Below are 115343 nucleotides of genomic sequence, written 5' to 3'. Positions count from 1 at the left end.
GCCATTGAATTTAACGCTTGATGCTTTCCGAGCATATCCGCATAAAGCTCTCCAAAGCCTTCATCATTTACTTTAAATTTTATTCCATCTATGCTTTCACTGAATTCCTTCAAATATAATGTATTATTTTTATCGGTACCGAAGGTCTGCTTTCTTATGCTGTCCCTTATTTCAGTCTGTCTGACAGTGCTTTCAATCAAAGGGTCGTCTCCAAAATAAATGAACAGTCCATTATCTTTTATACCGTTCACTATTTCAAGCTTGGTTTTTGCAATTTCTTCAATAGAAGGAAAGTTATCTATATGTACAAGACCGACACTGGTTATAATGCCAACATCAGGCTGAACAAGCTTTGTTAGAAAATCTATCTCTCCCTTTCTTTCCATGCCCATTTCAATAACTGCCGCCTCACAGTCCTCATCCAAACTCAGAAGCGTATACGGAACACCTATCTCCGTATTGTAATTACCAATGGTTTTTTGAGTCTTAAATCTTTGAGACAGAATACTTGCCGTTATATCTTTTGTAGATGTCTTACCGTTACTTCCGGTAACTCCAACTATTTTCGCTTTTAATTCGTTCCTATATGCAAAAGCAAGCTCCTGTAAAGCCTTTACTGTATCATCAACCAGAATCACCGCAATATCCTCGGGAGGGTTTGGTTCGCTCTTGTTCCACAAAGCTGCCGAAGCACCATTTTTAACTGCATCATTAATGTATGTATGACCATTCACAGTCATTCCTTTAATAGGTACAAACAAATTATTTTCGCACACATTTCTCGAATCTATACTTACTCCGCATATAACTCTGTCATAATCAAAACTGCCTGTAATCTCTGCTTTTAAAATATCCGCAGCATCCTTTATTTTAAGTTTTATCATTTGAAAACCTCTTTATTGGTTTAGTTTATTAAATTAATTATATTGTAATTAGCATTTATAATCAATAAAAAATATAGATATAAAATATTCAGCTATATATTTGAAGTTTAAATGACAAACAAAAATACGATAGCTGACTGTTTATTAGTTCAAAGATATCGTATTTTCGTTAAAATTTAATATTTTATTTTTTAACCGAAAATTTTTGTAAAATTTCGATTGCACCAAAAATGTTTATTTTTCCCCACCCGTAGTCATCATCATAACCCTGTTCTCCCAAATCATAGGCTGACATAGCTATAGCCGAACGAATTTCCTCCGGTGTGCTGCCAGAATACCGAGAAAGCAGCCCTGCTATTATTCCGGCCGCACGGGCATTTGCATATGATGTTCCCGAATATTTTTTAACTTCTCCGCTGGATGACAAAGCAGCAACATCCTTGCCTTCTTCCACTGCAAACACTCCGTTTCTTTGAGAAAAATCCGCAGCAGCATTTTTCTTATCTATTGCTCCTATTCCTATCACTGTTTCATATGCGGCAGGATAGTATACCTTGTCTGGATATTTGAGATTATCATTGCCCACAGCAGCGACAATAACAGCTCCGTTTTCCTCGGCATGAGCAACGGCTTTTCTCAATACCTCACTATCCTCCGCTGTGCCTGAACTTATGCACAAGACTCTGCATCCGTAAATATCTACTGAATCAGTAATTGCTTTTGCAAGAAGCTCCGTTCCTCCGTTCACAACTACTCCGGAAGAATACCTTGACTGATATACCAAAGGAACCACTATCCCCCCCGAAGCTGTTCCCATTACAACACTGCCTTTGGCTTCAGCTCCTATGATAATGGAAACAACTCTGGTTCCGTGGCCGATTTTATCATCAGTATCATCCTCAGGAAAAACATAGTTCATGCCTTCTTCAATATGATCCTTCATATCCGCTGCATATTCAGCCATAACTCCCGTGTCTATTACGGCAATGCCTACTCCGGAACCGTCAGGCATTTCTTCCGGCGCTGCATACAAGGAGTTAATATTTAAAGCAATTGCAGCTAATATTAAAATAAAGCTTCTCATTTTTATATTCCTCTACTTGGGCACCGTCGCATACGACAGTGCCCTGGCTGACTACTGTTCATACATTTCTATAAATCTTATAATCATGGCCGCTACTTCCGCTCTCGTTGCATTGTCTGAAGGATGAAGTCCGCCGTCATTGCTGCCTTTTATAATTCCGGCGCCCACGGCCCATTTCATTGCTTCTTCAGCATATGCGGAAATTTGTTTGTAATCGCTGAATATTTCCATGCCTGCTGTTTGTTCGGTTTCTGTAATATACTTTTTATATACTGCATATCTGTACAAAAGCACTGATATTTGTTCTCTTGTTATGAGAGCATCAGGCAAGAACATATTGTTGTCTGCTCCCTTAACTATGCCTTTTTCTGCTGCCCACGTCACGTAGGACGAATAATACATACTGGAATCCACATCGGAAAATAATGTTTCAATAGTTGCGGTATCAGCATTATCAATTCTTCCAAGCACTGTAACAAACATTCCTCTGGTCATGCTAAAATCGGGAGCAAAAAGACTCTCAGACACACCTTTAAACAACCCTTTTTCTACAACAGCCTTTATGTATTCCAATGCCCAGTGATTTTTTATGTCAGTGAAAGCATCATAAGGAGTTTCTTGAAGTTGCTCTTTAGTTTTATCGGGTTCAGAATGATTACCTCCTCCTTCTGATTTTTTCTTAAACTCAGCTGTCACGGTAACATTGCCGGACGGCATTATAAATGCAGTCCCTTCTATGGTTCCGCTGTTTACAACAATACTATTTAAGACATATACCGAATCTGGCACTGCGGTTATTGTAATCAATGTTCCCGCTTTTGCAGCAGAATGAGATGCACTTATGCTTCCTCCTTTTATCGGCTGAACCACATTGATCGCATAATATGATGCATCCTTTTGACTTCCTGCACTTTGTAATCCAAACGCAGCCGCTGCAGTCATGCTGCCTTCATCGGAAACCATCAGACTTCCTTTTACCATACCTCGCGCACCCGCCGTCATTGAGAATTCTCCGTCATCAGTAACTGAAGCACCTCCGGAAGCTGCATATGCATCCCATGACAGCAAAGGTGAATTATTTAATATAATTTCACTGCCGTCTAAGGTTTCAGCTTTTAAAATAAGCTGCTTTGTTTCCTGTGATGTCAAATCTTCTCCGCCTGTCAGCGATTTATTCGTAACATCATAGCCGCCGGCATAAATCTTAAGTTTATTAATTTTGCCCAGCGCCTTGTTTATTACTGTAATACTATCCGATACGGAATTACCTGTCTCGTCAAATACTGAAATCTCAACCTCGTGAATTAATTCTGCTGCATCAAGTTTGACAGTCTGGCTGAAACTTCCGTCTTCTTTGCTTATTTCAGGTGAATATGCTGTATTATTTATTGTAATTTTTGCGCCCAGATCAGTGATACCTTTTATTTCAACACTTCCGTCCTCTTCAAAGAATCCACCGTTTAATGGAGCTTCTAGCAGCAGTCTCGGCGGAAGTGTATCCACTGCAAAACGTTTCTGCACAAGAACTCCGTCACCGGCTCGGTTGGCTCCAATGAATGCAAGTGTATGATTTCCGTCATCAAGGCCATGAAGAGAAATTTCCCAGCTGTCAGAATTATTTACAGTACCGGCCGACACAGCGTCATCCTTTTCAGCACCGTCAAGAGTCCATGTTCCGAAAACCTTCTGGTCTGACTGAACATTGAATGTTATATCACCGCTTCTGTAGGTATCAACATATACAGTATCGGATTCACCTGCACTATATGCTACAGCTATGCTTCCCGGTGCGGAAATTTCAATAACCGCAGTCTGAGGCTCTGCCAACACCACCTGGTTTGACATAATTTCTCGGGAATAATATACAAGAGGTTTATCCGGATTCGAATTATCTTCTCTGTAAGCAGATACTCCCAGTTTATAAGATTTCCCCGGTTCCAGCCCTCGTATAACTTCTTCTGTTACTGTGTTTCCGCTTTCATCCTCTGATTCGTAAGTATAGCTGTATCTCCCTCCAACCGACATCTTAGACGCATCCTTCGCATATGATATGCCTCCTGCTTCGCTGAGCACCCATTCATTATCTTGATTTTCTTCATAAATATTTACCAGATAGCCTTCAAAACTGCCCTGAGGCTCCTCAACATCCGCATCAATCTGATAATCTCCTCCATTTGACGCAGAAACAGATGCGGGTGGCAACGGAAGCTTGGTATTTGTAAAGCTAAATGTTCCGGAAGATATTGCAGTCTCACAAAGCTCTCCTTCTTTTATGCCTGTTAACTTTAAATAATATGTTCCTGTCTCAAGACTGTCAGGAATGTCAAAACTCTCCGTACCTGATGCTATTACACTCTTGTCAGTGGTCTTGTAAATAAGCGTTCCTTCAGTATCAGCGGGATTATTAACCGCCATAAAGCTTAATGATTCAAACTTTTCAAGCTGTGTCCCCGTCCACGATGCTGTTATATTGCTTCCAGAGCCCGAAACATCTGCGGAATCAATACCAGCCATGGGAAGAACATTGTAAAGAAGCAAATCAGCCGGTGCATCTGATGTGATTATTTTCCATTCCTTATCATAATCCTCCCCGTGCGTAAATGTAATATTCAAGCCGGCTTTTCCAGTTGAGGAATTGTAAGTTAAATTCGCATTTGCTCCGCTGTTTTCAGGTGCATCTGCTTCGTATTCCGAATTATATATATTTATGCCATACGGTTTTGATTCTGAATCAGTTATACTTATTTTTTCCGCAATTTCTTTTGCCTGCTCTTTTGTATCAGCATTGTAGTTTATTGACAGTATCGCATCATTTTCTCCCTGTCTCTCTCCGAGATTGAGAATGTGCTCACTTTTGTCAGCTTTTGATCTTACTCTGGCAGCTGTAGCTGAATCCATCAAAATCACAGGAAGGCCTATGTTATCAACAAGCTCTGCTTGTGCCACAAACTCAAAATTCGTTCCCACATGCATATACAGAATCCTTCCTGTTTCCGGATCGGTATATACCGGAATATCATCAACTCCCAAAAGCTCGGGGAACGATGGCTGAGGAGCTTGTTCTCCAACCCCGAAATCAAGATCTCCACCCCAGTAGTAGCATACCCCTGCATTAATTCCTATTACCTCTATTCCTCCCCATATTCTCTGAGAATTTGCTCCGAGAAAGACACTCCCAAGATGCATTCCTCCTATAAACAGTACTACATCAGGAACCTTGACAGAAGCATTTACATAAAATTCAAAGAATCCGTCGTCTTCAACTACAATATAGCCTCCTCCCGTGATTATCTCAAAAATATTTACACTTATTGAAGCCATGAAGTAAAAATCAGGATACCAATCAAATTGAAGCTGTGCATGGTTTAAAACCTTTATATCCGTATCCATTATTACTCCGTTGCTGACTTTTATTCCGATACCTCTCAAGCTCAGAGCTAAATCGGCTCTTGCAGAAAATGCCTGCATAATTGACAGCTGCGCAGACAACAGTATCTTTAGCGGCGGTACGGAATCTGCTGCAAAAATTGTATCATACAGCTTATCTATTCCGCCGCCTCCTCCCTGAAGCCATACTACTCCAAACCCGTCAATATTTACTCCCGGTTTGAACCCTTTTATAAAGAAATACAGTTTATCGGGAACCGGGTACCCGTCTTTGCCTTTAATATTTATTTCGACTTCCGCCTCAAGCTTTGTGAACTTACACTTTCCCGCAACTCCTACTTCCCAATCGCCTATTGTGTTTATGGCAAGCTTTGCCTCCATAGTCGGCATTGCCGGAGTATATCCCGGAATTTGAAGCTCAACCAGCGTATTGAATCCTATGTATTCTCCGCCAAACAGTATATCCTTAACTTTTATAGATCCCTGCCCCTCATCGGCCTTCTGGTCAAGTTTTACCTGATCCTTATGGTATTCCCAGGCGCTTCTCATATGCTCTGATGTATACGAATTATCTTCAAGAAAAGCAAGATTTATTTTATCAAATAAATCAAGCTGTACAGGAGATTTTTCCGCATTGCTGGGAATAAGAAATGAAAGATCCAGCAATGCACCAAAGCCTATTACCCTTCTTACCTCTTGTCCTTCATCCTTTATTACTCCAAGATCTCCGTAACGGAAGTCAAATATCATTCCAGCTATGGTTTGCGCCGCACCTGCCGCACTGGGCCATATAAGAGAAATGCTCTCCTTATCTGCCATAGGATCCGGACTTACAGGCCGTTTCCCATTTTTATTATACGTAATGAGCTCATAGTCTGCACCGTTCACAATAGATGTCAAAGCAGAAATGCCACCTTTCCATATTGTAGTTCTCGCCCCTGTTGTATAAAGTTCAGCATCAAAATCCACATTAATTTCCTGCTGTTCTTGTCCGTACTTATTTATTGTAACAGTAACACTTCCGTTTTCCACGTCTATGCAGTTGTTTACAGTCATTACATTCTTGCCGCTTCCGGCAGATACACCGGTATATTTAAGTACAGTGCCGTCATCGGCAACCTGATCAGTAGGGCTAAACTCACCTTTCAGTTCAATTAATACCTCGCCAATGCTTGATTTTTCTTTGTCATATGCCGATTCACTTCCAAATGTTTTAATTTCATACATTGAATCAGTATGTGATGTTCCCTTTTTTTGCACTATTGCAATTACACCGTAACCATCATTTCTATATGTTTTGTCGTCACTGACCGTAAATTTCATTGCAGGAGCAGAAATATCATTTTTCATGGTATCTGTATAATCTATAACCAGCTGATAATTTCCGGTATTCATCTTTTCTGAAAAAACCACGTCTATGGTGTTTTCCTCTGTATCAATAAGAAATTGCTCAGAAGGCACAACATAGGATATTCCGTTTGCATATTCAGGTTTTGCAATAACTTTGTATTCAGATTTATTTTCCAGCATGCTGAAGTTGCTTCCTGACATAAATAAATGCCGTGTGCCCTCGTTATATATTATTTCAGGAGAAGACCCGGTAAATTTTATTTCAGGCAGTTTTCCGTCTCCTCCGGGACAGAGTATATAGCAAATGCCCTCTCCAAGCAGATTTTCCTCCAAAAGCTGTCCGCTTCCGGTTGGATCTACCTGGGAGCTTACATTGTATACCTTAAAGTGAACCTTTCTGTATTCGGCTTCGTCACCGACAGCCGCATTGAATTTCCACGAAACACTCTTTGTTTCCTCAACTTTAAAATCACTTACTTCCTTTGTGTATGGATTGGCATAGCTCGCCTGCGTCTGAGGAACACCATCATCATCTATAGGCGTTATGCCGGTCTGGCAGTAAACAGCAACCTTAACCTTATCATATCTTACAGATGTATCAGAAATATAATTTTCAATATATGTTTGTATTGTAAAATCACCTGGATTACCTTCATCTAACTGTCCTTCATAGGTCTTTCCGTCAGAAGACAATGTCATTGACGGAGGAGACGACAAGTTTACGGCAACGGTGCTCTTATTAGAAACTTTTTCGTTGGAATACACTCCATAGTATGTTGCCACCGTTCCGGGCAGACCGCTGCTTATTGTTCCAACATTATAATACAATGCATAAGCACTGTCGGCCGTGAGATATTTCTTATTGTTTGGGTTTGTAAATGTTATTTCTTGATCCGGCTCAAAATCAAACACACTTGAAGCTAGATTATTCCAATGTGCGAATGCAATCTTTTCCGGAATACATTCCTTCTCATTTACAGATGCATTCACTGTGTATGCCAATATTGTCGGATTATTTACATCATCATAAGCAAAAAATGTTTTTTCATATAAGTTTCCGTCATTATTGGAGTACTGTGCTTCCTTCTCTACTCGTGTATAGGTATTATCAGCTCCTGACATTTCATATATGGCAAAGTCCTGATATCCCAAAGCTGTATCCATCAATATTCTTGCACTGATGTCTGCCGGATCGCCGGTAGTTTCTGCAGTATACGATATATATGCCATACCGTGATTATTGGAACCCGTATTTGCAAGCTGTATTCTCTGTGTGAACTTAAGGTCATCGATTCCCCAGACAGCAGTTATTCCGGCTGCATCCTGAGTAACCGTTACAGCACGGTCAGCCAGCCCTAGAAAGCTGTACTTTCCTCCGAATATATAATCTTTTACAACTCCATTTCTCCTCACTCTGAATGATGTGAATGAAGTGTTATCATTATCGTTGGGAAATAATAAATTTTTATTATTGTCGTCTTTGTTCAGCTTATCTCCATCTGCAGTCCGTATGTGGAATGATCCGTTTTTAGCCGAAACAGAAACCTCAAGGAATCCGTTATTCAACACATATTCATCAGGTTCCTGCAACTGTTCCGCCACAGCGCGGAGGGGCATATACCCCATCAGCATTGTGACAATTAAAACTATAGAAATTACACGTTTGAAGCTTTGTTTCATATTATCGCCTCCTTACTTCTGAATATAGACATGGGTTATATAATCTTTTCTATCCTGCGCACGTACGTAAATTGTATAAAATCCTTCGTCCGGCAGGGTAATGCTGTCTGTTTCTGCCATAACGGATTTGATTTTCATTTGCGCTGGAGTTTTTATGCCTTCCTTCCAAAATACGGTGCTCGGCTCTTTATTCGTACCGTACGCCGGCAGATTTTCTATTGTCAGTGTTATTTCTCCGGTACTTAAAACCATTGTGCCTTCATGCTCGGCTGCTTCTCCGTTTATAAGAAGGTTAAGCGAATCCTTATCGTACACTCTCAAAATTCGGTACGAAGATGATTTGTTTCCGGAGGCGTCCGATGCTTCATAAGTAACCTTGTACCTGCCAGGTTCAATAACATCAGTTATATTTATGGGCAGACCTTGAACGTCGGCTGCAAATATAGCATAATCTTCAATGGTTCCGTCTCTGTTATCACTTACTGTAACCCCGCTCTTAAGCATACTTAATATGTCCTCAGCACTGCTTCCTTCTCTTGCGGATACTACCTGAGATGCAAACAATATTGCAGGCGGCACCCTGTCAGGAAGCTGTACGTTGAGATAATTGTACACCTTGGTTCCCCTAACAGCGTCCGTTGCTTCCACTACATAGAAATCAGTATCCCCGGAAGGCGTAAACTCAAATTTTACCCATTTGTTTTTCTCAGCATTTACGGCAGTTCCACCGTTAAATTTAACTTCTCCGTTCTTGCTGAGCTTAACATAAAACTCGATATTTTCACTGCCTTTCAATTGAAGTTTCCCTGCGTTGTCAACAGCTCCGTCATCACTGTCCGTCGTATTGAAATAAACCTTCATATTTTCCTTGTCAATCTCATTTATTTTGACAGTGTACACAAAACAATTCCCGGCTTTATCTGTAAAGTGTATGTCATAAGACCCGTTTGCAGTAAATGTGTACTCAAATTCCCTGCCAAATTCTACAATGTTTCCGGAAGAATTTTCTGCCATGAACACATCCTTATCTGCTGAAAAAGTATATTTAACCCTCTGCCTGTCATTAGAAACTTCAAAGGAAGCAGAAACATTAAATTCTTCTTTATCTATACATGTAACGCTTCCAAGACTAAGCAAAGCATCCTTCCCATTATAGGAAGTAAAATACAAATCCACATCTGCATTTTCGTGATATGTAATAACTGCCCCGCTTTGAATAAAGCTTATCTCAACCTTTGCTCTTTCTATTTCTTCTTTTGTTCCTTTATAGTATGCTTTAACATCCTGAACTGTCTTGCTGAACTTAATTTGTGCCGATATATCCTTGTTGGTTGGCACTGCAGGAGGGGGATAAATTCCATCTTCAATGCCCTGTCCCTCGCCTACAGGGGTCCACTTAACAGAAACAACCTGAGGAGGTGACACATCAAGCCAGTCTACAGGTGCCTCAGTACTGTTGGCATTTCCCACCTGATCCTTATAGTAAAACACAAACTCCTCATTATCTTCATACTTGTGATAATACTTTCCCCCATATTCTCCGGCAGAAGTGTTTTTTTCAACTCCTGCTACATTGGTTACAATAATCTCCTCATCATTATCCGGCAACAGGTACCCCACAGTTGAATAGAATGTTTCCGCCACATACTCAATATTTGCGGTAGGTATTTCATTGTCAACTTTATTAAAATTCATAAGAGGCAACGATGTTGCATTACCCTGTTCATCAACAAGATATATTGTAAATTGTGCGTTTTCATCTATCATTACAGCTCTGTCGTTTACAGTTACACCGCTAATAATATCGCTTACGTCATCATATAAAGGACTAGGTGACAGTTCTTCCTTCAATATAAGCTTAACAGGGCTTGAATCGGAAATATTGAATATGAGCATGTATCCCTGTGCAGCAGGAAGGCTTTCAATCGCTTTTTCTATGCTTTCGCTGCTATTGAAACTGTCCCTTTGCTGATTCATATAATCAAGCTTAGAATAAAGCACAACATTATACTCCGGAGGCATTTCATCCAATTCCATTACAGTTACATCATAATCCAATGACACCGTTACAGACCCCTTATTTCTAGCTAAGTCCTCGTACTCGAATGTATAGCTGTCTCCAGATTTTGCACCATCGGTAAATGTATACGTAAGCGGGCCGTTAGTTCCGGTAAGCAGCTCATTACAGTTCAGACCTGCCACAACAACATCTGTAGTAAATGTTTCACCCGGCATCGGTTCTCCAGCTGTATAGTAAATATATGGAGTGACCGGTTCAATAAAACGATCTATATTGGATATTTTTATAACTCTGTCCTTCGTTTTTCCTTTATTCTCTATCGTCAATATAATACTGCCGTTATCCGTCAATGTAATTTCAGCTGATTTTCCGCCTTCTTTAATTATTCCTTCCACAGAAGTATCTCCGCTATCTTTGCTGATTGTACCTTTTAGCTCGTTTATAACCGCTGTACTGTCTTTTGGTATTTCAACCGCAACAGTAACATCATTTTGTGTAGGCTGTATCTCCGTATACTTTATATAAGCGTTAAAATCATTAAATGCTGTAATATTTACATTTTCCGTATAGTTATTTCCAAACAGATCCATATATGAAATGCTGCACGAACCATCGGAGTATACTGCTGCTGAATCAGTATCCGCAGAAAACCGCGGATTACTGTTATACGGCTCTGTAACCATCACGGGAGCTGTAAAATTCAAATTAACCTTATCATCCGGTGTAAGGAAAGCATCATTATACTTAGGCTCAATATTTGCAGGACTATAATCAAGATACGTTCCCTCTATTGGATCGCCGTAATATTCATGAAATTCATCTGTCTCATCATCATAGTAATAATCTGTTTCATAACTCTCTGATATATTACCGGCCTGATCGGAGCCGCTGAATGTTAACCTTGCACTGTATCCATCCTCTTTGCTGTCGTCATACTTAAATGCTCCCCATATTTCTACAGTCTTTGTCATATTATTATTAGAAAGAACCGAGTCTGTTTTATATATCCCCATTCTGGCATCCTCCGGGGACGTAGCCTCCCACAGCCCTACTCCGCTTTCATGAAGAGGTACTTCTACAGATACAAGCCCTGGTGTGCCTGAATTTTGATTAAGCACGGCAGAATAATCTTCATCAAAACTTAGATATAGCTTCCCATCGGTGGCATCATGATCATAATCATAAAATTCGACCTTAACGTGGAATTCATTACCGGGTGCACCGGAAATTTTTTCTGATTCAATGTGCGGAACTTCGTTATCAATCCAGTCCACCTTAAGCTTTTTAATATCCATATTACCTGCCATATCAGACACGTAGAAGTAATAATCACCATTCCACCTCAAGTTTACAGGCCCCATGTTTTCTTCCTCTTTATCTTCCGAACCATAACAATTAAATGTTCTTGCCCCATTTACGGCAACTACATTCTCGGCGCTTACTGTAACTGATGATGCCCATCCATCTTCCTTGCTGCTTTCGGTAACCATGTCAAAACTTGGTCCGTTGCTTGAAGCTGTTACGGTAATCTGCCTTAAAGGCATCATTTCTCCATTTGAAAGACAAAGCTGGTAGCATATTGTATTCACTTCATCACTTATTACAGGCAGACAGAATCTTCCGTCATCTGAATAGCTGCTTTCATTAATTTCTTCGGAACTGTTAACTATATTTAAGTTCATGCCAAAAGAATAATCTACATTCTGCCATTCAACATAATCCGGAGCATCTCCATCCAATGTGCCTGCAGCATTCCATATTTTTATACCTCCGGCATACAAGTCAGGATGCTCAGCACTATTAACAAACTTATGGTCGTTGCCATAAAAATAAACCAGTTTTCCGCCATGAGGCAAGCTTCCTTCTACCCCTACGTTCATGTAAAGTCCTCTTTCTATTTTGTAATCATCCAAGTCCGGAGAACTTCCTATAAGTATGCTGCTAGGCCCATATTCCAAATCATCGTTTGGATTGTACTCAATTGTATCGCCATATACATATCTGTCATCTTCATCAAATGCAGCAACCCTGTAATAATCCACTCCTTTATCTGCAACTGAAAACCCGTCAACAAACATTTCTGAAAAATAAAATTTTTTCACTATGTCGGAATTTAATGATTTTAAGGACACTTCAAGAGCATAAAAACCTGTACTATCCGTAATACCCTCTGGTATTACAAAAATTTGCTCATTTGCTGCAGCAATCGGTTTGGTTTTAATCAAAGGATTAAGTTCACTTATTTTTTTATAGCTGTTTCCGTCTGAAAATCTCAAGCCTCCTTCCGCTGTAGCAAAATATCCACTTTCATCCACTCCGTGTTCAGTATAATACAAAGCGACGTATGTATCATCGCTGTCAAAATCCATTTCTTTCACTCCCCAGCCCAGCACAACTGGGTTATAAATGGTGAACGGTACTCTGGCACCGTCAAGATTTTTTAAATACTTGGCAGTTCCCCCCGGAACATAATCTTCATCTCCCCACAAAAGACCTTCTGTTCCGTCAGCCTGCAAACCCTCTCCAAATTTTACCCCCATAGTCTTTGTGTTGCTGTCGACCCAATTCGGTGCCAGCGAAACGGTAAACTCCTGAACATTGATATTGCCTTCTATCCTTGTAATTGGAAATTTTACATCTACTATCTCATAACCCTGCCCTTCTATTCCCGAAGCAGTTGTAGACTCTCCATCAATATAAGTTCCGCTGTAGTAGAAGCTGTTTTCCTTATCAGGCCCGTATAGATCATAACGCTCAAGATATACTCCGTCCGCCGTATCCAGATAAAAAGCTGTGCTGTCACCACAGCCGTGCTCATTAAAATCCACATTCACAGGCAATGCTTCATTATTCGAATAATTCCATACATTTGTAAGCTGCGGCGTATATCCGTATGCAGTTACAAATGTTATATCTATTTCACCGTAATACGACAAACTTCTACCATTACATATATATGATGATATGGGGTTGAGCATTGAGCCTAAAAAATATATATCATCTTCATTAAGCTCATCGCTGTCCAGCAGGTAGGCTCCACTACCATTAACTGTTACATCAGCCTTATACCACTTAGAATATGATGAAACCACAGGTTTTTTGTCTATTGAGTCCCCATACTTCTCTATAACCCTAAGAGCGTAAAGCAAATCATTTTTTCCATTTTTATCATCCAGTAAATAATCATCCATACTGGATATTGCTGTAACAAAATATTCTTTTTCTTTTTCAGGATTTTTAATCATAATTACAGACGTTGCCGGAAGGCCATTTAAACCTGCACTGCCTCCAGAATAAGAATTTAAATCCATACCTATTTCAACAGTATCAGCCGGTATGTCCAAGCCCCTTTTTATTTCTATGTTCGGATTCGCCTTTGTGAAATCCAACGTGCATGGTATTCTCATATATTCCGACATGTTGCCATTTCTGTCCGATGCTCTGACAATAAGATCTAATTCTTTAATCTCACCTGCTCCGTACTTAGGACTTTCTATTTTTATTTTCAAAGCTTTATCTGTTGAACCACTCTCCGTCTCACCTACAAAATTTTTCCATTCAGCAGAAGGCCCTTCACCCTTATTTGTCCACTGATATTCAACATCATTTGGGTTAGTTCCTATAGAATCTTTTATTATAATAAAAGCGGACATTGTTCCTTTATTATCAACAAGATCAAAATCCTGCCTATAACCAGAAGAAATTATCTCCGGTCCAACAAGGTCAGCAGAATAATTCATTACAAAACTGTTTTTTCCCTTATTCTGTGCATAATCACCGGGCAAAACAACTATTTCAGAATCAACCATATTGTATCTTTCTTCGTCCAGCAACCTGATATGTATGTAGTTTCCGCCTTCAACCTGGTTAAACGCCATAGTCATCAGATTACCAATTTCATTACTGGTTACTCCTTTCATATACTGTTCATCAGAAGGCCTATCCGATAATGCAGATACATAGTATTCAAAAGCGTACGTCCCCCCAGAATCTTCATCAAGCCATGCAAAACTGCCTGTCATTCCGTTTGTTCCACTTGCATATTCATTGTTTGCACTTATTACATCAACATCACTTATATTTATCGGAAAATAAAATTCTTCTTTATTTTGGCTGTTATAAAATATAGGTGTGTATTTTCCTTCATACTCATTAACTGCCGCTTCTGTTTTAGGAAGCTGCGTATCCAAGTATTGCTGCTGAGATGCAGCCGGAATGTCAGAATCACTGCCGGTAATTATGTTTTGCCTGTAATCTGCTGTACCGTCAGGAAACTCAATTTTTGTTATTTTTACCGGAGAAATTTCTCCCTGAGGCACCATATTTTCAGTTATTTCTAATGGCTCAAAAATAACTTTAGAAACTTTTATTCCGTTAACTCCGTCGTCTATTTCTTTAAGAGCTGCTCCTTTTAATTTGACCGTATCTGATCCATCTTTTACATTAAGAAATGCAGTAACCTCTTGAACCCCCTCTGGTATGCTCAATTGTTCGCTAAGTTTCGCGCTAAATGTCAATACATCTCCAATTCCGGCAAAGACGGCACTTCTGTCTATATCTTCCGGCCAATCCTCGGCCTGAGAGCTTTGGCTGCTTTCTGCCGATATCCTTTCTCCGCTTATGTCAACAGACATAACCTTTGGAGCAACATTATCCAAGAAGCACTTTGTTGACATTTCACGGTTGCTTTGCTGCCAATTTACAGGATTTCCTGACATATCAGTAATCAATGACGAGGTTTTTATCAATTCCTCTACTTGTGCCAGACTGCCCTCAATTGTTACATGTGCTCCGTTTTTCCCTAAGAGCACAAGCGGAAACTTCTTTTCCCCTCCAATGCTGTTGGTCCAGTCCTGTTTGCTTGAAATTCCAGAAATATACACATTTATAGGCTTTTCAGACAGCATTTCCGGAACATCAAACTTAAATGACATTCTTTTTCCTGTAACTTCTACAAGCCTACCTTTAATTTCTTCTGTATTTACCTGAACATTATTTTCAATGCCCATAATCACAAAATTCAGCATAACATTCTCTAATGGCAGTTCATCAGAAGCAAAACGAATCAGCTCATCAAAGTAGAGGTTTACATATCCCGTTTCATTCGCTTTAAACCCGTTAGTCTCTTCCTCCCCTCCAGGTGTTCTGCTTGACGTAATTGTTGTTATCCTCGGATTAACTTTGTCTACAAGGCCTACAGATACCTTGGAAACTTTTGAACTGCCGCATTTGCAACCCAATCCTGTAAAATAAAGCTGCAAACCTAATCTGTCTCTCACCATTAATTTCCTTGTTTCATGATGATTAACAGCGCTTTCATCTGGGGCATCCCGGTCACTTGTCAGGCTAATAAAATTATACACTCCGGCATCATTTACAAGATTGATTGAAGTGTAGGCGCGATCAAGAATATTTGCATCATGTCTCCAATGATTTCTGTGCTCATCCGCCGTAAGATCTGCAGAAAAATCCATATACACATGCCCACTTGAAAAAAGGCTTCCAACACCTTCATTCCCATCAGTAGGTTCATACACATAATATGTGCCGCCATCGTAAGTTTTTTCTATCTTTTTTTGATAGTTCCAATTGTAATAAGCTTTCCAGTAATCACCGTTTTCATAATGCTTCATGCTGGTATTGTAACTTAATATGCTGCTTGCACCGGAAACATTGTTTTCCGAAGTTCTTGTAAATTTATATACAAGGTTGAAATTATCATCTGCCTTGCGCAAATAAGTTCTTCTGAACAAATCATTTTCTGAATTAACTATGTTCATAACACCAACTGCCGGTTTCTGTACATTATAATTAATCTCATCAGAATCTCCCGCAAATACTTGAATCGGAATTATGGAAATCATCATTACTAAAGCCAAAACCAAAGCAATTTTTCTTTTTTTGCTTACCATTTAAATCTCCCTCCTTATTAAACTTGAATCCCCGCATACCATATTGTAATGCCTTTAGCTCTATGTATAATTGTTTTCACATTTACACCCATCTTTTGAGCAAAAAAAACATTGTTACTAATATAATATTCATAAATCAACTAAAAAAAAATAGCCCTCAAGGGCTATAAAGTTGTTACAGTACCATTTCTGTTATGTTGCATGTTAAAATCTGATTATAATTTAAATTTGCTGAGCTCATCTCTCCTTTTAATGTTTAACTTTATAAATACTTTTTTCAGGGTATTTTTTACTGTATATATTGAAATAAAAAGTTTTTCGGCTATTTCAGCGTTATTAAGCCCCTCTTGAACCAAAATTGATATTTCTCTCTCTCTTGGAGTAAGCTTATAATCATCTTCATATAATTCCTTATTGATGGCAGCAACACCACGTTCTTGCCTTTTTAAAAGTTTTAATATATCTTTCACACCTGACTGATATTTTTGTATTAACATAGCTCGTTCTAACATCGGTATTATTTCATTCCCCATCTCGGCAAAAGGCATGTAAACTCTGTCGGGCAATGCAATGTCAAGGGCATATCTCATGTAATTCTGAGCATCTCCGAACCTTCCTTCAGACTGCTTCATAATTCCCAGCAGTATGTATAAATAAACCTTTGTAAGAAGGAAATTCAGTTTATCTGCAAGCAGAAGATACTCTTCTGATAATCCATATATTTCAGATCTATTCTTCATTCCTCCACTTAACCAGAGATAGCGCAAATGAATAATATGAGCAAAAGAAGTGGCTACTTCATAAAGATTCAAAGGAACTGTCCTGAATTCAGTGATCCACTCGGGAACATCATCTGGATTACCTCTGATTACTGCTAAGAATCCAACACACAAATCTCTGACATACTGAACCCTCTGCTCTGAAGCACTATCAATTTTTCTGTCAATCTGCTCCATATCTTTAATAAGCGCATCTGTATCACCCCGAAGAATTGCAATTCTTGCCAATTGCAGCTGTGCACACATGAAAATACTGTCCTGCCTCATCTTGTCTGCAGCATAAACAGCTCTGTAGCAAAACGGCTCTGAAGCCTCATCGTCTCCCCTGAGAAGAAATGCTTCACTTCTCATAGCCCATCCGGCTCCGCTTCCATGACCGCATGCAAGCTTGCTGTAGTAAGGAATACATTCATCCATAAGCTTCATCTCGCCATCAAGTTTACCGATTTCACCCCAAAACATATATATAACAGAAGGTGCCCCAAAAGTCCAAGAGTGATTCGCTACAATAAGCTTTGAAGGTCCCTGAAGCATTTCGTATGCTTTTCTGTGCATCTTACTCATTTCATAAATATCATTAAATTTCGAAAAAGACATAAGAAGCATAAACTCTCCGCTAAGCTTTCTTTCTTCGAATTCCAAATCGGCGCTATTTTCAAGTATTTTTTTAATAATTCCGCATAATTCAGCAAATTGCTCAGCCTTACCCAGTAAAAACAGTTCAAAAGCAAAAACAAATATAAGCCCGGGATACTTATTTAGTATTTCATCGGATGTGTTTTCAATAACATTCATCATAAATATATCTGACCCTTTGCCCAGATAATCTATTAAATCGGCACCCTTAAGTGGAAGTTTCATCAACTCTTCATAGTTTTTTGAATAGTAAAAAAATCTTGCTGCCTGGTAGTACTTCTTGACCTCTGCACATGACCTTCCTGCAGTTTCATATATTGCCCGCTTTTCTTCCTTATCGGCAAACCGCTCTATTCTGTAAATAAGGTATTCTTTTAAAAGGTTATGCATTACGTAGGCTCCTACGCTGTGCTCATACCTTAAAAAAGTATTATTTTTTATTAGATTTACGGCATATTGCGGAAGCTTGACCACATTTAGAATTATACAAACCTGCTCTACCGAAAATGATTCAAGTATAGAAAGATAAAGCAGAAGAGACTGTTGTTCCTTGCTTAATCTTTTCCATATTATAGTTTCAATGAGTTGATTTATTCCTTCACATCTATTTAGTGTTCCTGTTTCTTTATACTCCATACTGTACATATTAAGAGGTGCCACCCAGCCTTCTGTCATTCTATAAACATCTCTGTTTTCATTTGCAGTAAGCCGTATACCGTTATGAAGAAACAACTGCCTAACATCATCCTTTTCGTACATAAATATGCTTTCCCCTATATACTTCATAACAGAAGGATGCGATACGTATAAATTCTCTTTGTGCGACGGCTGTGAAATTATAATGAAATGAAGGTAATAGTTTTTATGATTTGAAATTGCCTCCAGCAAAAGCTGAGGAAGCTGGTCTCTTATAAGCTGGAAATTATCAACAACAAATACTGTATCAAAACTGCATCGTATTTCCTGAATATACTTGCATATTTGCACTAAATTTTCATCGCAAGGCATACCGAGAAGCCGAAGCTTACGAGCAGCCAACGAATCGGCCTGCTCCAGAATTGCACATATGCCATTCCATGCTGCAGCAGCTGATTCACCAAGGCATGTATACCATAAGTATTTTAAATTTTTGTCTTTTTTGTTGCTCAGATATTCTTTTACTGCAATTGTTTTCCCGAATCCCGAAGGAGCCTCAATCAATGTTAAACTGCTGTGCAATGTCTGTTCAATCTTATTAAGTATACGTTCTGGAACATAATATAAATTATTGATTTTTTTCCTTTTGATTGTCATTCTATCCCCCCTTTCAATTCATTCCAAAATAAGATTCTTCTTACATTATTATACCTTATGATAAGTTGTACTACAAGCATAAGCTGCTGTATCAGCATTGTAAACTGCAAGAATTTTATCTGTACAAATCTTACTTTTACAATACGCAATGAACATATTATCTATTACATGAAATATTTTCCTGACATCTTTCTCATATCAGGAAAATATCATGCAATAATATTTTTTGTGCACTTATCGTCCAAAATATCATGATCTATATACTAGCTTTTTTCTCTACAAGACTAGTTATTGCTCCAACAGCAATGAACAACACCCCAGCTACAGGCCATAAAATCCATGATATGTCCCATCTGCCAGTAATAAAGCTATAACCTAAGTAAAGCGCTGTTGCTACCGCCCAGTATATAGATGATACAGCTTTGAGCACACCGCTTTTTTTATCTGCAGCATAATCCTCTTCTTGAAGAAGAACTTTACATGCTTCGTATAAACCATTATTTTTTATAATATTGTACGTTGAACATGCGACTATTGTAATTGTTATAATTAAAGCCAGAACAGTCATGCCGCCTTCTTGAAATATAAAGGAAGCCAGTAAAATAGGCAGTGCACTTAAAATGTAGGCAGAAACTGAAAAACTGACAGCACGCCTATAAACAGGCTCCTCCTGCTTCTTAATTTCGCGAACCATGTGCTCAGCTTGATAATCTAATTCAAATAGTTCTTTTTTTAGCCTTTCGTATTTTTCCATTCCTACAGAATATCTTATCAAAATATATACTCCTGCTGCTACAAGCAGCAGTAAAGTTGTAAGTCCCAATATAAGAGCATACTCTTCCTTAAAGTCTATAAAACCCTCCACGAGACCGAACAGGCCTATGAGAAGTACTGGTGACATAATACAAAGCCATACTCCCAATGCAATCTTTGGAGCAACTTCCCCTGAAGCTTCTATATATGCCTTCGCATAGTCTAATGTAATCAGCGGCATGCTTCTTTGATTAAGAGCGTCACTGATTCCCAGTGTCTCAGCAAGCTCCTCCAAATTGCCAAATTCTGAAATTACAATTCCAACAGCTTCATTTTCTGTTTTGCCGCTGTTTTTCAATTCCTGATATTTGTCACCCATCATTTCTGTTAAATCTTTTTTCGCTCTTAAAACTTCTGCTGTCTTAGGCAATCCAGCAAACATGTTCTCGAGGTAACTTATAATTGTATTCATTAATTCCCTCCTTCTATAAACTTGCATATAACTTCCTGCGTTATTTTCCATTCCTCACATTTTTCTCTGTAATAGCCTCGCCCTTTATTCGTTATTTTGTAATAAGTCCTTGTTTTACCGTTAGTTTCACTTCCTGGATAAGATTCAATCAGTCCGTTTGACTCCATTCTCTTAAAAGCCGAATATAGCGTTGTTTCCTTCATTACATATTTTTCATCAGTCATTTGTCTAATCTGTCTTGAAATCTCGTACCCATAAGACGGTTCACGAAGCAACAGATATAAAATCATTATATCATTATAGCCACGTATTACATCACTGCTTATCATATACCTTCCTCTTTCAAAGCTTATTAATTACTTTACCTGTCGTACTACGACTGTCGTAGTAAATATAACATAATTACTGCGACAAATCAAGTAATTTTAAACAAAAAAATTGGCGACTAAGAGTACCGTCTTAATCGTCAACATATTTGATATTTTAGAATCCATATTTAAAATATTTGAAAATTTTTCATTATTACAATAAGTTTGAAAATGCCGGTGCTAGGACAACAGTCAGCAGACCTGACACAGCAATAGATAGGCTGCTCATAGCACCATGAACTTCTCCTAACTCAAGAGCCCTTGAAGTCCCTATTGCATGAGAGGCTGTCCCAAGTGAAAGCCCAATGGAAATAGGATTTTTAATCTTAAAAAGTTTGCATATTCCTTCTCCTAAAACACTTCCGACTATTCCGGTCAACACAATAGCTGCAACTGTAATTGTCTCCATACCACCCAATTCTTCTGATACGGCTATGCCTATGGCTGTAGTAATTGATTTTGGCAACAACGTCACATACATGCCGTGAGAGAGTTTAAAAATTGCAGATAAAGCAAGAATACTTGTAAGACTTGTTAAAACGCCGGTCAAGATTCCGATCATAATAGCCTTAAAGTTTTTTTTCAACAAATCGAGCTGCTGGTACAATGGAATTGCCAGACATACTGTCGCAGGAGTTAAGAAATAACTTATGTACTTACCTCCATTATTATAACTTTCATAATCTATATCAAATACTAAAAGAATTGTAACTATAATAACAATTGAAACAAGTAGGGGATTAAGAATACTGAGTTTTAACTTTTTATTTAATTGTACACCTATAATGAATGCCGCCAGGCTGACAGCAACTCCAAAATATACTGAATTACTTACCACATCTTTCATTTATCTTTCACCGTTCCTTTTTAATATAAAATCTGTCATTTTTCCTGTAGTTGCCATAACAAGAACTGTAGTTAAGATTGTAATAATCATAATAGGAATTAATATGTGTGCAACGTCGCTCCACACATCTATTAATCCTACCGCAGGTGGTATAAACATTATAGGCATTATCTCAAGAAGAGAATCTCCCACAGATTTTACATGTTCTAACTTTATAATATTTGTTTTTAAGCATATCAGCATTAGGAGCAACCCGTAAATGCTGGCTGGTATAGGTAATGGTATAAAAAAATACATACCTTCTCCTATAAATGTTACTGTAAGTATAATAACAAGCTGTACAATATAGTTCATTTTTTACCTCTGTCTCAATATAATTGACTTATATTATATCATAATATTTTTTTATTTAAAGATTTATTTATACCAAAAACCCCGAATTTACATTCGGGGTTTTTCATGATAATACAATCAAGTTGTAGGTTTTAATATTGATTCTTACTTAATTATTGTGGCTGTTGATATTCCGTCTTCCTGAATATAGTCTATTTTATAGCCCAGCTTTTCAAAATCTCGTATTTTAACCATCGTTGTGCTGTCAACGAGCACACCCGTCATATCTGTTTTCTGTCCGTCTCTTACTATATAAGCTTTTTTATTAGCATCGTCCCACTCAACTTCTTCTCCAAATGACTCTCCAATATACCTCAACGGAAGATATACCCTTTCGTCAATCAATGTATATGTTTCATAATCATACTCTGAAGTATTGTCAAGTCTGTATTTAACAATATCCGCACTGTAGCTTTCAGGATACCATGTAAGCTCTATTTTATTTACAGGATTAATTCTATCTTCTGTTGCATTATGCAGTTTTTCAAATTCATCTACAGTTATAGAGTCCTCTGGTAATTCTTTCTTTTCCACATCTGCCGGAGTGACTTCAGTTTTTAATTCAAAGTTTCCTGAATTTACACCTTCTAAAACAAGACTTCCTTCTATTGCTTGAATATATGATTTACCTTTTTTATAAATTTCTTCCTTTATGCTGCTTCCATCAACCATTTCCATGCTTTTCTTAAATTCATCTGTCTCAATATCTGCCTCAATGAATAGAACAGCTTCATCAAGAAAATCATAATAATCCTGACGACTGCCTTTTAACTCCTCAAGGAATTCTTCTTTTTCTTCTTCAGATATTCCCATTTGATCAGCGCTTATATAATCAAATATACCTTCAACATATTTTACAGTTTCATCAAAAATGGTTTCTCTATTTTCATCAGCATATTTTACTAATTTCTTAATAAATTCCACCGCATTTTCAGGATCAAGTTCTATTGAATATCCTCCGCTGATTTTTTTGACCAAGTCAGAGTCAAAACCTTTGAATGCAGTCTTTAAGTAATTTATTGAAGGGTCATACATATCTTCATAAATATCCTTAGAAGCATATATATCTTCATAGAAAGAACTATAGTTTTCACTGTAATATTCACCAAAATCGTAAAGCATTATGTATTCAACATCTTTGAGTTCAACATTATATAATGCATCCATCACTTCTTTGTTTTCAGGTTCACTCCCAAACTCTTCGCTTAATTTAAGCACTTCAAGTATGATTGCTTTAGAAACATACATTTTGTTATCGGACACTACTAAATTGATAGGAAGATTATTTTCCACATCATTAACCTTGATATCCGCATTCATATCTAAATATATGCTATCCAAATCTTCAAGATTTACTTCGCCTTCTAACTTAAAGTCAATGTCGTATGACTCCCCAGCAAGTTCCTCAGGTACATAAATCTTTGTAGTGTTATTGAATTCATATTGTTTTATATCGTTTATTTCTTTTGATAATTCAAAATAACCAATTTCATTTGTTCCACATGCCGTAAGCGGAATAATAGTCATAAGCCCTATAAGCAGCATGCTTATTAATTTTTTACCCATATCTAGCTCCTCATCATTAATTAATTTATTTATTGTATTCTAACACATATACAATAAATTTACAAACTATTCCGAGCAATATAAAAGGCAGTTTCAAAAGAAACTGCCTTCTGCTAATCTTAGTATTTCATTTCAGACATTCTTACGTAGCTGTCATATCTATCTTTAGCATCTTTTTCTGCTTTAACAAATAATTGTTCAGCTATTTCAGGGAATGACTTCTTCAAAGAAGCATATCTTACTTCGCCTTCCAAGAATTCTATAAATGAAGCACTTGGAACTTTGGAATCCAGTGTGAACGGGTTCTTTCCTTCTTCTTTAAGAAGAGGATTAAATCTGTATAAATGCCAGTATCCAGCTTCAACAGCTTTCTTTTCTCTTTCAACAGTCTTGCCCATTCCTGCTTTAATACCGTGGTTGATACATGGAGCATAAGCAATGATCAATGATGGTCCATCATAGCTTTCAGCTTCTTTTAATGCTTTCAAGAATTGATTCTTATCAGCACCGATAGCAACCTGAGCTACATATACATAGCCATAAGTTGAAGCTATCATACCAAGGTCTTTTTTCTTAACTCTCTTACCAGATGCCGCAAATTTCGCAACTGAAGCGGTAGGAGTTGCTTTTGAAGACTGACCGCCTGTATTTGAGTAAACTTCTGTATCAACAACCAGAACATTTACATCTTCACCTGATGCCAATACGTGGTCTAATCCGCCGTATCCAATATCATATGCCCAGCCGTCACCACCGATTATCCATTGTGATTTTTTAACAAGGAAATCTTTCTTGTCTAGTATATTTTTAACATCAGCTGCACACTCAGCACAAGCATTAAATCCTTCTAATGCTGCTAAAACCTTATCTGATGCTGCTCTTGATTTTTCTCCGTCATTCTTTGTAGCTACCCATTCAGTTAATGCATTTTTAACTTCTTGTGAAATGTCTTTACCCAATAAGCTGTCTACTGATAACTGAATTGATTCTCTCATTTGTTTTACAGCTGTTGCCATACCAAGTCCGAACTCTGCGTTATCTTCAAACAATGAGTTAGCCCAAGATGGTCCTCTTCCGTTACAATCTTTAGTAAACGGAGTTGCAGGTGCTGATGCTCCCCAGATTGATGAACATCCTGTAGCATTAGCTATCATCATTCTGTCGCCAAATAACTGAGTGATAGTCTTAACATAAGCAGTTTCACCACAACCAGCGCAAGCTCCTGAGAATTCAAAGTATGGTTTACAGAACTGGCTTCCTTTTACAGAAGTTTTATCCATTAATCCATCTTTTATAGATACTTTATCTATAGCATATTTCCAATTAGAAACTTCTTTTTCAATTTCTTCTGCAATAGGAGTCATAACTAAAGCTTTGTTGCCTTTCTTACCTGGGCAGATATCTGCGCAGTTTCCGCAACCTGTACAATCCAGCGGGCTTATCTGAAGTCTGTATTCCAGTCCATCTAACCCTTTACCTATTGCTTTTAATGTTTTAAAGTTTTCTGGTGCATTAGCTTTTTCGTTTGCATCAAGTAATGTAGGTCTTATTACAGCATGAGGACATACAAATGCACATTGGTTACACTGAATACAGTTTTCAGCTTCCCATTTTGGAACTTCAACTGCAATTCCTCTCTTTTCGTAAGCAGCTGTTCCCTGTGGGAATGTACCATCTTCAATTCCTTCAAATGTGCTTACTGGTAAGCTGTCGCCTTCTTGTCTATTCATTACGTCAACAACTTTTTTAACAAATTCTGGTTTTTCTTCTTCAGTAAATGGTACAGCTAAACCGCTGTTAGCTTTTGGATCATCCTTAGCATCTTTCCATGATGCAGGAACATCAATTTTTACTAACTCGGCAATACCTTTTTGAACGGCTTCTTTGTTCATGTTAACTATATTTTCGCCTTTTTTGCCGTATGATTTAACTATAGCTGCATTTAAGTATTCAACTGCATCTTCCAAAGGAATTACATCTGCCAATTTGAAGAATGCAGACTGGATAATCATGTTAGTTCTATTTCCAAGACCTATTTCATGCGCAATACTTGTTGCATTAATAGTATAGAAGTTTATTTCTTTTTCAGCTAAATATTTTTTATATTTTGCAGGTAACTTAGATTCAAGCTCTTCTTTTGACCAAATAGTATTTAATAGGAAGTTTCCGCCTTTCTTAAGACCTGTCAATACATCATATTTATTAATATATGATTGCTGTGACAGTGAAACAAAGTCAGCTTCATCTATCAAATAAGTTGATCTAATAGGTGATTTACCGAATCTTAAGTGAGAAACAGTAACACCGCCTGATTTCTTAGAGTCATATGAGAAATATCCTTGAGCATACATATTTGTATGGTCTCCGATAATCTTAATAGCATCTTTGTTAGCTCCAACAGTACCGTCTGAACCAAGGCCCCAGAATTTACATCTTATTGTACCTGAAGCTGATGTATTTACTACTTCCGGAGTTTCAAGAGATGTGAAAGTAACGTCATCTACTATACCGATTGTAAATCCATCTTTCGGCTGGTCTTGTTTTAAATTGTTATATACTGCAAATATTTGAGCAGGTGTAGTGTCTTTTGAACCAAGACCATATCTTCCGCCAACTATTACAGGTTGTTTTTCATTTCTGTAGAATAATGATTTAACGTCTAAGAACAATGGTTCTCCAACTGAACCCGGTTCTTTTGATCTGTCAAGAACTGCTATTTTTTTAACAGTTTCCGGCAATACGTCAAAGAAGTATTTTGATGAGAAAGGTCTGTAAAGATGTACTATAACTATACCAACTTTTTCTCCCTGAGCATTTAAGTAGTCAACTACTTCTTCAGCTGTTTCAGTAACAGAACCCATTGCAACTATTATATTTTCTGCATCTGGAGCTCCATAATAATTAAATGGTTTATATTCTCTTCCTGTTAATTTTTCAATTTCCTTCATATAGTCGGCAACTGCATCCGGAACTACATTATAGAATTTGTTTGAAGATTCTTTTGCCTGGAAGTATATATCAGGATTTTGAGCTGTACCTCTAGTTACAGGATGTTCAGGATTCAATGCTCTTGCTCTGAATTCATTCACAGCATCCATATCAACTAATTTTGCTAAATCATCATAATTCAAAACTTCTATTTTCTGAATTTCATGAGATGTTCTGAAACCGTCGAAGAAATGTACAAAAGGAACTCTTGTCTTAAGAGTAGCTAAGTGTGCAACTCCTCCTAAATCCATAGCCTCTTGAACGCTGCTTGATGCTAATAATGCAAAACCTGTTTGTCTTGCTGCCATAATATCTGAATGGTCCCCAAATATTGACAGTGCGTGTCCGGCAATTGCTCTTGCAGAAACATGGAATACGGCCGGTAATAATTCACCTGCTATTTTATACATATTCGGAATCATCAATAATAATCCCTGTGAAGCTGTGTATGTAGTAGTAAGTGCACCTGCCTGCAATGAGCCGTGAACAGCTCCGGAAGCGCCTCCCTCTGATTGCATTTCCACAACTTTTACAGTTTGTCCAAAGATGTTCTTTTGTCCGTGAGCTGCCCATTCATCAGCAAGTTCAGCCATTGGAGAAGAAGGTGTTATTGGGAATATTGCCGCAACATCTGTAAAGGCATATGAAACATACGCTGCAGCTGTATTTCCGTCCATAGTTTTCATAACTTTTGACATTATATTTCCTCCCATATAAATATTAGTTTATATAATTTAACCATAATAACATAAATAATTTATATTTATATTATTTTTATTGTTTATATTGTTTATAACATAAAAAAAATCGTAACTTCTTGTATTGCTATAAACAATCCATACACATTTGATTATATATTAAAGCAAAAATAAATGCAACCAAAAAAATTGCATATTTTTTTATAATGCTTATCTGTTCCGTTCTGATATAAACATCTGGTTTTCTCGATAAAATAAATAAATTATAGACTTCAATACATACGTTATCATTCTTGATAAAACGTATTTTTTTTTTTATTTTTGCAAGATATTTTATAAAAGCTTCAGTTATATGGAAAGACTTTTAAATCTTTTGTTATATGTTTCCAAAGGATTGTATCCCAAAAGCTTTTGTCTGTAGTTTTTAGCCGCTATTTCAATTATTGCAGAAATATTTCTTCCCGGTCTAACAGGAATTACAACTGTAGGAACTTTTACGCCTAAAATTTCTGTAAAATCCTCATTTATTCCGATTCTATCATATTCTTTATTTTCATCCCACTCTTCAAGTTCTATGACAATTTCAACAAACTGCTCTATTCTTATGGAACCGACTCCAAACAAATGCTTTATATCAAGTATTCCTATTCCTCTTATTTCCATAAGGTGCTGGGTAAGCTCAGGACACGTTGCCTTTAAGTCATTATCAACTTTTTTAATAATAACGGCATCATCTGCTACCAACCGGTGTCCACGATTAATAAGTTCAAGAGATGTTTCGCTTTTTCCTATACCGCTTTTTCCTTTTATTAAAACACCTACCCCAAAAACTTCGAGGCATACTCCATGTATTGTCGTTTCTTCTGCCAATTCCTCCTCAAGAAAATTAATAAGTACATTTTGAAGTTTATCTGTTTTTTGATTTGAAGTAAAAACAGGCCTTTTATATTTTTTTGCGTAGTGAATTATATCTTCATCTGCTCCCATATCATTTGCTATTACAAGAGCAGGAATAGGAAAGCTGAAAAATTTATCCAGCCTCTGCCGTTTAACTTTTATGTCCAATGTTTTCAGGTAAAACATTTCTGCTTTTCCCATAACTTGAACCCTTTCAAATGAAAACCAATCAAAGTAGCCAGCCATTTGAAGGCCGGGTCTTATTATTTCCGGCGTATAGATCCTTGACTGTACATCCTCCGGATAATATACAGGCTCAAACTTCATATAATTTACTAAATCCTCAAGCTTTACATATTGCATCTTTGTTACCATCCCTCTATCTTAGCTGTTTATTGCTCGAAATTACTTTATATGTCTTTTATTTTTTTATCTTTGAAATAGCTGTAAACCGACTCTGCGGCTCTTAAATTCATTCCTGCCACACCCGCAAGCTCTTCAACACTTTTATTTTTTATATTATCAACTGACCCAAATTCCCTCAGCAGATTTACCTTTCTTTTCTCTCCTATATTTTCAATATTGTCCAGTTCTGACTTAAACAGTGTTTTATCTCTTAAATTCCGATGATATTCAATTGCAAACCTATGTGCTTCTTCTTGAATTCTATAAATCAAGCGATAAACTTTGTCAGTTTTATTGAATTCTATTTCTTTATTTTTGTAAATCAGCCCTCTTGTAGTGTGCTTATCATCCTTTATCATTCCACAAACGGGTATATTTAGTCCATAATTGTATATAACTTCTTCTGCAATGCTGGTTTGTCCCTTTCCTCCATCAATCAATATTAAATCGGGCATCTTATTAAATCCGTTAATTTCTCCCCGGTCAAGGCCTCTGTTAATTCGTCTTTCAAGAACTTCTTCCATACTTTTATAGTCGTTTGGTCCCTTCACCGTTTTAATTCTAAACCTTCTGTAATTACTTTTGCTCGGAATGCCCTTCTCAAATACAACCATTGACCCAACCGATTCAACTCCCTGTATATTTGAAATATCATAGGCTTCAATCCTTGCAGGGATACTTTCTAATTCCAGCAAATCTTTAAGAGCCTCTACCGCCTGCATGCTTTCATCAATACTTCTTTTTATTCTCTGGCTTCCTTTTTCCAATATTTCAAGCGCATTCTTCTTTATCATTTTAATCAGCATGCTTTTGTCTCCCTTTAAAGGCACCTTAACGGAAACTTTGTTGCCTCTTTTTTGCGACAACAGCTTTTCAAATACTTCCCTATCTTCAATGTCGGTTTCTATATAAATTTCTTTAGGTATATATACAGTTCCTGTGTAAAATTGTGATAAAAACGAACTGATAACTTTTTCCCGTTCCTCATTTTCCGTATTTGTCAGCAAATAATGCTCCCTTCCTATTATTTTGCCGTTTCGTATGAAAAATATCTGAATGCATGATTCCTCAATTCCCATAGCACTTCCTATGACATCTTGGTCAAGATTGTTATTGGCTGCAACAATTTTCTGTTTTTCCGAAATTAATTCCAGAGCTTTTATCTGATCTCTATACTTTGCGGCCATTTCAAAATCCAGTATCTCTGAAGCAAGCTTCATTTTTTTAGTCAATGAAACAATAAGTTCTTTTTCTCCACCAGCTAAAAATGCAACTGCTTTATTCATTTCTTCCCTATATTCCTTTGCGTCCACATTTCCCATGCACGGAGCGGTACATCTGTTTATATGGTAATGCAGGCATGGCCTTTTATTCTTTTTGCTTCCGTCTAATTTAAGAGAACATTTCCTGAGTTTATACAGACTTCCTATAATATCAATGATTTCATTAACAGCATAAGCACTGGGATACGGTCCAAAATATTTTGCTCCGTCCTTTTTAACTTCTCTTACCTTGTAAATTCTCGGATATTTTTCCTGAACGGATATTTTAATATAAGGATACTGCTTGTCATCCCTTAAGATAGTATTATATTTAGGTCTGTATTTTTTTATTAAGTTTGCCTCTAGAATTAGTGCTTCTACTTCATTATCTACAATTATATATTCAAACTCAGCAATATTTCTTATCATAGCCTCGATTTTAGGCGCATGATTCTTTGATTGGAAGTACTGCCGAACCCTTTTTTTAAGATTTTTCGCCTTACCCACATAAATTATTTCGCCAAATTTATTTTTCATCTGGTACACACCGGGATTGTCGGGCATCTTTTTTAATTCTTCCTGTATATTAAACATATTTGCTCCCTGAACTTTATGCAACTGTCTTAATTTTCACTGATAATTATTACGATTAAATTTCTAACGCTTCATGCTTCTTTTTTTATAAAAAACCATGAAAGGCTTAGAAACTTCTTGATAAATACATATGTATTATACCACATTTATCTTAAAATTAACATAATATTGAAATTAATTCTTTATTAAATTTTACCGTTTTTTTGTATTTTTTCAGAAAAAAGGTTGTATCATATTTCCTTTATTATATAATGGAATAAACAGCAAAAGGAGGATTATATGATTAATAAGGAACGATTGCTTAATACTTTTATGGAATACGTAAAGATAGACAGCGAAACTAAAAACGAGAAAGCTATCGGAGAAAAAATTTTAAAAGATTTAGAGGCATTAGGGTTGGAAACTTATACTGACGAAGCAGGTAAAAAACTTAACTCCAACGGAAACAATATTTATTGCTTTATACCTGGATCATTGGAAAGTACCCCCATGCTTTTTTCAGCACATATGGATACTGTTACACCAGGCGCGGGAATTGAACCATACATAGACTGCGAATACATAAAAAGCAGAGGCAATACAATATTAGGCGGAGATGACAAGGCCGGCGTAGTTGCAATATTGGAAGCGGTGCGAAGTATAAAGGAAAAAAATCTGAAGCACAGACCCATTGAAATTGTATTTTCAATCTGCGAAGAAGGCGGCGTAAACGGAGTCAAGGAAGTTGAATTTAACAGGCTTAAGTCAAAGGAAGCAGTAATTCTTGACAGCGGCGGAGGACCCGGTAAAATTATAACAGAAGCACCCGGACAAACAAGAATATTCGCCAAAATAAAGGGAAAAGCCGCACATGCAGGAGCATGTCCGGAAAACGGTGTAAGCGCTATAGTAGCTGCTGCTGAAGCCATATCAAACATGAAACTTTTAAGAGTTGATTCAGATACAACTGCAAATATTGGAACTCTCAAAGCAGAAGGCCCAACCAATATAGTATCACCGCTTGCAGAAATAGTAGCAGAAGCACGAAGCCGATCAACCGAAAAATTAGATGCTCAGGCAGAACACATGATAGAATGCCTTCAGCAGTCATGTGAAAAATATAAAGCAAATTTAGATTACACATTAGAAAACTGCTACTATTCTTATAAGATAGATCCAAATGACGAGCACCTTAAAACAATATCAGATGTATGCCAAGAACTTGGGCTCAAAGTTGAAAAAGTTCCTTCAGGAGGTGGAAGTGACGCCAATATCTATAATAAGAACGGAATAAAAGCAATAAATATAGGAGCCGGAATGGAGCTTGCTCACACCATAGATGAAAAGCTTAATATTGAAGATTTCATAAATGCGTCAAAGGTAGTCCTTAAATTAATGACTAGATAGTTTTTCATTACAAATTAACCACATGAAGTTCAATAATAAACCTTAAAATAAAAAGACTGCTGCACTGATTTAGAGCAACAGTCTTTAATATTTAAAAATTAAAGATTATAATAATTGTTGATCAGTTCTACTGCTTTTCCTGCACAGTCTGCTGCAACGCCTGCACATCTTGCTTTACGTTCAGGAGCATCCATTGCATATCCTGTATTTGCAACGAAAACTCCAACTGAATCTTTACAGTCTATTGATTTAGCAACTACAGTCTCATTTTTTACTTCTGGTTGATAAATAGGCATTTCTGTAGAAGTATACCATGAAGCCATTTCTGCAAAAAGCTTGCTTGCATCTTCAGGTGGACATACAAGGCCTAAAACAAAAGCTGAACCTCCCATAGATCCGCACAATGAACCTGCTCCATATCCTCCTGCTCCGTTTGCAAATGCATCTATAGGTATTTGATTGTAAGGGTAACCAGTCTTGTCTGCCAGTTCACCTATTATTCCGTCAACAACGGCTCTGCAGCATCCGCCTTTGTTATAGAAGCTTGCATATGCTCTTTCTTTAACTGTTTCAACATCTAATTTCTGATATGGATAAGGGTATGTCGGCGCGTCCTCGCTTGCTTCCATGTATTCATAATTCAAAACTTCCTTTGAAGGAACTTCAGTTTCCTGAGCACATGCTGTTAATATCGAAGGAACCACACTTGCAACTGCTAAGCCTGCTGTAGCTTTTCCTGCAGTTTTTAATACATCTCTTCTTGATAATATCTTTTTTTCTAAATTTTCTCCCATTTTGTTGTCTCCTAACATAATTATTTATGCGACTTTGCAAATAAAGCCGATATTAACTAAGCTCAATAACCGACACTTAGTAAATATAATACCGTAATTAAGCTTAGACTATTATTTAAGCTTTGTCAATATTTTAACCTTTAATAATCATATGAGACTTTTTTATTTTACATGCAGTTTTATAAAAATTAGTTATATTCTAATATTATAATATTAGAATATTTTGTATAAATAAAAGAAGTTGACATCTGCTAACCAGAATCAACCTCTTTTTAGTATAACATATTATCTGATAGGGCATATTCCCGTATCACAGCCTTCATTACCTATATCAAGTTCTTCTTCCTGCTTTTCATACTTGCTCAATAAAGAAGGAATAAACGGCTTCATTTCATTCTTCAATTTATTGTATTCTTCTTCCGAAATTGACTCATAAGGCATCAGTTGGTAGAAACTATCATCGAGAGACAAGAACGAAAGAGCAACAACATCATCCCAATTATCCCATACCCACTGTTCAACTTGTTCCCATTCATTATCCCTAACATGAACAGTAATCGAGCAGTTGTGGTCTACGTAATTTTCCATAAAAAGTTTATAGTTTTCCAACTGTTCTATGGCATTAACATCATACTTTGTTTTTCCATGAGGAGCTTTGACAGGAAACTCAATTACCTTGGTTGTACAGCTCTTAACATCCTGACCTACTTCGGGGTATATTCTGTATCCAAGTTCCTCGCATACCTTTACAAGAGGGTCATGGCTGTTGATTCTCACCCTTCTTACAAAATACGGTGAATGAGAATAATGTACTCCGCTTGATACTCCAGGGAGCTGCGACAATGTTCCTTCCGGTTTTACCGTAGTTACAAGCAACGGAGCACTTTCTCCTATTTCCCCTGAGTAACGTTCCGACTCATCTTTAGCTGCTTCTCTCAATTTTCTCAAAAGCTCTGACTGCTGCTCTCTATTAAGCCCTGCAGCATTAGCCATATCCTGCCATCCGGTCAATGAGCATCCTGTTACCTTATCTCTTTGCTGCACTCTGTCCCATTGGGAAAGCTCAAGCTCAACACATGTCATTCTGTACGCCGCTCTGGCAGACAATCTCTGAGCTTTTAACAGTGCTTTTTCATCTAGATTTCCTTCATCATCTACAAATGCATGCACATTTACTGTAGTTAAGTTACACAGCCCCTTATTGTCAAGCAAGATTTCTCCGCATGGATTTACGCCATTCATATTTTCTCTTCTTTTGCTGCCAGCAGCTTCATTAACCCATCCCGGTTCACCTGAATAACGCATTTGTTCAAGCTGCCATTTAAGCTGCTCTCTTGCAGGTTTTTTCCTGTAATAAATTGAATTATTGCTCATGGAACGATGAATTATATCTTTGTCAACAATCCACTGCCCGTCTATATTTTTATAAAGCTTATTTTTTGCTTCAATACAGTCTGTATCATCATAGTCTATAAGCATTATTTCAGCCGTTCTTCTAACTCCGCCGACAACAACATTTTCTCCGATAATATTGGCTATATCCAAACAATCGATAGGTCTGAGTTTGAATCTGTCCTTTCCTTCAATCGCTCCTCGTTTTTTAATTACAATGTCAATTTTAGTGAACATGTTCTTCAGGCTCGAATGTCCGCTGGCAGTACCTCCGAATGTTTTAAGAGTTTCTCCTTTAGGTCTTACATTGTTATAATTAATAATAATAGTAGAAATATTTCTGTACTCACTTGAATTTATAAAACTAAAAAAATGATCCAAAGCCTGAACCCAGCCTTCCTTGCTGTCTCCTACAATTATTTTTACTGTATTATTATTTGCAAATTCTATTCCCGTATTGTCTTCTCTTTTTTGTTTTTCAACAGGTGTGTAATCCTCGTGAATTATCTTAAAGTTCCCTCTGATTTTAGATAGCTGAGAAACATCATCCTTCAATATCCTCACTCCGACACCCGAACCTATCATTAAAAGATAGAACAAATCTCTGAATGAATGATAATCATTTATTACCTCAAATGCGCAGTTAAAGTTTGCCATTGGATAATTGTACGATACGGGAGTTCCTCCTACCCAAAAAGTCCTTCCAGATAAAAATTGTCTTAAATTAAATATATTGTCATACAGTTGCTCAGCTTCTTCCTTCTTAGTCGGAACAAGACTGCAGTTATACTCAACTGCCCTTCTTACGGTTTCCCACCAGTATTCTCTCCTTCTTTCTTCAGGAAGCCATCTCGAATACGTTCTGTAGTATACAAAATTCCCCAGTTCATTCATGGGAGATCCAATATGCTTGTACTTGCTGATAAATTCTTCACTTAAAAGCTTATAATCCTTTCTCTTCCTCGAATCTCTTGATTTATCTCTTTCATATCTGTATAATATGTATCTTTTAGCAACATCCTTCCTTGTACTGTCCATAAGTTCATTCTCTACAATATCCTGAACTACTTCGACAGGTATGGGAAAATTTTTATGTTCCAATTCAGTTTGTATTTTAAGGCTTATCTCTTTTGCCAGTTCTTCATCAACACCGGTCTTAGTTTCCTTCATGGCTTTGATAATTGCATTGGTAATTTTATCTCCGTTAAAATCCGCAAAGCTTCCGGTTCTCTTTAATATTTTAATCATAACCCCTATTCTCCCTCGTTTCAATTATTTCTGTGGCGATACTACATATTGTAGCATCAAGCTTATATTATGTCAATAACATACTATATATAGTTTCGCAAGACCCCTTTTATTTAAAAATACACGTTTTAAAAAAAATGCAAAAATGTGCATTACATCATTTGCTTATATTTCCAACATTTTTTATATTTCTTAATAATTCTTAACATTTATATATATTTTTAGCCAAATGATACTGTACCCATTCATTCGATTTAATTGTGTACTCTTCTGTATTGGCAGTTATCGTTACTGCAGCATGCGCATTCTTCAGCATTCTTCATACATTCCTTGCATTTTTCCATTCCTAATATATAAAGCAATGAGCTTTCCGGTGTAATAATATTTTTTTCATTTAAATATGCGTCAATTTCAGCTTCCATTTTTAACATATCGATCAAGCATCTCTGCGAATCTAAATCTACATCTCCATCTCCGGGAGCATATCTTTTCGAAAGTCCAAGTCCCGCTTTCGACGCTTCGTTGTTTATAATTTTATTCATTTCATTTGAAGCATCAAACATTGCGTCCAGTGCTGTTTCATGAAGAAGATATCCCTTCATATATTGACCCGAAGACATCAAATTATGAGACATTTCAGCTACCACTCCCTTTGCGGACACAAAGCAAACAACATATTTTTCATGTTTTTTTACACCTTTTATATCTAGGCTGTCCACAACCTTATATACCGCTGTCCATTGTAGACTGTTTCTTATTATACGACTTACCTCTTCAAAAATGCTGTCAGCACTTTTAAACACTTCTGTCCCCTCTTTAATATGCAGCCTCTTTAATGTTCTATCTTTATTAATTATCGTCCTTAATTTCAATATATTTACCATTGCACACCTAGTTTCTTCCATTGCAAAACACAAATATCATTAAACAGGCAGCTAATATGGCCGCCCTTATAATTTAAATTCAGTTCTTTGTATTATACCATCAATAAGTGAACTAATCTGTTAAAATAAATTAAAAACTAAAAAATTTAGGCTGCCGAAAATCATACCTGCTGCATTGACATGCATTTAAAACAGAGATTTTCAACAGCCTAGCAATTAAAATTCTAATTTATATAAAATTATTATCACAGTGCTTTAATTACTTCATTCTTAAATTCCGTTGTATTTAAATTTCCTCCAATATCCTTAGTATGAAGACTCTCGTTCTTCAAAACTCTTTTAAGTGCACTTTCTATTTTTGCTGCAGATGAATCTTCGCCCATATACTTAAGCATCATAACTCCTGCAAGAATTGCCGCTGTAGGATTTGCGATGTTTTGTCCCGCTATATCAGGCGCCGACCCGTGCACCGGCTCAAATACCGCTATATCATCGCCTATATTTGCACTGGGAGTCATTCCAAGTCCACCTATTAATCCAGCAGCCAAGTCCGAAAGTATATCACCATACAAGTTCGGCGCTACAACAACCTGATAATCATAAGGCCTCATAACAAGTTTCATAGACATCGCATCAACTATTACATCTTCAAATTTTATATTCGGATATTTCTCAGCAATTTTACGGCCGGATTCCAAAAATAATCCGTCAGTAAGTTTCATTATGTTAGCCTTGTGTGTAAGCGTAACCTTTGATTTTTTCTCTTTTTGTGCAATTTTAAATGCAAAGTCAACTATTCTTTCACTTGCTCCTCTGGTTATGATTTTTATGCTTTCCGCCGCATCTTTCGTAACCATATGCTCTATTCCCGTATAAAGATCTTCGCTGTTTTCTCTTACAATAACTAGATCCAAATCATTATAAAGCGAATTAATTCCTTCATAGGACTTTACGGGACGCAGGTTTGCATACAAATTAAAATACTGCCTGAGCTGAACATTTATGCTCCTGAATCCTTTGCCAACGGGGGTTGTAATTGGACCTTTAAATGCAATTTTATTTTTTTTAATACTTGCTATTGTTTTTTCAGGAAGTAACTCACCGCAAGCCTCATACGCTCCCTGACCTGCTGCAACTTCTTCCCATTCAACATTACCTGCTGCGACATCAATTATTTCAGCAGCTGCACTCATTATTTCCAGACCAATTCCGTCACCGGAAATCAATGTTATTTTTCTTTTCATATTTTGCTCTCACTATTCTTCTCGAATTTTGTTAAGCAGCCCTCCGTATATTAACATTTCAACCTGCCTTGGCGAAATTGTCAATTCCGTTTCATAGCTGTTATTTTTTGTTTTATTAAATACCGTTACTTTTTTATTGTGAACCTGATTTAATAAGTCATTAATAACAATTTCATCCATTTCATCAATATCCTCATAATCACCTTCATTTGTAAATGTAAGAGGAATTATTCCGTTATTAATCAAATTGCTTTTGTGAATTCTCGCAAACGACTTTGCAATCACTGCCTTTACTCCAAGATACAACGGCGCCAGAGCGGCATGCTCCCTGCTGGATCCCTGACCATAGTTTTTGCCTGCGACTATTACTCCTCCGTTATTTTCTTTTGACTTCTTGTGAAAATCTTTATCAATCTGAGAAAAGCAAAACTCTGAAAGATATGGTATATTTGACCTGTAAGGAAGTAATTTTGCATTAGACGGCATTATTGCATCAGTTGTAATATCATCTGCAACCTTAATAAGGACTTTGCCTCCTGTTGTACTTCCCATCTTCTTATTTTTCGGGAAAGGCTTAATATTAGGACCTCTTACTATCTCAACATCCTTCCCATCCTCGGCAGGGCTTACTATCATATTATCTTTTACCGCAAAACTTTCCGGAATATTAATTTTCAGGTCAACATTCTCAAAATCATCAACATCCGCTATAAATCCCTTTATGGCCGAAAATGCAGCCACTTCCGGACTCACCAAATAAACATCTGCCGAATCTGTTCCGCATCTTCCTTTAAAGTTTCTATTAAATGTTCTTAGAGAAACTCCGTTTGTGCTGGGCGCCTGACCCATGCCTATACAAGGTCCGCATCCGCTTTCAAGAATTCTTGCGCCTGCTCCTATCATTTTAGCAAGTGCTCCATTTGACGCAAGCATTGTTAAAACCTGCTTTGATCCAGGAGAAATCACCAAGGACACATTCTCATGAATTGTATGTCCCTCCAATATATTTGCTACCTTCATCATATCCGCATACGAAGAATTAGTGCAGCTTCCTATTGCAACCTGCGTCACCTTTTTCCCCCTTACCTGGCTTACAGGGACTACTGCATCTGGTGAATGCGGCAATGCCACACTTGGCCTGAGCAAACTCAAATCAATAACTATCTTTTCAGAATACACTGCACCTTTATCCGGCTTCATTTCGACATAATCGTCTTCTCTTCCCTGAGCCTTTAAGAATTCCAACGTTCTTTCATCCGAAGGAAATATCGAGGTTGTAGCGCCAAGCTCCGCTCCCATATTTGTTATGGTTCCTCTTTCAGGAACAGAAAGAGATTTTACACCTTCTCCGGTATATTCAAATATCTTATTAACACCGCCCTTGACAGTAAAATGCTTAAGGACTTCAAGAATAACATCCTTTGCAGTAGAAAATTTTTTAAGTTCTCCCTTAAGTTCAACATTTACAATACTTGGCATGGTGATGTTATATGCTCCTCCAGCCATAGCAACAGCAACGTCAAGTCCTCCGGCACCTATTGCAAGCATTCCCATTCCTCCACATGTAGGAGTATGGCTGTCAGATCCCAGCAAAGTGTCTCCCGGAACCGAAAATCTTTCTAAATGAACCTGATGGCAAATTCCATTTCCCGGCTTCGAAAAATATATTCCGTGCTTTTTAGCTACCGTTTGTATATATAAATGATCATCTGCATTTTCAGGTCCCGACTGAAGCATGTTATGATCCACATATGCTACAGAACGCTTCGTTTTTACTTTATCCACACCCATGGCTTCAAACTGCAGATATGCCATGGTTCCTGTGGAATCCTGAGTAAGAGTTTGATCTATTCTTATTCCTATTTCATTTCCAGGTTTCATTTCACCATCCACAAGGTGATTCTGTATGATTTTTTCTGCTAATGTAAGTGCCATAGGACCTCCTAAATTATCTTTTCATTATATTTATTATCAAAAACATACACATTACTCATCACTATCATTTCCTTAGCCGAAATGTTAGTTGTTCTTCCTCTTTCATATTCTTCATCAATCTTGTTTTTCAAAGGAATTAATCTAGGATCATTTTTTTGCATTTTTTCGCTTCCTTCTAACCCGAAGTAGCTGTTTATCCAGTAAGCTATGCTGGAAATTCCGGAATAAGAGTTAATTGCAACTAAAGGTGGCTTGCCTAGAATTTTTCTCGTGTCAAAGCTGTTGTATATCTCTTCATCCTTTAACAACCCGTCTGCATGAATACCTGCTTTTGTTACATTGAATTCCCTGCCTACATAAGGTGTCTTTACCGGAATATTGTAATTAAGCTCTTTTTCAAAATAATCCTCAATTTCATTTATTATCTCTAAATTCATGCTCTTAGTATTCCCTTTTATTTGAGCATATTCAATTATCATAGCCTCAAGCGGTGTATTACCGACCCTTTCTCCAACTCCAAACATTGTGGAATTAACTGATGAACCCCCGTACAGCCACGAAGTCGAAGCATTAGTAACCGTTGCATAGTAATCGTTATGTCCATGCCATTCAATTGATTCCGACGGAACTCCTGCGTAGTACCTCAGTCCGTGAATTATAGCCGGAACAGACCTGGGAAGCTCTGTACCTGCATGAGAAATTCCAAGTCCCAAAGTATCGCAGGCTCTTATTTTTACATTAATCTTACTTTCCTTCATCATTTCCATGAGGTTTTTAGCCAAGGGAACAACAAAACCGTAAAAATCTGCTCTTGTTATATCCTCAAAATGGCATCTCGGGACTATTCCGTTTTCCAGTGCGGCATACGCAATATCAAGATACATCTTCATTGCTTCCTGTCTCGTTTTATTTAATTTGTTGAAAATATGATAGTCAGAACATGACATAAGAATTCCCGTCTCTTTTATGCCCATGGACTTAACAAGTTTAAAGTCCTCCTTATTTGCTCTTATCCAAGATGTTATTTCCGGAAATTTATACCCTTTTTCCATGCAGGTTTCAACTGCTTTTCTGTCTTTTTGTGTATATAAAAAGAATTCCGTCTGCTTAATTATTCCTGACTCATTATCAAGCTCATGAAGAAAATCATAAAGTCTAACCATTTGTTCAGTGTGCATATTAGTCATGGACTGCTGGCCGTCCCTAAATGTAGTGTCTGTAATCCATATATTTTCAGGAATACTAATAGGCAGCTGAATATTGTTAAATTTAATTTTGGGGATTTCATCATAAGGAAAAATATCTTTATACAATTTTGGTTTAATAACTTCTACAGGATTATACTTCACGATGCACCTCCGAGATAATTTTTATATTTGAAACTAATTTATTTTAAATTGCATTTTAATATTTAGTCACGTTTTTTTATTTATATTGTTTATTATAATGTAATGCTGTATTTGAGTCAAGTTTAAATTATATTTAATTTATTTAACAACTTCATTTTTGTTGTTTTGCAATTTATTTTGCAACTCATGCATTTACAATTGCATGTTTAGACAAAAAAAGCCTGAGCTTGTATCAGCTCAGGTTCATTGCAAAATAATCAAGATAGAAGGCCGTTAAGGCTCACTCCGTCTAGCCTAACCAGTTTATTATATTCATACTATCCTTAAAGCAATTGCTTTTTAAAAAATCATCTTTATATTTTTCGGAACACATCATGGGATGCCTGCTTATATAAAACCTACCATGTTTAATATATTTTTTCTTTTCTTCTGCAGATTTACCCCATAAAAACCAGTTGATATTTATATTTTCTTCAGAAATATACTTTAAAAGCTTAATGCTTAGCGGTTCCCAGATCGAAATATGGCTGCCTGCAACTCCGGATTCGACAGTCAAATATGTATTTAACAGCAAAACTCCCTGCCGCTCCCAAAGTTTAAAAAGTTCATACGGAGGAGCAATATTAAAACTTCCATCTAAAATTTTATTTTGTATCTGTGAGAATTTTAAAATTTCGTCATATTTATCAATACCATTGTAATTTTTATAAAGAAGTCTCACAATATTTTTTAAAGAAACCTGTCTAAACTTATCATTCCATGATTTAAGGTCTCCCACTTCAAATGCTCTTCCGGTTGCCCTTCCTTTTTCCGGATATGGATCCTGCCCCAGTATCACAACTTTTGCATTGCCTAAATCAGTTTTTAAAAACCTCATTACATTTACATAATCAGGGTTTATGTTACTTCCTATTTTTTTTTCGATTATTTCTAATTCATCACAAACATCCTTAGACAAAAATCTGTTCCATGATGAATGTACGTCTTCAGGTATTAAACTCATGTATCTCTCCTATCTGTACGGCACCATATTTTGTTCAGATAACTTCTCTTCCCATATTGTTTTCATAATTTCCAATTCTTCGCTATAATCGGTCTTAGATTCGTCCTCATCATATTTAAGCTTCTCTAATATTTTGATTTCAAAATTATCTGCGCCGCACTGTTTCCATTCTTTCTGTAGTTGCTCGTTTCTAAAGCTTCCCATTTTCAGCTGAAATTTCGAACTGTTTATCTTACCATTCAAGTTATGTGTTGTCTCTAAATAATATTTATTACCGGTTTTCAACCGGATAATAAAAGCCCCCATATCTGTCTTCATCTGTTTATACATTTCTTTTAACTCTTTTTTTCTATCCATTACTTTACCGCCCTATACTATACACAAAAAGATTAATATCCCATTTCCTTCAACAATCTCGAGAGGGTTCTAAGCCTCTCCCCTATTATTTCACCGTCATCACTCAAAGCCTGATTAAATAACTTGATATCCTCATCTATTTTTTCATTATCTGTACAAATTTCAACAGTCATCGCATCTCCCTGCAGCCCAACCCTATCGATCTGTGTATTATCCATATCGTATAGCTTATCGTAGCGATATGCCTCCCTAAAATACATCATGGTTCTGCAAATCAATATGGATAAATCCAGTACTCTATGCAACGGAAGCTCTTCAGACTGTCTCGACCATTTTTCTCCTGTATACCTCCATACTTTTGCAGATATATCCACCTTGCCCCGGTCATTCCACTGCGCAAGCCCCAACGAAAGTCCTTTAGCATCTGACTTATAAGCATTTCTCCCGTCAACATTTGCGTAATTTTCCGATACAATCACAGGTTTGTGTTTTAACATTGTAGGTATTTTCATAGCCTCTCCTTCGCTTTTACTAATTTAGTAATTTACTAATCTAATAATAGCATTTTATATTATTATTTGTCAATATAAATTAATAGTGCAAAACGTGTGAATATAAAAATAGCATATTACTGATAACTTCATAAGTAATACACTAATTTATTTGTTTCATAAAAATATGAGCTTTATATTAATTATTTGTTTCAAAAACAGCATCTTAGATCTATAATATATGTATAATATTTTTAGTAGAGGTATTTATGTGCGGAAGATACTACATTGATATAAATATAAACGAAATAAACAAAATAATGGCTGAAGCTGAAAAGAATATTTACGAAAATGCAAAAGCAGGTGAAGTGTTTCCTTCAGATATTGCTCCCATTTATATAAAGAAAGGAAAGATTATAAAATTAATTCTTGCAAAATGGGGCTTTCCAAAATGGAAAGGAAACGGATTAATCATAAATGCAAGATCTGAATCAATCGAAAAAAAGGTAATGTTTAAGAGTCTGATTCATAATAACAGATGCATAATTCCTGCTTCGGCATATTTTGAATGGAAGGAAAACAACTATAAAAAACATAAAGAAAAATATAAAATAGAAAAACCGGGCTCTATTTTATATTTCGCAGGATTGTATAATGTATTTCCGCGTTGCAAAACAAAGCAAATCAGTTTATTTGATACAAATGACTTCGATATATGCTACACAATTATAACAAGAGATGCCTGCAGTTCAATCTCTCACATTCATGACAGGATGCCACTTATAATTGATAAACATAAAACGAGTGAGTGGATGGGCGGGAAAAACATCGATGAAGTACTAGATTATAATTTAACTTTTAATTGTAAAGCTGTTAAAGTTTAAAAACTTTCCGTCAGTTCTTTCAGCTTTGCGTCAATACTTTTAAAATCCTCCCACGCATCCTTCTTTGCAGCTTCATTTCTCAACAAGTATGATGGATGATACGTGGGTATAAAATAAATTTTTCCTTTTTTTACAAATTTTCCTCTTTCCCTGCTGATTTTCAAATCAGGATTTATAAGGTTTTTAGCCGATACCGCTCCAAGACACACAATTATTTTAGGATTTACCAGTTTTACCTGCCACCTTAAAAATTCAAGACACACACTGCTTTCATCGTCAAAAGGGTTTCTGTTTTCAGGCGGTCTGCACTTAACAACATTCGCTATGTACACATCATCGCGTTTCAAATTTATTGCTTCAATCATTTTATCAAGAAGCTGTCCTGCTTTTCCAACAAAGGGCCTGCCTTGAATATCCTCGTTGTATCCTGGGCCTTCTCCCACAAACATAATATCAGCCTGTTCATTTCCCTCTCCAAACACAACATTAGTGCGCGTTTCAGATAACCTGCATTTGTGACATTTATAACAATATTTCTTTAACTCATTCATTGAATACATAGAATTACCCTCTACAAGCCTAAATCAATATGACAGTAGCCACCTGGATTTTTTTCAAGGTATTTCTGGTGATATTCTTCAGCCTCATAGAAATTTTTAAGAGGAAGGACTTCTGTTACAATTGGTTTGCTGTATTTTAACGCTTCTTTTTCTAAAGACTTATTAATAATTTTCAAATCTTCACCATCCACATAGTATATTCCTGTTCTGTACTGCGTTCCTGTATCTCCGCCCTGTCTGTTCAGTAAAGTCGGATCAATAGCTTTCCAAAACTCATCCAGCAACTTATTCAGCGGCATTTCATTTTCATCATACTTTATATATAAGGTTTCGGCAAACCCTGTTGTATTAGCGCATACCTGCTGATATGTGGGATTTTCGGTGTTTCCATTTGCATACCCAACTACAGTTTTCTCAATTCCATTTCTGAGATCAAAATACGCCTGCATTCCCCAAAAACACCCGCCTGCTAAGTATACTTCCTTCATTTCATCAGCTCCTTAGATTTTATCTTTATGTTATTTATTATACTCAAATTTTATTTTTTCTCAATGTATAACGGTTTATACCAAACTATTATTACACAATATACTACATTATCATTGGCATCTGAATCAAACCAAAACACGAAAAACAAATCAGAGGTTAACATCGTTAAAATAACAGCTTAACCATACAACATTCCATAATATCTTGAAATGCGACGTTCAAGATTTTCCAAACTGATAATTCTCGCCTCTCTCACGGTTTCTTTTCCCTGCACAAACAAAATAATCACAGGTACTGCAAATACATTGTATTTCGCTGAAAGCTCGGGTGCATCTCCTGTCTCAACTCTTACCGCCCTGACCTTGGGATATCTTCCCAAAAGGTTTTCAACCTTCGGTGCCATAGCTTCACACACTCCGCATGCATGATTTCCAAAATACGCCAACAACATTTCTTGTTTATTTATAATTAAATTCATCTCTTCAATTGTATTTATAGTATCCATATCGCCCTCTCGATAAACTTTTTTTAACAATCTTTTAACATTCGCAACCCCTTATTTAGCTCATTTTATCATATTTATTAATGTTAATAAATATCTATTTCAAAAAAATTGTTTATTTATTTTCATATTTTTCTTGACATTATATTCAAATATGCTAATATTATAATATACTAATATTAGTGAGGTGCTTATGTTAGATTTTAACAATAAGGAACAAACAAAAAAGGTTCTTGCAGAAAGAGCTGAGCTTTTTAAAACGCTGGCACACCCTGTAAGACTTTGTATTCTGGCCATGCTTATAAAGGAAGAACAGAGCAACGTAACTGATATACAGTGTTGCTTGGATGTCCCTCAACCTACGGTTTCACAACATTTAGCAAAACTGAAATCCGCAGGTATTCTTTCGGCAGAAAGAAGCGGCACAGAAATTATTTATAAAATAAAAGATGATCAAGTCAAAACTTTAATAGTACAAATTATAGAAGATTAGTGGAGGATCTTATGAGTAAGAAAATTTTAATTATAGGTGGTGTGGCAGGAGGAGCAAGTACCGCTGCAAGGCTTAGAAGACTCGATGAAACATCAGAAATTATAATGTTTGAAAGAGGTTCATATATTTCGTACGCCAACTGCGGGCTTCCATATCATATAGGCAATGTTATTAAAGAACGAGAATCGCTTCTTTTGCAAACTCCTGAAGCAATGTCAAAAAAATATAATGTCGACGTAAGAGTTGACTCTGAAGTAATCAAAATTGACCGAGAAAACAAAACAGTTGAAGTTAAAAAAACAAAAACAGGAGAAACTTATAGCGAATCCTATGATACACTTGTTATTTCTACCGGCTCGACACCATTAAAACCGCCGATAGAAGGCATTAATTCACCTGGTATATACACTCTTTGGACTGTTCCAGACACAGACAAAATCAAAAAATTTATTGGTGAAAAAAAACCTAAAAATGCTGTAGTTATAGGTGGAGGGTTCATTGGACTTGAAGTCGCTGAAAATCTCCATCACGCCGGCATTAATGTAACTGTTGCCGAAGCAATGGATCAAGTTATGGCACCAGTTGATTATGAAATGGCTCAACTTGTTCAAAACAACATGGTTTCTAACGGTATTAACCTTATTTTAGGAGACGGAGTATCAAAATTCAGCAGCGAAGACGGAACAGTAACAATTACTCTTGCCAGCGGCAGGACACTGACTGCTGACATGGTATTGCTGTCAATAGGCGTCAGACCAAACAGCAAACTTGCCAAAGATGCAGGATTGGAACTTAACCAGCGCGGAGGAATCGTTGTTGACAAATATCTAAAAACATCCGACCCTAACATATATGCTCTGGGAGATGTAATTGAAGTAGAAGAGTTCATAAATAAAGGCAGAGCTATGATTGCACTGGCAGGCCCCGCAAACAAACAGGGAAGAATCTGTGCAAATAATATATACGGAGCAGAAGAAGAATATAAAGGCACTATGGGAACTTCTGTCGCAAAGGTTTTTGATTTAACTGTTGCATCAACCGGTGCAAATGAAAAAACACTGAAAAGAATGGGAATGGAGGAAGGCAGGGATTACTACACTGCAACAATTTCTCAAAAGTCCCATGCTGGATACTATCCTGAATCATCCGAACTGATATTAAAACTCATATTTTCAACCGACGGCAAAAAAATATTCGGAGGACAGATTGTGGGTGAAGACGGAGCAGATAAACGAATCGATACTTTGGCAACTGCAATACGTATGGGCGGAAGCATCTACGATTTGAAAGAGTTGGAACTAGCATATGCGCCTCCATATTCATCAGCAAAGGATCCTGTAAACATGCTGGGCTTTGTTGCGGAAAATATAATTCAAGGCAAGATTAAGCTCTCAAAATGGAGCGAACTAGATCCTTCAAAACCAAGCAAATTTACCATTCTTGATATACGTGAAGATATGGAGCTCATGGTATTTGAGATACCCGGAGCGGTGCATATACCGCTTGGACAGCTGAGAAGCAGGCTTTCAGAGGTAAATAAAGATGATAACATACTAATATTCTGCGCCGTGGGAGTTCGCTCTTACAATGCCGCAAGAGTTTTAATGGAAAACGGATATAAAAATGTGCTTGTTTATCCTGCAGGAACAAACTTCTACAAGGCTGTTTATTATGATTATTTTAACAAGCTGAACGGCGGCAATTCAATTTCTCCAGAAAAAAATATTGAAAATAGTTCGTACACAAAAAAAGAGGCTGATGCAGAAATAAAAGCATCCATACAAGTTGACTGCAGCGGACTCCAATGCCCCGGACCAATTATGAAGGTATATGAAACCATCAATAAGATAAACGACGGAGAAATAATTCAGGTTTCCGCTACCGATTCAGGCTTTGCCAAAGATGTAGAAGCTTGGTGCAGAAGAACCGGAAATACTTTGTTAAAGGTTAAAAAAGAAGGCAAGAACAACATAGTATTTCTTCAAAAGGGACTTTCAGAAAAAAAAAATGATATTTCAATAGCAAAAACTTCTGTCCAGGTTCCTTCAAATGACGGGAAAACAATAATTGTATTCAGCGGTGACATGGATAAAGTTTTAGCATCCTTTGTAATAGCCAATGGTGCAGCAGCAATGGGAAGACCTGTGACGATGTTTTTCACATTCTGGGGATTAAATGTTTTAAGAAAAACAGAAAAGCAAGGCGTCAAAAAGCCGTTTATTGATGCAATGTTCGGAAAAATGATGCCCCAAGGAACTACTAAACTGAAACTCTCCAAGATGAACATGGGCGGAATGGGAACCGCCATGATGAGAAAGGTAATGAAGGATAAAAACATTGATTCTCTTGAGGATTTAATAAAGAAAGCTATGAATAACGGGGTAAAAATGATAGCATGCACAATGTCAATGGATGTGATGGGCATTACTAAGGAAGAGCTGATCGACGGTATTGAATACGCAGGTGTTGGAACTTACCTGGGCGATGCGGAAGAGTCAAACGTAAATCTGTTTATTTAACTAATAATTAATATAAAAGCGGGAACAACCATATGGCTGTTCCCGCTTTTATTGTCGCTTTTTTACTTTATATTTACTTTTTTACAATACCTGTATTTCAAACGCCGTAGTCTGAGGCGGTATGCTGGCAGTCTGGAAATTCGCATGCTCCACCCTTACAAAATCTCCCGGCCTTACGTCTCTTAACCGTATTCTCCTCCCTCTCCTGTCTCGAATTATAGTTGAATCTGTAACAACAAACCTCATTTGTGTATTTATGTCGTTAGGATTTCCGGTATATAAAAAATTGTTTGCCATGTCAACAAAAGCGACATTCCCCTCTGTTGTATTGCTGTCAATGTTTTCAATAACTGTTATGCTGTACGCTCTTGACTGCGGAGGAATACTTCTTGTCATTGCGGAAGAGAATACAGCATCAACAGTCATACCTTCTTTTACATCTCTAAATGATAAATGTTGACCGAACTGATCTCTTATAACTGTATCGCTTCCCACCACTAATGTTACAACCTGCATATGAACCATACAAAAATCGCCCATAACTCCATAGGAAATTGTTACAAAGCCTGTTCTATTATCCCAGTTTATACTTTCAATTAGAGCATTTTCAGCAGTCATGACATTTCTCCTCATATTCCTGCTCCTGTCAGTTACCGTATCCATGCCCCAATTCATGAACCTTTGGCTATTTAAGTTATTATCCATGTCTTCACCTCGCAAATAATATATATTTATATTATTCAATAGATTTGCATGTGTTATCGTAACTTATCCAACAATATTCGTAATATTTCACGCCTATAAAAAAACTGCCTCATACGAGACAGTTACACAATTATTTTTTAAATGAAGAACAGCTGCCAGACTTGCTGCATCCCGAACATCCTGAACAGCATCCGGAACCATTCTTTTTTTGTTTCCTCATAAACAATACCACTACTGCAACTATTGTCACAATTATAGATATTATTATAATATCAGCCCAATTCATAGAAACCTCCTATATAAACAGACTACCAACTTGATAAACAATCATTCCTGCAATAAATGCAGTAAGTGTTTGATATACAGCTGTAAGCAATGCATACCTGATTGAGCCCAATTCTTTTTTTGTAGCAGCAAAAGCCGCCACGCATGGCATGTAAAGCAACGTAAATGTCAAGAATGCAAAAGAACTCAACGGCGTAAATATTGTGCTTAATGCTGCAGAAAGATCAACATCCGTAACTGCCCCCGTTAAAACGGTAAGAGTACTAACCACCGCTTCCTTAGCCGTCAGTCCTGTAATAAGCGCCGTAGATGCTCTCCAATCATTAAATCCAAGCGGTATAAATATCGGAGCTACAACAGACCCAATTGTTGCAAGCATGCTGTAGGAACTGTCTTCAACCATATTGAATGCCCAATCAAAGCTCTGCAAAAACCATATAATCATTGTTCCCAAAAAAATCACAGTAAATGCCCTTTGAACAAAATCTTTTCCCTTTTCCCACATATGCAGCAACACGCTTTTCCTTGAAGGAATTCTATATGCAGGCAGTTCCATAACAAAAGGCACAGGTTCACCCTTAAATATCGTACTCTTTAGCAATAACCCTGATACTACCGCCACAGCGATACCCATAATATAAAGAGCAATCATTACAAGAGCAGCATTTTCCGGAAAAAACGCCACAGTTATCATTCCGTAAATCGGAAGTTTAGCACTACACGACATGAAAGGGGTTAACACAATAGTCATCTTTCTATCTCTTTCGCTGGATAAAGTCCTTGTAGCCATTATAGCCGGAACGCTGCACCCGAAGCCAATCAGCATAGGTACAAAAGAACGCCCTGACAAGCCTATTTTTCTTAACAGCTTATCCATTAAAAAAGCGACTCTTGCCATGTATCCACTGTCCTCCAGAAGCGAGAGAAATAAAAACAAAATTACAATTAACGGCAAGAATGACAACACACTTCCAACGCCTGCAAATATCCCGTCTATAACTAACGAGTACAGCCAGTCGCTCACTCCGTATGCACTCATTGCATTAGAAGTCAGCTCAGTAAACAGTCCTATAATTTCCTCTAAATATCCCTGAAGCGGAGCTCCAATAGCCCCGAAAGTAATCCAAAATATAAAAAACATAATACCGAAAAATATAGGGATACCAAAATACTTATGAGTTAAAACTCTATCGATTTTTTCTGATCTTATTTGTTCCTTGGTTTCCTGTTTTTTTATTACTGTTTCACTGCATACCTGCTCTATATACCCATATCTCATATCTGCCAGCGCAGCTTCTCTGTCAGTCCCCAGAGCCTTCTGCATATCATCAATCAAATGGTCTATTATATGTTTTTGGTTTTCTGTAATATTAAGTGCTTTATATGTCGGTTCATCTCCCTCGACAAGTTTTGTTGCAGCAAAGCGTACCGGATATCCGGAATTTTTTGCTTTATCCTCAATTAAATGCGATACTGCATGAATTGCCTTATGAACTTCTCCTGTGCAGAAATCAAGCTTTTTCGGCGTTCTTTTTTCTTGAGCCGTCTTCATTGCAACATCAAGGAGCTCTGAAATTCCTTCATTCTTACTTGCAGAAATAGGTACAATCGGAATTCCCAAATGCTCTGACAACAAATTTACATCAATTGAATTTCCGCTTGCCCTCACTTCGTCCATCATATTCAAGGCAATTACCATTGGAATCGAAAGTTCCATCAGCTGAAGTGTTAAATATAAATTTCTTTCTATATTTGTCGCATCAACTATGTTTAATATTAAATCGGGATGTTCATTTAAAATGAAATCCCTGGTAACAACTTCTTCCATTGTATATGGAGATAACGAATATATTCCAGGTAAATCAATGAGTGAAGCTTCCTTGTGCTTTCTAATTTGCCCTTCTTTTTTTTCGATAGTTACCCCGGGAAAATTACCCACATGCTGATTGCTTCCTGTTAAAGCGTTATAAAGAGTTGTTTTTCCGGAATTCTGATTTCCCGCCAAGGCAAATACATATCTCATATGTCAAATACCTCTTTTAGTTCAATCTTTGAAGCCTCTTCTTTTCTTATTGTAAGCACATAGCTTCTCAACGAAAGTTCAATAGGATCTCCCATAGGAGCTACTTTTCTTACCATAACTTTTGTGTTAGGAGTCAGCCCCATGTCCAAAAGCCTTCTTCTGAGCATTCCTTGCCCGCCAATTGTTGAAATAATACCACCTTGACCAGGTTTTATGCTATCTAATGTCACAGCCTTATTTCCTCCTACTTTACGATATTGATAATCATTATCATTGCATCTATAATTATTATAATATTTACAATAATTATTGTCAATATTAAAATGACATATTTCGTCAAATGTAAATCTTAATTTATGCATAAAAAAGTATGATTGTCAATCAATCATACTTCGCACTTACTTTATATCATCAGATTTTGAACCATAAACTTCGATTACAGGCATTACAAACATAAATCCTATGCCTGGTTCTTCGAAGCGTTCCATTTCTTCATTAATTTTGGCAGCTACTCTGTCAAGCTTTTCCTTATCTCTAATGATACTAAAAACTATTTTACTATATGGCTTTCTTCCATCTATCTGCTTTTTTACACTGTCAAGCATAGGTATGTTGATATTGTGGTCTAACAGCACTTTTCCCATTCCTTGACTGTCTATTGTAGTAGCACCTATTTCTTCTCTGTAAAACGCTTCATGTATATCATCAAGCTTTGATATGTCATTTAGTATTAACACTAAAGCAAACATTTTATAGTAAGACCTCCCCTTGCATTTCACATTGCTCATCGATTATATCATATGCATTTTTACTATTCAATTATTTATATAAAATAATTTCTTTATATATCCACGCTTTCATTAATATCCAATATAACAACCTCTGAAGATTTCACTATATTTTTATATTTCTTCGGATCTGCATTAATTACATCAAATGTATTGTAATGAATAGGAACAACTTTTTTAGCCTTGATAAAATCTGATGCTTTTACAGCGTCATCAATATCCATTGTATAATTTCCTCCTATGGGAATAAATGCGACATCTATGTGTTCATCTTCCAAAAGTTTCATATCAAGAGTAAGTCCGGTATCTCCAGCGTGATAAACCTTATTTCCGTTAACTTCTATTATAAATCCGCATGGATTCCCTCCACAAACCATATTTCCATTTTCTAAAATACCCGAACCATGAAGAGCATTTATCATTTTTACCGTTCCAAAATCAAACTTTTTTCTGCCTCCTATATGCATTGAATGGGTTCGCAAATTAAATTTATTGAAATATGTTGATATTTCATGGTTTGCTATAATCAATGCATCGGTACGTTCTGCAATCTCTACCGTATCCCCTATATGATCCGAATGTCCGTGTGTTACAAAAATATGTGTTATATCTGGCAACTCGCTTATTTTTGTTTTAACCAGCCCATTTCCTGTTATAAAAGGATCAATAATGCCCTTAAATGCACCTTCTTCCAAAATAACCGCTGAATGCCCCAGATAAGTTAATTTCACAAAACCACCATCCTTCTTAATATTATCTATATAATAACTTTATATAATAATAAAATCAACGCCTTTTCCAAATTTTTGATTAAATTCATAATCTATGGAATAAACATTTGACAAATAACTACTTTTTGCAAATGTAGGCATAATTTTTGCAACGAAAATATTTCTCAACTAATTTATTTAAGTTGATTTTAAGATTTAAAATGATATAATATATTTAACAAGAATTTAGTTTAATTTATATATGTATGAGGGACATAAGACAGATTACACGCACTAAAAGCGATAAAATTAAATATAGCTGCCTGGATGTGCCAACATATGCTACATCTCAAGGCATATTGCACTGTTATTCGGCTTTTCCCTCGGACAAGTCGATAATCTTATTTTTGTAATAGTTTATTCTATACAGTAATAGAATATTAAAGCCAAATGGCTTTGGAGGACACGATGAAAAATTACTTTGTAGGGCTTGATATAGGGTCTACGACAGTAAAAATAGCTGTAATAGACAATGAAGGTAATCTAATACACAAACAATATAAAAGACATCATTCCGATATTAGAAACACTGTCACCGAGATTATTAAAAATGCATCAGAACAACTGAAGGACAGCTTAATTAAAATAAGTACCACAGGCTCCGGTGCTATTGATGTGTCTAAATCTCTAGGTATTACTTTTGTTCAAGAAGTTGCGGCATCCACACGTGCCATAGAAGAATATATCCCACAAACTGACGTGGTTATAGAACTGGGCGGAGAGGACGCTAAAATAACATATCTGTCGGGAAATCTTGAACAGCGCATGAACGGTTCATGTGCAGGGGGCACAGGTGCATTCATCGACCAAATGGCCGTCTTAATGAAGACTGATGCATCTGGCTTAAATGAATTGTCCAAAAAACACAGCACTATCTATCCGATTGCCTCCAGATGCGGAGTATTCGCAAAATCTGACATTCAACCCCTTTTAAATGAAGGTGCAAGACAAGAAGACATTGCAGCTTCAATTTTCCAGGCGGTGGTTAATCAAACGATCAGCGGCCTTGCTCAGGGAAGACCAATAAAAGGAAATGTAGCATTTTTAGGAGGCCCATTATACTTCCTTTCTGAACTTAGAGAAAGATTTAAGCAGACACTAAACTTAAGCAGTGAAAATTCCACATGCCCAAAAGACGCAAACTATTACGTTGCTATGGGTGCAGCCTTAATGTCAGAAGATAACACTGAAATAAACTTTAATGATTTTTATAAAAAGATTGAGAAAACAATGGAAAAAACTAATATTGAGTACCGCAAGAAAGATTTGAATCCATTGTTTGAAACAAAAGATCAATATAATGAATTTTTAATTAGACACAATCACCATAAGGCAAAACAAAAAAATATAGACGAGTACAACGGTCCGGCTTTCTTGGGAATAGATGCAGGATCTACAACAACAAAGCTAGTGCTTATAACAGAGGACGGCGAAATTCTATATTCATATTATACCAGCAACGAAGGAAATCCATTGAACACAGCTGTAAAAGCTGTAAAAGAGCTTTACAGCAAAATGCATAAGGACATAAAAATTGCATTCACAGCCGTAACAGGCTATGGTGAGCATTTAATAAAAGCCGCCTTAAGCGTTGATACTGGAGAAATTGAAACTGTTGCTCACTATAAAGCAGCCGATTTCTTTTTAAACGGAGTCGACTTCATAATTGACATCGGCGGACAGGACATGAAGAGCATGATTATAAAAAATGGAGTTATTGATTCTATAATGCTAAATGAAGCATGCTCCTCAGGCTGTGGCTCATTTATTGAAACTTTTGCAAATTCACTTGATATGAGCGTACAAGACTTCGCAGAAGCAGCAATTATGTCCGAGCACCCGGTTGATTTAGGAACCAGATGTACTGTTTTTATGAACTCCAAAGTTAAGCAAGCTCAAAGAGAAGGTGCAACTTTAAGCGATATTTCAGCAGGCATATCATATTCAGTTATAAAAAATGCACTATTCAAGGTTATAAGGCTAAAATCCCTAGATTCAATAGGCGAAAAAGTAGTTGTACAGGGAGGTACTTTCTACAACAATGCTGTTTTGAGGGCATTTGAACTAATAACTGGAAGAAACGTCGTAAGACCTGACATTGCAGGAGTTATGGGAGCTTTCGGTGCAGCTCTTATAGCAAGAAGTAACTACGACAGTTCCAAAATCAGCACATTTGTAAAAGAAGAAAATTTAGAAAAATTCTCATTCAACACTACTATGAACCGTTGTGGGCAATGCACAAACAACTGCCTACTGACAATTAATAAATTTTCCGACGGAAGATATTTTGTATCGGGTAACCGCTGCGAAAGAGGAGCTGAAAAATACACTCATACTGAAAAAAAAGAACCTCTCCCCAATTTATACAAATATAAGTACAAAAGAGTGTTCAATTATAAACCACTTTCAATTGAAGAGGCCAAAAGAGGATTAATAGGCATACCACGAGTACTAAATATGTACGAAGATTATCCTTTCTGGTTTACATTTTTCACAGAACTTGGATACAGAGTTGTTCTGTCAGGAGTATCCAGCAAGAGGATATATGAACTTGGTATGGGAACAATTCCATCAGAGTCTGTTTGCTATCCGGGTAAAATCACCCACGGACACATTGTTGATTTAATAAACAAGAAAATTCCAAAAATTTTCTATCCTTGTATTTCTTATAATATAAAGGAAGATGCAAATGCGGGAAATCACTATAACTGTCCGGTTGTAGTCTCCTATCCCGAATCTATAGAGGCAAACATTGATCTGAATAATATTAAATTTTACAAGCCTTTCCTGAACTTAAACGAAAAGGAACTCCTTATTAATAAACTTTACAAAGAACTGGGAATATCAGAAAACATATCATTTGATGAAATTAAAAATGCAGTTCATAAAGCTTATTTAGAACTTTTCGCTTATAAACAAGATGTTAGAAATGAAGGAGCAAAGGCTGTTAAATACATCAAGGAAAATAATAAGAAGGGTATAGTCCTTGCCGGCAGGCCATACCATGTTGATCCCGAAATTAATCACGGCATTCCTGAAATGATAGAAGGATACGGTCTTGTTGTTCTTTCAGAAGACTCTCTCAACAACAAATACCCAATCGAAAGGCCGTTGAGAGTCATTGACCAGTGGGCATACCACACTAGACTATACGCTGCAGCAACCTGCGTTGCCAACACCGATAATTTGGAGCTTATACAGCTCAATTCTTTCGGCTGCGGTCTGGATGCTGTAACAACCGATCAGGTAAGCGAAATATTGCAGAGAAACAATAAAATTTATACCGTAATAAAAATAGATGAAATAACAAATTTGGGAGCTGTAAGAATCCGTATCCGTTCGCTTATCGCCTCAATGGAAGAAAGAGATAAAAACGGTGTTACGCATATAAGAACAGAAGAAGGTGATCAAAATCCTCTGTTCACTAAGGAAATGAAAAAAACGCACACACTGCTGATTCCGCAAATGTCACCCATACATTTTCAGTTTATAGAAACTGCTGCAAAAGTGTCAGGCTACAATGCAGTTGTTCTGCCCGCAGTAGATAAGCATGCTGTGGATGTTGGGCTCAAAGTAGTTAACAATGATGCATGCTATCCGTCAATAATTGTAATCGGCCAGCTTATCAATGCACTAGAATCTGGAAAATATGACCTTAGTAGTGTAGCACTTATGATTTCTCAGACAGGTGGAGGCTGCCGTGCAACCAATTATATCGGATTTATCAGAAAAGCATTGAAAGACTTAGGCTATAGTAATATACCCGTCATATCGTTCAATATGATTGGTTTGGAAAAACAACCCGGATTTAAAATAACAGTACCGTTTATTAACAGGCTGATAATGGGTTTGGTAATAGGCGATACGTTGATGCGGGCAACTTACAGAACAAGGCCCTATGAAAAGATAAAGGGCTCTGTTAATAAACTATACAGCACATGGGTTGCAAAATGTCACAAGGTTATTGAATCAGGAAGCTATCTCCAATTCAATCGCCTGATAAAAGACATCGTTCATGACTTTGACACCATTGCACTTGATGAAAGCATAAGAAAACCTAAAGTCGGAATAGTAGGAGAAATACTTGTTAAGTTCCATCCAAACGCAAATAACGACGTATTTTCTCTTCTTGAGGAAGAAGGAGCGGAAGTTGTTGTTCCAGATTTGCTGGACTTTTTCTCATACAGTTCACTTAATGGAGTTATAAAGTATGACGAACTGCTTTTAGGCACTAAAAAAACAAGATTTTTTAGTAGCGCAGCAGTTAAGGCAATTGATCTGTACAAGACTGCAAGCGTTAGTGCATTCAAGAAATCAAAAAGATTTACTCCTCCTTCAAACATCGCAGAACTTGCTCAAAAAGCAAGAAATTTTCTTTCGTTAGCAAATCAGTCCGGGGAAGGATGGTTTCTAACAGGAGAAATGATTGAGCTTTTAGACTCGGGTGTGAATAATATATTATGTTTACAGCCGTTTGCCTGCCTTCCGAATCACATAACGGGCAAAGGCATGATTAAGAAACTAAAAGGTGCATATCCTATGTCCAACATTGTTCCAATTGACTATGATGCCGGAATAAGTGAAGTTAACCAAATAAACAGAATTAAACTTATGCTTACAAACGCCTTCAGAAATATGAAAGAAAAAGAACATATGAGTTCTACCATCATGCTGAGTGATAAGGAGGAAGCTTCGGATTTCAGCTTGAGAGATGTTCAGGAACAGGAGATATAAAAAAGCATTCGAACTATGAACCGACCCCCAAAAGTTAGACCTAAAAATCTAACTGATGGGAGGTCGGTTTTTGAATGGCAAAATATAGTTATGAATTTAAGATGAAAGTTGTGCAAGAATATTTAGCTGGAAAGGGCGGATTCGCTTTTCTATCTAAAGAATATAATATCTCTTCTACGAGGGACTTACAAAAATGGGTTTCTGCATACAATGAATTTGGCTCTGATGGCTTAATGAGAAAACGAAAAAATCAAACTTACTCTTTCGAATTTAAGCTTCATGTGGTAGAGTTGTATCTAACTACAGAGGTTTCTTATCAGGATTTAGCGCTTTCGGTTGGAATTAATAATCCACCATTAATAAGCAAATGGGTTAATGATTATCGTATTGCTGGACCTGATGCCTTGAAACCTAAACAGAAGGGGCGGCGACCAAAAGTGGATAAACCAAAAGATATTAATCTTGATAAGAGTAAAAAAATAAATGTAGAAACGGAGTATCTTAAACAACTTGAAGATGAAAATCTTAAACTACGAATTGAGAATGCATATTTAAAAGAATTGAGGAGGCTGCGTTTAGAGGGAACACCTCAGAACAAAAAGCGAGAATCATCCACAGCCTCCGAGGATCCTTCAAATTAAAAGATGTTCTCGCAGTTACAGGTTTCCCAAAATCAACATATATGTATTGGCAAAAGCGCTTTGAAATGGAGAATCCAGATCAGGAGATAGAACAGAAAATTTTAGATATACGTAAGGAACATAAGGATTTTGGCTATCGCCGGATTCATGGCGATTTAAGAAAGTAAGGACTGCTCATCAACAAGAAGAAGGTTCAGCGTATTGTGCAAAAGCTAAATATTCAGGTGACTGCTTTCACTCGCAAAAGTCGTAAGTACAGCTCATACAAAGGGAATGTTGGTAAGATTTCACCTAACAGAATTAATAGACGTTTTGATACAAATATTCCTCACCAGAAGATTACAACTGATACGTCGGAATTCAAATATTATGAGGTGGATCAAAAAGCTCTACCTGGATCCATTTATGGATTTATGCAATAGAGAAATCCTAAGTCATAGCATTTCTCTAAGACCATCAGGCCAAAATGTAATGCAAGCCTTAAATGAGGCAATAGAGATTACCTCAGATTGTAAATACAGGAGAACATTCCATTCTGATAGAGGTTGGGCATATCAGATGAAAGCATATAGTCGTGTACTTGAATCAAACAGAATATTTCAGAGTATGTCGCGTAAAGGAAACTGCATTGATAATTCTCCTATGGAAAACTTCTTTGGAATTATGAAACAGGAAATGTATTATGGTATGGTTTACTACAGTTATGAAGAACTTAAAAATTCGATAGAAAAATATATTAAGTATTACAACGAAAAAAGGATTAAAGAGAAGCTTGGATGGATGAGTCCTGTAGAATACAGACTTAGCCTTTCGGCTGCATAAAAAATAGCGTAGCAGTTCACAAAACTACTACGCTACAAAGTCTAACTTATTGGGGTCACATCACTACTCGAATGCTTTTTCAATTTTTTTACAAGCATCATCCAGCTGCTCATATGTGGCCGTTATAGGGGGAGCAAACCTAATTGTTCTTTCATGGGTTTCTTTTGCAAGAATGCCATTTCCCATAAGTTTCTTTACATACGGTGCAGCATTTTCTTTAAACTCCACTCCTATTAGGAGGCCCTTTCCCCTTACTTCAACTATATCATCATTATCAATAGCTTTAAGTCTTTCCATGAAATATTCCCCTTTTTCCTCTGCCTGCTTTGGATAATTATCTCTTTCAAGTATTTCCATGGCTTTAATTGATACGGCCGCCCCCAAAGGGTTTCCGCCGAAAGTAGACCCATGTGAACCGGGAGTAAAAACTCCAAGAATATCCTCATTTGCAGCAACTGCCGATACAGCAATAATTCCTCCGCCCAACGCTTTTCCAAGAACATACATATCAGGAATAATACCTTCATGCTCGCAGGCAAACATCTTACCTGTCCTTGCAAATCCAGTCTGTACCTCATCCGCTATAAACAAAACATTATTTTCTTTGCATATATTAAGAGCTTCATTCAAAAATCCTTCAGGAGGAACTATTATCCCTGCCTCGCCTTGTATAGGTTCAACTAAAAATGCTACTGTATTTGCGCTAATATTTTTCTTAAGCTGTTCAATATTACCATATTCTATCACTTTAAATCCAGGTGTAAACGGTCCGTACCCTTGCTTTGCATCAGGATCGGTACTCATGGACACAATAGTAATTGTTCTGCCGTGAAAATTATTGGCACATACTATAATTTCCTGTTTGCCTTCTTCAACCCCCTTTACTGACTGCCCCCATTTTCTGGCGGTCTTCAGCGCAGTTTCAACAGCTTCGGCTCCTGTATTCATAGGGAGAACCATATTTTTTCCCGTAACCTTGCAGAGTTTTTCCATCCACTCGCCTAACACACTGTTGTAAAATGCCCTTGAGGTCAGAGTAACTTTATCCAACTGGTCTTTTGCCGTTTGCACCAATTCGGGATGTCTATGCCCAAAGTTCAGCGCGGAATATGAGCTCAACATATCATAAAACTCTTCGCCTTCGGGATTTGTAACTACCATGCCATCTGCCTTATCAATAACAACTTCTTTAGGGTGATAATTATGAGCACCATATTTTTCCGTTTTTTGCATTATTTTTTTAGATAATTGCATTTTTTGACCTCCTTAGGACATCTAGATTTTTTCAGAATTTATTTTCAGCTTAAATTTATAAAATTTATTATATCTATATTCAATATCAATGTCAAGAAATAGTTAATATAATTCAAGATATTACTGTATTTTAAGATAAAAACGTCATTTCTGAAAAATAATGTTAGTTTAAATATGTTATGAATTTTCATTCTGTGCTTTCAAAACATTAATTAAATCGTACTTATTTTTGCAACAAAGAATATTTTAATTGCATACACGCAATAAAAGTCCTTCTTAATTTCTATCTGCATGCTAAAATTTAACTAAAAATGACACCTCATAATATACATATCAGATGTCATTTTTTAGTTAGTTTTATATCTATTATTTCTATATATTTTTTATCCTATAGTAGCTATCACCACCGCTTTAATGCTGTGAAGCCGATTTTCAGCTTCATCAAAAACGACGGAATTTTTGCTTCTAAAAACTTCGTCCGTTACCTCTCTTATATCATACCCCAGTTCATATTGTTCTCTTGCCATTTTTGTTTCAAAGTCATGAAAAGCAGGCAAACAATGCATAAATATAACATCTTCATTTCCTGTTGCATCCATTAATTCAGAGGTCACTTTAAACGGCGAAAGTATTTTTACTCTCTCCGGTATCTGTTCCTCTTCGCCCATAGAAGCCCAAATATCTGTATAAATTACATCTGCATCCTTAACACATTCAATATTATCAGATATTTCAATTTTTGCTCCTGTGAATTTTGCAGTCTCATAAACTTTATTCAATATGCCAGAATCAATCTTCTGACTAAGCTCCTTAGGTCCAAATGCTACAAAATGCATGCCCATTTTTGCGCAACCATACATCCATGCATAGCTCATATTGTTCCTTATGTCTCCGGCAAATACAAGTTTGACTTTATTTAGAGGCTTAAACAAATGCTCCTCTATTGTCAGCATATCCGCCAGTATCTGAGTAGGATGATCTATATCCGTCAAGCCGTTCCACACAGGCACACCGGAGTGTTTTGCCAGATCTTCAACCATTTCTTGTCCATAACCTCTATATTCTATCCCATCATAGAATCTTCCCAAAACTTTTGCTGTATCCTCTATAGATTCCTTTTTTCCCATTTGAGAATAATCAGAATTTAAAAATGTTACATGAGCTCCTTCATCTAATGCAGCCACTTCAAAAGAGCATCTTGTTCTTGTAGACGTTTTTTCGAATAATAATACTATATTTTTACCCTTAAGCAGGTTATTAGATATGCCTTGTCTTTTCTTTGATTTTAAATCATGCGCCAAATCAAGCAAATATCTAATTTCTTCAGGTTTAAAATCCATCAATGTTAGAAAACTTCTTCCTTTTAAATTTACTGTCATAGCGTCCTCCGTGTTTATTTATTTAACTTATTGTATATTTAACAATAATAACACAAAGCGCTCCTTTACGCAATAATTTTTTATAAATATTTTATTATAATTATTAAAAAATATTTTCTTTGATTTATGCAAAAATAGCACGACCTTTTATCACGGAGGTTATCTTATCAAAACTTACTTTTCAGCTCAAAAAAATAAAGAGTACATTTGTGATACCCTTTATTATTTTATAATCTTCTTGTTTTATTTATAAAGACAGCCTTCTAGTCAAATAATTATACACAATCTCTATAGTTTCTAAAAAACTGTTCAAATTTACATATTCATCAAAACTGTGGAAATTTCCTCCAGATGGCCCAAATATGAGAACAGGTATATCAAGCCTTTCTGCTATTAAGTTGAAATCTCCTATGCTGGAAAAATATTTTATCATTGGTTCTTGACCGCTGCACTCTTTTATAAGACTCTCAAGAATTCTAACTTCTTCAAGGTTTTCATCTGTAACATACGGCATGAATCCTCCGGAAGCCTCTAAAGGATCATCTCTAAAAATAATTTCATACTTTGACTTTATTTTTGCGTTATTTGCGGCCTTATGAACTTCTTCAATTATTGATTGCTTGTTTTCTCCGATAACTATGTGCTTAAAAATTTCAATTTCAGAATAATCAGCTACAGAGCATCCGCTTCCGCTGCTTTTTATACTTGTAACACATGTACTTGAATGTCCCAACTTATCATGATATTTGGGTTCTACATTTTTCAAAGCTATAATTAGCTTGCTTGCATCTTCTATTGCACTTATTCCATTTTCTGGTGTTGCCGCATGGCTCGACTTTCCGAACAACCTTATTTTATATTGATAGCCGCCTCTTGCTCCGAGACATATACTGTGATTATCAGTAAACGAAAAGCCGCTGCTTGGTTCCAGGGACAGAGCCATTTCAGCTCCCTCGTATAAATTGTCTTTAATAGAAAATGATGTTCCCAAGCCATAAGGCCCTTCCTCATCAGATACAAAAGAATAAATTATTTTTCCTTTAAAATCTTTTACAGTCTTACTGAATTTTTTTAAAGATATCAATGCAGCTGCACAACCAGATTTCATATCCAATGCTCCAAGCCCATACATTTTACCATTTTCTATTACCGGGATGTATGGGTCTTTTGTCCAGCCTGTGCATTCGCCAACAGTATCAAGATGGCAGTTCAACAATATTACAGGACCGTCCTCTGAGCCTTCTATTGAACCTATCAGATTTGTTCCCTTAAATCCCGTTACCTTTTTATCTTCATAGTAGTGAAAATTAACGTCTATATTATTCTTTTTCAGCCAGTTAAACACAAAGCTCATTATTTCTTCTTCATGGAAAAACTTACTTTTAATTCGAATTAAGTTATCCAGCAGCTCAATTGCTTCCTGTTCATCTTCATAGGTGTTTTTTATAAATTTATTGTTTAACATATATTACCTCAATAAAAGAATTTATAAAAAACTATCTCCTGAAAGAAGAATCTTTATAGAGATAGTTTTTTACATTATAGATTAATATCTTAATCTACTATCTTTGTTTTACTCTTTTTTTATCTTTCAGATAGTATTGTTCACTTGTAAAGAATTCATTTTTAAGTTCAACAACCTCTCCGCTCATTGCAATTAAGCCTATAACATTCGGGAATATAATTAAAGCCAAGAACAAGTCAATGAAAGAATATAAGAACTCAATACCACCGACTACGCCTAGTATAATTGATAAAACATATACATATTTCCATTTTGTTGCAAACTTCGTACCAAATAAATATTCTGCCTGCTTTTCACCATAGAATACCAATACTATTACTGTGGACAAGACGAACAGGAATATTGAAATCGATACTACATAACCGCCAATTGAACCAAACTGATTAATAAAAGCTATTGCCGGCATAGAAGCAGCTTCTGATGATGGTATATCAGTCCATACACCTGAAAGCAATACAACAAATGCTGTAAGTGTACATACTAGCAAAGTATCAACCGTAATTTCAAAAATGCCCCAGAAACCCTGGCGTACAGGATGGTCTGTCTCTGCCGTAGCATGTGCGATTGGAGCAGTACCCATACCTGCTTCATTTGAGTATGTACCTCTTGCAGCTCCCCATCTTAAAGCTAATGCCACAGATGAACCTGCAAATCCACCTGTTGCAGCTGACGGTGCGAAAGCTCCTTTTATTATCAACCCAAATACATGAGGTACTGCAGTTATGTTAGAAATGATAATAATCAATGCACCCAGCAAATAAACAATCGCCATAATAGGAACCAATTTTTCTGTAACTTGTGTTATTCTCTTTATTCCACCAAATACAACTATAAATACAATTACTGCCATACCTACACCTGTTACCATGCTTGGCACACCAATGCTTCCCAATGTTTGCACTGCCGATATTGCCTGAGTTGCAATTGAAGGTATAAGTTCCAAGAAAAGGAAGAATGCAAACAAAAAGGCTAAAAATTTACCTAAGGCTTTATTTTTAAGACCTTTTGATAAATAATAGGTAGGTCCTCCTACAAATTCACCAGCAGCATTTTTCTCTCTATATTTAATACCAAGAACGATTTCCGAAAACTTTGAAGCATTACCAATAAGAGCAATTATCCACATCCAAAATACAGCTCCCGGTCCACCAAATGCAATAGCTACAGGCACACCTACTATATTTGAGGCTCCTATTGTTGAAGCAAGAGCAGCCGTAGCAGCCTGGAAAGGCGATATTGCATTTTTATCTTCCGGCTTTTTGAGCATTTTGCCAAAAGTTTGTCCCCACATGTACCACAAATGTCTAAATTGAAAAAATCCAAGTCTGAAAGTAAGGAATATTCCACCGCCTGCTAGCAAAAGAAGCATTGGAAGTCCCCATATCCAGTTAGAAATACTTACTATTATTTCTGTAAAACTCATTAATTAATACCTCCTAGTATTTAATTTATATATAATCAGATTAGCTGTTTAATGCAAATCCAATATATATCAAGCAAGTGCATACGTATTCCTGCCATTTAATTATATTTTTATAAGGTTCATTTATTGTTTTATTATTATCACATTTAGTATTTTATATGCATATATTAAAAAAATTTAAATTTGAAATAAACACTTTTTAAACATTTTTCAATTTTCATCTTCAATATACTTAATAAATAAATTAGTGTTAGAGCTTAAAAATTTGAAGAATTTTGTTGACTTTTCATCGATTTTATCTACATTATATATATATATTTGAATTAAAAAGTCCTTGGATAAGTATGTCAATATGTTTTTTACAGAATGGTACAGGCGTATTTCTATTAGCTCAGTATTTGAATAATTATTTACCAAGTCATAAAAACTCGGTTGAATTAAACACGCATCGCATAAATAAATCTTTGGTATACCCTGCAATATATTTTTTTTAAAATTTAGCATCAATTTTTCCAGCAGATCACTCATAGCAAAGTAATTAACCGATGAATCAGCATATTCATTTATTCTTATAATAATATTATTGCCGTCTTTTGATACTTTATTGCTATGATTAATTTCTTCATTATTTTTATTATTAATAAGTTTTAAATAAAGGTCTTTTATTTTTTTTTGGGGAAAAATATTCAAATCTTCCCTAAGGGATGTCTGATATTTTTTATAATGTATAATAGCTAAATTTGATTCATTATTGTTAATCAGTAAATTCATGAGCTTATAATGAGATTCTTCATCATATGGATTAATTAACAATATTTCTTCTAATGTATCTTTGGCGCTCTCATAAACATTAAGATTCAAGTATTGGTCAAGCAGCTTATTTAGTGTTTGAATATGAAGCTTTTGAAATATAGAGCGTTGATAAAATATCCAGTCGTTAAAATCATCACATTCCTTAAAATAAAAATTCTCTAAAAATTCACCTCTAAACAGCTCCTTCACCTTTTTCAAGGTATTTATATCACTTGATTTTTCTTTATTTATGTTTTCTAAATAGGTAATATCAGAACTAAAATTATAATCCTGGTTAATATAGCAATATTTATTATCTGAAATTATAAATTCATTATTATTCTCGTCATTTGGAATCACTTTTTTTAAGTTCCATAAATTGTACCGCAAATTATAGTTTGCAGTTTCAAAGCTTTCAGGCCAAAACATGTATGCTAATTTTTCTCTTGTAACCTTTTTATGTTCATTGCACAGCAAAATAGCTAAAACACCTATTGATTTTGCACTCAGCTTGTTGTTTATCAATTCGTCATTATAATAGATTTCAACATTTCCCAATAGGTTAATGTTTAATTTATCCATTTTTATCTCTCCAGTTAAAAGTTTTTATATAAAACCTCTCCGCTCTTAATAGTGCCTATAACCTGTGTTGTAATAATCGACTTTGCATCTATCTCATAAATATCTTTATCCAAAATAGCGAAATCTGCTAATTTGCCTACTTCAATAGAACCCTTCCTGTTTTCCTCACGCACCGCATAAGCTGCATTAATTGTATACATTCTTATAGCTTCTTCAACAGCAATGCTATTTATACTTACAGGATGATTAACTGCCGAATGAATGCCCAGTATGGGATTTATTGGCGTTAAATCACTGTCTGATCCTCCGCACACAGTAATTCCCAAATCAAATATTCTCCTAAACTCATTTGTTTCCATATAATGATTACTTAATCTTCTTTCATACATGCCGCTTTTACCTCCGTAGAAGTATTCAAATGAAGGCTGCATGGAAAAAATAATTTCAAGTTCCTTTGCCTTTTGCTTTTGCTCCTCCGATGTCAATTCAATGTGCTCTATCCGATGGCGTAGTTTCTTATTTGGAATAAGCTTTCTCGCAAATATATGTGCATTTAACACCTGATCCACTGCTCTATCACCTACTGCATGAAAAGCTGTATCTAAACCGTTTTTATAACAATCAAGCATAAATTCGTTAATATCTTCTTGAGAAAAATACAGCTCACCGTAACAATCTGTATCCTTGTAATTAAAACTTATTGCGGCAGTCTTCGAAGTAAAAGATCCATCAATATATATGTCACCTCCAATTCTGTTTAACCCACTATTTTTAATTTTTGATATATCTGTTGTGCTATAATATACCGATATATCTATAGGAATCTCTTTGGCAAGAGATGCTAATAACTCAACGTCCTTGTCTATAAAGTCAAAACCGCCTTCAACCGCATGTATGCTTGTAACCCCTTTTTTTATTATATTGTCTGTAAGATTTCTAATTGCTTTTATTTTGCCTTGAACCTGGTACGATTTTAGCATTTTTTTTCTTATTAATGCATTTGCCATACCGTAAAATATCCCCGTAGGATTGCCTTGATCATCTCTACCTACGCCATCTATAGTCAACGGAGCCTTAAGCATATTTATAGCTTTTGTATTTAATATACTGTTATGAAAATCACGGCTGTTTATCATTATTGCATAGTCTTTTGATATCCTGTCAAGAAATCTTCTTGTAGGCCATCTTTCTTCATTTAAATCAGATATTTCAAGCCCGTAACAATATACAAACTTACTCTGCGGATATCTTATTATCCATTCAAGCAATCGTTTTTCTAACTCCTGAAAATCTTCACATCCATTAAGATTGAGGTTCTCCATATGTAGCGCAGTCTGGATGAAGTGCACATGGCTGTCATAAAAACCAGGCAATACTGTATTCTTTTTTAAATCTATTAAAGACAGACACTTATCTTTATACATATCAAAACCATTTCCAAAACCGGCATCTACTATGACCCCACCCTTTACTGCAAGCCAATTAAAATTTTTGTTTTTCCCAAACCTTACTATATTTCCGTTATAAAGTAGCAAGTCGAACTCCATAGAAGGTTCCTCCTTAGCAAAAAATTTATTTACTTCTAACAAACTTATATATAGTATAAATTAATATATGTAATATGTCTACTAATTGAGTAATTTAAATGGAATAGAGATTACCTTTCGGTAATCTCTCAACTTTACTTTAGCAAATTGACAATTGTTTTATACACTAAGTCCGGAACCACTTCGTAAGAATATTTTTTCTCAATTCGCTCAGTAAACTTATGTGCATCTTTTCCATACGTACCAATATCCAAAACAGGCAAATCAAGTTCCTGCATATCCGAAATTGGGATATCGTATGACGGACCAAAGCCAGGCAGGTTTTGTTTAAGAGCGCTTATTACTTTTGGATCCTTAGGAGCTGCACCGTAACTTAAGTCGGATATATATGGGAAGAACTTCTTATACACAAGTTTATATTCTGTTTCTGTTGTATCCACCGCATTTGATACTGCGTCCAATAACTTTTTATCCTTATCTGATTTTCCCTCAACATATATATGAGGATAGTAAGGAGGAGTAAAGTAAACAATTACAACAGGGTTTCTGTCAGACCAAAGGTCATGAACAAAATTCACAATTTCTGTTGTCCTCTCAACTTGATCCATTGCTTCATTTTTCTTTAGTTCTTCTATATATGACTCAAGTCTCTCGTCTAAATCTTTTACTTCTTTTTTAACTTTACTATATAATTCATCGTACGAAATAACCCTTGCCTTCCATGGTAATTCCTCATAAGGTCTTTTAGCCATTTCACAGAATTTAACATATCGTTTATTTAACTTTTCAATGACAGTTTCAAAGGATTCTTCGGCTGCTTTCATCATTTTTTCCAATACTTGGTCAGGTGTACTGTTAAAAGTTGCATAGTTAAAAAGTATGATTGATTTAGTTGCTATCTGGCATGAATATTCAGTTTTTAAATCTCTTTGCTTTAATGTAATTGGAGGAAGCGAAACCTCTCCTTCAGCAACATCACAATACTCAACGTTAAGGTTAATTTTTGCAGCTATTTCTGAAGATATTTGATTTGGGTCTATTCCTTTAAATGACTCGCCTACATGAGTTTCCTTTCCTACTACTAAAAATGTCGGCATTATTTTTCCAACTGTTCCAACATATATATATTTATTTTCGTCCCCGTCATATTCACCTGTCATATAATCAGTATCTAAAATTGCTTGATAATCAAAACCTTCTTTTTCTTTCATCTTTACTAATTCAGGAACTAAGTTTATCATCCCTCCTGAGTTTGCTTCTTCATCACATACGGCAGAAAAGACTAAATTACCTTCAAATTCTTCGATATTATTAGATATCTCTTCAATTAGGCCCATTAAAACAGCAACTCCCGATTTCATATCGAAAATTCCTCTTCCAAACAAATAGTTACCTGACTCTAAGTCATCCTTAACAGCTTTTGGAAGTTCAATTCCTTTCATTTTTTCTGCAAGTTCAAATGGCTTATTAGCATATTCTTTTATATTTCCATAATCAGATATTCCTACAGTATCTGTGTGGCCAATCAGTACAACTGTTTCACCTGAAGTATTAACAACACTAAGTACACTGGTAAGTTCTAAAGCTATTTCTTTGATTCTATCAACAATTTCAGCTTTCATTAGTTCCTCCTAAAATATTGTATACTTATATATTACAATGATATCGTTTTACTGATGTTTTATTTCTCCATATTTATTAGTTTATTTTATACTTATAAACAAACAACTAAGATTTCTTGAGACCAAAATAAAACGTTATTATAAAATTTTCATTCATGCAAGATTTAAATATCATTGTAATATAATGAATTTTAAACCAATATAATTTCTGTTCATTTTACTATTATTCTCAAACTAAAGTACTTTTATGCAATTTATCATTCATAACATTATTAAACATTTAATGTATATATATTAGGATTATAAATAAATATTATTAAATTTAAACAAAAAAAAACCGTTGATATCAACTGGCTTAAATTTTTTTATTTATTTTGTAAGGTTTACCTACCATCGATTTTTCAGAACAAAACTCTGAAAAATCGGGTTAGGTCATACCCGGCGACGTCTTACTTTCCCAGGCAGTTGCCCGCCAAGTATCATCAGCGCTGAAGAGCTTAACTTCCGTGTTCGAGATGGGTACGGGTGTGTCCTCTTCGCTATTGTCACCAGATATATAAAAGTTCTTTCAGAACTTTCAAAATCGCATAGGAATTTTTAGATTAGACATTTTTGCGCAGTCTCATTCACCAATTTACTTGCTCCTTGCGTCGCATAAATTGGGAATTCGTTGCGAATGACCTACCTTCAATTTTTTTCTCCTTTTAGTCGAAAATATTGGGTTAGGGCATCTTTGAGGTCAAGACCTCGACCTATTAGTATTGCTCAGCTGAATGCATTGCTGCACTTACACATGCAACCTATCAACCCGTTAACATATCGGGGGTCTTACTCACTTGCGTGATGGGAAATCTTATCTTAGGGCTAGTTTCGCGCTTAGATGCTTTCAGCGCTTATCTAATCCAGACTCAGCTACTCAGCTATGCCACTGGCGTGACAACTGATGCACCGGCGGTCTGTCCATTCCGGTCCTCTCGTACTAGGAACAGCTCCCTTCAAATTTCCTGCGCCCACGGCGGATAGGGACCGAACTGTCTCACGACGTTCTGAACCCAGCTCGCGTGCCTCTTTAATGGGCGAACAGCCCAACCCTTGGGACCTGCTTCAGCCCCAGGATGAGACGAGCCGACATCGAGGTGCCAAACCTCCCCGTCGATGTGGACTCTTGGGGGAGATAAGCCTGTTATCCCCAGGGTAGCTTTTATCCGTTAAGCGATGGCCTTTCCACTCGGTGCCACCGGATCACTAAGTCCAACTTTCGTTCCTGCTCGAGATGTCTCTCTCGCAGTCAAGCTCCCTTCTGCCTTTACACTCTTCGCACGATTTCCGACCGTGCTGAGGGAACCTTTGAGCGCCTCCGTTACTCTTTCGGAGGCGACCGCCCCAGTCAAACTGCCCAACTGACAGTGTCCATATACCGGTTCACGGTATCATGTTAGAAATTCAGTAACAATAGAGTGGTATCCCAACGTTGGCTCCACCGATACTGGCGTACCGATTTCTCTGCCTCCCACCTATTCTGTACAATTGCTACCGAATTCCAATGTCAGCCTGCAGTAAAGCTCCATGGGGTCTTTCCGTCCTGCCGCGGGTAACTCGCATCTTCACGAGTACTACAATTTCACCGGATCTATTGTTGAGACAGTGCCCAAATCGTTACACCTTTCGTGCGGGTCGGAACTTACCCGACAAGGAATTTCGCTACCTTAGGACCGTTATAGTTACGGCCGCCGTTTACTGGGGCTTAAGTTCAAAGCTTCTCTTTCGATGACTTCTCCCCTTAACCTTCCAGCACCGGGCAGGTGTCAGCACCTATACTTCATCTTTCGATTTAGCAGATACCTGTGTTTTTGGTAAACAGTCGCTTGGGCCTGTTTTCTGTGGCCCTTCTAAGCTCCAACAGTTCTGTCTTCACTCTGAAGGGCACCCCTTCTCCCGAAGTTACGGGGTCATTTTGCCTAGTTCCTTAACAATAGTTCTTCCGCTCATCTTTGGATTCTCTCCTTGCCTACCTGTGTCGGTTTACGGTACGGGCACCTTCTTGCTCGATAGAGGCTTTTCTTGACAGTGTGGGCTCAGCTGCTTCACTACTTATTTTCGCTCCCATTCGTATCTCAGGATTGACGTTACGGATTTGCCTGTATCGTCTCCCTACTTACTTAGACGCACTTTTCCAGCTGTGCGCCAGCTTACCCTCCTGTGTCACCCCATTTCTCAAACGCTTAAAGGTGGTACTGGAATTTCAACCAGTTGTCCATCGCCTACGCCTTTTGGCCTCGGCTTAGGTCCCGACTTACCCTGAGTGGACGAGCCTTCCTCAGGAATCCTTAGGCTTTCGATGGGTGAGATTCTCACTCACCTTTCGCTACTCATGCCAACATTCTCTCTTCTGTACAGTCCACGACTCCTTTCGGTAGTGCTTCTATCCGTACACAATGCTCCTCTACCGATACCTATTGGTATCCCACAACTTCGGTAATAGATTTTAGCCCCGGACATCTTCGGCGCAAAACCACTCGACCAGTGAGCTATTACGCACTCTTTTAATGAATGGCTGCTTCTAAGCCAACATCCTGGTTGTCTGTGTAGTTTTACATCCTTTTCCACTTAATCTATATTTTGGGACCTTAGTTGGTGATCTGGGCTGTTTCCCTTTTGACTATGAAACTTATCTCACATAGTCTGACTCCCTAGCAACATATATATGGTATTCGGAGTTTGATAGGTTTTGGTAACGTATAACGCCCCTAGACCATTCAGTGCTCTACCCCCACTATACTTACTTGAGGCTAGCCCTAAAGCTATTTCGAGGAGAACCAGCTATCTCCGGGTTCGATTGGAATTTCACCGCTATCCACACGTCATCCCGTAGCTTTTAAACGCTAATGGGTTCGGTCCTCCACCAGATTTTACTCTAGCTTCAACCTGCACATGGATAGGTCACCCGGTTTCGGGTCTACAACATGCAACTTTCGCCCTTTTCAGACTCGATTTCTCTTCGGCTCCTAACCTTTGGTTATTAACCTTGCTGCATATTGTAACTCGTTGGCCCGTTCTACAAAAGTACGCGGTCACACTTTTGTGCTTCCACTGTTTTTAGGCTCAGGGTTTCAGGTTCTTTTTCACTCCCCTCCCGGGGTTCTTTTCACCTTTCCCTCACGGTACTATTCTCTATCGGTCACTGGGTAGTATTTAGCCTTGGGAGGTGGTCCTCCCTGCTTCCCACAAGATTCCTCGTGTCCCGTGGTACTCTGGATCATATCCTCGCTTCAAACTGTTTTGCTTACGTGTCTATCACATTCTTTGGAGGAGCTTTCCAGCTCTCTTCGGCTACAGTTTTCTGTCTCTTTGATATGTCCTCAACCCCAAGTATTTCTACTTGGTTTGGGCTCTTCCGCTTTCGCTCGCCGCTACTTACGGAATCATTTTTTATTTTCTCTTCCTAAGGGTACTTAGATGTTTCAGTTCCCCTCGTTCCCCTCATACAGCTATTTATTCACTGTATGATACATAAGGTTTACCTTATGTGAGTTTCCTCATTCGGATATCTGCGGATTATCGGCTGCTTACGCCTCCCCGCAGCATTTCGTAGTTTGCCACGTCCTTCTTCGGCTCCCAGTGCCAAGGCATTCGCCCTTAGCCCTTTCTATCTTGACCTGTTTGTCATTGTTATGTCTTCATAACATTTTTTTTTGGTTAAATTGTATTTATTATTTAAAATTTGAATTTAACTAATGTCTTCTCTTTTCATTTTCCTATGCAATTTTCAAAGTTCTGTGGTTTCCCTTTAACTTTGTCGTTAAAGTGGTGGAGATAAAGAGATTCGAACTCTTGACCCCCTGCTTGCAAGGCAGGTGCTCTCCCAACTGAGCTATACCCCCACATTATGTGGTTTTAAAAAGAGCCACTTTATACTGTTAGCTCAACAGTCTTATTTAAAATACATAATTTTTATTGTTTTTAAATAAGCAATAAAACAGCATAAGTCCTTTAGTTCTCCTTAGAAAGGAGGTGATCCAGCCGCACCTTCCGATACGGCTACCTTGTTACGACTTCACCCCAGTCATTGATCCTACCTTCGGCGCCTGCCTCCTTGCGGTTAGCTCAGCGACTTCGGGTATTACCAACTTCCATGGTGTGACGGGCGGTGTGTACAAGACCCGGGAACGCATTCACCGCGACATTCTGATTCGCGATTACTAGCAACTCCGACTTCATGTAGGCGAGTTGCAGCCTACAATCCGAACTGGGATCGGTTTATTGGGATTTGCTCCGGATTGCTCTTTCGCTTCCCTTTGTACCGACCATTGTAGCACGTGTGTAGCCCAAGACATAAGGGGCATGATGATTTGACGTCATCCCCACCTTCCTCCGATTTATCATCGGCAGTCTCTTTAGAGTGCCCAGCTTTACCTGCTGGCAACTAAGGATAAGGGTTGCGCTCGTTGCGGGACTTAACCCAACATCTCACGACACGAGCTGACGACAACCATGCACCACCTGTCTCCCTTGCTTCCGAAGAAGAGAGTACATCTCTGCACTGGTCAAGGGGATGTCAAGCCTTGGTAAGGTTCTTCGCGTTGCTTCGAATTAAACCACATGCTCCGCTGCTTGTGCGGGTCCCCGTCAATTCCTTTGAGTTTCAGTCTTGCGACCGTACTCCCCAGGCGGAGTGCTTATTGTGTTTACTTCGGCACTGACCATCGCTGGCCAACACCTAGCACTCATCGTTTACAGCGTGGACTACCAGGGTATCTAATCCTGTTTGCTACCCACGCTTTCGTGACTCAGCGTCAGTTACAGTCCAGTAAGCCGCCTTCGCCACTGGTGTTCCTCCTAATATCTACGCATTTCACCGCTACACTAGGAATTCCGCTTACCTCTCCTGCACTCAAGTAATACAGTTTCAAATGCTAACTATGGTTAAGCCTTAGCCTTTTACATCTGACACATACTACCGCCTACTCACCCTTTACGCCCAGTAAATCCGGACAACGCTCGCCCCCTACGTATTACCGCGGCTGCTGGCACGTAGTTAGCCGGGGCTTCCTCCTTGGCTACTGTCATTTTTTTCTTCACCAAGGACAGAGTTTTACGATCCGAAAACCTTCTTCACTCACGCGGCGTCGCTGCATCAGGGTTTCCCCATTGTGCAATATTCCCCACTGCTGCCTCCCGTAGGAGTCTGGACCGTGTCTCAGTTCCAGTGTGGCCGTTCACCCTCTCAGGCCGGCTACTGATCGTCGCCTTGGTAGGCCTTTACCCCACCAACTAGCTAATCAGACGCGAACTCATCCTATACCTCTAACGATTTGACTCATCAACCATGCGGTCATCAAGTGTTATATGGTTTTAATCCCGGTTTCCCGAGGCTATTCCTTTGTACAGGGCAGATTGTTCACGCGTTACTCACCCGTCCGCCACTAAGTATATTCCGAAAAACATACTTCGTTCGACTTGCATGTGTTAGGCACGCCGCCAGCGTTCGTCCTGAGCCAGGATCAAACTCTCGTTTTATATTCTTGCTCAAGATAGCGCTTAGCTTATCTTTGTCTTTCTTTACTTTGGTTCTTTTTTTCTTTGAACTCTCAAAGGTTCTTATGCTGTTTTATTGTCTAGGTTCTTCGCTTCTATTTCGAAGCTTTTTTAGTCTAACATACTTGTCATATGTTGTCAAGAAATATTTTATTATTTAATTTTCCGCTTAAAACTCATTGCGGTTTACCTACCATCGATTTTTCAGAACAAAACTCTGAAAAATCGGGTTAGGTCATACCCGGCGACGTCTTACTTTCCCAGGCAGTTGCCCGCCAAGTATCATCAGCGCTGAAGAGCTTAACTTCCGTGTTCGAGATGGGTACGGGTGTGTCCTCTTCGCTATTGTCACCAGATATATAAAAGTTCTTTCAGAACTTTCAAAATCGCATAGGAATTTTTAGATTAGACATTTTTGCGCAGTCTCATTCACCAATTTACTTGCTCCTTGCGTCGCATAAATTGGGAATTCGTTGCGAATGACCTACCTTCAATTTTTTTCTCCTTTTAGTCGAAAATATTGGGTTAGGGCATCTTTGAGGTCAAGACCTCGACCTATTAGTATTGCTCAGCTGAATGCATTGCTGCACTTACACATGCAACCTATCAACCCGTTAACATATCGGGGGTCTTACTCACTTGCGTGATGGGAAATCTTATCTTAGGGCTAGTTTCGCGCTTAGATGCTTTCAGCGCTTATCTAATCCAGACTCAGCTACTCAGCTATGCCACTGGCGTGACAACTGATGCACCGGCGGTCTGTCCATTCCGGTCCTCTCGTACTAGGAACAGCTCCCTTCAAATTTCCTGCGCCCACGGCGGATAGGGACCGAACTGTCTCACGACGTTCTGAACCCAGCTCGCGTGCCTCTTTAATGGGCGAACAGCCCAACCCTTGGGACCTGCTTCAGCCCCAGGATGAGACGAGCCGACATCGAGGTGCCAAACCTCCCCGTCGATGTGGACTCTTGGGGGAGATAAGCCTGTTATCCCCAGGGTAGCTTTTATCCGTTAAGCGATGGCCTTTCCACTCGGTGCCACCGGATCACTAAGTCCAACTTTCGTTCCTGCTCGAGATGTCTCTCTCGCAGTCAAGCTCCCTTCTGCCTTTACACTCTTCGCACGATTTCCGACCGTGCTGAGGGAACCTTTGAGCGCCTCCGTTACTCTTTCGGAGGCGACCGCCCCAGTCAAACTGCCCAACTGACAGTGTCCATATACCGGTTCACGGTATCATGTTAGAAATTCAGTAACAATAGAGTGGTATCCCAACGTTGGCTCCACCGATACTGGCGTACCGATTTCTCTGCCTCCCACCTATTCTGTACAATTGCTACCGAATTCCAATGTCAGCCTGCAGTAAAGCTCCATGGGGTCTTTCCGTCCTGCCGCGGGTAACTCGCATCTTCACGAGTACTACAATTTCACCGGATCTATTGTTGAGACAGTGCCCAAATCGTTACACCTTTCGTGCGGGTCGGAACTTACCCGACAAGGAATTTCGCTACCTTAGGACCGTTATAGTTACGGCCGCCGTTTACTGGGGCTTAAGTTCAAAGCTTCTCTTTCGATGACTTCTCCCCTTAACCTTCCAGCACCGGGCAGGTGTCAGCACCTATACTTCATCTTTCGATTTAGCAGATACCTGTGTTTTTGGTAAACAGTCGCTTGGGCCTGTTTTCTGTGGCCCTTCTAAGCTCCAACAGTTCTGTCTTCACTCTGAAGGGCACCCCTTCTCCCGAAGTTACGGGGTCATTTTGCCTAGTTCCTTAACAATAGTTCTTCCGCTCATCTTTGGATTCTCTCCTTGCCTACCTGTGTCGGTTTACGGTACGGGCACCTTCTTGCTCGATAGAGGCTTTTCTTGACAGTGTGGGCTCAGCTGCTTCACTACTTATTTTCGCTCCCATTCGTATCTCAGGATTGACGTTACGGATTTGCCTGTATCGTCTCCCTACTTACTTAGACGCACTTTTCCAGCTGTGCGCCAGCTTACCCTCCTGTGTCACCCCATTTCTCAAACGCTTAAAGGTGGTACTGGAATTTCAACCAGTTGTCCATCGCCTACGCCTTTTGGCCTCGGCTTAGGTCCCGACTTACCCTGAGTGGACGAGCCTTCCTCAGGAATCCTTAGGCTTTCGATGGGTGAGATTCTCACTCACCTTTCGCTACTCATGCCAACATTCTCTCTTCTGTACAGTCCACGACTCCTTTCGGTAGTGCTTCTATCCGTACACAATGCTCCTCTACCGATACCTATTGGTATCCCACAACTTCGGTAATAGATTTTAGCCCCGGACATCTTCGGCGCAAAACCACTCGACCAGTGAGCTATTACGCACTCTTTTAATGAATGGCTGCTTCTAAGCCAACATCCTGGTTGTCTGTGTAGTTTTACATCCTTTTCCACTTAATCTATATTTTGGGACCTTAGTTGGTGATCTGGGCTGTTTCCCTTTTGACTATGAAACTTATCTCACATAGTCTGACTCCCTAGCAACATATATATGGTATTCGGAGTTTGATAGGTTTTGGTAACGTATAACGCCCCTAGACCATTCAGTGCTCTACCCCCACTATACTTACTTGAGGCTAGCCCTAAAGCTATTTCGAGGAGAACCAGCTATCTCCGGGTTCGATTGGAATTTCACCGCTATCCACACGTCATCCCGTAGCTTTTAAACGCTAATGGGTTCGGTCCTCCACCAGATTTTACTCTAGCTTCAACCTGCACATGGATAGGTCACCCGGTTTCGGGTCTACAACATGCAACTTTCGCCCTTTTCAGACTCGATTTCTCTTCGGCTCCTAACCTTTGGTTATTAACCTTGCTGCATATTGTAACTCGTTGGCCCGTTCTACAAAAAGTACGCGGTCACACTTTTGTGCTTCCACTGTTTTTAGGCTCAGGGTTTCAGGTTCTTTTTCACTCCCCTCCCGGGGTTCTTTTCACCTTTCCCTCACGGTACTATTCTCTATCGGTCACTGGGTAGTATTTAGCCTTGGGAGGTGGTCCTCCCTGCTTCCCACAAGATTCCTCGTGTCCCGTGGTACTCTGGATCATATCCTCGCTTCAAACTGTTTTGCTTACGTGTCTATCACATTCTTTGGAGGAGCTTTCCAGCTCTCTTCGGCTACAGTTTTCTGTCTCTTTGATATGTCCTCAACCCCAAGTATTTCTACTTGGTTTGGGCTCTTCCGCTTTCGCTCGCCGCTACTTACGGAATCATTTTTTATTTTCTCTTCCTAAGGGTACTTAGATGTTTCAGTTCCCCTCGTTCCCCTCATACAGCTATTTATTCACTGTATGATACATAAGGTTTACCTTATGTGAGTTTCCTCATTCGGATATCTGCGGATTATCGGCTGCTTACGCCTCCCCGCAGCATTTCGTAGTTTGCCACGTCCTTCTTCGGCTCCCAGTGCCAAGGCATTCGCCCTTAGCCCTTTCTATCTTGACCTGTTTGTCATTGTTATGTCTTCATAACATTTTTTTTTGGTTAAATTGTATTTATTATTTAAAATTTGAATTTAACTAATGTCTTCTCTTTTCATTTTCCTATGCAATTTTCAAAGTTCTGTGGTTTTATACTGTATCCTTCAGTCTTGCTTTACTTTTTTTTAAAGCAAGCAATAAAACAGCATAAGTCCTTTAGTTCTCCTTAGAAAGGAGGTGATCCAGCCGCACCTTCCGATACGGCTACCTTGTTACGACTTCACCCCAGTCATTGATCCTACCTTCGGCGCCTGCCTCCTTGCGGTTAGCTCAGCGACTTCGGGTATTACCAACTTCCATGGTGTGACGGGCGGTGTGTACAAGACCCGGGAACGCATTCACCGCGACATTCTGATTCGCGATTACTAGCAACTCCGACTTCATGTAGGCGAGTTGCAGCCTACAATCCGAACTGGGATCGGTTTATTGGGATTTGCTCCGGATTGCTCTTTCGCTTCCCTTTGTACCGACCATTGTAGCACGTGTGTAGCCCAAGACATAAGGGGCATGATGATTTGACGTCATCCCCACCTTCCTCCGATTTATCATCGGCAGTCTCTTTAGAGTGCCCAGCTTTACCTGCTGGCAACTAAGGATAAGGGTTGCGCTCGTTGCGGGACTTAACCCAACATCTCACGACACGAGCTGACGACAACCATGCACCACCTGTCTCCCTTGCTTCCGAAGAAGAGAGTACATCTCTGCACTGGTCAAGGGGATGTCAAGCCTTGGTAAGGTTCTTCGCGTTGCTTCGAATTAAACCACATGCTCCGCTGCTTGTGCGGGTCCCCGTCAATTCCTTTGAGTTTCAGTCTTGCGACCGTACTCCCCAGGCGGAGTGCTTATTGTGTTTACTTCGGCACTGACCATCGCTGGCCAACACCTAGCACTCATCGTTTACAGCGTGGACTACCAGGGTATCTAATCCTGTTTGCTACCCACGCTTTCGTGACTCAGCGTCAGTTACAGTCCAGTAAGCCGCCTTCGCCACTGGTGTTCCTCCTAATATCTACGCATTTCACCGCTACACTAGGAATTCCGCTTACCTCTCCTGCACTCAAGTAATACAGTTTCAAATGCTAACTATGGTTAAGCCTTAGCCTTTTACATCTGACACATACTACCGCCTACTCACCCTTTACGCCCAGTAAATCCGGACAACGCTCGCCCCCTACGTATTACCGCGGCTGCTGGCACGTAGTTAGCCGGGGCTTCCTCCTTGGCTACTGTCATTTTTTTCTTCACCAAGGACAGAGTTTTACGATCCGAAAACCTTCTTCACTCACGCGGCGTCGCTGCATCAGGGTTTGCCCCATTGTGCAATATTCCCCACTGCTGCCTCCCGTAGGAGTCTGGACCGTGTCTCAGTTCCAGTGTGGCCGTTCACCCTCTCAGGCCGGCTACTGATCGTCGCCTTGGTAGGCCTTTACCCCACCAACTAGCTAATCAGACGCGAACTCATCCTATACCTCTAACGATTTGACTCATCGACCATGCGGTCATCAAGTGTTATATGGTTTTAATCCCGGTTTCCCGAGGCTATTCCTTTGTACAGGGCAGATTGTTCACGCGTTACTCACCCGTCCGCCACTAAGTATATTCCGAAAAACATACTTCGTTCGACTTGCATGTGTTAGGCACGCCGCCAGCGTTCGTCCTGAGCCAGGATCAAACTCTCGTTTTATATTCTTGCTCAAGATAGCGCTTAGCTTATCTTTGTCTTTCTTTACTTTGGTTCTTTTTTTCTTTGAACTCTCAAAGGTTCTTATGCTGTTTTATTGTCTAGGTTCTTCGCTGTCGTCCGAGACAGCTTTGGTAGTTTATCACATTCACTTTAGCTTGTCAAGAATTTTTTAACTTATTTTTTCTTGACAGCTGCTCTTTCGAGACAGCTTATATAGCTTATCACATTTGTTCTTGCTCGTCAAGAAGTTTTTACTTCTTTTTTCAAGCTTCTTTTCTTTATTTGCTTGTCGTCATTTGAGACAACTTTGATAGTTTATCATCTTTGACTTAGCTTGTCAAGAATTTTTTTATGCCATTTTTTCTATTGTCTCTTTCTTGAGACAGCTTGTGCAGTTTACAATATTTTATTCTTATTGTCAACTGCCAATATTTTCTTGCGTTCCACTTGTGTCAAGCGAAACACAGCTTTGATAGTTTACCACCGGTGTATGTTTTTGTCAACATACATTAAGCGGTAATTTTTAACAAATGGGTGTGCTGCAAAAATAAAAACAGAGCAGATTAACTGCTCTGTCACGTTGCCTTTTATGCTAATCTATAGGTTTCATTGTTGGGAACAAAATAATGTCTCTTATAGTCGGCTGATTTGTAATCAGCATTATTACTCTATCAACACCAATCCCAAGTCCGCCTGTAGGAGGAAGCCCTACTTCAATTGCATTAATGAAGTCATTATCCATCATGTGAGCTTCATCGTCACCTGCTTCTTTTTGTTTTAGCTGTTCTTCGAATCTTTCTCTCTGGTCAATAGGATCATTAAGCTCCGAAAATGCATTAGCAATTTCCCATGTATTCGCAAATGCTTCAAACCTATCTGTAAGCCTTGTATCCTCAGTATTTCTCTTTGCAAGAGGTGATATCTCAACAGGATGATGAGTTACAAATGTAGGTTGCTCAAGGTATGCTTCGCAAAACTCTTCAAACATTTCACTTATTACATGCCCTCTTGTCATCAAAGGCTTAATTTCTATACCCTTTTGTTTTGCAATTTCTATAGCTTCTTCATCGGTATTAATCAAATCAAAGTCTATTCCGGTTACTTCCTTTACCATATCCTGCATTTTTACTCTTTTCCATGGAGGTGTAAAGTCTATTACCTTTCCCTGGAATTCTATTTTTGTTGTTCCCCTAGCTTTTTTAGCTACATATGCCACTATGTTTTCAGTAAGTGTCATCATATCATTAAAGTCTGCGTATGGTTTATACACTTCCATAGCTGTATATTCAGGATTATGGTTTGCATCCATTCCTTCATTTCTAAACATTTTGCCCATCTCATAAACACCGTCGCCTAAACCGCCGACTACAAGCCTCTTTAAGAAAAGCTCATTAGCAATACGCATATACATATCAATATCAAGAGTGTTGTGATGAGTTACAAATGGCCTTGCATTTGCTCCTCCTGCAATAGGGCTGAGAATTGGAGTTTCAACTTCTAGATATCCTTCTCCGTCTAAGTATTCTCTAATGCCTCTTATTATTTTATTGCGCATCATGAATACATCCTTAATTTCAGGATTAACAATCAAATCAACATATCTTTGTCTATATCTTAAATCCGTATCTTTCAAACCGTGAAATTTTTCAGGCAGCGTCTGTAATGACTTTGAGAGAAGCTTAACTTCTGCAGCTTTAATTGAAACCTCGCCTGTCTTTGTTTTGAAGACTTCTCCCTTAACACCTATTATATCTCCTATATCATAAGTTTTAAGCCATTTGTATTCTTCCTCACCAATTAGATCCTTTTTAGCAAACATCTGAATTCTGCCTAAATGATCCTGTATATCATAAAATCCTACCTTGCCTTGCCCTCTTTTAGACATAATTCTACCGGCAACGGAAACAATTTTTCCTTCCATCTCCTCATAATTGTCTTTTATGTATTGAGAGTTAGAAGTTACCTCATACTTTGAAATTTTATACGGATCTCTGTCAGCATTTACTAAATCCTTTAATTTATCTACTCTTACCTGCCTTAAATCTCCAGTTTGTTGTTCACTCAACACTAGCACCACCTTATCATATGTTTAATTATTTTAATTCATTTATACTGTGAGTATTTCATATTTTATCACATCTCCTGCCGGAGATGCAACTTCAATTATATCTCCTATTTTTTGCCCAATCAATGCTTTGCCCAACGGTGATACATTTGATATTTTTCCCTTAAACGGATCGGCTTCGGCAGAACCTACTATTATGTATTCCATAGTTTCGTCAAATTCCAGATCTTTTATTGTAACCTTTGAACCTATACTTATTACTCCTTTTTGTTTCCCCGTCTTAATAAGTTTTACGTTTTTTATCATTTGTTCAATTTTTGCAATTCTCGCTTCAACGTTTGCCTGCTCGTTTTTTGCTTCGTCATACTCAGCATTTTCACTGATATCCCCAAATGCCAATGCAACTTTAATTTTTTCGGAAATCTCTTTTCTCTTTGTGAGTTTCAAAAATTCTAATTCGTTTTTTAATTCTTCCAAACCCTCTGCAGTAATCAAAGTCTCATTATTCCTCATAATTATTGCTCCTTTTAATGTTGTTGCTTTCTACAAAATTAATGCATTTTATCAATTATATTATATAAAGCATGATGTATATCTATTTTATTATAGATTTAATATAATATGATAATTTGATTGGTAATTCTTTCAATTAATTAAAACATTATAATCAAGGAACTTAAAAATGTCAAGATTTTTGTTTACTATTTTAAAACACTTCTATTGCTTTTATATACTCATTCAAAACACCGAGCATATCATCAGCTGTCGTTATTTTATTTATTTTATTTCTAGTCTCGGAGGAATTCTTCATTCCTTTCATATACCATGCAGCAAATTTTCTCATTTCAAGTATTGCAATCTTTTCGTCAAGCTCATCCACAAGCATCAATGCATGCCTTTTTATCATTTGAATTTTATCCTTGACTGTCGGTTCAAAAAAGTCGTCATTTCCGCTAAATATTTTAGCAATATTCATAATAAGCCACGGATTTCCTAGTATACCTCTCGCAACCATTACTCCGTCACAACTGGTGGCTTCAGACATTTTTACAGCATCTTGGGGACTATAGATATCTCCGTTTCCAACTATAGGAATATTTACACTTTCTTTTACTTTTTTTATTACATTATAATCAGCTCTTCCCGTATAAAATTGCTCTCTTGTCCTGCCGTGCACAGCAATCATATCAGCTCCATTATACTCTAATACCTTTGCAAACTCAGGAGCATTTATATTGTTAGAATCCCATCCAGACCTTATTTTAACCGTAACAGGCTTTACGGAAATCTTCTTGATTTTATTTACTATTTCACCTGCCAGTTTCGGAGATCTCATCAGAGCGCTTCCATCACCATTCTTGACTATTTTAGGCGTCGGACATCCCATGTTAATATCTATTATATCTATATCCTTCCTATTATTTATATAATCATTCACAACATAAGCCATTATATCAGGATCGCTTCCAAATATCTGAAGGGAAACCGGGCGGTTTTTTTCATTTATTTTCATAAGCCTTTTAGTTTTAACATCTTTATAGTACAATCCTTTTGCACTTACCATTTCTGTGCACACAAGACCGGCTCCCATTTCTTTGCATATTGTCCTATAAGTGATATCCGTTACTCCTGCCATAGGTGCAAGAACTATATTTGCAGCTAACTCAACACTGCCAATTTTAAGCATTTTGTTCATATGTTATAATTGTCTCTCCCGGATTTAATATTTCTTCATTTCCTTTGTCATTAATAACAATAAGCCAGCCTTTTTCATCAATTCCTCTTGCATAAACTTTTCTTTTTGTTTTCTTTCCTTTTTTTATTATTTCAATATTTTTACCTGTAATAACAGATTTTTTATTAAAAATGTAGGCTGCACTTAATTTTTTCTCTCCACTTGAGAGTCCTCGGCAATATCCCTCTATCTTGTTTAAAATCATCCCTATAAGGGCTTCTCTGTCAATTTCCGCAGAAGTTTCAATCATTAAAGAGGTTGCTTTATCTCTTATTTCTTCATTTAATTCTTCTTTGTTAATATTCGCATTAATGCCCAGTGATATTATAACTCCATCAACTTTATTTTTTTTCCCTATTAGGCCACTGCTTACTGATGAAATCTTGTTCACTCCTACAAAAATATCATTTGGCCATCTTATGCTGCTGTCTATTTTATATAACTCATTTAACGCTTCGCAAATTGACGCGCATGCTAATATGTCGTACTTTGATACAGGATGAACATTTGCCATGGGCTTTAAAATTATGCTTAAATAGATGTTTTTTTCAGGATAGCACATCCATTCTTTTCCCATTCTTACTCGCCATTTCTCCTGATCTTCACATAATACAACAGCTCCGTCTGGACATGTTGCAAATATGCTTTTAGCCTTTGAGTGTGTGGAAGTCAATAAATCGTATTGTATTATGGTTCTTCCAATTGCTTTCGTATTGAGGCAGTCATTAATTTTGTTTAAATCATACATTATATCCCTCATTTCCAGACTATATTACTATAAAGGAATTTTCTCGTCAAGAAATGGATAAAATCTCCTCAATTACTGTGAGTAATTCTTTTAGATCATTCAAATTCAAATCTGCCATGTGTGCGATTCTGAAAGTTTTCTCCTTCAATTCTCCGTAGCCGTTAGATATAGCAAACCCCTTTTTCCCAAGTTCTTCATTAAGGTCCTTAACACTTATTCCCCTGGTGTTTTTGATTGTAGTCAAAGTTACAGAAGCATTTTTTTCTTCAGCAAATAATTCAAAGTTTCGCTTTGCCCACTCTCTTGTGTATTCTGCCATCTCCTGATGACGTTTGAACCTGTTATCCAGACCTTCTTGCATTATACGGTCAAGCTGGTAATCAAGCGCAAACATCAGAGATAAATTTGGAGTTGAAGGATATTGGTAGTCTTTTTTCTTTATTGCATCATACAGGCTCACCAAATCTAAATAGTATCCCCTGTTTTTAACTCCTCTTGCTTTTTCAACAGCTCTTTCAGATAAAGTACATATGGAAAGCCCAGGAGGAAGTCCAAGGGCTTTTTGTGAAGAAGTTATGCAGATGTCTATTTTAAGCTTATCAACTTCAATCTTCACTCCTCCAGCGGAACTTACAGTATCTACACAAAATATTACATCTGGATATTTTCTTACAACATTGCTGATTTCTTCTAATGGATTCATAACTCCCGTTGATGTTTCATTGTGAGTTACCGTTATCAAGTCATACTTTCCAGTTGACAATACTTCGTCAACAATTTCCGGCTCTGTAATTCCGCCGGGCTCTGATTTAAAAAGATCGGCTTCAATTCCATTCGATCTCGCCATTTTATGCCATCTATCTCCAAAAGACCCTATTGAGAAAACTGCAGCTCTGTTTTTAGTACAACATCGAACTGCAGCCTCCATCAATCCACTTCCGGAGGAGGTAGAAAGGAGTATTTCATTTTCTGTATAAAATAATTTTCTTAGTTTATCTGATATATCTCTTTGTAGTTTTGAAGCTTCCTTACTTCTATGTCCTATCATAGGAGTCGCCATTTTATTTAATATCTCCTGCTTTACTTCAACAGGTCCGGGAATAAATAATTTCTTATGCATAAACCCTCCATAATAATTAAAAAATATAATTGTCTCATTTATTATACTTTATTCGATTAGTTATCTGTTCCTTAAAAATAGTTGCTTGAAGTATATACCTTTAATAATTTGGTGTCAAGAATTATTGAATAATCTAATCAATATTGTTACAATTTATTAACACAAAAGTAGTTGACTTAAAATAAGTATTAGTGTACTATTTAACTATGATACTAATATACTATGATTGAGTGGGTGAAGCATGGAATTTAATAATAACATACCGATTTATTTGCAGGTTATGGAAAAAATAAAGCAGGATATAGTTTCAAAAAAACTTAATCTCGGAGATAAAATGCCGTCCTCGAGAGATTTTGCTAATGAGCTTGGTATCAATTTTAATACAGTCGCAAGAGTTTATAAGGAGATGGAAATGGAAGAAATTTTATTTACAAAAAGAGGGGTTGGAACTTTTATTACTGAAAGCCCTGAAAAAATTGACCGTTTGAGATATGAAATGGCTGGAAAGTTGATAAAAGTGTTCACTAGCGGAATGCATCAAATAGGATACACAAAAAAAGATATGATTAAATTTATTGAAGAAGACAATAGTATGGAGGAAAATGTATAATGCAATTGCTAGAGGTAAAAAATCTAAATAAAAAATATAATAGCAAAACAGCTTTGAATAATGTGAGCTTTAATTTGGAGCATGGCAAAATTTACGGGCTTTTGGGCCCAAACGGCAGTGGTAAAACAACATTGATGAAAGTTATTGCCGGTTTGCACAAGCAGTCTTCAGGACAAATTTTATTAAACGGTAATCCGTTGTCCTATAAATCCAAGTCCGAATTATCGTATATGCCAACTGAAAATTTTATTTGTGAATCTTTCAAGGTCAAAGATGCCATAAAATTTTACGCGAACATGTACAAAGATTTTCGAGAGGAATATGCCTTCAATATATTGAGCGAAATTAATGTGGATAAAGAATTTAAAGTTTCCAAGCTATCTTCCGGACTGGTTGGAAAACTAAAGGTTGCCCTGGCATTGTCAAGAGATGTTGATTTGTATATGCTGGATGAGCCTTTGAACGGTGTAGACGTGCTGTCCAGAGACATAATTATGGATTTGATAACAAGAACATACAATGAAAGTAAAACAATAGTGATATCCACTCATTTGGTCAGTGAGATAGAAAAAATACTTGATTCTGTTATATTCATTAAAAATGGCAATATTGAACTATCAGGCGAAGCTGAAGAACTGAGAATATCTAAAGGAATGTCTGTTGAGGGAATATATAAGGAGGTTTTTAAAAATGCTTAACTTAATAAAATATGAATTTATTAAAAAATCTAGGCTTCTGCTGATTACTGCAGTAGCATCATTAGCAGCAAATATACTGTTAATTTTAAACAACGAGTCCGGAAGCATCTTGTTTATTTCTTTGTTTCCAATAGTAGTAGGTATTCTATATACTGTAGATATTTTGAAAATGTATAGTGACGATTTAAACAAAAAATCTGGATATATGCTGTTTATGACTCCAAACAGCGGTTACAAAATAATTGTATCAAAGCTTTTTACAGCTGTAATTGAGGGATTTGCAATATTATTTACGTACTTTATATATATACTGATTAACGGTTCCTACATTATATATAAGTCAGGAAACATGATAAAAATAAATGAAATTATTGTTGTTGTGAATAAACTTATATCGGGAAACTTTGGATTAAACTTAGGTCATATATTTATGTTTTTAATCACGGCTCTGCTTTTCCTAATAAGCTTTTTAACTACTGCCTACACCGCAATGACTATAAGGAAAAGTATATTTTCAGAAATAAAATTTGGAGGAGCACTCAGTTTTTTAATCTTTCTGCTTCTTAACTGGCTGCTTTCAACTATTTCCTCTGAACTGTTTGACCTTTTACCAACATATTACAGTTCATTTGCTTCATACCCAACTGCTTCAGAATTAGTTTATATACTTCTGCCAATTAACATCGTTTCAATCGTACAAATAATTGTATTAACGCTTTGTTCAGGGTATCTTCTTGAACATAAGATAAATTTGTAATACTTGTATAAATAAATTAAATCAAAGGGGTAATTTATGAAAAAAATAATAAGTTTATTATTAGTAGCATTAGCTGTATCATCACTCAGCGGCTGTACATCCATTAATGAAGTGGACGAAGACAAAGTAAAGGATGTGACAAATAAGCTCACAGAAGTGCTTGTTAATACAGTGGGTAATGAAAAAGCTGAGCGCCTGGAATCACACAGTATAAATGCTGCGGGATTAAGCATGTTAAAGGTTACAAACTCTGTTGGAAATATAGATATTACAACAAGTGATTCAGATGAAGCAACCATTGATTTGAATATTACTGCTAAAACAGGATCAACAGAAAAATCAGAACAGCTGGTTTCTGACTTCATCTATTCTATTGAAACGACTTCTGATTCAATTGATATAAATACTTCTTTTAAAGAGATAAAACTTGATGATACCAATATATCTACCGACTTAAAAATTGCTGTTCCCAACAATATCAACAATATAGTTATTTCATCAAATGTCGGCGATATATTCGTCGAAAAAATTAACGGAGAATTTGACATTTCCAACAATGTTGGGAACATCACCATTAAAAATTCAAAAGCTTCCTACAATATCATAACAAATGTAGGTGAAATAGTCGTATCCGAAGCTTCTGCCGATAAAAATTCAGAATTCACTACAAATACAGGCGACATTGATGTTGTATTTAACGACATAACAGGAGCTGAAAGCATAAAAGCAGTGACTGACGTTGGAGACATAAGCTTAAAAGTACCTAAGGATTCCAGCTATGAAGCTGAAATAAGTGAATTCATGGGAAATGAACGAACCGAAAAAAATAAGGATGGCCTCACCAAGATTAAATTAAAAACCGGTGTTGGAGATATCGATTTTAATTAGTACTAAAAAGATGCATTTGTCCCTTCATTTCTTTATGTGGAGAAAACAGGGGCGGCCTCAATCAAAAAACGGTATAGTCTTTGTGGCTATACCGTTTTTTGCTGCATCTGAAGTGTCTGATCTCTGATTTGGTTGCAAGTCTTACTACCGCAGACAGGGCATAAAAAATCCACTCTTCTTAATTCATTATTCCCATTTAAAAAACCGAAGCGACACACCAATGCAAACAGTAGCGAATACCAACATAACTATAACAGGAATGAACACGCTTTCAATTGTAAGCCCTAAAGATGCGGCTTTCAAAATTTTTATGCCCTGTGTCAGAGGTAAAATATCGGCTGCCTTTTGTAGTGCACTCGGCATCACCTCATACGGCACAGTTGCTCCAGAAAAAATAAGCATTGGGAAATATAGCAAACTTGCAATAGCGCTTGCTATTTGAGAGTTTGGGGAAATCCCGCCAACCATCATACCAATGCTGAACATTGACAGCATTACCAACATATAACCGCCAAGAAAAACCAGCAAAGAACCGCCCATTTGAAAACCGAAAAAGATAGCCGAAACAGCATAAAGCAATACCAAAGAAACAACCGAGTAAATCATGTATATCACAACATGCACTGCCAAAATTATCGCAGGGCTGACAGGTGTTACCTTAAAACGCTTCAATATTTTTCTGATTCGGTAATCGGATACCACTAAAGGCAGACCCATTACACCACCTGCACAAATGGCAATAGTAGTTAAGGCTCCAAAAGATTGTTCCAGAAAAGTGTATTCCGCACCATCAAAAGCGGGTTTATTACCATAAATAATACCAAGTATAATCAAAACCACAAGTGGCATACAGATAGCAAAGATGATCATATCCATGCCCCGCAAGGAGAGCTTCAACTCATTTTTAAGCATTGTCCTAAATGTTCTCATAGTCAGTTACCTCATCATCAGAGTACCATAAATAAGCATTTTCAAATTTATCAAAGGGGCTGCCTGCAACAGCTTCTTTCACTGTCCCGTAAAAGGCAGCTTTTCCTTTTTTGAGTATGCAAATGGTATCGCATAACACTTCTACCTCTTCCATAAAATGAGAGGTCAAGAAGATTGTCAATCCTTTTCTTTTGAGGTCAAATAAGATTTTCCATACCTCCCGCCTGGCTTTTGCATCAAGCCCTGTTGTCAGCTCGTCTAAGAAAACAATCTTCGGATTGGGTATAAGAGCCAAAACTATAAATAACTTTTGCCGTTGTCCTCCCGAAAGCTCTTTGACCAAATTTTTTGCATTATCGAAAATACCAAATTGCTTTAACAGCTCTCGATAGTCTGCTGCACTCTTATAAAGTGATTGTGTTACCTCGCACAATTCTGATACCGTCACCTTATCTTGGTAATTTGCTTCTTGAAACTGTACTCCGACATCTTCAAAAATTTGTTTTCGTTGCCGAAGCGGACTCATTCCCAAAATGGAAATTTCCCCTGAATCGGGCTTCTTTGTGCCTAAGATACATTCAATAGTTGTGCTTTTTCCTGCACCATTCGCACCAAGCAGCCCAAAAACCGTTCCTTGCTTTACCGACAAATCCAAATTTTGAATTGCCGCCAGCTTGCCATACGATTTTGAAAGCCGCCTTACACTGATAATTTCATCCATCTTTAATCCTCCTTTTTCTGTTGTCGTCTTACTACCTTATCAGTTCAAAGAAGGTTGGTGTTAAGATGTAGGGTTAAGAAAATCTTCTTTTAATATCCATAAGAATATCCACCATTATTTCCGCATTTTTTGCAGCTATCTGTAAGGATACAATAAGCCTGTCGCAGGCAGAAATGATGTCCGTATCATCTTTGGGCGTATTAAGCACTTGTTTTATGTTCGCCTGCGGGTTGTCCGAAAGTGCATTAAGCATACGCAAAATCGCTTCTAATGAATAATTAGCGCACCGAAGCGTCCTTATTATTTTCAATCGTTTTACATCTTCTCCTGTGTAAAAACGGTATCCGTTTTGCTTACGTTTTATCCGAAGTAAACCATTAAGCTCCCAATTTCGGAGTGTATCCATAGAAATATTTAGATGCTCCGAAACTTCTTTCCGTTTTAAGCAAAGATTATTCGCTGCTGCCTTGCCACCTAAAACCTGCTTTGCTATGTCAATTGCTTCCTCAGCCTTTTTTTGTTCATCGTGTATCTGGCTCAAATACTCACTTGCCAAAATTAGGGCCTTGTCAAAATCCCCACTTGCAGAAACTTTAACTGTTTCCACAATCTTTTTTCTCAGACCGCTCTGAAGAACCTCTGTCTTAAAAGCGATTCTGGCAAGTCTAAGCTGTTCTATATGAAAATCCGTAAACACCCTGTAACCATTAGATTTACGCTCTGCTTTTGGTATCAGGCCCCATTTTTCGTAAAAGCGGACTGTATTCGGGTGTATTCCGATAATCTTTGCAACTTCCGAAGTTTTATATGTATTCATATATCATTACCTCCATCGTACCAATTTTATCACATCTCAAAAGTCTGGTGGTATAATGGAGGGTCTATTTAACAAATTTCTTTTGTATCTGCATGTGTACAAAAAGATTTTTTATTTATATGCCAAAGAGGACATAGGTAATCTGAGCCGAAATTGCATAACAACTTTTTTTACATTATTTTTAGTTTTGTTTTGGTATTATAGTGGTATACTTATAATATATAGTGTCTTAACTAATTTTAGCGGAGAGTATTATGAAAAATACCCATGAACTTCCAATATATCTATTTCATCAGGGCACAAACTACTATTCATATAAGTTTTTAGGCTCACATATTGCAGATAACGGATCCGGCGCCACCTTCAGGGTGTGGGCACCGAAAGCAAAAGCAGTACATGTTGTAGGTGATTTTAACAACTGGCAAAAAGAAGAACGGCACAAAATGAATAAAATTAAAAGCAGCGGTATTTGGGAACTATACATACCCCTCTTAAATTCCGGCAATCTCTACAAGTACCTAATAACAACCAGAGAAGGAATAGAAACATATAAGTCCGACCCATACGCATTCTCATCTCAGACGAAACAGGACACCGCATCTATAGTTTATCCCACAGATAATTACAACTGGAATGATGACAGATGGCAAACATATAAAAAATCAATAAACATATATGAAAAACCTTTAAATATATATGAGCTGAATCTGTCTTCATGGAAACGCAGAGATGACGGAAGTCTTCTTACATGCAAAGAAATTGTCCAGCCTCTTATCAAACATGTTAAAGAACATAACTTCACTCATATTGAATTGATGCCCCTAATGGAGCATCCCTTTGACGGATCCTGGGGATACCAGATATCAGGATACTATGCACCTACAAAACGACTTGGCAACCCTGAGGATTATAAATTTTTAATTGATAAATGTCACCAAAATGGAATAGGCGTCATCCTTGACTGGGTTCCTGCCCATTTCCCCAAGGATGCCCACGGTTTGTACATGTTTGACGGCAGCTGCCTGTATGAATATAACGATGCTTGGATCAGAGAAAACAAAGGTTGGGGAACTCACAAATTCGATTACGGAAAACCGGAAGTTTGCTCTTTTTTAATATCTAATGCAATTTTTTGGATTGAAGAGTATCATATTGACGGCTTAAGAGTAGATGCCGTAAGCTCAATGTTATATCTAAATTACGACAAAAAAGAAGGCGAATGGATTCCAAATAAATATGGAGGAAATGAAAATCTAGAAGCAATAGCTTTTTTAAAAAACCTTAATGAAACGGTTTTAAAACTTCATCCTGACACAATGATGATTGCGGAAGAATCAACTGCATGGCCTATGGTTACAAAACCTCCGTATCTTGGAGGTCTCGGATTCAACTTCAAATGGAATATGGGATGGATGAATGATATTTTAGAATATATGGAAACCGATCCATTTTTCAGGAAATACAAACATAAAAACATTACATTCTCCCTCCATTACGCTTTCAGTGAAAACTTCATCCTTCCACTATCTCATGATGAGGTCGTCCACGGGAAAAAATCAATACTTAATAAAATGCCAGGCTCCTATGAGGAAAAATTTGCAAATGTAAGAGTTCTTCTGGGCTTTATGGCTGCACATCCGGGGAAAGAATTAAATTTTATGGGATATGAAATCGGACAATTTACTGAATGGAATCATAACAAAGAAGTGGAATGGTTTATGAAAAATTATGAATATCACAATAAATTGAACATATATATTAAAGTCTTAAATGAATTTTATCTTAATCATTCCGAGCTATGGGAAATAGATTATTCATGGGACGGCTTTAAATGGATTTCTAATGACGACTACGAACAAAACATCATTGCATTTAAAAGAATTAATAAAAAAGGAAATGAATTGATTGCCGTAATTAATTTTTCACCAGTTGAAAGAAGTGACTACATGGTAGGAGCAGAACATGGAACATATACAGAAATATTTAACAGTAATGCTTCAGAATTCGGAGGAACTGGAACAGGAAACCGCGCTAAAATTACTTCATCTGAAGGCGGTATGCACGGCTTTGATTCACACATTTCCATAAAACTGCCGCCTTTGTCGATAATTTTCTTAAAAAAAGATGAAATATACAATATGAATAAAATGGGAGGTAGAATATATGAAATCATTTAAAAAGGAATGTGTTGTCATGCTTCTGGCAGGTGGACAGGGAAGCAGGCTTGGAACACTTACTCAAAAAATAGCAAAACCATCTGTACCCTTCGGGGGCAAGTATAGAATAATAGATTTTCCCTTGTCCAACTGCGTAAATTCAGGGCTTGATACTATAGGTGTACTGACACAGTATCAGCCTCTTAAATTAAACTCCTACATCGGCGACGGAAAGTCCTGGGATCTTGATAGGATGAACGGAGGTATTCAAATACTTCCTCCTTATCAAAGAGTCGGTGATTCTGAATGGTACTCGGGAACAGCAAATGCTATTTATCAGAACATGAATTTCATAGACCAATATGATCCGGATTTTGTTCTTGTTCTCTCAGGCGATCACATATACAAAATGGACTATTCTCTAATGATAAAGTACCACAAAGAGAAAAATGCGGATTGCACAATTTCAGTTATAGATGTCCCTTTGAATGAAGCATCGCGCTTTGGCATATTAAGCTCAGACGATGACGGAAGAATCACAAACTTTGAGGAAAAACCGAAAAAACCCAAAAGCACAAAAGCTTCCATGGGAATTTACGTGTTTACATGGAATAAACTTAAGCAATACCTTGAATCAGATGATAAAAATCCAGATTCTTCAAAAGATTTCGGAAAAGATGTAATGCCTTTAATGCTTAAATCTGGCGAAAAAATGTACTCTTACGAATTTAAAGGATATTGGAAAGATGTAGGTACAATTGATTCATTATGGCAGGCCAACATGGATTTACTGGGAAATGACGGCTTCAACCTGTCTGGTGACGGGGTTATTTATTCAAGACATGCCGAAAGGCCCCCTCAATACATAAGCGGAAACTCTTCTGTTAAAAATTCAATAGTTTCAGAGGGTGCTGTAATATTTGGTTCTGTAGAAAATTCGGTGATATTTTCAGGTGTAAGAATAGGAGAAGGCGCTAAAATAAAAGATTCTGTTATAATGGCCGACGTTGAAATAAAAGATAACTCAATTATAAACAATTCAATTATAGATGAAGAAGTAATTATCGGACCCAATATAAAGATCGGATATCCAAGGGGTGAAAGCCTTGAAATTACTGTAATACCAAGAGAAAGTATCATAAACAACATGCAGGAGGTCTAGTATGAATACTTTAGGAATAATATTCTCAGATATGCAGGACTGGAACATGACAGAACTTGCTTCGCATCGTTCCGTTGCAGCCATACCTTTCGGAGGAAGGTACAGGCTTATTGATTTTCCTTTATCAAATATGGTCAATTCAGGAATGAATAAAATATGCATTATAACAAAAAGTAATTATCGATCGCTGATGGAACATGTTGGAAGTGGAAAGGACTGGGATCTTTCAAGAAAAAAAGGGGGTATTCTGATATTTCCTCCTTACGCTGTGGGAGAAAACCACGGATTATTTCAAGGCAGACTGGATGCTTTGAAAAGAGTATTGGATTATATATCCTCTTCAAAAGAAAAGTATGTAGTTATGTCTGACTGCGACATGATATACAATATTAACTACAAAGATGTTATACGTTACCATGAAGAAAAGAATTCGGATATAACTGCAATTTACACAACAACTCAAATTGAAAAAAACAGCTCCGTTCATAAAATAATATATGAGTTTGACAAAGATGGAAGAGCTGACGATATACTGGTTTATCCTGTTACAAGCGGTACTCATAATGTTGGTTTAAGCACCTGGGTAATGAACAAGGATTTTCTGGAATCCATAATATATGATGCTATAGCCAGAAATTATAAAGATTTCAGTTATGATGTTCTTGCAAAGAAAGTCCATTCGCTGAGAATCTATGGTTATAAATATAATGGTTATTTTGCTCACATTGATTCACTCCAAAGCTACTACGACCACAGCCTTGGTTTGCTGAAAAAAGAAAATCTGCAGAGCCTGTTTTACTCTAAAACCGGCCCTATTTATACAAAAACCAAGGATTCAGCACCAACAAAGTACATGCAGGGAGCAAATGTCAAAAATTCTTTGATAGCAAGCGGCTGCGTTATTGAGGGAACTGTTGAAAACAGCATTATCTTCCGTGGAGTAAAAATAGGTAAAAACGCTTCAGTCAAAAACTCTATAATAATGCAGCATGGAGTAATAGGGGAAAATGCAAGTCTGGACTCTATTATAACAGATACATACGCTCAAGTTACAAATAACAGAGTTCTACTGGGATATGCCAACTGTCCGTTTTTTATAAAAAAATTCTCGGTTGTATAGGAGGAACTATGAGTAAGATGAAAATTCTATATGCGGCATCCGAAGCCGCCCCATTTATTGCTACAGGAGGTCTTGGAGAAGTTGCAGGTTCACTGCCTAAGGCTTTAAAGAAAAAATATGGTGATTCAATCGATATAAGAATAATTTTGCCGCTGTATCAAGGAATTTGGGACAGGAGTGGATTTGAGTTTGTTGGTAAAACAACAGTCCCCCTTGTATGGAGGCAGCAGTATTGCGGAGTTTTTAAAAAAGAAGTAAACAATATTACATATTATTTTATCGATAATGAATACTACTTTAAAAGAAGTGAATGCTATGGGCACTTTGATGACGGAGAAAGGTTTGCGTTTTTTTCTAAGTCTGTGCTTTTTATACTTCCCATGCTTGATTTTTTCCCTGATCTGATTCATTTAAATGATTGGCAAACATCTCTTATTTCTGTTTATTTAAAAACCATTTACTCAACTTCCGCGGATTACAGGGATATACGTACGGTTTTTACTATACATAACATTGAATATCAGGGAATATATGATATGTCCATTGCAGAGGATGTGTTTGGAATTTATGGCAATGAAAAATCTATTGTTGAATTTAACGGCTCGATAAATCTGCTTAAAGGAGCCATGGAAACCTGCGATATTATAAGCACAGTAAGCGAAAGCTATTCAAAAGAAATATTTGACGATTACTACGCGCACGGACTTGCTTCTATAATAAAAAGAAACAGTTCAAAAGTCAAAGGTATACTAAATGGGATAGATACAGATTATTATAATCCGGAAACAGATACATCGCTTTTTGAAAATTACAATGAAAGTAATATTGAAAATAAATATTCTAATAAAATTAATCTTCAAATTATGGCAAACCTTCCACAAGATAAAGAAATCCCTGTTATAGGAATAATTTCAAGGCTTGTCAAGCACAAGGGATTTGACCTCATAATAAATAGCATAGAAAATTTACTGAAAGAAAAGGTTCAGTTTATAATTTTAGGAAAAGGCGACAGAAGATATGAACTTCGTTTTAAATCGCTTCAGGAAATATATCATGACAAAATAGCTGTTAGGATTGATTTTAATCCGGATCTTGCAAAAAAATTATATGCAGGCTCAGATTTCCTTCTTATGCCTTCAATAAGCGAGCCTTGCGGAATTGCCCAAATGATTGCATCCCGCTACGGCACGGTACCAATCGTAAGAGAAACCGGCGGACTTAAGGATTCCATAAAAGACTGCAGCTTGGGATCAGGAAATGGATTTACATTCTATGAGCAAACTTCTGATGCCTTGGAAAACACCGTAAAAAGAGCACTAAAGGTTTATGAAAACAAAGATGATTTTACAAAACTTGTGAAAACAGTTATGAATATGGATTTCAGCTGGACAAAATCCGCCGAAAAATACTATGATATGTACAAAGACTTAATGTAGGAGCTAAATAATGTTTGAAAATATGAATTCAAAACTCATAAATGTCCTAATAGATGAAGAAATTTCACGCTATTGGAATATAGAACCCAAAAATGCGAATTCAAACCAGGTATACAGAGCCGTTTGTGTTGTTATTAGAGATATTCTTCTCAATAAAAGAAATAAATTTATTAATAGTGCAAACAAAAAAGGGAAAAAACAGGTTTACTATATGTGCATGGAGTTTCTGCTTGGGAAATCTATGAAAAACAGCCTGCATAATTTGCATATTGAAAAAGAAGCTGAAGAAGCCCTTAAAAAGTATAATGTCACCTTACAAGAGCTATATGATATTGAAAAGGACCCCGGTTTAGGTAACGGAGGGCTTGGAAGACTTGCAGCATGTTTTATGGATTCCCTTGCTACTCTGAATTATCCGGCAACGGGTTATTCTATAAAGTATGAATTTGGTCTTTTTAAGCAAAAAATTATTGACGGCTGGCAGACAGAACTTCCGGATGATTGGCTTACTACATCAGATGCCTGGCTTGTCCCTAAGACAGAAGAGCGTGTCACGGTTAAATTTGACGGAACCGTACAAGAAGTATGGACTGAAAATGGACTGAAAATTAATTACTTGTATCCTACTGAAATTGAAGCAATCCCTTATGATATGTTCATTTCCGGATCTGACAGTGAAGGAGTCAGTCTGTTGAGATTATGGGAATCACGAAGCCTTAATTCAATTGATATGAATCTGTTTTCCCAGGGAGATTATATACGGGCGTTGTCAGAGGATTCAATGGCAGAAGCAATATCCAAGGTTTTGTATCCTTCAGATAATCATAGTGAAGGCAAAATTTTAAGGCTTAAACAACAATATTTCCTTGTTTCTGCATCAGCTCAAGATATTGTCAGAAATCACTTCAGCAAATATTCGAACTTTGATAATTTCAGCGAAAAATGTGCAATTCACATTAATGATACACACCCTGCTCTCATAATACCGGAGCTCATGCGTATTTTTATGGATGAATATAATTATTCATGGGAAAAATCTTGGGATATTGTAACAAATACAGTTTCATACACCAATCATACAGTTCTTACGGAAGCCCTTGAAACATTTGATGTGAATATTGTAAAAGCAAAGCTTCCCAGAATCCATATGATTATTGCCGAGATAAACAAAAGGTTTCTTGATGAAGCAAAGAGAAAATACAACGGAGACTGGAACAGAGCTGTTCAAATGTCAATTTTCAGCTATGACAGAATTAACATGGCCAACCTATGCATAGTGGGAAGTCATACAGTAAACGGCGTTGCAAGCCTTCATACTGAAATACTTAAGCGTACGGTTTTCAAAAATTTTTATGATTACAGTCCAAATAAATTTATGAGTATAACAAACGGAATAGCACATAGAAGATGGCTGAATCAGGCAAACCCGCAGCTTAAGAAGCTTCTTGATAACTTAATAGGCCCCGGTTATTCGTTTCACGCTGAAAATTTATACGACTTGAAAAAATACTACGAAGACGATTCTGTTCTAGAAAAATTAGATAATATCAAATACAACAATAAGAAAAGACTTGCTGAATATGTAATGAAAAATGAACATATTGCGCTCAATATTGATTCAATATTTGATATACAAGCCAAAAGGCTTCATGAATACAAGAGGCAGCTTTTAAATGCACTTCGGATTATAAGCCTTATAATAGATATAAATGACGGCAATACTGAAGGCATAGTTCCGGAAACATTTATATTTGCTGCAAAAGCTGCGCCAGGCTACTTTAGAGCAAAAGAAACAATAAAACTCATATATGCCCTTAGCGAATATATAAATAAAAACACCTTTATAAAAAAATATATAGATGTTGTATTTTTAGAAAACTATTCAGTATCTCTTGCTGAACTTATCATTCCTGCCGGTGAGTTAAGTGAACAAATTTCTCTCGCCGGTAAAGAAGCAAGCGGCACAGGCAATATGAAGTTCATGCTAAACGGCGCTGTTACAATAGGCACATACGACGGAGCAAATGTTGAAATAATAAATCAAGTAGGAGAAGAGAACTTTTTCTTGTTCGGAATGAGAGATTATGAGGTTGAGAATCTTTGGAAAAAAGGCTACTCTTCAATTGTATATTATCAAAAGAACATTAAACTTAGAAAAATAATTGATTTTCTAAACAAAGGTATTTCCGGTAAATCGTTCGAATCCATAAGCAAATATCTCATAGGCGGACCACAGGTAGGCGATCCGTACATGTGCTTTGCTGACTATGACAGCTATATGGATGTTCATAAAAAAGCATCCCTTTTGTATTTCAACGACAAAAGGAAATGGAATCAAATGTCTCTGATGAATATTGCCTGCGCTGGTGTATTTTCCTCTGACAGATCAATAAAAGAATATGCAGATAAAATCTGGAATCTTAAAACCATTAATGATTAATATTAATAACATATAAACAAAGGATGCCTGACAATTGCATCCTTTGTTTACAAGATAGGAGAAGCTATGTTTATATTTGATAGTCAATCTGAATTTTTCCGAAGTCCTCAAGGCGGAGTAAAAGAAGATAAGCCTCTTACATTAAAAGTGTATGTAAAGAAAAAATACGGTACTCCTATAATGAGAATAGATAAGCGAAATGATTACAACTGTAATTTGTACAAAGAAATTCCAATGAAATGGGTAGGAACAGAAAAATCTCATGATTTATATGAAGCCTCATTTGCAATAAATGAGGCAGGCAGCTATTTCTATTATTTTATTTTTGACGAAAGTAATTTATCCCCTAATTATGAACTGCTGGTTTATAATAAAAACTTTACAACACCTAACTGGATTAAAGGTGGTATCATCTACCATATTTTTGTTGACCGTTTTTACAGAAGCTATACACTCAGTAAAGACAGTGACATAATTATCAGGGATGACTGGGGAGGAATACCTAATTACCTTCCCATAGAAGGTGAAATAAAAAATAATGACTACTTCGGAGGGAATCTGGAGGGAATAAAAGCAAAACTTCCTTACCTTTCGGAACTGGGCATAACCGCAATATATCTGTCTCCCGTATTTGAAGCATACTCAAATCACAAATATGATGTTGGAGATTATCTTTCCATTGATCCTATGTTCGGGAATGAACAATCATTTATAGAACTTGTAACAGAAGCAAAAAACTATGGTATGAGCATAATTTTAGACGGTGTTTTCAGTCACACCGGTGTTGACAGTGTTTATTTCAATAAATATGGGCACTATAACTCAACAGGTGCATATCAAAGCCAGAACTCTTTCTACTTTGACTGGTACATGTTCAACAATTGGAATAATGACTATGCCTGTTGGTGGGGCATAAAAACATTGCCTACAATAAATAAGGAAAGCAAAAGCTATATTGATTTCATAACAGGAGAAAACGGAGTTTTGAAATATTGGCAAAAAAGAGGCGTCAAGGGATGGAGGCTTGACGTTGCAGATGAACTGCCCAATGAATTTTTGAAGGCATTAAGAATAGCATCAAAAAATAAAGACAGCGAAAGCTTTATAGCAGGAGAAGTATGGGAAGATGCAACTGATAAATTTTCATATGGAAAATTAAAAGAATACTTTTGCGGGGAGCAACTTGACTCTGTTACAAACTACCCTCTTAGAAGTGCAATAATTAAATATATAGAAAATAAAGACTGCGAAATGCTTAACAGAACTATGGGTTTTATAATTGAAAAATATCCTCCGCAGACCGTCAACTGCCTGATGAATATTCTCGGCACTCATGATACAGTAAGAATTCTAACTGTCTTAGGTTGCACCGAAATTCCTGAAAGCAAACATAAAAAGGCAGAATATAAATTGAGCATTGAAGAATTAAAAAAAGGCACTGCTCTTCTTAAAATAGCAAGCCTGCTTCAATTTACACTTCCCGGAATCCCATGCATATATTACGGTGACGAGGCTGGCGTTGAAGGTTTTGAAGACCCTTTCAACAGGCGATGCTTTCCGTGGGGCCATGAAAATAATGAAATATTAAATCATTATAAAATGCTTTCTCAACTAAGAAAATACAGCGTGTTTGATGAAGGCAAATATAAGTGTCTCACACATGATGAAGGTGTATTTATATTTGAAAGATATGACAAAAATAAAAATATCATAATTGCCACAAATCTGTCCGACAAAACAATAACTTTAAATTTTAGTAGTCCTAAAAAAGATTATTTATTAAAAATAAGCAATAACAGTTTCGATTTAGACAGCAACAAGTTTTTAATATTGATATAATTAATAAGAGGTTATTGTAATTGCAATAGCCTCTTTAAAACGTCCGCTGATTTCAGTCAATGATTTAATCTTTTTTGCCAGTTCCGGAGTAAAGTCCTCTTTTTTAGCTCTCCACATCCAGTTTCCTCCCACAGTCGATGGCGTATTTATTCTTGCGCTTGAGTCCAGAAGCAAATAATCCTGCATGGGTATCACAGCAAGATTTGCTTTGCTGCACATTACTTTTTTTATTAAGCCCTCAACGATCTCGTTTATAGAAAGCTTTTCACCTAAATTCATACTTTTTAACACGCAGGACTTAGTTTCATCATTCAGCTTCACAAGCCAGCCCTTTAATGTATCGTTGTCATGAGTTCCTGTATAGGCCACAGAGTTTTCCTCGTAATTATATGGAAGATGCGGATTGTCAGGATTGCCGTCAAAGGCGAACTGAAGCACCTTCATTCCCGGGAAATTTAACTTATTTTTTAATTCTATCACTGAATCGGTAATAACACCTAAATCTTCGGCTATTATGTTTAAACCCTTTATATTACTTACCGCAAGCTCAAACATTTCTCTCCCTTCTGCAGGATACCATTTGCCGTTAACTGCATCTTCAGACCCTGCCTTTACTGCCCAGAACTCATCAAATCCCCTGAAATGGTCTACTCTAACAGCATCATATAATTTTACCGACCAATTTAATCTGTTTATCCACCATTTATAGGAATTTTCTTTTAAATATCCCCAGTTATAAACAGGATTTCCCCAAAGCTGACCGGTTTCCGAAAAAATATCCGGCGGGACACCTGCTTCCAAAGACAAATTGTTATTGTCATCCCTTACGAATAATTCTCTTTCAGCCCAAGCTTCAACGCTGTCCTCCGAAACATATATGGGCATGTCTCCTATTATTCTGATTCCATTTTTATTGGCATATTTCTTTAGTTTATGGTACTGACGGTAAAATACGCACTGAAGAAAGCTCCAAAATTCGATTTGATCACTAAGAAGCATCCTGTATTCTTCCAAGAAATTTTCATTTCTGTCGAATATGCCCTTTCCCCACTCTTTCCATGGCATTTGATTGAAGCGGTATTTTAGTGCCATAAACATCGAATAATCCAAAACCCATTTATTATTTTGACAAAACATGCGAACTTCATTTTTATAGCACTTCGAATTTTCATACGCCTTGTATAATACGTTATACCTTAGTTTAAACTGTTTATCATAATTCACATATCCATCGTCAGAATCTAGTATCTCGCAATCTTTTAACGACAATATTCCCTCTTCAATCAAAAGCTCCAAGTCAATATAGTATGGATTTCCTGCATATATTGAAAATGGAGAATATGGAGAATCTCCATATGAAACAGGTCCTAAAGGCAGAAGCTGCCAGTATCTCTGTCCTGACTCACACAAAAAGTCTATATAATTGTATGCTTCTTTCCCAAATGTTCCTATTCCAAATTTTGAAGGAATAGAACTTATGGGCATAAGTATTCCCGAGCCTCTGTCAAACATTGTATACTCCTCGTTTTTTAAGCATATTATACAAAAAAGAGTAAATAGTGACTATCTACTCTTTTTCAAAATTATAAATATTTTTTCAGCACTTCTTTTTTATCTGTCTTTTCCCAAGGAAGATCTAAATCATCTCTTCCAAAATGCCCGTAAGCAGCTATCTGTTTGTACATAGGTCTTCTCAAATTAAAGTATTCAATTATCGCTGCCGGTCTTAAATCAAAATTTTCCGAAACAGCCTGCTGAATCTTTTCTTCATCGATTTTATTAGTTCCAAATGTATCAACCATTATCGATACCGGTTTTGCAACACCTATGGCATATGCAAGCTCAACTTCACATTTTTCTGCCAGTCCGGCTGCAACAATATTTTTAGCAATATATCTTGCTGCATATGCTGCGGATCGGTCAACTTTTGTGGAATCTTTTCCGGAAAATGCCCCTCCGCCGTGTCTTGAGTATCCGCCGTAAGTATCAACTATGATTTTTCGTCCTGTTAATCCTGAGTCTCCCTGAGGCCCGCCTATTACAAATCTTCCGGTAGGGTTGATAAAATACTTAGTCTCATCATCCAGTAACTCAGCAGGGACAGTAGTTTTAATTACTTGGTCAATTAAGTCTTTTTCAATTGTTTTTCTGTCAACCTCAGGGTTATGTTGAGTTGATATAACAATTGTATCTATTCTTACAGGTTTGTTGTCCTGGTACTCAACAGTAACCTGAGTCTTACCGTCCGGTCTCAGATAATTTATTGTTTTGTTTTTCCTTACCTCAGTCAGTTTCCTTGAAAGCTTGTGTGCAAGATAAATTGGCATAGGCATCATTTCTGGAGTTTCATTGCACGCAAAACCAAACATCATTCCTTGGTCTCCTGCGCCAATCATATCATTTGTATCCTTGTCATCTTTTTTATATTCATCAGCAGCATCAACGCCCATTGCTATATCCTGAGACTGCTCTTCAATTGATGTAAACACGGCACATGTCTTGTAATCAAAGCCATATTCAGCATTGTCATAACCTATATCCTTAATAGTATCTCTAACTATTTTAGGTATATCAATGTAGCAGTTTGTGCTTATTTCTCCCGCTACAAGAACAAATCCTGTTTTAGTAATTGTTTCACAGGCAACTCTTCCATTAGGATCTTTTTCTAAAATCGCATCCAAAATCGCATCTGAAATCTGATCACACATTTTATCCGGGTGTCCTTCAGTAACTGATTCAGATGTAAATAACCATTTCTTCATATTATATTTCCTTTCTTTGTATTATCCATTTTTCAAATCAAATAAATTTCAAAACTTATTTCAATTAACTACGCATTCTTTTAAACAATGCATTTTTTGTTTTGCCAAAAAAAAATCTCTTCCGCAGAAGAGGTCTTTGTCTCTGTAAATATGCCTCATCTTTCGGAAATCCGCGGGAATTAGCACCTTGAATAATCAGGCTGCCGGGTTTCATTGGGCCTCGTCCCTCCACCACTCTTGATAAGGATTTATTTTGCATAATCATAACATATCAATTTCTTGTTGTCAATACATGTCTAAATAATTTTTGCTGCATAAAATTTATTTAATTATTTGCTATGAAAGGCGGAACAAAGCATGATAACATACGTCTAATTAATTATAAACATATCCACTATTACTAAAAATTACAACCTTATTAATAGTAATTTAATAATGGTTGTCCATTTTTTGTGTTATAATGAGGTATGAAAATTAAACAGAAAGGAATGATTTATTTGTTTATTAAAAAAATAGCAGCTTTCTCGGTTGCTCTTGCAATTTTATTGAGTTCATACGCCTACGGCAGCCTGTATACAGTATCTGACCTGTCAGAACAAACAAGGCTATCAACAGGTATTACATATGAAAAAATCGAAAGATACACCTCCGCTGGCTGGATGAACATAAACGTGGTAAGAGCTGATTTGACAGATGAATATACAGAAATTAAACCTATAACAGGAGAAAACGGTGTAGGAACCCGCTCACCTTTGAGCAGTATGATTAAATCATCAGGCGCAACAGCGGCAGTTAATGGTGACTTTTTCTACATGGGCGATCCTACATATACCTACGGTCCATTAATTAAAGATGGAAAGCTGATAACATCTCCTCTTCCGTACAGCTACGGATACCCTACAGTTTCCAAACTCTTGGATAATGAAAGTATGGATATATCTGTATGGAATCCTAAAATAACATTGTATGGTTCTGACAGCACCGTATTTGATGTTACAGCATTCAATAAAACATCTTCATTGGACTGGGCAGCAACAATTCTTACAACTGATTGGAACAAAATGTCTCCAGGATACGACGGAAAAAAAGATATTGTTGAAGTTATTGTAATTGATAATATGGTCTCTGAAATTCGAAAGAATCAGATCTCAACAATAATCCCCAAAGATGGTTATGTTATTGCAAGCTGCAACTCAGTAGCCATGGAACAAATGCTGAAATCCTTTGTACCGGGACAGCCTGTATCCCTAAATATAGAACTTGATTTTAGTCCTGACAATGTAGATTTTGCCTTCGGTGCACTGAACTACCTCGTTAAAGATGGTATGGTCAATGAAATAAGCGACGAGGTACTAGGAGCGCATCCAAGAACAGCAATAGGGTTCAACAAAGATAATACAGAAATGATTATGGTAACAATAGACGGCAGAAATAAAAATTACGTAGGAGTTAAGCAGACAGAACTTGCTGAAATAATGTTAGGGCTAGGCGCTTACGACGCTGTTAATATGGATGGTGGAGGGTCTACCACCATGGGCGTTGACTTTTTAAGAAATTCAAACGTTACAGTTGTTAATATTCCATCTGACGGACGAGAAAGAAAAATAGCCTCAGGTGTAGCCGTATTTAATAATTCACCTGACAGCGACAATGTAGGCAGCATTGAAATAACGCCTTATCAAAATATGGTTTTTAATAATACAGAAGTATCATTAGATCTTAAATTTTTTAATGAATACTACACGCAAATTGAAGTAACTAACAAAGAAGTAAAGTATAGCATTTCTCCAACTAATGCAGGTAAAATAGAAAACAATATTTTCTATCCCTCAAAAGCCGGAAAAGTTGTTATTACAGCATTGTCGGGAGATGCTGAAGGCCAGGTTGAAATAGATGTCCTTGCTGAACCTGTTGCATTAAAATTCAGCAATGATTCCATAGTTCTTGGACTTGGAGATACTTACGAAATAGGAGAAATCCTGGGTATTGATGATGATGGAAATTCTGCATACATACCTGCTGAATATATTTCTTATTCTTACAGAAACAGGGTCGGCAAAGTTGAAAACGGCATTTTTACTGCCGGAGATGTAAGCAATACTGGTGCTGTTACAGCAAGCTTTGGAAATGCAATTAAACATATACAAGTCAAGGTTGGCTACAGATATAAGACTCTTAATAGATTTGAAGAGCTTGATAACCTTAAACTCACACTATACCCTGATAATTCATCCGGAAACATGTCTATATCCGAAGATTTTGTCAAGGAAGGTTCTAAATCATTAAAGCTGGACTATGACTTTACGGAAATGACTGACCAAAGCATAGCATTCGTGGAATTCGGTGAAGATGGCGAAGGAATTAAACTTGAAGACAAACCTAAAGCAATTGGCATGTGGGTTTATGGAGACGGTAAAAACCATTGGCTCCGAACAAGAATTACAGACGTTTATAACAATCAGATAAAACTCACATTTGCAGATGAAGTTGACTGGACAGGGTGGAAATGGGTAGAGGCACAAATACCCGAAGGAACTGCATATCCGGTAACACTGAAAAATATTTATCTTGCAGAAATAAATGAAACAAGAAAAGATACAGGAACAATATATATCGATAATTTAAGAATCATGTATGAGCCTAAGGATAAACAGCTTGGCTTGAAAGAAGAAACTGAATTTGTGGATCACATGAAGTCTGATGAAATATCCGACTACTCTGAAAAATTGGTTGTTTCACCTGATAAGAAAGAAATTTTGTCCGGAAATGGCGAAATTATATACTTTGACGGCATAATTTCCAATGCAACGATGAGCTCAAGCAATACAACTATGTGGAACAATATAAAGAGCTTTGTAAATTATGAAGATAAGGTGCTCGTGCTTACTATGAATGCTAATCTTGATACAATTTATGATGCGCGGGAAGTGAAAATTTTAAAAGAAATACTTGAAGCAGCATCTGAGAATAATCAGGTATTTGTCGTTTACAAAGGAGACAAAGAAAATACGGTAATAGAAAACAATGTACGCTACATTTCATATGATGACAGCTTTGAACTTGGAATAACAAACAATGGATTAAAATATAAAAATTGATAATTCCTTCATTAGTATGTTAAATCAATATAGACTACCAAGAGGAACTTTTAACAGAAATAAGAGATCTGCTTAAACAAAAATAATAGCAAAAATGCCGCACATTCTGCGGCATTTTTTGTCTTGATATTTTATTATTTTGCTGTTAAAATAACGATAGTAAATTATTTGGAGGCAAAAATGAGTTTATATACAGAATGGAATGAAGCTTTAAAGAATATTAAAACACAGGAAGAATACCAAAATTTTTTCAAGGATTACATGGCTAAAGAAGCTGAATGCTACAGAAAAATACTTGAATCTAAAAGCCCTGTAATTGAGGGGAAAGTAGTTGATTTATCAAAACATAACGATATGACCAGTATGGAATATATAGGATTTCTTGACGGTGCAAACACAAGCTTCAAGGAAGGTCTTGACTTAGATTCATTAACAGAAGAGTCGGTGTTAAAAGCAGAGCTAGATTGGGAAAAACTTTTGTGGAATATGCATGACGCAAAAGCGGAATGGCTTTATGGAATGAATGAGTGGAGCAATATATTTGATGATGATAAAAGGAAAAAAATAAAAAAAGACTTCAACAGATCAAAGCAAGTAATTGCAGAAACCAAGATTGGAAGAAATGATCCGTGCCCGTGCGGCTCCGGAAAAAAATATAAAAAATGCTGCGGTAAATAATTTCCCCTTGTATAAAAAATAAACATGTGCTTGTCACGGCATATGTTTGTGTTGATGAATCAAGAAAATTGCATAATCTTCATCGCATTAGGAGTAATTCTTTTTTAAAAGCAAGTTTTAGTATAATAGGTGTATTATTGGCTTAGTGTGCGAAATTGCATATATAACTCGCAAAAAACGGATAAAACACATTTTCCGTAAACATAATTGTTTCTATAGACGTGAACTGCGTATAATCAATAGTTGCTCCAATGTATGAATATTTAAGCTAATTAAGTTTGAATATTAGCCGATAATTGACAGACTGATCGCTCAATTCAACCTGCCAATTATCGGCTGTATCAATTAAAGTTATTGAATTGGTTTATTGTTTGTTTCAGCAGCTTCTATCGCTACCTCTTTCATTGAAGCTTTCAACAAAGTTATACCTGTGTATGTTACTACTGCAATTACAAGCCAAGTTAACACATCCAATGGCAGTGAAGTGAATACAAATACAGCTAATAATACACCTATTATACCGCCTATAGTAATTGCTAATGATACCTTTCTGTTGTACGCCCCTTCTTTTACAAACTTAATAGAAGCTACTGGCATTAAGAATGCGCAAGAACCCATCATAACAGGGAAAGCAACAGCCGGAGACATTCCAAGTATATAAACTAAAGCCATGCACGGAGCATAAAGTCCTATTCCTGCCGTCATTAATGCACCCAGTATGAAGTTGCCGACTACTGCTGCAATTAATTTGGCTCCTGTAAGTCCAATTTCAGTTCCTGTTCCTAATCCTGCAATCCATCCCAACTGCTTAGAAAACATCAAGAATGCTGTTGCAAGCAATGCAACTCCCATGATAAGCTGTATTTTCTTTTCCGGCATCTTAGAAACATATCCTGCACCAAGTACCGAACCCAGTACAGCAGCTACCAACATCGATGTCAAAGTTATCGGTTCTACCTTAACTACAGTTATAAACGCAAACGCTTCGATTACAACCGGTACTGTACAAGAAACATTTAAAGTTCCCGGAATTACTCTATCTTTTATTTGTTTAAATGTTCTCAGCAAAGCTGTCGTAGGAGCAAAACTTCCTATTCCCAGAGTGTCAAAGAAATTTGTTAGAAGCCCAATTATGCCTGACTTCAACCAGTTTGTTTCTTCCTCAAGATTATTCTTATTTGCAAAAAAGTCTTTTAAAAATACAACTAGAAATGCTAATGTAAACAGTCCTAAGACACTGAGTAATATACTTACCATAAACAATCCTCCATAATTTTTTGGTTTTTAATTTTAATTAACAATAATACTTTACTGTAGCATAAATCCATGCCTTACTGGGTCACTGTCATCTATGACGTAGTTACTGTATCCTGTAATATAAGCACTGCCTGTAATTTCCGGAACTATTGCATCTAGATCCCCTACTTTAGTTGTTTCTAGAACTCTGCCTCTGAACAACGTCCCTATTATGCTTTCATACACAAATGGTTCACCCAGTTTTAGCTTACCTTTTGCATACAATGTGGCCATTTTCGCTGATGTTCCCGTTCCGCATGGCGATCGATCTACTTGTCCGTCACCAAACACAACTACATTCTTATATGTTGCTTCTGGATTAGTCGGCTCGTCATATATTTCCACCAAGTCAACTGTGTTGATATGCGGAAGAGTAGGATGTTGTACCTTAATCTCCTTATTAACGACGTCGCGAATAACCATTCCAATATTTTTCAACTTATCTGCATTAGCAGGTATAATCTCGAGACCAAGCTGCTTTGCATTTAATATTGCAAAAAAGCTTCCTCCAAATGAAATATCTAATATAATTTCTCCAATTTCAGGAACATTTATTTTTACATCTCTCTTATAGAGAAAAGCCGGTACATTAGTTATAGATACTTCTTTTACTTTACCGCATTCTACGAAAACTTTTGCTTTCACTATGCCGGCCGGAGCTTCCAAATTTATTTCTGTTACAGGCTCAACCATAGGAACCATTCCATTTTCAACAACAACCGTCGCAGCTCCTATGGAACCATGACCGCACATATTCAGGTATCCTCCCCCATCCATAAAGATAATACCGATATCCGCTTTATCAGATGTTGGCTGTGTAATAATAGATCCGAACATATCATTATGCCCTCTCGGTTCGTGCATAATTGATGTTCTAATATAGTCCATGTGATCTTCTAAATATTTTTTCTTTTCCGGCATAGTTGCACCTTTTATTGATGGTACACCTCCTACAATTACTCTTGTAGGTTCTCCCATAGTATGAGAATCTATAGCCACTATACTTCTAGAAAATTTCATAGAATTACCTCCCTCACTTAAATTGTGTTGTTGTTAAAATTTTAACGTTGATTTGTATGCTAAATTTTCTACTTACGCCCTCTCCGCATTTTTAATTTTAACAATGCAACAGCTTTTTTCGCATCAATCTTACTTGCATTATTTTCTCCGACATTTTCTGTTTCTATTCCTTCTTCAGACTTATTTATATCCACAATAGTATCCATATACTTATTTGTAACAACAAATTGTGCCTGAGTTCCTATAAATGCCATACCTACCAAAGGGATATTACGTTTCCCTATCTCTTCAATAGTGTTAGCATAATCCACATGGCTGTTTCCCCATCCGTCACAGGATATGATAGCTCCATCAACCCTCATTGCTTCCAGCCACGCAGCAGTTCTTTTACCTACAAAATTTTTATACTCATTATCTTGCGGAGTTCCCACAAGTACTACTCCTACAACATCTAAATCATCATCAGATGAAGCAATTTCCAGTAAAGGATCTCTAAAATGATGAAGTGTCGTCTCTTTAGTCGATGGTCCTATACCCATAAAAACACCTCCTTATACCATTGCTCTCAGTGCTCCGTCCCTATATTCATTAGGGCTAAGAACAATAGGGAGATTTTTCATGTCAATTATGGATTTCCCACCGGCAAATCCTGAAGGTTCTTCGCTGAATAACTGGTTGTCGTACATAGTTCCCTGCCCCGCTATTTGCTTGACAATAGCTACTCTCTTTTTACCAGGCCTAATTTTGTCGAAGTATTCATACTTTTCATTAAATTCTTGCGCAGGTATTTTTTTTAATATATTTCTTATTTCTTGTATAAAAGAATCGCATAGCCTGTGTCCCTCCGTTGGATACATTCTGTTTGACATTAACCCTTCTTTAAATGTTATATCAACATGAATTATATAATCGTTCTCTCCAGGAGTTCCTGCTTTTCCAAGAAATAATTTTTCTTTCAAAATACCTTCTGAGGATCCAAATTCAGCCATTTGTACACCATTTTTATCAGCGCCGGTCATCATAACATACACTCCTGTTAAAGTGTGGGTTATTCCTTCTCCTATCACTCCAAGCACTTTAGTTGATATTGGGATAATATCCATAATGCTATTGACAAATCTATTATGCTCACCTGGTTTTATAACATGAACATCAATTTTTTCCACATATTCATTATTATCAATTATCTTATTAAAGTAATTGTTCTGAATAGCAAGAGTTCTGTTATTTATTAAAAATTCATCGTTAGCTTCAACCTCTGTTATGTGATACGACTTAATAACAAGTCTTCTTATTACTATTTCCTGATTGTATTCCAATTTCATCACCCTTTTTTAACTATCTGTCTCATTTAAATGAGACAGATAGTATATTTAAGCTTAAACCTTAGCAATATATTCGTAAGGCAGTGGAACAATCTTACCTGGTGTCTGAATTTCAACCAATTGCTTAAGTGTATCTCTAACAATATTTCTTTGCATCTCAGGATTATTCGGTTCACCTGCATTAGCACCCATAGGGACTCTTGGAGATACGGCTCTCGGAGTACCATTTTGGCGCACTACCGGAGGAAGAGCTGCTATAATAATAGTTGGTATTCCAGCTTCCTCAATCGCTCTCTGCACAATCACGGCAGAGCGGTGGCAAGTACCTCAGCCTGCTGTAAGCAGCACTGCATCCACATTCTCATCCTTCAATATTTTAGCTATCTGAGGTCCGGTTTCTTCAGTAAATTTCTGCTGATTTCCGCCGCCTCCCATAAATCCTACATGACTTTCAGCCACTTCTTTAATTAACCCTTCCTCTTTAAGCTCTCTCAACCTGTCAAGAGGAAACATACAGTTTACATCCTTATTAACATCGCCATTATCATAACCGCCGTGTGATACCATTAATTCACTTGTAGGAGTATCTCCAGGAACTATTCTGTAAGTAAAATCTCCTGCTAAATTAAATCTTTTATCACTTTTCAAGTGTATTCCGGCAGCTGATGCCAATGCCACCTTCATATCTTTCAACTCCATTGTAACAGGAGTGAAAACAGATGGTGGTGTAATTGGGGCAAATATTTCAGATTGTAAGCCTTTAACTATCTGACTCATTTTTTACCTCCTCAACTTCAATATGTCTATCAAAATTGCTTCTATATTTTTCATTAACTTTTGGGCTTATGACTTCTAAAAAGCTCATATTCAGCGCAACTTCCTGCCCTACTTCCAAAGGATAATCTGTTATTACCATTCTAAGTGGAACACTTATATGTCCCAACCTTCCTTTAAAATCAACCTCCATCGAGCCGTCTGTTACTCTGGTTATAATGCCTTCGACATATATTGTCTTTTCGCCGTACTTCATTATGAGTACTTCTCTTTCCTTTTTTGGCTCATTGGAAGCGACTGTTCATTTTTTTGTCTTTCTATATTAACGTCGCATTCTTTTTCTATAAGCTCCAAATTGTTTTCCTTAACATTTGCATTCCATTTTCTTTCGGCTTCCTTCACTTCTTCTCCGGACATAACAGACTTGAGCATGCTTACCGCACGTACTGCATCTTCAGGACACAGAGTATTACAAGAGAGAACCTCATTTTCAATACCCTCCTGAGATTTGTTGTTATCCACCATGTATTTTACATATGGATTTCCTACTACCAGAGCGCCCTGAACAGCACAGAATGACATACCTACAACAGGGATTCCTCTCATTCCTATCTGTTCAATATGACTTACGAAGTCGATATGGTTGTTTCCAAAGCCTTCTGTAGTTACAACAGCTCCGTCAACATCCAGTCCTTCAACAATCATTCCAAGTCTTTCAGATACATAGAATTTTTCAGAGTTTATCTGTGGACTTCCTACAAATATTACACCGCAAAGATCAATGTCGGGATCATTCATAGCTTCAATTACAAGAGGCTCTCTCCAATAATGTCTTGAGCATTCCTTAGAAGCAGGTCCTATGCATGTGAGTGCATGAATACCTCCATCCAATACTTCCAGCGGGCTCATCATTACAGGAAGATTTCCTAAATCAACATTTGGCTTTCCACCTAAAACACCTACAGGTTCAACTGGAAGTATCAAGTTATCATGCATTGCTCCCTGACCCATTATTTCTTTTACTACAACCACTTTTTTCTTGCCGGGTCTTCTGTATTGTTCTGTTAATTCTGTGTTAACAACCAAACTCTCATCATCCAATTTCTTTAACGCATTTCTAATTTCCTGCGTGATAAAGTCTGAAGCCTTGTGAGCAGCATAAGGTCCGCGTCTTTCCATGTTTGTATGTTCCTGAATTACTACCTCTGTCTTGATAAATATCTCGCCTTTATCAGGTGATCCAGGTCTGTTCCACATAATGTTTTCTTCAAGGATTCCTTCTGAAGAACCAAATTCGCCTATCTGTACTCCGCCTTCATCCACGCCAGTAACCATTAATATTACACCGTCTAATACTCTTGTAACTCCGGTACCTATCTTAGAATCGCCTTCCTTAGTTGCAATAGGCTGAACATCCATTATAGTCTCGCTGTACAAGTTGTATTTGTCAGGAGTAATAATGTCAAATTTGATTTTTTTAACTAAGTCGCTTTCTTTAATTGCATCTTCACAGATATTTTCTCTGATAAATAATGTAGTACCTTCAATTTTAGTTTCAGGTCCTAATTCAACTTTATCAATTTTATAGTGCTTTTTAACAAGCTCTCTTATTTTCTTTTCAGGTAATTCACCATTAACCTGAACTTCATTTAGCACTGTTTCTTGAACAGCTGCTGCTTCTTCTGCTTTTGCAGATGACACGCCTGTTCCCACAGATGAATACCCCATCGGAATTTCTAAATTAATGTCTTTTCCCTCTCCAATGTGTATTTTTAAAACACCTGCATTACTTGGTGCCACAGGTACAATTGCCGGTTTTTCAGCAACTTCTTCAGTAACTGTCTCAGTTAATTTTGCTACTTCAGCACCATTATCTTCATTTATTTTTGCCCCTTCGACAACATCCGGAGTAATCGGTGTTAAAGAATCAATGGTTGATATTAGCTTTGCACCTAATACTTCACCTATCTTTAAACAGTTATCAGGAATGTTTAGCAACCCTGAATCTTCTAAGTCTGCAAATATAGCAGGATCTTCCAATGAATCGGCTTCAATAATCTTGCCGGCTTCTGTCCTGCAGCATACCACCGCATAATCCTTTTTGTGTTGTTCAGCAGTTTCTGGAGTAATGGACATAATAAATACCTCCTTTTTAACTTCTATTCTTTTATTTTTCTTACTAACTTATGGCCTGCTGCCCTAAGAACATGGTCAGTGTGGTGATATGTTGGAACTCCTAACCTAGGAGTAACTGTCATTACAGTGTTAGTTCAGTCACCACAGCTTCCTGTTAAAATAACTTCAGCACCTTTTTTTCTAAGGCTTATAACAGTCTGTGCCTGTCCGGGACAAACTCCTGGAAGCTCACATCTGTATCTGCCGTTTACTTCAGTCATCCTTTTGCATTTTTCTTCAGCAACTACCTGACCACCCATTGCATTTACAATTTCTTTAAGTCTGCTTTCCTGAGCTCCGCATTCACATGCAAGTATGCCGAATTTTCTCTTATCAGTAGGGAAAGGCATTGCCACAAGAATTCCACCAAGTATTTTTGTTACAGGAGCTTCTTCACTTCCATGCTTGCCTGTAAATGGTCCTCCCAGTACTATTTCCCCATGTGGTTCAATGTATCCTCCAAGGGAATCAATAAGTTTTTTTACCGGGTATCCTATCGGCACATCCAGAAATGTTTTACCATCCCCAGCATTTCTTACTCTGCCTCCCACTGTAACATCTTTGTCTATTACAGGTTTTCTGTCTTCAACCGCAAAAGCAATATTTTTTACTGTTTCAACATTTTGTATTACTGCATTTGCTTCACTCGGCAATTGCCCGGGTTTTAATTCTATCCCTAGAATCTCTCTGACTATAACTCTCTCATCTCCGGCCGGGTACAAATCCGGAAGAAATTTAATTTTAATATTATCTTTTCCTATTGCTTTTTCAAGCACATTGATCGCATGCTTGTGTTTAGGCTTTATAGCCACAATTCCGTGTTCCGCATCAGTAATTTCCATAACTATTTTTAATCCACTTATAATTTTAGAAGCGAATTTTTCAATATATTGTATATTATGGCCTAAAACGGGCTCGCACTCCGCAGCATTAACAATTGCATAACCGCCGGGAATTTTGGTCTTTAATTTCACATGTGTTGGAAATCCTGCTCCTCCGGCTCCGACAATTCCGGATTCCTTTATTGCTTCAAGAAAATCCTTTGTGTCATCGATAGGAAGATATTCTTTCGATTGATTTTCATCTCCCGAAATAATAATTTCCGTATCATTTATTTCAGATACTTTTCCGTTTACGCTGCTGTGAATATATGCTCCAAGTCCGTTAGGCTCGGCTATTTTTTGACCTCTTCTTACCTGATCCGATACTTTTACCATCGGAACGCAGGGTGCGCCTACATGTTGTCTCAAGAGAAATCTAAAATCCATTTTATTCACCTCCTTCTTTTGTATTATTAGTAAAAAGCTTACCTGCCATTCATATATTGCATAATTTATGCCAATTTTTGTTTGTAAATTAAAAAACAAACAAAGCAAACATTTTTCAATAGTTTGCTTTGTTTATTATAATTTTTTTTTATACTTCGTTGGTTTTTTTGTGTCGATATTTCGACACATATATACTTTGGATTTTAGTTTTTTATCTAATAAAGCCCATTGTTTTGTTATGTTAATAACTTGTCAAATCAGCGTCAATATTTCGACACCTCTTACAATAAACTGACACTA

General features: G+C 37.1%; 74 protein-coding genes, 1 tRNA gene, 6 rRNA genes, 1 pseudogene and 1 riboswitch (2 of these 83 only partly in view). Of the genes and pseudogenes, 18 read left to right on the top strand and 64 right to left on the bottom strand.

The annotated features are described in order from the left end of the window. From murF to uvrC, 13 genes are all read right to left on the bottom strand, one after another. On the bottom strand, positions 1 to 884 hold the 5' portion of the coding sequence (gene murF / locus RBQ61_RS04735) for a UDP-N-acetylmuramoyl-tripeptide--D-alanyl-D-alanine ligase (RefSeq protein WP_308139366.1). It extends 517 nt beyond the left edge of the window; the window shows 884 of its 1401 coding nt (coding positions 1–884); the start codon lies at positions 882 to 884; its stop codon lies beyond the left edge, outside the window. Between the two features lie 184 nt (positions 885 to 1068). Further along, positions 1069 to 1968, bottom strand: a complete 900-nt coding sequence (locus RBQ61_RS04730; RefSeq protein WP_308139365.1) for a S8 family serine peptidase — start codon at positions 1966 to 1968, stop codon at positions 1069 to 1071. Positions 1969 to 2019: 51 nt separating this feature from the next. Beyond that, positions 2020 to 8385, bottom strand: coding sequence for an S-layer homology domain-containing protein (locus RBQ61_RS04725; protein ID WP_308139364.1), 6366 nt, complete (start codon positions 8383 to 8385; stop codon positions 2020 to 2022). Between the two features lie 12 nt (positions 8386 to 8397). Further along, the gene (locus tag RBQ61_RS04720) at positions 8398 to 16317 is read right to left on the bottom strand and encodes a hypothetical protein (protein WP_308139363.1); all 7920 of its coding nucleotides are present in this window, start codon (positions 16315 to 16317) and stop codon (positions 8398 to 8400) included. A 215-nt stretch (positions 16318 to 16532) separates the two neighbouring features. Beyond that, positions 16533 to 19025, bottom strand: a complete 2493-nt coding sequence (locus RBQ61_RS04715; protein WP_308139362.1) for a LuxR C-terminal-related transcriptional regulator — start codon at positions 19023 to 19025, stop codon at positions 16533 to 16535. Positions 19026 to 19281: 256 nt separating this feature from the next. Further along, positions 19282 to 20250: a permease prefix domain 1-containing protein gene (locus tag RBQ61_RS04710; RefSeq protein ID WP_308139361.1), complete on the bottom strand. Its 969-nt coding sequence runs from the start codon at positions 20248 to 20250 to the stop codon at positions 19282 to 19284. Further along, positions 20250 to 20579 (bottom strand): PadR family transcriptional regulator, encoded by a 330-nt coding sequence (locus RBQ61_RS04705; protein ID WP_308139360.1) that lies wholly within the window; start codon positions 20577 to 20579, stop codon positions 20250 to 20252. The genes RBQ61_RS04710 and RBQ61_RS04705 overlap by 1 nt, the downstream gene beginning before the upstream one ends. A 193-nt stretch (positions 20580 to 20772) precedes the next feature. Then, a complete protein-coding gene (locus tag RBQ61_RS04700) occupies positions 20773 to 21465 on the bottom strand; it encodes an LrgB family protein (protein ID WP_308139359.1) in 693 nt (230 codons plus the stop codon). After that, positions 21466 to 21819 (bottom strand): CidA/LrgA family protein, encoded by a 354-nt coding sequence (locus tag RBQ61_RS04695; RefSeq protein WP_308139358.1) that lies wholly within the window; start codon positions 21817 to 21819, stop codon positions 21466 to 21468. It abuts the gene before it with no gap. Between the two features lie 144 nt (positions 21820 to 21963). Then, a complete protein-coding gene (locus RBQ61_RS04690) occupies positions 21964 to 23424 on the bottom strand; it encodes a copper amine oxidase N-terminal domain-containing protein (protein ID WP_308139357.1) in 1461 nt (486 codons plus the stop codon). 119 nt (positions 23425 to 23543) lie between these two features. Beyond that, the gene (gene nifJ, locus RBQ61_RS04685) at positions 23544 to 27110 is read right to left on the bottom strand and encodes a pyruvate:ferredoxin (flavodoxin) oxidoreductase (RefSeq protein WP_308139356.1); all 3567 of its coding nucleotides are present in this window, start codon (positions 27108 to 27110) and stop codon (positions 23544 to 23546) included. A 348-nt stretch (positions 27111 to 27458) separates the two neighbouring features. Beyond that, on the bottom strand, positions 27459 to 28370 hold the full coding sequence (gene hprK, locus RBQ61_RS04680; protein ID WP_308139355.1) for an HPr(Ser) kinase/phosphatase: 912 nt from the start codon (positions 28368 to 28370) through the stop codon (positions 27459 to 27461). Between the two features lie 47 nt (positions 28371 to 28417). Then, positions 28418 to 30268 (bottom strand): excinuclease ABC subunit UvrC, encoded by a 1851-nt coding sequence (gene uvrC, locus RBQ61_RS04675; RefSeq protein WP_308139354.1) that lies wholly within the window; start codon positions 30266 to 30268, stop codon positions 28418 to 28420. Positions 30269 to 30547: 279 nt separating this feature from the next. On the opposite strand from uvrC, the gene RBQ61_RS04670 reads away from it, so the two are divergent. After that, positions 30548 to 31654 (top strand): M20/M25/M40 family metallo-hydrolase, encoded by a 1107-nt coding sequence (locus tag RBQ61_RS04670; RefSeq protein WP_308139353.1) that lies wholly within the window; start codon positions 30548 to 30550, stop codon positions 31652 to 31654. 98 nt (positions 31655 to 31752) lie between these two features. On the opposite strand, the gene RBQ61_RS04665 is transcribed toward RBQ61_RS04670, so the two are convergent. The 9 genes from RBQ61_RS04665 to RBQ61_RS04625 all read right to left on the bottom strand — a co-directional run bounded on the left by RBQ61_RS04665 (position 31753) and on the right by RBQ61_RS04625 (position 42372). Continuing rightward, entirely contained in the window at positions 31753 to 32448 is a 696-nt protein-coding gene (locus tag RBQ61_RS04665) for a C-GCAxxG-C-C family (seleno)protein (RefSeq protein ID WP_308139352.1), read from the bottom strand. A gap of 285 nt (positions 32449 to 32733) precedes the next feature. Next, positions 32734 to 35088, bottom strand: coding sequence for a ribonucleoside-triphosphate reductase, adenosylcobalamin-dependent (gene nrdJ / locus RBQ61_RS04660; RefSeq protein WP_308139351.1), 2355 nt, complete (start codon positions 35086 to 35088; stop codon positions 32734 to 32736). A 254-nt stretch (positions 35089 to 35342) separates the two neighbouring features. Continuing rightward, complete coding sequence (locus tag RBQ61_RS04655; protein WP_308139350.1) at positions 35343 to 35993, bottom strand: hypothetical protein; 651 nt, start codon at positions 35991 to 35993, stop codon at positions 35343 to 35345. Between the two features lie 224 nt (positions 35994 to 36217). Next, positions 36218 to 37216 (bottom strand): isocitrate/isopropylmalate dehydrogenase family protein, encoded by a 999-nt coding sequence (locus RBQ61_RS04650; RefSeq protein ID WP_308139349.1) that lies wholly within the window; start codon positions 37214 to 37216, stop codon positions 36218 to 36220. Between the two features lie 12 nt (positions 37217 to 37228). Beyond that, positions 37229 to 39151 carry an aconitate hydratase gene (locus RBQ61_RS04645; protein WP_308139348.1) on the bottom strand — a complete coding sequence of 641 codons (1923 nt, stop codon included), beginning with the start codon at positions 39149 to 39151 and terminating at the stop codon, positions 37229 to 37231. An 8-nt stretch (positions 39152 to 39159) separates the two neighbouring features. Then, positions 39160 to 40500 carry a 2-isopropylmalate synthase gene (locus RBQ61_RS04640; protein WP_308139347.1) on the bottom strand — a complete coding sequence of 447 codons (1341 nt, stop codon included), beginning with the start codon at positions 40498 to 40500 and terminating at the stop codon, positions 39160 to 39162. A 289-nt stretch (positions 40501 to 40789) separates the two neighbouring features. Next, on the bottom strand, positions 40790 to 41503 hold the full coding sequence (locus tag RBQ61_RS04635) for a uracil-DNA glycosylase (protein WP_308139346.1): 714 nt from the start codon (positions 41501 to 41503) through the stop codon (positions 40790 to 40792). Between the two features lie 9 nt (positions 41504 to 41512). Then, a complete protein-coding gene (locus RBQ61_RS04630) occupies positions 41513 to 41860 on the bottom strand; it encodes a GIY-YIG nuclease family protein (protein WP_308139345.1) in 348 nt (115 codons plus the stop codon). 32 nt (positions 41861 to 41892) lie between these two features. Then, on the bottom strand, positions 41893 to 42372 hold the full coding sequence (locus tag RBQ61_RS04625) for a DUF6530 family protein (protein ID WP_308139344.1): 480 nt from the start codon (positions 42370 to 42372) through the stop codon (positions 41893 to 41895). Positions 42373 to 42620: 248 nt separating this feature from the next. Here RBQ61_RS04625 and RBQ61_RS04620 point away from each other — a divergent pair, with 248 nt between their 5' ends. After that, on the top strand, positions 42621 to 43235 hold the full coding sequence (locus tag RBQ61_RS04620; RefSeq protein WP_308139343.1) for an SOS response-associated peptidase: 615 nt from the start codon (positions 42621 to 42623) through the stop codon (positions 43233 to 43235). Here the strand turns inward: RBQ61_RS04620 and RBQ61_RS04615 are convergent. From RBQ61_RS04615 to RBQ61_RS04605, 3 genes are all read right to left on the bottom strand, one after another. Next, positions 43232 to 43795, bottom strand: a complete 564-nt coding sequence (locus tag RBQ61_RS04615; RefSeq protein ID WP_308139342.1) for a uracil-DNA glycosylase — start codon at positions 43793 to 43795, stop codon at positions 43232 to 43234. The two genes, RBQ61_RS04620 and RBQ61_RS04615, sit on opposite strands and share 4 nt — an antisense overlap. Positions 43796 to 43806: 11 nt before the next feature. Then, on the bottom strand, positions 43807 to 44283 hold the full coding sequence (msrA, locus tag RBQ61_RS04610; RefSeq protein WP_308139341.1) for a peptide-methionine (S)-S-oxide reductase MsrA: 477 nt from the start codon (positions 44281 to 44283) through the stop codon (positions 43807 to 43809). A gap of 179 nt (positions 44284 to 44462) precedes the next feature. Continuing rightward, positions 44463 to 44789, bottom strand: a complete 327-nt coding sequence (locus RBQ61_RS04605; protein ID WP_308139340.1) for a co-chaperone YbbN — start codon at positions 44787 to 44789, stop codon at positions 44463 to 44465. Between the two features lie 190 nt (positions 44790 to 44979). On the opposite strand from RBQ61_RS04605, the gene RBQ61_RS04600 reads away from it, so the two are divergent. Both RBQ61_RS04600 and RBQ61_RS04595 read left to right on the top strand, forming a co-directional pair. Continuing rightward, a complete protein-coding gene (locus RBQ61_RS04600; RefSeq protein ID WP_308139339.1) occupies positions 44980 to 45279 on the top strand; it encodes a helix-turn-helix transcriptional regulator in 300 nt (99 codons plus the stop codon). A gap of 11 nt (positions 45280 to 45290) precedes the next feature. Then, on the top strand, positions 45291 to 47798 hold the full coding sequence (locus RBQ61_RS04595) for an FAD-dependent oxidoreductase (protein ID WP_308139338.1): 2508 nt from the start codon (positions 45291 to 45293) through the stop codon (positions 47796 to 47798). 81 nt (positions 47799 to 47879) lie between these two features. Here the strand turns inward: RBQ61_RS04595 and RBQ61_RS04590 are convergent, their stop codons facing one another. The 6 genes from RBQ61_RS04590 to RBQ61_RS04565 all read right to left on the bottom strand — a co-directional run bounded on the left by RBQ61_RS04590 (position 47880) and on the right by RBQ61_RS04565 (position 52330). Beyond that, a complete protein-coding gene (locus RBQ61_RS04590) occupies positions 47880 to 48503 on the bottom strand; it encodes a hypothetical protein (RefSeq protein WP_308139337.1) in 624 nt (207 codons plus the stop codon). 130 nt (positions 48504 to 48633) lie between these two features. Further along, positions 48634 to 48789: a FeoB-associated Cys-rich membrane protein gene (locus RBQ61_RS04585; protein WP_308139336.1), complete on the bottom strand. Its 156-nt coding sequence runs from the start codon at positions 48787 to 48789 to the stop codon at positions 48634 to 48636. Positions 48790 to 48798: 9 nt separating this feature from the next. Then, positions 48799 to 50811 (bottom strand): ferrous iron transport protein B, encoded by a 2013-nt coding sequence (feoB, locus tag RBQ61_RS04580; RefSeq protein ID WP_308139335.1) that lies wholly within the window; start codon positions 50809 to 50811, stop codon positions 48799 to 48801. After that, positions 50808 to 51041, bottom strand: a complete 234-nt coding sequence (locus RBQ61_RS04575; protein WP_308139334.1) for a FeoA family protein — start codon at positions 51039 to 51041, stop codon at positions 50808 to 50810. The genes feoB and RBQ61_RS04575 overlap by 4 nt, the downstream gene beginning before the upstream one ends. A 168-nt stretch (positions 51042 to 51209) precedes the next feature. Further along, positions 51210 to 51560, bottom strand: coding sequence for a hypothetical protein (locus RBQ61_RS04570; protein WP_308139333.1), 351 nt, complete (start codon positions 51558 to 51560; stop codon positions 51210 to 51212). Positions 51561 to 51652: 92 nt separating this feature from the next. After that, positions 51653 to 52330, bottom strand: a complete 678-nt coding sequence (locus RBQ61_RS04565; protein WP_308139332.1) for a metal-dependent hydrolase — start codon at positions 52328 to 52330, stop codon at positions 51653 to 51655. Between the two features lie 447 nt (positions 52331 to 52777). Here RBQ61_RS04565 and RBQ61_RS04560 point away from each other — a divergent pair, with 447 nt between their 5' ends. Together RBQ61_RS04560 and RBQ61_RS04555 are read left to right on the top strand one after the other, a co-directional pair. Then, the gene (locus RBQ61_RS04560) at positions 52778 to 57103 is read left to right on the top strand and encodes a 2-hydroxyacyl-CoA dehydratase (protein ID WP_308139331.1); all 4326 of its coding nucleotides are present in this window, start codon (positions 52778 to 52780) and stop codon (positions 57101 to 57103) included. Between the two features lie 74 nt (positions 57104 to 57177). Continuing rightward, positions 57178 to 58566, top strand: a pseudogene (locus RBQ61_RS04555) (IS3 family transposase). A 63-nt stretch (positions 58567 to 58629) separates the two neighbouring features. Here RBQ61_RS04555 and rocD read toward each other — a convergent pair. The 19 genes from rocD to RBQ61_RS04460 all read right to left on the bottom strand — a co-directional run bounded on the left by rocD (position 58630) and on the right by RBQ61_RS04460 (position 85073). Next, the gene (gene rocD / locus RBQ61_RS04550) at positions 58630 to 59820 is read right to left on the bottom strand and encodes an ornithine--oxo-acid transaminase (RefSeq protein ID WP_308139330.1); all 1191 of its coding nucleotides are present in this window, start codon (positions 59818 to 59820) and stop codon (positions 58630 to 58632) included. 383 nt (positions 59821 to 60203) lie between these two features. Then, the gene (gene argF / locus RBQ61_RS04545; protein ID WP_308139329.1) at positions 60204 to 61199 is read right to left on the bottom strand and encodes an ornithine carbamoyltransferase; all 996 of its coding nucleotides are present in this window, start codon (positions 61197 to 61199) and stop codon (positions 60204 to 60206) included. 247 nt (positions 61200 to 61446) lie between these two features. After that, a complete protein-coding gene (locus RBQ61_RS04540) occupies positions 61447 to 62664 on the bottom strand; it encodes a M20 family metallopeptidase (protein WP_308139328.1) in 1218 nt (405 codons plus the stop codon). 97 nt (positions 62665 to 62761) lie between these two features. Beyond that, entirely contained in the window at positions 62762 to 64147 is a 1386-nt protein-coding gene (locus RBQ61_RS04535; protein WP_308139327.1) for a sodium:alanine symporter family protein, read from the bottom strand. A 210-nt stretch (positions 64148 to 64357) separates the two neighbouring features. After that, positions 64358 to 65521: a BTAD domain-containing putative transcriptional regulator gene (locus RBQ61_RS04530; RefSeq protein ID WP_308139326.1), complete on the bottom strand. Its 1164-nt coding sequence runs from the start codon at positions 65519 to 65521 to the stop codon at positions 64358 to 64360. A 14-nt stretch (positions 65522 to 65535) separates the two neighbouring features. Further along, a complete protein-coding gene (locus RBQ61_RS04525) occupies positions 65536 to 67068 on the bottom strand; it encodes an amidohydrolase (protein ID WP_308139325.1) in 1533 nt (510 codons plus the stop codon). A gap of 134 nt (positions 67069 to 67202) precedes the next feature. Next, the gene (locus RBQ61_RS04520; RefSeq protein WP_308139324.1) at positions 67203 to 68690 is read right to left on the bottom strand and encodes a M20/M25/M40 family metallo-hydrolase; all 1488 of its coding nucleotides are present in this window, start codon (positions 68688 to 68690) and stop codon (positions 67203 to 67205) included. 436 nt (positions 68691 to 69126) lie between these two features. Then, positions 69127 to 69243: ribosomal RNA gene (rrf, locus tag RBQ61_RS04515) — 5S ribosomal RNA — on the bottom strand. 182 nt (positions 69244 to 69425) lie between these two features. Further along, a 23S ribosomal RNA gene (locus RBQ61_RS04510) occupies positions 69426 to 72347 on the bottom strand. A 148-nt stretch (positions 72348 to 72495) separates the two neighbouring features. After that, positions 72496 to 72571: transfer RNA gene (locus tag RBQ61_RS04505), tRNA-Ala, on the bottom strand. 123 nt (positions 72572 to 72694) lie between these two features. Next, a 16S ribosomal RNA gene (locus RBQ61_RS04500) occupies positions 72695 to 74207 on the bottom strand. Between the two features lie 257 nt (positions 74208 to 74464). Continuing rightward, positions 74465 to 74581: ribosomal RNA gene (gene rrf / locus RBQ61_RS04495) — 5S ribosomal RNA — on the bottom strand. A gap of 182 nt (positions 74582 to 74763) precedes the next feature. Next, positions 74764 to 77686 (bottom strand): 23S ribosomal RNA (locus RBQ61_RS04490). A gap of 205 nt (positions 77687 to 77891) precedes the next feature. After that, positions 77892 to 79405: ribosomal RNA gene (locus RBQ61_RS04485) — 16S ribosomal RNA — on the bottom strand. Together the 16S, 23S and 5S rRNA genes with 1 tRNA gene alongside form the textbook arrangement of a ribosomal RNA operon. A gap of 592 nt (positions 79406 to 79997) precedes the next feature. After that, positions 79998 to 81473 carry a lysine--tRNA ligase gene (lysS, locus tag RBQ61_RS04480; protein ID WP_308139323.1) on the bottom strand — a complete coding sequence of 492 codons (1476 nt, stop codon included), beginning with the start codon at positions 81471 to 81473 and terminating at the stop codon, positions 79998 to 80000. Between the two features lie 39 nt (positions 81474 to 81512). Then, the gene (gene greA, locus RBQ61_RS04475; protein WP_374049909.1) at positions 81513 to 81986 is read right to left on the bottom strand and encodes a transcription elongation factor GreA; all 474 of its coding nucleotides are present in this window, start codon (positions 81984 to 81986) and stop codon (positions 81513 to 81515) included. Between the two features lie 190 nt (positions 81987 to 82176). Next, the gene (gene dusB, locus RBQ61_RS04470) at positions 82177 to 83166 is read right to left on the bottom strand and encodes a tRNA dihydrouridine synthase DusB (protein WP_308139321.1); all 990 of its coding nucleotides are present in this window, start codon (positions 83164 to 83166) and stop codon (positions 82177 to 82179) included. Continuing rightward, positions 83150 to 83953: a biotin--[acetyl-CoA-carboxylase] ligase gene (locus tag RBQ61_RS04465; RefSeq protein ID WP_308139320.1), complete on the bottom strand. Its 804-nt coding sequence runs from the start codon at positions 83951 to 83953 to the stop codon at positions 83150 to 83152. The genes dusB and RBQ61_RS04465 overlap by 17 nt, the downstream gene beginning before the upstream one ends. Before the next feature lie 46 nt (positions 83954 to 83999). Beyond that, positions 84000 to 85073, bottom strand: a complete 1074-nt coding sequence (locus RBQ61_RS04460) for an alanine--glyoxylate aminotransferase family protein (RefSeq protein ID WP_308139319.1) — start codon at positions 85071 to 85073, stop codon at positions 84000 to 84002. A gap of 241 nt (positions 85074 to 85314) precedes the next feature. On the opposite strand from RBQ61_RS04460, the gene RBQ61_RS04455 reads away from it, so the two are divergent. From RBQ61_RS04455 to RBQ61_RS04440, 4 genes are read left to right on the top strand one after another with little or no spacing between them, the layout of a single operon-like run. Further along, complete coding sequence (locus RBQ61_RS04455) at positions 85315 to 85683, top strand: GntR family transcriptional regulator (RefSeq protein ID WP_308139318.1); 369 nt, start codon at positions 85315 to 85317, stop codon at positions 85681 to 85683. Next, positions 85683 to 86381: an ABC transporter ATP-binding protein gene (locus RBQ61_RS04450; protein ID WP_308139317.1), complete on the top strand. Its 699-nt coding sequence runs from the start codon at positions 85683 to 85685 to the stop codon at positions 86379 to 86381. The genes RBQ61_RS04455 and RBQ61_RS04450 overlap by 1 nt, the downstream gene beginning before the upstream one ends. Then, positions 86374 to 87138 (top strand): hypothetical protein, encoded by a 765-nt coding sequence (locus tag RBQ61_RS04445; protein ID WP_213926097.1) that lies wholly within the window; start codon positions 86374 to 86376, stop codon positions 87136 to 87138. Before RBQ61_RS04450 ends, RBQ61_RS04445 begins: the two co-directional genes overlap by 8 nt. Positions 87139 to 87174: 36 nt before the next feature. After that, positions 87175 to 88026, top strand: a complete 852-nt coding sequence (locus RBQ61_RS04440; protein WP_308139316.1) for a hypothetical protein — start codon at positions 87175 to 87177, stop codon at positions 88024 to 88026. Positions 88027 to 88212: 186 nt separating this feature from the next. Here the strand turns inward: RBQ61_RS04440 and RBQ61_RS04435 are convergent, their stop codons facing one another. From RBQ61_RS04435 to RBQ61_RS04425, 3 genes are all read right to left on the bottom strand, one after another. Next, the gene (locus RBQ61_RS04435; RefSeq protein ID WP_308139315.1) at positions 88213 to 88956 is read right to left on the bottom strand and encodes an ABC transporter permease; all 744 of its coding nucleotides are present in this window, start codon (positions 88954 to 88956) and stop codon (positions 88213 to 88215) included. Then, a complete protein-coding gene (locus RBQ61_RS04430) occupies positions 88943 to 89677 on the bottom strand; it encodes an ABC transporter ATP-binding protein (protein WP_308139314.1) in 735 nt (244 codons plus the stop codon). The genes RBQ61_RS04435 and RBQ61_RS04430 overlap by 14 nt, the downstream gene beginning before the upstream one ends. Positions 89678 to 89750: 73 nt before the next feature. Further along, entirely contained in the window at positions 89751 to 90494 is a 744-nt protein-coding gene (locus RBQ61_RS04425) for a MerR family transcriptional regulator (RefSeq protein WP_308139313.1), read from the bottom strand. A gap of 254 nt (positions 90495 to 90748) precedes the next feature. On the opposite strand from RBQ61_RS04425, the gene glgB reads away from it, so the two are divergent. The 6 genes from glgB (at position 90749) to RBQ61_RS04395 (ending at position 100647) form a co-directional block, all read left to right on the top strand. Beyond that, positions 90749 to 92671, top strand: coding sequence for a 1,4-alpha-glucan branching protein GlgB (gene glgB, locus RBQ61_RS04420; RefSeq protein WP_308139312.1), 1923 nt, complete (start codon positions 90749 to 90751; stop codon positions 92669 to 92671). Then, the gene (locus RBQ61_RS04415; RefSeq protein WP_308139311.1) at positions 92658 to 93812 is read left to right on the top strand and encodes a glucose-1-phosphate adenylyltransferase; all 1155 of its coding nucleotides are present in this window, start codon (positions 92658 to 92660) and stop codon (positions 93810 to 93812) included. The genes glgB and RBQ61_RS04415 overlap by 14 nt, the downstream gene beginning before the upstream one ends. A gap of 1 nt (position 93813) precedes the next feature. Further along, positions 93814 to 94932: a glucose-1-phosphate adenylyltransferase subunit GlgD gene (gene glgD / locus RBQ61_RS04410; RefSeq protein ID WP_308139310.1), complete on the top strand. Its 1119-nt coding sequence runs from the start codon at positions 93814 to 93816 to the stop codon at positions 94930 to 94932. A gap of 8 nt (positions 94933 to 94940) precedes the next feature. Beyond that, entirely contained in the window at positions 94941 to 96368 is a 1428-nt protein-coding gene (locus tag RBQ61_RS04405; RefSeq protein WP_308139309.1) for a glycogen synthase, read from the top strand. A 10-nt stretch (positions 96369 to 96378) separates the two neighbouring features. Beyond that, positions 96379 to 98808 (top strand): glycogen/starch/alpha-glucan phosphorylase, encoded by a 2430-nt coding sequence (locus RBQ61_RS04400; protein WP_308139308.1) that lies wholly within the window; start codon positions 96379 to 96381, stop codon positions 98806 to 98808. Between the two features lie 66 nt (positions 98809 to 98874). Continuing rightward, positions 98875 to 100647 (top strand): glycoside hydrolase family 13 protein, encoded by a 1773-nt coding sequence (locus RBQ61_RS04395; RefSeq protein WP_308139307.1) that lies wholly within the window; start codon positions 98875 to 98877, stop codon positions 100645 to 100647. On the opposite strand, the gene malQ is transcribed toward RBQ61_RS04395, so the two are convergent. Next, positions 100648 to 102159 (bottom strand): 4-alpha-glucanotransferase, encoded by a 1512-nt coding sequence (gene malQ, locus RBQ61_RS04390; protein WP_308139306.1) that lies wholly within the window; start codon positions 102157 to 102159, stop codon positions 100648 to 100650. Between the two features lie 71 nt (positions 102160 to 102230). After that, the gene (gene metK, locus RBQ61_RS04385) at positions 102231 to 103409 is read right to left on the bottom strand and encodes a methionine adenosyltransferase (RefSeq protein WP_308139305.1); all 1179 of its coding nucleotides are present in this window, start codon (positions 103407 to 103409) and stop codon (positions 102231 to 102233) included. A gap of 152 nt (positions 103410 to 103561) precedes the next feature. Further along, positions 103562 to 103656, bottom strand: a riboswitch (SAM riboswitch). Between the two features lie 220 nt (positions 103657 to 103876). Between metK and RBQ61_RS04380 the strand changes: the two genes are divergently transcribed. Continuing rightward, positions 103877 to 106507 (top strand): phosphodiester glycosidase family protein, encoded by a 2631-nt coding sequence (locus RBQ61_RS04380; RefSeq protein ID WP_308139304.1) that lies wholly within the window; start codon positions 103877 to 103879, stop codon positions 106505 to 106507. Between the two features lie 180 nt (positions 106508 to 106687). Further along, positions 106688 to 107185, top strand: a complete 498-nt coding sequence (locus RBQ61_RS04375; RefSeq protein ID WP_308139303.1) for an SEC-C metal-binding domain-containing protein — start codon at positions 106688 to 106690, stop codon at positions 107183 to 107185. 351 nt (positions 107186 to 107536) lie between these two features. Here the strand turns inward: RBQ61_RS04375 and RBQ61_RS04370 are convergent, their stop codons facing one another. The 9 genes from RBQ61_RS04370 to RBQ61_RS04330 form a co-directional block, all read right to left on the bottom strand. After that, the gene (locus RBQ61_RS04370; protein ID WP_308139302.1) at positions 107537 to 108442 is read right to left on the bottom strand and encodes a sulfite exporter TauE/SafE family protein; all 906 of its coding nucleotides are present in this window, start codon (positions 108440 to 108442) and stop codon (positions 107537 to 107539) included. Between the two features lie 51 nt (positions 108443 to 108493). Then, positions 108494 to 109501, bottom strand: coding sequence for a proline racemase (locus tag RBQ61_RS04365; RefSeq protein WP_308139301.1), 1008 nt, complete (start codon positions 109499 to 109501; stop codon positions 108494 to 108496). 68 nt (positions 109502 to 109569) lie between these two features. Continuing rightward, positions 109570 to 110040 (bottom strand): glycine/sarcosine/betaine reductase component B subunit, encoded by a 471-nt coding sequence (locus RBQ61_RS04360; protein ID WP_213926081.1) that lies wholly within the window; start codon positions 110038 to 110040, stop codon positions 109570 to 109572. Positions 110041 to 110052: 12 nt separating this feature from the next. Continuing rightward, positions 110053 to 110826: a proline reductase cluster protein PrdD gene (gene prdD / locus RBQ61_RS04355; RefSeq protein WP_308139300.1), complete on the bottom strand. Its 774-nt coding sequence runs from the start codon at positions 110824 to 110826 to the stop codon at positions 110053 to 110055. Positions 110827 to 110880: 54 nt separating this feature from the next. Further along, positions 110881 to 111603, bottom strand: a complete 723-nt coding sequence (prdB, locus tag RBQ61_RS04350; RefSeq protein WP_308139299.1) for a D-proline reductase (dithiol) protein PrdB — start codon at positions 111601 to 111603, stop codon at positions 110881 to 110883. Beyond that, complete coding sequence (locus RBQ61_RS04345) at positions 111587 to 111856, bottom strand: CBO2463/CBO2479 domain-containing protein (RefSeq protein ID WP_213926078.1); 270 nt, start codon at positions 111854 to 111856, stop codon at positions 111587 to 111589. The genes prdB and RBQ61_RS04345 overlap by 17 nt, the downstream gene beginning before the upstream one ends. After that, on the bottom strand, positions 111856 to 113736 hold the full coding sequence (prdA, locus tag RBQ61_RS04340; RefSeq protein ID WP_308139298.1) for a D-proline reductase (dithiol) proprotein PrdA: 1881 nt from the start codon (positions 113734 to 113736) through the stop codon (positions 111856 to 111858). Before prdA ends, RBQ61_RS04345 begins: the two co-directional genes overlap by 1 nt. A 23-nt stretch (positions 113737 to 113759) precedes the next feature. After that, complete coding sequence (prdC, locus tag RBQ61_RS04335; RefSeq protein ID WP_308139297.1) at positions 113760 to 115043, bottom strand: proline reductase-associated electron transfer protein PrdC; 1284 nt, start codon at positions 115041 to 115043, stop codon at positions 113760 to 113762. 297 nt (positions 115044 to 115340) lie between these two features. Further along, positions 115341 to 115343, bottom strand: partial view of a sigma-54-dependent Fis family transcriptional regulator gene (locus RBQ61_RS04330; RefSeq protein ID WP_308139296.1) — the final stretch only. Its footprint extends 1761 nt past the window's final position; only the last 3 of its 1764 coding nucleotides appear in the window; the start codon falls outside the window, past its right edge; it ends in the stop codon at positions 115341 to 115343.

The sequence above is a fragment of the Sedimentibacter sp. MB35-C1 genome, assembly GCF_030913635.1.
Lineage (GTDB): Bacteria > Bacillota > Clostridia > Tissierellales > Sedimentibacteraceae > Sedimentibacter.
The sequence above is the reverse complement of the archived record's forward strand: the minus strand, read 5'-3'. Positions and strand labels throughout refer to the sequence as shown.

What these genes read in the sequence shown, in the direction of transcription:
- RBQ61_RS04730 (WP_308139365.1), bottom strand. Translation starts at nt 1,968, where the DNA reads ATGAGAAGCTTTATTTTAATATTAGCTGCAATTGCTTTAAATATTAAC.
- RBQ61_RS04725 (WP_308139364.1), bottom strand. Translation starts at nt 8,385, where the DNA reads ATGAAACAAAGCTTCAAACGTGTAATTTCTATAGTTTTAATTGTCACA.
- RBQ61_RS04720 (WP_308139363.1), bottom strand. Translation starts at nt 16,317, where the DNA reads ATGGTAAGCAAAAAAAGAAAAATTGCTTTGGTTTTGGCTTTAGTAATG.
- RBQ61_RS04715 (WP_308139362.1), bottom strand. Translation starts at nt 19,025, where the DNA reads ATGACAATCAAAAGGAAAAAAATCAATAATTTATATTATGTTCCAGAA.
- RBQ61_RS04710 (WP_308139361.1), bottom strand. Translation starts at nt 20,250, where the DNA reads ATGAATACAATTATAAGTTACCTCGAGAACATGTTTGCTGGATTGCCT.
- RBQ61_RS04705 (WP_308139360.1), bottom strand. Translation starts at nt 20,579, where the DNA reads ATGATAAGCAGTGATGTAATACGTGGCTATAATGATATAATGATTTTA.
- RBQ61_RS04700 (WP_308139359.1), bottom strand. Translation starts at nt 21,465, where the DNA reads ATGAAAGATGTGGTAAGTAATTCAGTATATTTTGGAGTTGCTGTCAGC.
- RBQ61_RS04695 (WP_308139358.1), bottom strand. Translation starts at nt 21,819, where the DNA reads ATGAACTATATTGTACAGCTTGTTATTATACTTACAGTAACATTTATA.
- RBQ61_RS04690 (WP_308139357.1), bottom strand. Translation starts at nt 23,424, where the DNA reads ATGGGTAAAAAATTAATAAGCATGCTGCTTATAGGGCTTATGACTATT.
- nifJ (WP_308139356.1), bottom strand. Translation starts at nt 27,110, where the DNA reads ATGTCAAAAGTTATGAAAACTATGGACGGAAATACAGCTGCAGCGTAT.
- hprK (WP_308139355.1), bottom strand. Translation starts at nt 28,370, where the DNA reads ATGCAATATGTAAAGCTTGAGGATTTAGTAAATTATATGAAGTTTGAG.
- uvrC (WP_308139354.1), bottom strand. Translation starts at nt 30,268, where the DNA reads ATGTTTAATATACAGGAAGAATTAAAAAAGATGCCCGACAATCCCGGT.
- RBQ61_RS04670 (WP_308139353.1), top strand. Translation starts at nt 30,548, where the DNA reads ATGATTAATAAGGAACGATTGCTTAATACTTTTATGGAATACGTAAAG.
- RBQ61_RS04665 (WP_308139352.1), bottom strand. Translation starts at nt 32,448, where the DNA reads ATGGGAGAAAATTTAGAAAAAAAGATATTATCAAGAAGAGATGTATTA.
- nrdJ (WP_308139351.1), bottom strand. Translation starts at nt 35,088, where the DNA reads ATGATTAAAATATTAAAGAGAACCGGAAGCTTTGCGGATTTTAACGGA.
- RBQ61_RS04655 (WP_308139350.1), bottom strand. Translation starts at nt 35,993, where the DNA reads ATGGAAGAAACTAGGTGTGCAATGGTAAATATATTGAAATTAAGGACG.
- RBQ61_RS04650 (WP_308139349.1), bottom strand. Translation starts at nt 37,216, where the DNA reads ATGAAAAGAAAAATAACATTGATTTCCGGTGACGGAATTGGTCTGGAA.
- RBQ61_RS04645 (WP_308139348.1), bottom strand. Translation starts at nt 39,151, where the DNA reads ATGGCACTTACATTAGCAGAAAAAATCATACAGAATCACCTTGTGGAT.
- RBQ61_RS04635 (WP_308139346.1), bottom strand. Translation starts at nt 41,503, where the DNA reads ATGAGTTTAATACCTGAAGACGTACATTCATCATGGAACAGATTTTTG.
- RBQ61_RS04630 (WP_308139345.1), bottom strand. Translation starts at nt 41,860, where the DNA reads ATGGATAGAAAAAAAGAGTTAAAAGAAATGTATAAACAGATGAAGACA.
- RBQ61_RS04625 (WP_308139344.1), bottom strand. Translation starts at nt 42,372, where the DNA reads ATGAAAATACCTACAATGTTAAAACACAAACCTGTGATTGTATCGGAA.
- RBQ61_RS04620 (WP_308139343.1), top strand. Translation starts at nt 42,621, where the DNA reads ATGTGCGGAAGATACTACATTGATATAAATATAAACGAAATAAACAAA.
- RBQ61_RS04615 (WP_308139342.1), bottom strand. Translation starts at nt 43,795, where the DNA reads ATGTATTCAATGAATGAGTTAAAGAAATATTGTTATAAATGTCACAAA.
- msrA (WP_308139341.1), bottom strand. Translation starts at nt 44,283, where the DNA reads ATGAAGGAAGTATACTTAGCAGGCGGGTGTTTTTGGGGAATGCAGGCG.
- RBQ61_RS04605 (WP_308139340.1), bottom strand. Translation starts at nt 44,789, where the DNA reads ATGGATACTATAAATACAATTGAAGAGATGAATTTAATTATAAATAAA.
- RBQ61_RS04600 (WP_308139339.1), top strand. Translation starts at nt 44,980, where the DNA reads ATGTTAGATTTTAACAATAAGGAACAAACAAAAAAGGTTCTTGCAGAA.
- RBQ61_RS04595 (WP_308139338.1), top strand. Translation starts at nt 45,291, where the DNA reads ATGAGTAAGAAAATTTTAATTATAGGTGGTGTGGCAGGAGGAGCAAGT.
- RBQ61_RS04590 (WP_308139337.1), bottom strand. Translation starts at nt 48,503, where the DNA reads ATGGATAATAACTTAAATAGCCAAAGGTTCATGAATTGGGGCATGGAT.
- RBQ61_RS04585 (WP_308139336.1), bottom strand. Translation starts at nt 48,789, where the DNA reads ATGAATTGGGCTGATATTATAATAATATCTATAATTGTGACAATAGTT.
- feoB (WP_308139335.1), bottom strand. Translation starts at nt 50,811, where the DNA reads ATGAGATATGTATTTGCCTTGGCGGGAAATCAGAATTCCGGAAAAACA.
- RBQ61_RS04570 (WP_308139333.1), bottom strand. Translation starts at nt 51,560, where the DNA reads ATGTTTGCTTTAGTGTTAATACTAAATGACATATCAAAGCTTGATGAT.
- RBQ61_RS04560 (WP_308139331.1), top strand. Translation starts at nt 52,778, where the DNA reads ATGAAAAATTACTTTGTAGGGCTTGATATAGGGTCTACGACAGTAAAA.
- rocD (WP_308139330.1), bottom strand. Translation starts at nt 59,820, where the DNA reads ATGCAATTATCTAAAAAAATAATGCAAAAAACGGAAAAATATGGTGCT.
- argF (WP_308139329.1), bottom strand. Translation starts at nt 61,199, where the DNA reads ATGACAGTAAATTTAAAAGGAAGAAGTTTTCTAACATTGATGGATTTT.
- RBQ61_RS04540 (WP_308139328.1), bottom strand. Translation starts at nt 62,664, where the DNA reads ATGTTAAACAATAAATTTATAAAAAACACCTATGAAGATGAACAGGAA.
- RBQ61_RS04535 (WP_308139327.1), bottom strand. Translation starts at nt 64,147, where the DNA reads ATGAGTTTTACAGAAATAATAGTAAGTATTTCTAACTGGATATGGGGA.
- RBQ61_RS04530 (WP_308139326.1), bottom strand. Translation starts at nt 65,521, where the DNA reads ATGGATAAATTAAACATTAACCTATTGGGAAATGTTGAAATCTATTAT.
- RBQ61_RS04525 (WP_308139325.1), bottom strand. Translation starts at nt 67,068, where the DNA reads ATGGAGTTCGACTTGCTACTTTATAACGGAAATATAGTAAGGTTTGGG.
- RBQ61_RS04520 (WP_308139324.1), bottom strand. Translation starts at nt 68,690, where the DNA reads ATGAAAGCTGAAATTGTTGATAGAATCAAAGAAATAGCTTTAGAACTT.
- dusB (WP_308139321.1), bottom strand. Translation starts at nt 83,166, where the DNA reads ATGAACAAAATGCTTAAAATTGGCAGTGTTGAGTTAGCTGCAAATATA.
- RBQ61_RS04465 (WP_308139320.1), bottom strand. Translation starts at nt 83,953, where the DNA reads ATGTATGATTTAAACAAAATTAATGACTGCCTCAATACGAAAGCAATT.
- RBQ61_RS04460 (WP_308139319.1), bottom strand. Translation starts at nt 85,073, where the DNA reads ATGCATAAGAAATTATTTATTCCCGGACCTGTTGAAGTAAAGCAGGAG.
- RBQ61_RS04455 (WP_308139318.1), top strand. Translation starts at nt 85,315, where the DNA reads ATGGAATTTAATAATAACATACCGATTTATTTGCAGGTTATGGAAAAA.
- RBQ61_RS04450 (WP_308139317.1), top strand. Translation starts at nt 85,683, where the DNA reads ATGCAATTGCTAGAGGTAAAAAATCTAAATAAAAAATATAATAGCAAA.
- RBQ61_RS04445 (WP_213926097.1), top strand. Translation starts at nt 86,374, where the DNA reads ATGCTTAACTTAATAAAATATGAATTTATTAAAAAATCTAGGCTTCTG.
- RBQ61_RS04440 (WP_308139316.1), top strand. Translation starts at nt 87,175, where the DNA reads ATGAAAAAAATAATAAGTTTATTATTAGTAGCATTAGCTGTATCATCA.
- RBQ61_RS04435 (WP_308139315.1), bottom strand. Translation starts at nt 88,956, where the DNA reads ATGAGAACATTTAGGACAATGCTTAAAAATGAGTTGAAGCTCTCCTTG.
- RBQ61_RS04430 (WP_308139314.1), bottom strand. Translation starts at nt 89,677, where the DNA reads ATGGATGAAATTATCAGTGTAAGGCGGCTTTCAAAATCGTATGGCAAG.
- RBQ61_RS04425 (WP_308139313.1), bottom strand. Translation starts at nt 90,494, where the DNA reads ATGAATACATATAAAACTTCGGAAGTTGCAAAGATTATCGGAATACAC.
- glgB (WP_308139312.1), top strand. Translation starts at nt 90,749, where the DNA reads ATGAAAAATACCCATGAACTTCCAATATATCTATTTCATCAGGGCACA.
- RBQ61_RS04415 (WP_308139311.1), top strand. Translation starts at nt 92,658, where the DNA reads ATGAAATCATTTAAAAAGGAATGTGTTGTCATGCTTCTGGCAGGTGGA.
- glgD (WP_308139310.1), top strand. Translation starts at nt 93,814, where the DNA reads ATGAATACTTTAGGAATAATATTCTCAGATATGCAGGACTGGAACATG.
- RBQ61_RS04405 (WP_308139309.1), top strand. Translation starts at nt 94,941, where the DNA reads ATGAGTAAGATGAAAATTCTATATGCGGCATCCGAAGCCGCCCCATTT.
- RBQ61_RS04400 (WP_308139308.1), top strand. Translation starts at nt 96,379, where the DNA reads ATGTTTGAAAATATGAATTCAAAACTCATAAATGTCCTAATAGATGAA.
- RBQ61_RS04395 (WP_308139307.1), top strand. Translation starts at nt 98,875, where the DNA reads ATGTTTATATTTGATAGTCAATCTGAATTTTTCCGAAGTCCTCAAGGC.
- malQ (WP_308139306.1), bottom strand. Translation starts at nt 102,159, where the DNA reads ATGTTTGACAGAGGCTCGGGAATACTTATGCCCATAAGTTCTATTCCT.
- metK (WP_308139305.1), bottom strand. Translation starts at nt 103,409, where the DNA reads ATGAAGAAATGGTTATTTACATCTGAATCAGTTACTGAAGGACACCCG.
- RBQ61_RS04380 (WP_308139304.1), top strand. Translation starts at nt 103,877, where the DNA reads ATGAAAATTAAACAGAAAGGAATGATTTATTTGTTTATTAAAAAAATA.
- RBQ61_RS04375 (WP_308139303.1), top strand. Translation starts at nt 106,688, where the DNA reads ATGAGTTTATATACAGAATGGAATGAAGCTTTAAAGAATATTAAAACA.
- RBQ61_RS04370 (WP_308139302.1), bottom strand. Translation starts at nt 108,442, where the DNA reads ATGGTAAGTATATTACTCAGTGTCTTAGGACTGTTTACATTAGCATTT.
- RBQ61_RS04365 (WP_308139301.1), bottom strand. Translation starts at nt 109,501, where the DNA reads ATGAAATTTTCTAGAAGTATAGTGGCTATAGATTCTCATACTATGGGA.
- RBQ61_RS04360 (WP_213926081.1), bottom strand. Translation starts at nt 110,040, where the DNA reads ATGGGTATAGGACCATCGACTAAAGAGACGACACTTCATCATTTTAGA.
- prdD (WP_308139300.1), bottom strand. Translation starts at nt 110,826, where the DNA reads ATGAAATTGGAATACAATCAGGAAATAGTAATAAGAAGACTTGTTATT.
- RBQ61_RS04345 (WP_213926078.1), bottom strand. Translation starts at nt 111,856, where the DNA reads ATGAAGTACGGCGAAAAGACAATATATGTCGAAGGCATTATAACCAGA.
- prdA (WP_308139298.1), bottom strand. Translation starts at nt 113,736, where the DNA reads ATGTCCATTACTCCAGAAACTGCTGAACAACACAAAAAGGATTATGCG.